At 52.9% G+C, this 114719-nt stretch carries 117 protein-coding genes, 1 tRNA gene, 1 other RNA gene, 1 pseudogene and 4 riboswitches (1 of these 124 running past the window's edge); of the genes and pseudogenes, 47 read left to right on the plus strand and 73 right to left on the minus strand.

The features are described 5' to 3' along the window. Nucleotides 1-101 precede the first annotated feature (101 nt). Complete coding sequence (locus KNP06_RS08390) at nucleotides 102-413, plus strand: suppressor of fused domain protein (RefSeq protein ID WP_214711392.1); 312 nt, start codon at nucleotides 102-104, stop codon at nucleotides 411-413. Nucleotides 414-458: 45 nt separating this feature from the next. On the opposite strand, the gene KNP06_RS08395 is transcribed toward KNP06_RS08390, so the two are convergent. Next, on the minus strand, nucleotides 459-1169 hold the full coding sequence (locus KNP06_RS08395; RefSeq protein ID WP_214711391.1) for a GntR family transcriptional regulator: 711 nt from the start codon (nucleotides 1167-1169) through the stop codon (nucleotides 459-461). Nucleotides 1170-1327: 158 nt separating this feature from the next. Here KNP06_RS08395 and bglA point away from each other — a divergent pair, with 158 nt between their 5' ends. Further along, a complete protein-coding gene (gene bglA / locus KNP06_RS08400; RefSeq protein ID WP_214711390.1) occupies nucleotides 1328-2782 on the plus strand; it encodes a 6-phospho-beta-glucosidase in 1455 nt (484 codons plus the stop codon). Between the two features lie 50 nt (nucleotides 2783-2832). Here bglA and KNP06_RS08405 read toward each other — a convergent pair whose 3' ends face one another. Next, nucleotides 2833-3699: an AraC family transcriptional regulator gene (locus KNP06_RS08405; RefSeq protein WP_214711389.1), complete on the minus strand. Its 867-nt coding sequence runs from the start codon at nucleotides 3697-3699 to the stop codon at nucleotides 2833-2835. 89 nt (nucleotides 3700-3788) lie between these two features. Next, nucleotides 3789-4004 (minus strand): hypothetical protein, encoded by a 216-nt coding sequence (locus KNP06_RS08410; protein ID WP_214711388.1) that lies wholly within the window; start codon nucleotides 4002-4004, stop codon nucleotides 3789-3791. A gap of 108 nt (nucleotides 4005-4112) precedes the next feature. Here KNP06_RS08410 and KNP06_RS08415 point away from each other — a divergent pair, with 108 nt between their 5' ends. Next, on the plus strand, nucleotides 4113-4346 hold the full coding sequence (locus tag KNP06_RS08415; RefSeq protein WP_214711387.1) for an excalibur calcium-binding domain-containing protein: 234 nt from the start codon (nucleotides 4113-4115) through the stop codon (nucleotides 4344-4346). Between the two features lie 33 nt (nucleotides 4347-4379). Here KNP06_RS08415 and KNP06_RS08420 read toward each other — a convergent pair whose 3' ends face one another. Both KNP06_RS08420 and KNP06_RS08425 read right to left on the minus strand, forming a co-directional pair. Then, nucleotides 4380-4919, minus strand: coding sequence for a hypothetical protein (locus tag KNP06_RS08420; RefSeq protein WP_214711386.1), 540 nt, complete (start codon nucleotides 4917-4919; stop codon nucleotides 4380-4382). Next, a complete protein-coding gene (locus KNP06_RS08425) occupies nucleotides 4919-5776 on the minus strand; it encodes an alpha/beta fold hydrolase (RefSeq protein WP_214711385.1) in 858 nt (285 codons plus the stop codon). The genes KNP06_RS08420 and KNP06_RS08425 overlap by 1 nt, the downstream gene beginning before the upstream one ends. 242 nt (nucleotides 5777-6018) lie before the next feature. Here KNP06_RS08425 and KNP06_RS08430 point away from each other — a divergent pair. Continuing rightward, nucleotides 6019-6571 (plus strand): annotated as a pseudogene (locus tag KNP06_RS08430) (SDR family oxidoreductase). A gap of 32 nt (nucleotides 6572-6603) precedes the next feature. On the opposite strand, the gene KNP06_RS08435 reads toward KNP06_RS08430, so the two are convergent. After that, complete coding sequence (locus tag KNP06_RS08435; protein WP_214788486.1) at nucleotides 6604-7404, minus strand: helix-turn-helix transcriptional regulator; 801 nt, start codon at nucleotides 7402-7404, stop codon at nucleotides 6604-6606. Nucleotides 7405-7544: 140 nt separating this feature from the next. Continuing rightward, nucleotides 7545-7805: a DUF1294 domain-containing protein gene (locus KNP06_RS08440; protein ID WP_232939616.1), complete on the minus strand. Its 261-nt coding sequence runs from the start codon at nucleotides 7803-7805 to the stop codon at nucleotides 7545-7547. A 208-nt stretch (nucleotides 7806-8013) separates the two neighbouring features. Between KNP06_RS08440 and KNP06_RS08445 the strand changes: the two genes are divergently transcribed. Together KNP06_RS08445 and cls are read left to right on the plus strand one after the other, a co-directional pair. Then, the gene (locus KNP06_RS08445) at nucleotides 8014-8796 is read left to right on the plus strand and encodes a LysM peptidoglycan-binding and 3D domain-containing protein (protein WP_034777617.1); all 783 of its coding nucleotides are present in this window, start codon (nucleotides 8014-8016) and stop codon (nucleotides 8794-8796) included. Between the two features lie 122 nt (nucleotides 8797-8918). Beyond that, nucleotides 8919-10385: a cardiolipin synthase gene (gene cls / locus KNP06_RS08450; protein ID WP_214711383.1), complete on the plus strand. Its 1467-nt coding sequence runs from the start codon at nucleotides 8919-8921 to the stop codon at nucleotides 10383-10385. A 49-nt stretch (nucleotides 10386-10434) separates the two neighbouring features. Here cls and KNP06_RS08455 read toward each other — a convergent pair whose 3' ends face one another. From KNP06_RS08455 to KNP06_RS08475, 5 genes are all read right to left on the minus strand, one after another. Then, the gene (locus KNP06_RS08455; protein ID WP_214711382.1) at nucleotides 10435-11412 is read right to left on the minus strand and encodes a hypothetical protein; all 978 of its coding nucleotides are present in this window, start codon (nucleotides 11410-11412) and stop codon (nucleotides 10435-10437) included. After that, nucleotides 11409-12437 carry a DUF58 domain-containing protein gene (locus KNP06_RS08460; RefSeq protein WP_034777619.1) on the minus strand — a complete coding sequence of 343 codons (1029 nt, stop codon included), beginning with the start codon at nucleotides 12435-12437 and terminating at the stop codon, nucleotides 11409-11411. The genes KNP06_RS08455 and KNP06_RS08460 overlap by 4 nt, the downstream gene beginning before the upstream one ends. 1 nt (nucleotide 12438) lies before the next feature. Next, on the minus strand, nucleotides 12439-13347 hold the full coding sequence (locus tag KNP06_RS08465) for an AAA family ATPase (RefSeq protein WP_214711381.1): 909 nt from the start codon (nucleotides 13345-13347) through the stop codon (nucleotides 12439-12441). Between the two features lie 393 nt (nucleotides 13348-13740). Then, complete coding sequence (locus KNP06_RS08470; RefSeq protein ID WP_214711379.1) at nucleotides 13741-14436, minus strand: amino acid ABC transporter permease; 696 nt, start codon at nucleotides 14434-14436, stop codon at nucleotides 13741-13743. 6 nt (nucleotides 14437-14442) lie between these two features. Next, nucleotides 14443-15291, minus strand: coding sequence for a transporter substrate-binding domain-containing protein (locus KNP06_RS08475; protein ID WP_214711378.1), 849 nt, complete (start codon nucleotides 15289-15291; stop codon nucleotides 14443-14445). Between the two features lie 333 nt (nucleotides 15292-15624). Here KNP06_RS08475 and KNP06_RS08480 point away from each other — a divergent pair, with 333 nt between their 5' ends. Beyond that, nucleotides 15625-16020, plus strand: a complete 396-nt coding sequence (locus tag KNP06_RS08480; protein WP_214711377.1) for a hypothetical protein — start codon at nucleotides 15625-15627, stop codon at nucleotides 16018-16020. A gap of 80 nt (nucleotides 16021-16100) precedes the next feature. Next, nucleotides 16101-16643, plus strand: a complete 543-nt coding sequence (locus KNP06_RS08485; protein WP_214711376.1) for a GNAT family N-acetyltransferase — start codon at nucleotides 16101-16103, stop codon at nucleotides 16641-16643. 156 nt (nucleotides 16644-16799) lie between these two features. Here the strand turns inward: KNP06_RS08485 and KNP06_RS08490 are convergent, their stop codons facing one another. From KNP06_RS08490 to KNP06_RS08500, 3 genes are read right to left on the minus strand one after another with little or no spacing between them, the layout of a single operon-like run. Further along, nucleotides 16800-17249 (minus strand): GNAT family N-acetyltransferase, encoded by a 450-nt coding sequence (locus KNP06_RS08490; RefSeq protein ID WP_214711375.1) that lies wholly within the window; start codon nucleotides 17247-17249, stop codon nucleotides 16800-16802. A gap of 17 nt (nucleotides 17250-17266) precedes the next feature. Further along, nucleotides 17267-17983 carry an MBL fold metallo-hydrolase gene (locus tag KNP06_RS08495; protein WP_214711374.1) on the minus strand — a complete coding sequence of 239 codons (717 nt, stop codon included), beginning with the start codon at nucleotides 17981-17983 and terminating at the stop codon, nucleotides 17267-17269. 14 nt (nucleotides 17984-17997) lie between these two features. After that, nucleotides 17998-18609 carry an NUDIX hydrolase gene (locus KNP06_RS08500; protein WP_034777626.1) on the minus strand — a complete coding sequence of 204 codons (612 nt, stop codon included), beginning with the start codon at nucleotides 18607-18609 and terminating at the stop codon, nucleotides 17998-18000. A 166-nt stretch (nucleotides 18610-18775) separates the two neighbouring features. Between KNP06_RS08500 and KNP06_RS08505 the strand changes: the two genes are divergently transcribed. Further along, nucleotides 18776-19282, plus strand: coding sequence for a DinB family protein (locus tag KNP06_RS08505; protein WP_214711373.1), 507 nt, complete (start codon nucleotides 18776-18778; stop codon nucleotides 19280-19282). A 60-nt stretch (nucleotides 19283-19342) separates the two neighbouring features. Here KNP06_RS08505 and parC read toward each other — a convergent pair whose 3' ends face one another. The 3 genes from parC to KNP06_RS08520 form a co-directional block, all read right to left on the minus strand. Next, the gene (gene parC, locus KNP06_RS08510) at nucleotides 19343-21748 is read right to left on the minus strand and encodes a DNA topoisomerase IV subunit A (RefSeq protein WP_214711372.1); all 2406 of its coding nucleotides are present in this window, start codon (nucleotides 21746-21748) and stop codon (nucleotides 19343-19345) included. A 2-nt stretch (nucleotides 21749-21750) separates the two neighbouring features. Further along, nucleotides 21751-23718 carry a DNA topoisomerase IV subunit B gene (gene parE, locus KNP06_RS08515; protein ID WP_031200243.1) on the minus strand — a complete coding sequence of 656 codons (1968 nt, stop codon included), beginning with the start codon at nucleotides 23716-23718 and terminating at the stop codon, nucleotides 21751-21753. Nucleotides 23719-23847: 129 nt separating this feature from the next. Continuing rightward, nucleotides 23848-24252, minus strand: a complete 405-nt coding sequence (locus tag KNP06_RS08520; RefSeq protein WP_138859418.1) for a CoA-binding protein — start codon at nucleotides 24250-24252, stop codon at nucleotides 23848-23850. A gap of 352 nt (nucleotides 24253-24604) precedes the next feature. Here KNP06_RS08520 and KNP06_RS15485 point away from each other — a divergent pair, with 352 nt between their 5' ends. Together KNP06_RS15485 and KNP06_RS08530 are read left to right on the plus strand one after the other, a co-directional pair. After that, nucleotides 24605-25660, plus strand: a complete 1056-nt coding sequence (locus KNP06_RS15485; RefSeq protein ID WP_214711371.1) for a GGDEF domain-containing protein — start codon at nucleotides 24605-24607, stop codon at nucleotides 25658-25660. 15 nt (nucleotides 25661-25675) lie between these two features. After that, nucleotides 25676-26686 carry a tyrosine-type recombinase/integrase gene (locus KNP06_RS08530; protein WP_214711370.1) on the plus strand — a complete coding sequence of 337 codons (1011 nt, stop codon included), beginning with the start codon at nucleotides 25676-25678 and terminating at the stop codon, nucleotides 26684-26686. A gap of 63 nt (nucleotides 26687-26749) precedes the next feature. Here the strand turns inward: KNP06_RS08530 and KNP06_RS08535 are convergent, their stop codons facing one another. The 3 genes from KNP06_RS08535 to KNP06_RS08545 all read right to left on the minus strand — a co-directional run bounded on the left by KNP06_RS08535 (nucleotide 26750) and on the right by KNP06_RS08545 (nucleotide 30336). Further along, nucleotides 26750-27886 (minus strand): hypothetical protein, encoded by a 1137-nt coding sequence (locus KNP06_RS08535; RefSeq protein ID WP_214711369.1) that lies wholly within the window; start codon nucleotides 27884-27886, stop codon nucleotides 26750-26752. Beyond that, nucleotides 27883-29094 carry a hypothetical protein gene (locus tag KNP06_RS08540; RefSeq protein ID WP_214711368.1) on the minus strand — a complete coding sequence of 404 codons (1212 nt, stop codon included), beginning with the start codon at nucleotides 29092-29094 and terminating at the stop codon, nucleotides 27883-27885. The genes KNP06_RS08535 and KNP06_RS08540 overlap by 4 nt, the downstream gene beginning before the upstream one ends. Nucleotides 29095-29163: 69 nt before the next feature. Then, nucleotides 29164-30336, minus strand: coding sequence for a MalY/PatB family protein (locus KNP06_RS08545; protein ID WP_214711367.1), 1173 nt, complete (start codon nucleotides 30334-30336; stop codon nucleotides 29164-29166). A 116-nt stretch (nucleotides 30337-30452) separates the two neighbouring features. Here KNP06_RS08545 and KNP06_RS08550 point away from each other — a divergent pair, with 116 nt between their 5' ends. Then, the gene (locus KNP06_RS08550) at nucleotides 30453-31109 is read left to right on the plus strand and encodes a M48 family metallopeptidase (RefSeq protein ID WP_214711366.1); all 657 of its coding nucleotides are present in this window, start codon (nucleotides 30453-30455) and stop codon (nucleotides 31107-31109) included. Between the two features lie 38 nt (nucleotides 31110-31147). Here KNP06_RS08550 and KNP06_RS15405 read toward each other — a convergent pair whose 3' ends face one another. The 4 genes from KNP06_RS15405 to KNP06_RS08570 all read right to left on the minus strand — a co-directional run bounded on the left by KNP06_RS15405 (nucleotide 31148) and on the right by KNP06_RS08570 (nucleotide 35399). Continuing rightward, the gene (locus tag KNP06_RS15405; protein WP_214711365.1) at nucleotides 31148-32053 is read right to left on the minus strand and encodes a methyl-accepting chemotaxis protein; all 906 of its coding nucleotides are present in this window, start codon (nucleotides 32051-32053) and stop codon (nucleotides 31148-31150) included. Between the two features lie 301 nt (nucleotides 32054-32354). Beyond that, on the minus strand, nucleotides 32355-33605 hold the full coding sequence (locus KNP06_RS08560) for a hypothetical protein (RefSeq protein WP_214711364.1): 1251 nt from the start codon (nucleotides 33603-33605) through the stop codon (nucleotides 32355-32357). A gap of 11 nt (nucleotides 33606-33616) precedes the next feature. Next, nucleotides 33617-34909: a hypothetical protein gene (locus KNP06_RS08565; RefSeq protein ID WP_214711363.1), complete on the minus strand. Its 1293-nt coding sequence runs from the start codon at nucleotides 34907-34909 to the stop codon at nucleotides 33617-33619. A gap of 106 nt (nucleotides 34910-35015) precedes the next feature. Further along, complete coding sequence (locus KNP06_RS08570) at nucleotides 35016-35399, minus strand: DUF302 domain-containing protein (protein ID WP_114166208.1); 384 nt, start codon at nucleotides 35397-35399, stop codon at nucleotides 35016-35018. 171 nt (nucleotides 35400-35570) lie between these two features. Between KNP06_RS08570 and KNP06_RS08575 the strand changes: the two genes are divergently transcribed. Then, entirely contained in the window at nucleotides 35571-35966 is a 396-nt protein-coding gene (locus KNP06_RS08575; protein WP_214711362.1) for a Spx/MgsR family RNA polymerase-binding regulatory protein, read from the plus strand. A gap of 27 nt (nucleotides 35967-35993) precedes the next feature. Here the strand turns inward: KNP06_RS08575 and KNP06_RS08580 are convergent, their stop codons facing one another. The 5 genes from KNP06_RS08580 to KNP06_RS08600 form a co-directional block, all read right to left on the minus strand. Then, nucleotides 35994-36656 (minus strand): methionine ABC transporter permease, encoded by a 663-nt coding sequence (locus KNP06_RS08580; RefSeq protein ID WP_214711361.1) that lies wholly within the window; start codon nucleotides 36654-36656, stop codon nucleotides 35994-35996. After that, complete coding sequence (locus tag KNP06_RS08585) at nucleotides 36628-37662, minus strand: methionine ABC transporter ATP-binding protein (protein WP_214711360.1); 1035 nt, start codon at nucleotides 37660-37662, stop codon at nucleotides 36628-36630. The genes KNP06_RS08580 and KNP06_RS08585 overlap by 29 nt, the downstream gene beginning before the upstream one ends. A 9-nt stretch (nucleotides 37663-37671) precedes the next feature. Continuing rightward, nucleotides 37672-38493 carry a MetQ/NlpA family ABC transporter substrate-binding protein gene (locus KNP06_RS08590; protein ID WP_214711359.1) on the minus strand — a complete coding sequence of 274 codons (822 nt, stop codon included), beginning with the start codon at nucleotides 38491-38493 and terminating at the stop codon, nucleotides 37672-37674. Nucleotides 38494-38565: 72 nt separating this feature from the next. Further along, a riboswitch (SAM riboswitch) is annotated at nucleotides 38566-38670 on the minus strand. A gap of 40 nt (nucleotides 38671-38710) precedes the next feature. Further along, nucleotides 38711-39727: an iron-containing alcohol dehydrogenase family protein gene (locus KNP06_RS08595; RefSeq protein ID WP_214711358.1), complete on the minus strand. Its 1017-nt coding sequence runs from the start codon at nucleotides 39725-39727 to the stop codon at nucleotides 38711-38713. Further along, a complete protein-coding gene (locus KNP06_RS08600; RefSeq protein ID WP_214711357.1) occupies nucleotides 39724-40899 on the minus strand; it encodes an aminotransferase class I/II-fold pyridoxal phosphate-dependent enzyme in 1176 nt (391 codons plus the stop codon). The genes KNP06_RS08595 and KNP06_RS08600 overlap by 4 nt, the downstream gene beginning before the upstream one ends. 77 nt (nucleotides 40900-40976) lie before the next feature. Continuing rightward, nucleotides 40977-41077, minus strand: a riboswitch (SAM riboswitch). Between the two features lie 174 nt (nucleotides 41078-41251). Between KNP06_RS08600 and KNP06_RS08605 the strand changes: the two genes are divergently transcribed. From KNP06_RS08605 to KNP06_RS08615, 3 genes are all read left to right on the plus strand, one after another. After that, nucleotides 41252-42352, plus strand: a complete 1101-nt coding sequence (locus tag KNP06_RS08605; protein ID WP_214711356.1) for an AI-2E family transporter — start codon at nucleotides 41252-41254, stop codon at nucleotides 42350-42352. A 264-nt stretch (nucleotides 42353-42616) separates the two neighbouring features. Then, nucleotides 42617-43861, plus strand: coding sequence for an MDR family MFS transporter (locus tag KNP06_RS08610; RefSeq protein WP_138859402.1), 1245 nt, complete (start codon nucleotides 42617-42619; stop codon nucleotides 43859-43861). A gap of 144 nt (nucleotides 43862-44005) precedes the next feature. After that, the gene (locus KNP06_RS08615; protein WP_138859401.1) at nucleotides 44006-45499 is read left to right on the plus strand and encodes a peptide MFS transporter; all 1494 of its coding nucleotides are present in this window, start codon (nucleotides 44006-44008) and stop codon (nucleotides 45497-45499) included. Nucleotides 45500-45548: 49 nt separating this feature from the next. On the opposite strand, the gene KNP06_RS08620 is transcribed toward KNP06_RS08615, so the two are convergent. Beyond that, entirely contained in the window at nucleotides 45549-46844 is a 1296-nt protein-coding gene (locus tag KNP06_RS08620; RefSeq protein ID WP_214711355.1) for a glutamine synthetase family protein, read from the minus strand. A gap of 192 nt (nucleotides 46845-47036) precedes the next feature. On the opposite strand from KNP06_RS08620, the gene KNP06_RS08625 reads away from it, so the two are divergent. Continuing rightward, nucleotides 47037-48074, plus strand: a complete 1038-nt coding sequence (locus KNP06_RS08625; protein ID WP_214711354.1) for an SDR family oxidoreductase — start codon at nucleotides 47037-47039, stop codon at nucleotides 48072-48074. 38 nt (nucleotides 48075-48112) lie between these two features. On the opposite strand, the gene KNP06_RS08630 is transcribed toward KNP06_RS08625, so the two are convergent. Further along, nucleotides 48113-48436, minus strand: coding sequence for a YflT domain-containing protein (locus KNP06_RS08630; protein ID WP_232819557.1), 324 nt, complete (start codon nucleotides 48434-48436; stop codon nucleotides 48113-48115). Between the two features lie 104 nt (nucleotides 48437-48540). Further along, complete coding sequence (locus tag KNP06_RS08635; protein WP_157964157.1) at nucleotides 48541-48768, minus strand: hypothetical protein; 228 nt, start codon at nucleotides 48766-48768, stop codon at nucleotides 48541-48543. Between the two features lie 112 nt (nucleotides 48769-48880). On the opposite strand from KNP06_RS08635, the gene KNP06_RS08640 reads away from it, so the two are divergent. Further along, the gene (locus KNP06_RS08640) at nucleotides 48881-49939 is read left to right on the plus strand and encodes a GTP pyrophosphokinase (RefSeq protein ID WP_200881484.1); all 1059 of its coding nucleotides are present in this window, start codon (nucleotides 48881-48883) and stop codon (nucleotides 49937-49939) included. A 90-nt stretch (nucleotides 49940-50029) separates the two neighbouring features. Further along, nucleotides 50030-50467 carry a MarR family winged helix-turn-helix transcriptional regulator gene (locus tag KNP06_RS08645; RefSeq protein WP_034777659.1) on the plus strand — a complete coding sequence of 146 codons (438 nt, stop codon included), beginning with the start codon at nucleotides 50030-50032 and terminating at the stop codon, nucleotides 50465-50467. A gap of 72 nt (nucleotides 50468-50539) precedes the next feature. Here the strand turns inward: KNP06_RS08645 and KNP06_RS08650 are convergent, their stop codons facing one another. The 5 genes from KNP06_RS08650 to KNP06_RS08670 all read right to left on the minus strand — a co-directional run bounded on the left by KNP06_RS08650 (nucleotide 50540) and on the right by KNP06_RS08670 (nucleotide 55999). Then, a complete protein-coding gene (locus KNP06_RS08650) occupies nucleotides 50540-51211 on the minus strand; it encodes a class F sortase (RefSeq protein WP_308162290.1) in 672 nt (223 codons plus the stop codon). Further along, entirely contained in the window at nucleotides 51159-51956 is a 798-nt protein-coding gene (locus KNP06_RS08655) for a DUF4397 domain-containing protein (protein ID WP_034777661.1), read from the minus strand. Before KNP06_RS08655 ends, KNP06_RS08650 begins: the two co-directional genes overlap by 53 nt. 252 nt (nucleotides 51957-52208) lie before the next feature. Then, complete coding sequence (locus KNP06_RS08660) at nucleotides 52209-52922, minus strand: glycerophosphodiester phosphodiesterase (RefSeq protein WP_138859396.1); 714 nt, start codon at nucleotides 52920-52922, stop codon at nucleotides 52209-52211. A gap of 11 nt (nucleotides 52923-52933) precedes the next feature. After that, on the minus strand, nucleotides 52934-54400 hold the full coding sequence (locus KNP06_RS08665; RefSeq protein ID WP_214711353.1) for a carboxypeptidase M32: 1467 nt from the start codon (nucleotides 54398-54400) through the stop codon (nucleotides 52934-52936). Between the two features lie 66 nt (nucleotides 54401-54466). Next, nucleotides 54467-55999 carry an FAD-dependent oxidoreductase gene (locus tag KNP06_RS08670; protein ID WP_214711352.1) on the minus strand — a complete coding sequence of 511 codons (1533 nt, stop codon included), beginning with the start codon at nucleotides 55997-55999 and terminating at the stop codon, nucleotides 54467-54469. Nucleotides 56000-56200: 201 nt separating this feature from the next. On the opposite strand from KNP06_RS08670, the gene KNP06_RS08675 reads away from it, so the two are divergent. Both KNP06_RS08675 and putP (KNP06_RS08680) read left to right on the plus strand, forming a co-directional pair. Beyond that, the gene (locus tag KNP06_RS08675) at nucleotides 56201-57178 is read left to right on the plus strand and encodes a D-alanyl-D-alanine carboxypeptidase family protein (RefSeq protein WP_214711351.1); all 978 of its coding nucleotides are present in this window, start codon (nucleotides 56201-56203) and stop codon (nucleotides 57176-57178) included. 356 nt (nucleotides 57179-57534) lie between these two features. Beyond that, nucleotides 57535-59016: a sodium/proline symporter PutP gene (gene putP, locus KNP06_RS08680; RefSeq protein WP_138859392.1), complete on the plus strand. Its 1482-nt coding sequence runs from the start codon at nucleotides 57535-57537 to the stop codon at nucleotides 59014-59016. Between the two features lie 152 nt (nucleotides 59017-59168). Here the strand turns inward: putP (KNP06_RS08680) and KNP06_RS08685 are convergent, their stop codons facing one another. The 6 genes from KNP06_RS08685 to KNP06_RS08710 form a co-directional block, all read right to left on the minus strand. Further along, nucleotides 59169-59462 carry a hypothetical protein gene (locus KNP06_RS08685; protein WP_233004283.1) on the minus strand — a complete coding sequence of 98 codons (294 nt, stop codon included), beginning with the start codon at nucleotides 59460-59462 and terminating at the stop codon, nucleotides 59169-59171. A 14-nt stretch (nucleotides 59463-59476) separates the two neighbouring features. Continuing rightward, nucleotides 59477-60031: a hypothetical protein gene (locus KNP06_RS08690; protein ID WP_138859391.1), complete on the minus strand. Its 555-nt coding sequence runs from the start codon at nucleotides 60029-60031 to the stop codon at nucleotides 59477-59479. Nucleotides 60032-60110: 79 nt separating this feature from the next. Continuing rightward, the gene (locus KNP06_RS08695) at nucleotides 60111-60932 is read right to left on the minus strand and encodes a YihY/virulence factor BrkB family protein (RefSeq protein WP_034777670.1); all 822 of its coding nucleotides are present in this window, start codon (nucleotides 60930-60932) and stop codon (nucleotides 60111-60113) included. Nucleotides 60933-61038: 106 nt separating this feature from the next. Continuing rightward, nucleotides 61039-62457, minus strand: coding sequence for an alanine/glycine:cation symporter family protein (locus tag KNP06_RS08700; protein ID WP_214711349.1), 1419 nt, complete (start codon nucleotides 62455-62457; stop codon nucleotides 61039-61041). Nucleotides 62458-62516: 59 nt separating this feature from the next. Beyond that, nucleotides 62517-63422, minus strand: a complete 906-nt coding sequence (locus tag KNP06_RS08705; RefSeq protein ID WP_214711348.1) for a Gfo/Idh/MocA family protein — start codon at nucleotides 63420-63422, stop codon at nucleotides 62517-62519. A gap of 68 nt (nucleotides 63423-63490) precedes the next feature. Next, nucleotides 63491-63673 carry a hypothetical protein gene (locus tag KNP06_RS08710; protein ID WP_034777673.1) on the minus strand — a complete coding sequence of 61 codons (183 nt, stop codon included), beginning with the start codon at nucleotides 63671-63673 and terminating at the stop codon, nucleotides 63491-63493. A gap of 280 nt (nucleotides 63674-63953) precedes the next feature. On the opposite strand from KNP06_RS08710, the gene KNP06_RS08715 reads away from it, so the two are divergent. Continuing rightward, entirely contained in the window at nucleotides 63954-64829 is an 876-nt protein-coding gene (locus KNP06_RS08715; RefSeq protein WP_214788490.1) for a DNA/RNA non-specific endonuclease, read from the plus strand. Between the two features lie 514 nt (nucleotides 64830-65343). Here KNP06_RS08715 and KNP06_RS08720 read toward each other — a convergent pair. The 3 genes from KNP06_RS08720 to merR form a co-directional block, all read right to left on the minus strand. Then, nucleotides 65344-66666 carry an ISL3 family transposase gene (locus KNP06_RS08720; RefSeq protein ID WP_214711346.1) on the minus strand — a complete coding sequence of 441 codons (1323 nt, stop codon included), beginning with the start codon at nucleotides 66664-66666 and terminating at the stop codon, nucleotides 65344-65346. 159 nt (nucleotides 66667-66825) lie between these two features. After that, complete coding sequence (merA, locus tag KNP06_RS08725) at nucleotides 66826-68466, minus strand: mercury(II) reductase (RefSeq protein WP_214711345.1); 1641 nt, start codon at nucleotides 68464-68466, stop codon at nucleotides 66826-66828. 28 nt (nucleotides 68467-68494) lie between these two features. Further along, on the minus strand, nucleotides 68495-68887 hold the full coding sequence (gene merR / locus KNP06_RS08730) for a mercury resistance transcriptional regulator MerR (protein ID WP_001863748.1): 393 nt from the start codon (nucleotides 68885-68887) through the stop codon (nucleotides 68495-68497). Between the two features lie 239 nt (nucleotides 68888-69126). Between merR and KNP06_RS15410 the strand changes: the two genes are divergently transcribed. Both KNP06_RS15410 and KNP06_RS08735 read left to right on the plus strand, forming a co-directional pair. Further along, the gene (locus KNP06_RS15410) at nucleotides 69127-69255 is read left to right on the plus strand and encodes a hypothetical protein (RefSeq protein ID WP_256441032.1); all 129 of its coding nucleotides are present in this window, start codon (nucleotides 69127-69129) and stop codon (nucleotides 69253-69255) included. 72 nt (nucleotides 69256-69327) lie between these two features. Further along, a complete protein-coding gene (locus tag KNP06_RS08735; protein WP_214711344.1) occupies nucleotides 69328-70263 on the plus strand; it encodes a tyrosine-type recombinase/integrase in 936 nt (311 codons plus the stop codon). A gap of 66 nt (nucleotides 70264-70329) precedes the next feature. Here KNP06_RS08735 and KNP06_RS08740 read toward each other — a convergent pair whose 3' ends face one another. Together KNP06_RS08740 and rnpB are read right to left on the minus strand one after the other, a co-directional pair. Beyond that, complete coding sequence (locus KNP06_RS08740) at nucleotides 70330-71496, minus strand: THUMP domain-containing class I SAM-dependent RNA methyltransferase (RefSeq protein ID WP_214707703.1); 1167 nt, start codon at nucleotides 71494-71496, stop codon at nucleotides 70330-70332. A 105-nt stretch (nucleotides 71497-71601) separates the two neighbouring features. Next, an RNA gene (gene rnpB / locus KNP06_RS08745) (RNase P RNA component class B) lies at nucleotides 71602-71969 on the minus strand. Between the two features lie 121 nt (nucleotides 71970-72090). Here rnpB and KNP06_RS08750 point away from each other — a divergent pair. Next, entirely contained in the window at nucleotides 72091-72495 is a 405-nt protein-coding gene (locus KNP06_RS08750; RefSeq protein ID WP_034777681.1) for a hypothetical protein, read from the plus strand. A gap of 38 nt (nucleotides 72496-72533) precedes the next feature. On the opposite strand, the gene KNP06_RS08755 is transcribed toward KNP06_RS08750, so the two are convergent. Next, nucleotides 72534-73988 carry a S8 family peptidase gene (locus KNP06_RS08755; protein ID WP_214707701.1) on the minus strand — a complete coding sequence of 485 codons (1455 nt, stop codon included), beginning with the start codon at nucleotides 73986-73988 and terminating at the stop codon, nucleotides 72534-72536. 105 nt (nucleotides 73989-74093) lie between these two features. Continuing rightward, the gene (locus tag KNP06_RS08760) at nucleotides 74094-74501 is read right to left on the minus strand and encodes a hypothetical protein (protein WP_138859383.1); all 408 of its coding nucleotides are present in this window, start codon (nucleotides 74499-74501) and stop codon (nucleotides 74094-74096) included. Between the two features lie 169 nt (nucleotides 74502-74670). Between KNP06_RS08760 and KNP06_RS08765 the strand changes: the two genes are divergently transcribed. The 5 genes from KNP06_RS08765 to KNP06_RS08785 all read left to right on the plus strand — a co-directional run bounded on the left by KNP06_RS08765 (nucleotide 74671) and on the right by KNP06_RS08785 (nucleotide 79372). Next, a complete protein-coding gene (locus tag KNP06_RS08765; protein WP_214711343.1) occupies nucleotides 74671-75561 on the plus strand; it encodes a hypothetical protein in 891 nt (296 codons plus the stop codon). Nucleotides 75562-75622: 61 nt separating this feature from the next. Further along, nucleotides 75623-76288, plus strand: coding sequence for a response regulator transcription factor (locus KNP06_RS08770; protein WP_114166236.1), 666 nt, complete (start codon nucleotides 75623-75625; stop codon nucleotides 76286-76288). Next, complete coding sequence (locus tag KNP06_RS08775) at nucleotides 76285-77631, plus strand: sensor histidine kinase (protein WP_214711342.1); 1347 nt, start codon at nucleotides 76285-76287, stop codon at nucleotides 77629-77631. The genes KNP06_RS08770 and KNP06_RS08775 overlap by 4 nt, the downstream gene beginning before the upstream one ends. Before the next feature lie 68 nt (nucleotides 77632-77699). Beyond that, nucleotides 77700-78707: an ABC transporter permease gene (locus tag KNP06_RS08780; RefSeq protein ID WP_138859379.1), complete on the plus strand. Its 1008-nt coding sequence runs from the start codon at nucleotides 77700-77702 to the stop codon at nucleotides 78705-78707. After that, nucleotides 78704-79372, plus strand: coding sequence for an ABC transporter ATP-binding protein (locus KNP06_RS08785; protein ID WP_214711341.1), 669 nt, complete (start codon nucleotides 78704-78706; stop codon nucleotides 79370-79372). Before KNP06_RS08780 ends, KNP06_RS08785 begins: the two co-directional genes overlap by 4 nt. Before the next feature lie 21 nt (nucleotides 79373-79393). On the opposite strand, the gene KNP06_RS08790 is transcribed toward KNP06_RS08785, so the two are convergent. Then, a complete protein-coding gene (locus tag KNP06_RS08790; RefSeq protein ID WP_034777688.1) occupies nucleotides 79394-79822 on the minus strand; it encodes a hypothetical protein in 429 nt (142 codons plus the stop codon). 189 nt (nucleotides 79823-80011) lie between these two features. Between KNP06_RS08790 and KNP06_RS08795 the strand changes: the two genes are divergently transcribed. Continuing rightward, complete coding sequence (locus KNP06_RS08795; RefSeq protein ID WP_034777690.1) at nucleotides 80012-80911, plus strand: alpha/beta hydrolase; 900 nt, start codon at nucleotides 80012-80014, stop codon at nucleotides 80909-80911. Here the strand turns inward: KNP06_RS08795 and KNP06_RS08800 are convergent. Further along, nucleotides 80868-81566: a CPBP family intramembrane glutamic endopeptidase gene (locus KNP06_RS08800; protein ID WP_138859377.1), complete on the minus strand. Its 699-nt coding sequence runs from the start codon at nucleotides 81564-81566 to the stop codon at nucleotides 80868-80870. The genes KNP06_RS08795 and KNP06_RS08800 overlap by 44 nt on opposite strands. Nucleotides 81567-81644: 78 nt before the next feature. On the opposite strand from KNP06_RS08800, the gene KNP06_RS08805 reads away from it, so the two are divergent. Both KNP06_RS08805 and KNP06_RS08810 read left to right on the plus strand, forming a co-directional pair. Further along, nucleotides 81645-82337, plus strand: a complete 693-nt coding sequence (locus KNP06_RS08805) for a lytic transglycosylase domain-containing protein (protein WP_251126290.1) — start codon at nucleotides 81645-81647, stop codon at nucleotides 82335-82337. 34 nt (nucleotides 82338-82371) lie between these two features. Continuing rightward, entirely contained in the window at nucleotides 82372-82959 is a 588-nt protein-coding gene (locus tag KNP06_RS08810; protein ID WP_034777694.1) for a DUF1643 domain-containing protein, read from the plus strand. Between the two features lie 15 nt (nucleotides 82960-82974). On the opposite strand, the gene KNP06_RS08815 is transcribed toward KNP06_RS08810, so the two are convergent. From KNP06_RS08815 to KNP06_RS08855, 9 genes are all read right to left on the minus strand, one after another. Then, a complete protein-coding gene (locus KNP06_RS08815; protein ID WP_214711338.1) occupies nucleotides 82975-83709 on the minus strand; it encodes an energy-coupling factor transporter transmembrane component T family protein in 735 nt (244 codons plus the stop codon). Beyond that, entirely contained in the window at nucleotides 83706-85037 is a 1332-nt protein-coding gene (locus KNP06_RS08820; RefSeq protein WP_214788493.1) for an ABC transporter ATP-binding protein, read from the minus strand. Before KNP06_RS08820 ends, KNP06_RS08815 begins: the two co-directional genes overlap by 4 nt. Continuing rightward, nucleotides 85030-85605 carry an ECF transporter S component gene (locus KNP06_RS08825; protein WP_214711336.1) on the minus strand — a complete coding sequence of 192 codons (576 nt, stop codon included), beginning with the start codon at nucleotides 85603-85605 and terminating at the stop codon, nucleotides 85030-85032. The genes KNP06_RS08820 and KNP06_RS08825 overlap by 8 nt, the downstream gene beginning before the upstream one ends. Continuing rightward, complete coding sequence (locus tag KNP06_RS08830) at nucleotides 85598-86191, minus strand: YkoF family thiamine/hydroxymethylpyrimidine-binding protein (protein WP_214711335.1); 594 nt, start codon at nucleotides 86189-86191, stop codon at nucleotides 85598-85600. The genes KNP06_RS08825 and KNP06_RS08830 overlap by 8 nt, the downstream gene beginning before the upstream one ends. Before the next feature lie 79 nt (nucleotides 86192-86270). Beyond that, nucleotides 86271-86371: riboswitch (TPP riboswitch) on the minus strand. A 62-nt stretch (nucleotides 86372-86433) separates the two neighbouring features. Next, nucleotides 86434-87627 carry a GTP-binding protein gene (locus KNP06_RS08835; protein WP_214711334.1) on the minus strand — a complete coding sequence of 398 codons (1194 nt, stop codon included), beginning with the start codon at nucleotides 87625-87627 and terminating at the stop codon, nucleotides 86434-86436. Nucleotides 87628-87728: 101 nt separating this feature from the next. Further along, a complete protein-coding gene (locus KNP06_RS08840) occupies nucleotides 87729-87992 on the minus strand; it encodes a hypothetical protein (protein WP_034777704.1) in 264 nt (87 codons plus the stop codon). Nucleotides 87993-88004: 12 nt separating this feature from the next. After that, a complete protein-coding gene (locus KNP06_RS08845) occupies nucleotides 88005-88886 on the minus strand; it encodes an SMP-30/gluconolactonase/LRE family protein (RefSeq protein WP_214711333.1) in 882 nt (293 codons plus the stop codon). 177 nt (nucleotides 88887-89063) lie between these two features. Continuing rightward, nucleotides 89064-90125, minus strand: a complete 1062-nt coding sequence (rlmN, locus tag KNP06_RS08850; protein ID WP_214711332.1) for a dual-specificity RNA methyltransferase RlmN — start codon at nucleotides 90123-90125, stop codon at nucleotides 89064-89066. Between the two features lie 69 nt (nucleotides 90126-90194). After that, nucleotides 90195-91598: an amidase family protein gene (locus tag KNP06_RS08855; protein ID WP_251129687.1), complete on the minus strand. Its 1404-nt coding sequence runs from the start codon at nucleotides 91596-91598 to the stop codon at nucleotides 90195-90197. Nucleotides 91599-91709: 111 nt separating this feature from the next. Between KNP06_RS08855 and KNP06_RS08860 the strand changes: the two genes are divergently transcribed. Then, the gene (locus KNP06_RS08860; RefSeq protein WP_214711331.1) at nucleotides 91710-91871 is read left to right on the plus strand and encodes a hypothetical protein; all 162 of its coding nucleotides are present in this window, start codon (nucleotides 91710-91712) and stop codon (nucleotides 91869-91871) included. Between the two features lie 44 nt (nucleotides 91872-91915). Continuing rightward, nucleotides 91916-92016: riboswitch (SAM riboswitch) on the plus strand. Between the two features lie 62 nt (nucleotides 92017-92078). Beyond that, nucleotides 92079-92591 carry a peptide-methionine (S)-S-oxide reductase MsrA gene (gene msrA, locus KNP06_RS08865; RefSeq protein ID WP_214711330.1) on the plus strand — a complete coding sequence of 171 codons (513 nt, stop codon included), beginning with the start codon at nucleotides 92079-92081 and terminating at the stop codon, nucleotides 92589-92591. 28 nt (nucleotides 92592-92619) lie between these two features. On the opposite strand, the gene KNP06_RS08870 is transcribed toward msrA, so the two are convergent. Further along, nucleotides 92620-93483, minus strand: a complete 864-nt coding sequence (locus KNP06_RS08870) for a GRP family sugar transporter (protein ID WP_034777713.1) — start codon at nucleotides 93481-93483, stop codon at nucleotides 92620-92622. A gap of 133 nt (nucleotides 93484-93616) precedes the next feature. Here KNP06_RS08870 and KNP06_RS08875 point away from each other — a divergent pair. From KNP06_RS08875 to KNP06_RS08885, 3 genes are all read left to right on the plus strand, one after another. Further along, a tRNA-Ala gene (locus KNP06_RS08875) sits at nucleotides 93617-93689 on the plus strand. Between the two features lie 115 nt (nucleotides 93690-93804). Then, entirely contained in the window at nucleotides 93805-94137 is a 333-nt protein-coding gene (locus tag KNP06_RS08880; protein ID WP_034777716.1) for a four-helix bundle copper-binding protein, read from the plus strand. A gap of 66 nt (nucleotides 94138-94203) precedes the next feature. After that, on the plus strand, nucleotides 94204-94770 hold the full coding sequence (locus tag KNP06_RS08885; protein ID WP_214711329.1) for a 3'-5' exonuclease: 567 nt from the start codon (nucleotides 94204-94206) through the stop codon (nucleotides 94768-94770). Nucleotides 94771-94813: 43 nt separating this feature from the next. Here KNP06_RS08885 and KNP06_RS08890 read toward each other — a convergent pair whose 3' ends face one another. From KNP06_RS08890 to KNP06_RS08910, 5 genes are all read right to left on the minus strand, one after another. Next, nucleotides 94814-95872 carry a bifunctional glycosyltransferase family 2/GtrA family protein gene (locus tag KNP06_RS08890; RefSeq protein ID WP_214711328.1) on the minus strand — a complete coding sequence of 353 codons (1059 nt, stop codon included), beginning with the start codon at nucleotides 95870-95872 and terminating at the stop codon, nucleotides 94814-94816. A 102-nt stretch (nucleotides 95873-95974) separates the two neighbouring features. After that, entirely contained in the window at nucleotides 95975-96964 is a 990-nt protein-coding gene (locus KNP06_RS08895; RefSeq protein WP_214711327.1) for a sodium:calcium antiporter, read from the minus strand. A gap of 216 nt (nucleotides 96965-97180) precedes the next feature. Continuing rightward, the gene (locus KNP06_RS08900) at nucleotides 97181-98029 is read right to left on the minus strand and encodes an HD domain-containing protein (protein WP_308162288.1); all 849 of its coding nucleotides are present in this window, start codon (nucleotides 98027-98029) and stop codon (nucleotides 97181-97183) included. Nucleotides 98030-98140: 111 nt separating this feature from the next. Next, nucleotides 98141-98845, minus strand: a complete 705-nt coding sequence (locus KNP06_RS08905) for an SDR family NAD(P)-dependent oxidoreductase (RefSeq protein WP_214788497.1) — start codon at nucleotides 98843-98845, stop codon at nucleotides 98141-98143. 52 nt (nucleotides 98846-98897) lie between these two features. After that, nucleotides 98898-99443, minus strand: a complete 546-nt coding sequence (locus tag KNP06_RS08910) for a glycerol-3-phosphate responsive antiterminator (RefSeq protein WP_214711325.1) — start codon at nucleotides 99441-99443, stop codon at nucleotides 98898-98900. Between the two features lie 127 nt (nucleotides 99444-99570). Between KNP06_RS08910 and KNP06_RS08915 the strand changes: the two genes are divergently transcribed. Further along, the gene (locus KNP06_RS08915) at nucleotides 99571-99990 is read left to right on the plus strand and encodes a GNAT family N-acetyltransferase (protein ID WP_214711324.1); all 420 of its coding nucleotides are present in this window, start codon (nucleotides 99571-99573) and stop codon (nucleotides 99988-99990) included. Between the two features lie 38 nt (nucleotides 99991-100028). Further along, entirely contained in the window at nucleotides 100029-101207 is a 1179-nt protein-coding gene (locus KNP06_RS08920) for a cation:proton antiporter (protein WP_214711323.1), read from the plus strand. Nucleotides 101208-101253: 46 nt separating this feature from the next. Here KNP06_RS08920 and KNP06_RS08925 read toward each other — a convergent pair whose 3' ends face one another. Beyond that, nucleotides 101254-101883, minus strand: coding sequence for a DedA family protein (locus KNP06_RS08925; protein ID WP_138859363.1), 630 nt, complete (start codon nucleotides 101881-101883; stop codon nucleotides 101254-101256). Nucleotides 101884-102002: 119 nt separating this feature from the next. Here KNP06_RS08925 and KNP06_RS08930 point away from each other — a divergent pair, with 119 nt between their 5' ends. From KNP06_RS08930 to KNP06_RS08960, 7 genes are all read left to right on the plus strand, one after another. After that, entirely contained in the window at nucleotides 102003-102542 is a 540-nt protein-coding gene (locus tag KNP06_RS08930) for a DNA-3-methyladenine glycosylase I (protein WP_214711322.1), read from the plus strand. A 122-nt stretch (nucleotides 102543-102664) separates the two neighbouring features. Continuing rightward, nucleotides 102665-104152 (plus strand): sodium/proline symporter PutP, encoded by a 1488-nt coding sequence (putP, locus tag KNP06_RS08935; RefSeq protein WP_214711321.1) that lies wholly within the window; start codon nucleotides 102665-102667, stop codon nucleotides 104150-104152. Between the two features lie 125 nt (nucleotides 104153-104277). Then, nucleotides 104278-105426, plus strand: coding sequence for a CapA family protein (locus tag KNP06_RS08940; protein ID WP_251129686.1), 1149 nt, complete (start codon nucleotides 104278-104280; stop codon nucleotides 105424-105426). Between the two features lie 125 nt (nucleotides 105427-105551). Beyond that, on the plus strand, nucleotides 105552-106763 hold the full coding sequence (locus KNP06_RS08945) for an argininosuccinate synthase (RefSeq protein WP_029595378.1): 1212 nt from the start codon (nucleotides 105552-105554) through the stop codon (nucleotides 106761-106763). Further along, nucleotides 106756-108138, plus strand: a complete 1383-nt coding sequence (argH, locus tag KNP06_RS08950; RefSeq protein WP_214711320.1) for an argininosuccinate lyase — start codon at nucleotides 106756-106758, stop codon at nucleotides 108136-108138. Before KNP06_RS08945 ends, argH begins: the two co-directional genes overlap by 8 nt. A 112-nt stretch (nucleotides 108139-108250) precedes the next feature. Next, the gene (locus tag KNP06_RS08955; RefSeq protein WP_034777741.1) at nucleotides 108251-108781 is read left to right on the plus strand and encodes a biotin transporter BioY; all 531 of its coding nucleotides are present in this window, start codon (nucleotides 108251-108253) and stop codon (nucleotides 108779-108781) included. 63 nt (nucleotides 108782-108844) lie between these two features. Continuing rightward, nucleotides 108845-109039, plus strand: coding sequence for a hypothetical protein (locus KNP06_RS08960; protein WP_034777742.1), 195 nt, complete (start codon nucleotides 108845-108847; stop codon nucleotides 109037-109039). Nucleotides 109040-109174: 135 nt separating this feature from the next. On the opposite strand, the gene KNP06_RS08965 is transcribed toward KNP06_RS08960, so the two are convergent. The 4 genes from KNP06_RS08965 to KNP06_RS08980 all read right to left on the minus strand — a co-directional run. Further along, nucleotides 109175-110023 carry a sulfite exporter TauE/SafE family protein gene (locus KNP06_RS08965; RefSeq protein WP_131435199.1) on the minus strand — a complete coding sequence of 283 codons (849 nt, stop codon included), beginning with the start codon at nucleotides 110021-110023 and terminating at the stop codon, nucleotides 109175-109177. Between the two features lie 71 nt (nucleotides 110024-110094). Next, nucleotides 110095-110982, minus strand: coding sequence for an alpha/beta hydrolase (locus tag KNP06_RS08970; protein ID WP_214711319.1), 888 nt, complete (start codon nucleotides 110980-110982; stop codon nucleotides 110095-110097). A 40-nt stretch (nucleotides 110983-111022) separates the two neighbouring features. Further along, nucleotides 111023-111805 (minus strand): AAC(3) family N-acetyltransferase, encoded by a 783-nt coding sequence (locus tag KNP06_RS08975; RefSeq protein WP_214711318.1) that lies wholly within the window; start codon nucleotides 111803-111805, stop codon nucleotides 111023-111025. A 5-nt stretch (nucleotides 111806-111810) separates the two neighbouring features. Then, nucleotides 111811-114719 carry the 3' portion of an AAA family ATPase gene (locus KNP06_RS08980; RefSeq protein WP_214711317.1) on the minus strand. 103 nt of this gene lie beyond the right edge of the window, so 2909 of the gene's 3012 nt are visible here — the last part of the coding sequence; its start codon lies beyond the right edge, outside the window — the gene reads right to left on this strand; it ends in the stop codon at nucleotides 111811-111813.

The following is a 114719-nucleotide window of genomic DNA, read 5'->3' on the forward strand; positions in this document are numbered from 1 at the left end:
AAACGGCTTGAGCCCTGTCGAATACAGGTCTCAAGCCGCCTAGGCTGGTTTTCATTATTTGTCCTGTCTACTTGACAGGGAGCACTTCAGACGTACTTGAGTTGTTATGGCAATTAACGACGCATGCACTCGAGACACATCACGCCTTCAAACTCGGCGAATATTTCGAACTTCCCTCGAACGTCTTCAAACGATTGAACTTTTCCTCGATTTATGTGGCGACGCCGTTTTACTTTGATGAATCGTTTCTCGCCTATGAAGGAGACGAACAAACCGTGTTACCGGTCTGGTTCATTCCCATCTTTCCATCCGAAGAAGCGTTCATCGAAGCGCATGGTTCAGAACGATTCAACGAATTGCTTTACAAAACGGATGATGCGTTACTGGATTTGAAACGTAAACCGCTCGTCTGAGCCACACAAAAACACCGCTCTACGTCATCGCGTAGAGCGGTGTTTTCACATGTACGGTCCGTTCGCTTGAACGACGAACTGTGAGTGCTCGTAATGATAGGTGATGCGTGAATAGTCGAACGGTTTCCCGTTCGAGAGATGAAAGATCGTCTCAATGCGAAGCGTCGGGTCGTCCTTCTGCAAACCGAGATATCCGGCTTCCGCCTCGTCCAATCGTCCGACCTGCATGTACATGTCCGAGAAGCCGATTGTGACGCCGAGGGCGCCCTGTACGTAATCGAAGATCGAGTCGGCGACAATCTCTCGGTTCAAATACGGGACGATCGCCTTTACATAGTACGACTCCTCGTAACAGAACACCTCTCCGTCGACGAAGCGGACCCGCTCGACACGATAGACGTCATCCGTCACGTCAATGCCAAGGTTCTGTGCGACCGTCGCGTCCGGTTTCGTGACCGAGACGTCGAGCACGTCCGACGTCAACACCCGGTCACCAAGGTTGCTCTTGAACCCTTGCGTCGAGAACAGACTCATATAGCCCGGACGGTTGTGACGCCGGACGAAGATGCCGCTCCCCCGCAATTGAAAGATGACGCCTTTCCGTTCCAGCAACTCGAGCGCTTTCGTGATCGTGCTCTTGCTGACGGCATATTGGCTCATCAACTGCTCGAGCACGGGCAGTTTATCGCCTTGCTTCAAATCATGTTGATTGATGTATTGTTCAACCTCTGTTGCAATCTGTTGGTATTTTAGCATGTGGTATCCTCACCTCGTATGATCTGCTTTGATTGTACCACGTCACCATTTCGTCGAGAATACAAAATGTATCGCACTTGTATAATTGTACCGGTACAATTATACTTGGCATATATGATCCAGTATTGGAGATTCAAAGTTGATAAGGAGGAACTACTATGAAGACATTACCGAAAAACTTTCTATGGGGCGGCGCTCTAGCCGCCCACCAATTTGAAGGCGGCTGGGACGCCGACGGCAAAGGGCCGAGCGTCGTCGACGTGTTGACGGCCGGCGCTCACGGCGTCGCGCGTCGGATCACGGACAAGGTCGAGCCGGACGAATTTTATCCGAACCATGAAGCGATCGACTTCTATCACCGTTATAAAGAAGACGTCGCGCTCTTCGCTGAGATGGGCTTGAAGTGTCTCCGCACGTCAATCGGTTGGAGCCGGATCTTCCCGAACGGGGACGATGCGGAGCCGAACGAGGCAGGGCTCCAATTTTATGACGACTTGTTCGATGAACTGTTGAAGCATGACATCGAGCCGATCATCACATTATCTCACTTCGAGATGCCGCTTCACCTCGCACGTGAGTACGGCGGGTTTCGCAACCGTGCCGTCGTCGACCATTTCGTCCGCTTCGCCGAGGTGTGTTTCGACCGATACAAAGACAAGGTCAAATATTGGATGACGTTCAACGAGATCAACAACAAGATGGACGTCAACAACCCGCTCTTCTTATGGACGAACTCTGGCGTCATCGTCGAAGACGGGGAGAACGCCCGTGAAGTGATGTATCAGACGGGGCACCATGAGTTGATCGCGAGCGCGCTCGCCGTCGCGAAAGGGAAAGCGATCAACCCGGACTTCGAGATCGGGGCGATGGTATCACACGTGCCGATCTATCCGTTCTCGTCAAACCCGGACGACGTCATGCTTGCTGAAGAAATGATGCGTCAGCGTTACTTCTTCCCGGACGTGCAAGTGCGCGGGGTGTACCCGAGCTACGCCTTGAACGAGTTCGAGCGTGAAGGCTACAACATCCCGTTCCTTGACGGGGACGAGGAAATCTTGAAGAATGGGACCGTCGATTACCTCGGTTTCAGTTACTATATGTCGACGACCGTGAAGAGTGATGTCATCGCCGATAACAGTGGTGACATCGTCAACGGTGGTCTGCCGAACGGCGTCGAGAACCCGTACATCAAGTCGAGCGACTGGGGCTGGGCAATCGACCCGGTCGGTCTCCGTTATGTGCTCAACCGATTGTACGACCGCTATCAAATCCCGCTCTTCATCGTCGAGAACGGATTCGGTGCTGTCGATGAGATCGTCGACGGGAAAATCCATGATGCGGCCCGCATCGACTACTTGAAGGCGCATATCGAACAGTTGAAACAAGCGGTCGTCTATGACGGCGTCGACTTGATCGGCTACACGCCATGGGGCATCATCGACATTGTCTCGTTCACGACGGGCGAGATGAAGAAACGGTACGGCATGATTTATGTCGACCGTGACAATGAAGGCAACGGCTCGATGGAGCGGATGAAGAAAGACTCGTTCGATTGGTATAAGCATGTGATCGAAACGAACGGGGAAGCGCTCGCGTACGAGCCTTCGAAGTAAACGAAAATACCTCTTGAAGACAATTGTCTTCAAGAGGTATTTTTCTGTGCTTACGTCGTTTTCGGTTTGACCGCCACCCACACTTCGCTATAGACGTTGTCCGATGGGCCATCATGCTTCGTGAACGAGATGCTCGGTAAGTCTGCCAGTTCGTAGCCCGACGTCGGCAGCCATTCGGCATACGTCTTGGCCATCGTCTCCTGGAGCGTCTCCGGGAACGGGCCGGCATTCGGGAAAACGGCCCACAGGCTCGACTCGATCGTAATCTGTTCAAGATCCTCGTACGGATTATCTTGCGTCGTCGCGAAGCCAATCATGTGCGTGAGTGAACCCGTTTCGTCCAAATAGCCTTCATCGAAGTCGTACGACACGTTGAGCACTTGATTTGGATAAAGGTCCGCCAATTGATGCATCTCGCTTCGCTGTTGCTCCGTGATTGACTGCGCCAACTCGACGATGTCATGATTCACGCCTTCGAACTGAATCGGGACGCGTTTGGACACGCCGACGACGTTGAATGAAGGTTTATGTTCTAATTTGAATTCCATTGAAATTCCTCCTTTGATGTCGATGTAGAAAGTGAATTTCGGGAATGACTTTTGAATCTTGTTCTTGATCACTTCAGACGGTAAAAAGCCACACCAGTCTCGAAACGCTCGCGAGAACCCGTCGACGGATTGGTAGCCATACGTATACGCCACGTCCGTGACCGATTTCCCATGAATCAAGTCCTTATTTGCTTCTGACAGCCGACGATTTCGGATATATTCATTGAGCGTCATCCCGGCCATGTAGGAAAACATGCGTCGAAAATGATAGTCGGATACCCCGACGATTCGTGTGATATCCTCACTCGTGATGTCTTCTGTTAAATGTTGATCGATATGGTCCATCAATCGGTTCAGTGATTCAAGCATCAGCATTCCCTCCTTTCTGCATTCATCATACTTCGAACGTCGTAGGGGCACTCGATGATTTTGATACGGATATCATCGGATAGAAGGCATCACTGGTTGTAGCCGATGAACATCGTGAACATGATGAGGATGATCGATGACGTCATGAGTAGAAACGCAAGCGAGCTCGCGAATACGAGAAAACCTTTGGAGAAGTGGCGTCGTCGTTTCCAAATCCCGATGACGAACACGACGTTCAAAATGAGAAATAGTGCGAGCAGCAGTAACGGGAGAGCCCGGTCCTGTATCAACATAAGTAAGTCCATAGATGTGACCTTCCTTTAACTATTTTAAAAATCAGGGTATTCGTCATAACTCCCCTTATAATAATCAAGAATTAGCACGCATATCGTTTGTTACCTAGGAGGAAAACTATGAAAAAGCTACTTCGCGCGACCATCGCCGGCATCGCGTTGTTCACGCTGAGCGTCGCGCCGTCAGAAACCGTGGACGCCGCACCTAAAAAATTTAAGAATTGCACAGAACTAAATAAGACGTACAAGGGCGGGGTCGCCAAGACGAAGTACAAACCGTATGTCAGCGCCACGCTGTATGAAGCAAACAAATCGAAAGACCGCGACAAAGACTTTATCGCCTGCGAACGCTAAGAGATGAGAGGACAGCGGTCCTCCGTCTCTTTTTTAGTTATTAAAGCGGTACGATATATTCCCTTCAGCATCGTAGCCAGTGATTGACTCAATCGACTCGATTTGGTCGACGAGCACGAACCAGACATCATTCCCGGCCTTCGTCTTCAACAGTTCCGGTTCGAATTTGTCTCCGTTCAACTCGACGACGACTCGGGTCGTATCACCGTGGTTCATCCCATAAAGGATGTCGTAGGGGGAGCATTCTGACCGATCCCCGCACGATTGGCCGAAAGTGGCCCACGTGAGCCCTGCCTCGGACAGCGATTCAGATGTAATTGACTGAACCTGATTGTCGACAGTAAGTTCAAGACCTATGCCTTGCGCAACCGGCTCTTCACTCCATTCCTCGACGATGTAACTGTTCGTGAAAAAGCGAAGACTCATATTACGGTCATCAACAGGGTAGGTGAGAATCGGTTCCGCTCCCTCGGGCAATTGTGGCTGCTTCGTCGAATCAAATGCCCAGGCCACTCCGGCTGATACCAACAATGAGCACACAAGAATGAGGACAATCTCTTGCTGACGGTTCATTAAAGACCGCTCGCTTTCTCAGTTTGTAAAAACTGTCGCACTTGTTCAATCGGGAACGCAGGATTCCAATGGACGAAGTGGCCGCCTGTCATTCGTATGTAAGTGATCGGCAACTCGTGCCGTTGCAGGTCCAGAATGGCTGACTTCGTCAATCGGGCTTCTTTGTCGTCCAGTCCGACAAAATCACCGTAAATAAGCAAGGTCGGGACTTGAAGTGATCGCATGAGTTGCGGCACGTCAAGGTGATAGAAGCCGAACAGCAGATTCAATCCGCCTTGCCCGAGTTTGGCCGGGTCGTTCAACGCGCGCCGAATCTCGTTTCGTTCAGAGAGGCCTGTCTGTGCGCAGAAAGTCTTAACCTGTTCCGCTGTAACTGGAGATGTACCTTCATCTGAAATGACCTTCGTCTCGATTTTCGGGACGAGTCGAGGTCCGAACAGACGATAAAGTCCGCTCAGGAGCGGGACGGCAAGGCCCAACACGCCATACTCTCTCAACGGAACGCGAGGGAACGCCTTATGGCCTTGATCGAGCAAGACGAGCCGCTCCACGTGCTCGGGATAATGCGTGGCGAAAGCGAGAGCGATCGCACCTCCAAGTGAATGCGCGATCACATGGACGGGTCCGATTCGATGTGTGACGACGTAGTCGTTGACCCAATCCGCCAACTGTTCGGACGTCACGACCTGCTTAATCCCTTCACTTCGCCCGAACCCTGGCAAATCCAGCATATGCACCTCGAAGTCATCGCATAGCACCTCAGCGAGTGAACGACCTTCTTCTCCGGTGAATCCTCCAGCCGGTAAAAATATAACGGGTGTCCCGCTTCCCATCACTTCTGCATGATAACGATTCAATTGAATCCCACCTTCCAACTCCCAATATCTGTATCTTTCCATTGTACGTGACTAGTGATTGGAACAGAAGCAGATTCTTTCAAACGGAGATACGTTTTCACCCAAATCCAGGTATAGACTAATGACACGTGAGCAGGTTGCACTTGTCGTTTTCTCTGTCGCTCTTGAGTTGTCTCAACAAGGAGGAATGCGGTGTGAAATTATCGGGTAGAACGGCAATTGTCACCGGGGCCGGGTCAGGGATGGGTCGGGCCATCGCCAAACTGTTTGCCGAGGAAGGGGGCACGCGTCGTCGCCATCGACATGAACGGGGACTCGGTCGAAGCGGTCGCCTCAGAGATTAAAGCGAGCGGCGGGGAAGCCGTCGGCGTCGCCGGGAACGTCACAAAGCAGGAAGATATCGACAAGATGGTCGAGACGGCGACGAGCACGTTCGGTTCGCTCGACATCTTGGTCAACAATGCCGGCATCATGGACAACTTTTTGACCGTCGGCGAAGTGACCGAAGAGGTGTGGGACCGCGTCATCGCCGTCAATTTGACCGGACCGATGAAACTGGCCCGGGCCGCGATCAACATCATGGACAAGCAAGAAACGGGCGGCGTCAATACGAATATCGGCGCCACCATCACCGCGCCGAGCGAACTCGGGATGCGAGCCATCCAAGGGGCAGGGGAGGCTCCGATGGGTGAACCGGAGCAAATTGCCAAGGTCGCGTTGTTCCTCGCCTCCGATGATTCGAGTTTCGTCAATGGCGACGTGTTGAAAGCGGACGGCGGGTGGACCGCCCGTTAACGAGAAAAAGCCGACACGATTGTCGGCTTTTGTTATGTCTGTCGCTTTCGGTACGCCAATGGTGTCACCGCATGGACTTTTTTAAACGATTGCACGAAATGGCTCACGCTCGTGTAGCCGAGACGATGCGCTAGATCGGCGATCGGTTCCTTCGACTCCTCGACGAGGCGCGCCGCACGATGCATGCGGACGTTCTGGACGTAGGCGAGCGGCGATGTGTCGCCCCATTTTGTAAAGTAGCGGCAACATTCCGCCCGGCTCAGACCACCCGTTGCTGCGATGTCTTCGAGCGTCAGTTTCATCGTGTCATGGTCATGTATGTAGGCGAGCATGAGACGCATCCGTTCCTGAACATGATGTTTCGTTCCGCTTTGCGGCTGTTGAATCCAATAGCGCCAAATGACTGCGAGCTGTAAGCTCGCATCGAGCAATGCGAACGAGGACTTCTTCTTCAGGCTACAAATCACTTTGTCGATTATGTCGAGGACGGGCTTATCTCCTGGTTCACCGGGATGCAACACTTTACTACGCGACGTCTCGGCGTGCGGTGTCACGTACAACTCCGCAAGCGACGGAGAGAATAGGTCAAACGGCTCGACGGAGATCACGACCAAACGAAATGGCTCTCCTTTCGGTTCAACTTTCACGATTTGTCCACGGTCTAAGATCAACGCCATCCCGGAGCGGAGCCGAGACCGTGTCCCATTGACGAGCAGGTCGAGTTGTCCGATCGTGATTAACCAGATTTGAAACAGCGGATTCACTTTGATCGTCGTCTCAATCGTCGTTTCAGTCCACTCTTGGATATCAATCAGATTTCCTTCAACCTTCATCCGAACACCTCAATAATTGAACATTTATTTCGTTTTAACACCGGATGGACACACTTCTTTTTCACCACGAAGCGTCTATCAAGACATTTCATCGGAATTTTCTACGTGGCGATTGAACAAGTTCCTTCTATATAATGGCGTCAAAAGATGAACCAACCGGTGACACCCGCATGCACTAAGATGGCGATTGGAACACCAATGCGGAATTTCGGTTTCAATGTCTTATGACGGAAGAACCGCATCGCGAGATAGGCCCCGAATGCGCCACCGATCCAAACGAGAATGAGTAACGTTTGTTCCGAAATACGCCATTCCCCAGATTTAGCACGACGTTTATCGAGGTAAAATGACATAAACGCTAGGAAATTAGTCACAATGTAATATAGCAGTAATAGTTCCAAAGACTAAAACCTCCTTTCTCTTCTCTTTAGTATAGCTGAAAATGGCTCAACTAAGCCATTTGTATTTGGATTGTAAAAATTCAGATTCCTCTCATCTCGCTGAAAGCTTCTGTAACTGAACTGATATCACTCTCATATCAGCCTGTAACGGCAGTGAAATATACAGGTGTTACAGTAAGGGGGCGTTAGAAAAGGGAGGAATATTCTTATGAAAAAACCACTATTGACACTAACGGCACTCGCTGGCCTTAGTTTAGGAGTCGCTGCTCCAGCTTCGGCAGCATCAACACACACAGTTCAGTCTGGAGATACACTTTACCGTATCGCCGTGAACAACGGTGTATCAGTTAATGACATCAAACAAGCGAACGGCTTAAACTCTAATATGATTTATCCAAACCAAGTATTGAAGCTTGCGAAGTCAGAAGCTAAAGCTTCAAGCGCTTCAAAAACGTATACAGTAAAATCAGGTGACACGTTGTATCGCATCGCGACAAACAACGGCGTATCTGTCAAACAGTTGATGACATGGAACGGTCTTAATTCAGATCTCATTTTCCCTGGTCAACAATTCTCTGTAAAAGGTGCTAAAGCAGCATCGGTTGCGAACAGCGCACCAGCCGCTAAACCAAAAGCATCAACATCTGCACCAGTGACGAAACAGTCTACGTCTACAACGCAAACCCAAGCTCCGGCTTCAGGTAAGACGATGACTGTGGAAGCAACGGCTTACACACCATACTGTGCAGGATGCTCAGGAATCACGGCAACAGGAATCGACGTCCGCTCGAACCCGAACCAAAAAGTCATCGCGGTTGACCCTTCAGTCATCCCACTCGGCTCTAAAGTATGGGTTGAAGGCTACGGCGAAGCAATCGCTGGAGATACTGGTGGCGCCATCAAAGGTAACAAAATCGATATCTTGATGCCGACACGAGAGCAAGCGCTCAACTTCGGTCGTAAATCAATCACAATCAAAGTCTTAAACTAATCGATTTTCCCTAAAAACACCGCAGGCGCGGTGTTTTTTTGTGTGTCTATCCCTTTACCTGTAAACGAGCATTTCATTCTTACGAAGAATGGGTAAACAAGAGACAAAAGGAGGAGATCGAGATGGTCACGACAGAATTCATTCTAGGCATACTCGGTATCGTATTGGTCATCCTCAACGTGACGTTTGCGGTCACCATTATCTTCTTCGAACGGCGCGATATCGGGTCGACGTGGGCCTGGCTACTTGTTTTATTCTTCGTGCCGCTGCTCGGATTCTTCATCTATATCTTCTTCGGACGATTAATCAAATCGAATAACTTCTACCAAGTCGACGAGGAACGACGGCATGAATACGCGGAACACGTCCATAACCAGTTGACTGAGCTCGACGCCCATGGCGGCTTGTTTGCCAGTGATCCGCTCTTATCCAAGTATCGTCGCCTCGCCCGCTTGAACTTATCCTCCACGAATGCGCTCGTGACGTATCATAATGCAATTCAAGTCATCCATGACGGCGAGCAGAAGTTCGAGGCGTTGTTCCATGACATCGAGGTGGCAACAAAGGAAATCAACATCCAATACTATATCATCCAAAACGACTCGCTCGGTCAGGCTCTCATCTCGGCCTTGACGCGACGGGCCAAGGAAGGGGTCAAGGTCCGTCTACTCTATGACGCCGTCGGCTCCCGCGGATTGCGACGTTCCCATTTTAAACAACTGCTCGCGCATGGCGGCGAGGTCAAATCGTTCTTCCCGTCACGTCTCGGTATCAACTTCCGCGTCAATAACCGGAATCACCGAAAGCTATGTATCATCGATGGGGAGATCGGCTATATCGGTGGTTTCAACGTCGGGAATGAATACCTCGGGACGAATCGTCAGTTCGGCTATTGGCGCGATGTGCATCTACGGATGAGAGGGGAGGCGGTCCGAGAACTGCTCGAGCGTTTCCTCCTCGATTGGAACCGTGCCGTACCGACGAAGCATCGAGCCGAGAAAGAGGATTTCATTTGGCCGTCCATCCTTATTGAGACGGCCCAATCACCGGTGCAAATCGTCACATCGGGCCCGAACTCATCGACCGAGCACTTGAAAAACATGCTCGTCAAGATGATCACCGAGGCGAAAGAGACGATTTACATCCAGACCCCTTATTTCATCCCTGACGCCAGCTTCCTTGACGCCTGCCGCAATGCGCTCATGTCCGGGACGAAAATCCGCCTGATGATCCCGAACAAGCCGGATCACATGTTTGTCTACTGGGCGACGTATACGAATGCGGCCGAGCTCGTCCGCTACGGGGCCGAAGTATATACGTATGAAGGCGGCTTTTTGCACGCGAAGACGCTCGTCATCGATGGCGAGGTCGCCTCGATCGGCACGACGAACATCGACGCCCGCAGTTTCCGACTCAATTTCGAGATCTCGGCGCTCGTCTATGATGAGGTCGTGGCCCAGTCTGTCATCGATGCATTCAATCGCGACCTCGCATGTGCCGACAGGTTAACGATTGAGCGTTATGAGACACGAACGAAATGGATCCGTTTCAAAGAGAGCGTGTCACGCTTGCTCAGCCCAATTCTTTAAAAAAGACCAGTCAGACCGTCCGGGAGTGCCCGGCGAACTGACTGGTCTCTTATTTTTTGAGCGTCTGGGTGACATGTCGTTCGAACGCCTCGACGATTGGAGCCGGCGCTTCTTTCTCTCCGTACTCGGCCGCCTCCAGCCATGTGGCAAAGCGACTTCCTTCGGTAAATCCGATTCGTTCGAACCATTCCGAAACAGTCTCTTCGCGCTGGCGGGGATGGGCCTGTTCGAGACGTCTCCCGGCATCAAGCAGACGGACGTGCCGTGGGGCCCGTGTCGAGCGGCGAACCGAATCGGCCGCTTGATGGCGTTGCTTCGGCACCGTCACATCCTCATGGATTTCTTTTCGGCGTTGCACATAGATGAATAAAGCGATGACGCTGACGAGAACGACGAGAAACGTGACGACCAAGAATAGCGATTGGTTCGTCGCCGATTCGAGTAACGTCTCGTTTGAAATCGTCTCGGCATCGATGTTCGGATTGTCCGGGACGAGGATACGGTTGACGCGATCGGTCGGATCGAGATTGACTCCGTCGAACCAACCGCCGATCCAAATCAGGATGGGCTGAATCCAGGCGACGAGGTTGCCGAACAATAGCTCTTTGATCGTCCGGATGATGACGGCCAATCCGAGACCGACGGCGAGGGCGACGACGAGCGTCGACAGCATCCGTTTATAATCACGGCGGTAATAGAGGCTCCGCTGCCAAAACAAGAACAAGAACGGAAAGACGATCATCGCGAGCGGCTGCGACGCCGGCGGGAACAACCAATCGACGATCAAGAAGAGCACGCTCGCGATCGCGTAACGGTCCGTCCAATCGAGCGTCCGGATAAAGGCGTGGACGTAAGTGAACAAGAGCAACGTCACGCTCATCTCATAAGAAAACCAAAGGGCGGCGATGCTGAGTGCCGTCTGGACACCGAGTTGCCAGTTGCGCGGCAAGCGGAGCGTCAAGAGAAAGACGAGCGGAAACGCATGACCGACATAGAAAGCGGCGAATACCCACCAAAGTAGTCTCATCGGCCGTCACCTCCGAGCCGTAAAATCGATTGGCTGCCGCCGTATTTGGCGACTTTCCGTTCGAACAGCGACCGGGCGAGCGGGAAATCACGCTCCGATAGACAGGCGAGCGTCGTCATGACCTTGCGGAAGTGCGTCTCACCGCTCCCCGGGGCGAGATCATAAGTGATCCCTTCCTTCGTCAATGTCGGAACAATCAGCCCGTAGCTTGCGTTCTCTTTTTCGAAGTCGCGACATAGCGCTGCCGCCTGCGAGATCAACCGCTCCATCTGATGGGTGAGGGCGCGCCCGTCTTTCGTCAACAAGTCGAGCACGACGACATATTCGTTCGCCTGGACGGGTTGCTCGGTGCGGGCGAGCAGTTCACCTGTCTTCGCGTAGGCCGACCAATACAGTTGCCGCATCGGCTGTCCGTGATACGGGGCCACCGACTGGAACGTCTCCGGGTCACGGTAGGCACTATGACGGACCATCTCTTCGCCTGGTAACGTCGGCGGACGTTTCGGGATCGGATAAGGCAGGAATTCGGGGAAGACATACCCGATGCGGTCGAGCGGATCTTCTTTATAGAGCGAAAACATACGGAGCGGGTCCCGGATCTCCATGCCGATCGCCTCCATGCGGATCGGACCACGCTTGATTGCCTTGAGTGGAAGCGTGTAGGCGACGGCCGCCTCACGACCGACAAAGTTCTCTTGGCGCCAGAAGGCGTGCGCCTCCGACTCGACGGTCGGATGGAGATAACCCGACAATCGGACGACGCCAAGGGGCACGGGCGCCGTCGAAATCAATTTGAGCGTATACGTCTCTTCATCGTTCGGGAACAGCTTCAGTTCGTCAGTCACTTCGACGTGGACGTACTCAGCGAGTCGGAATAATAACTCCGGCATGATGAGCGCATACAGGCTGAACCCGATAATCACACTTGCGAGGAAGACGTTCCCGTATAGGGCGGTGAACACCCCGACGACGAACAAGAGCCACATATACCCGGACTCGAGGTAGCGAGGGCTGACGAGTTGCATGTCACACCTCTGACGGGACCGGGATGGTCTCCAGAACGGACTTGATCAATTTGGACGGCTTCGTCTTGAGCGACGCCTCGATCGTCAAGACGATCCGGTGGCCGAGGATGGGCAGGGCGAGCGTGCGAATGTCTTCAGGCGTGACGTAATCCCGTCCGTCCATATAGGCATGCGCCCGAGCTGCCATCGTGTAGGCGAGCGTCGCCCGCGGGCTCGGTCCGACCTCGATATCCCGGTGATGACGGAGCACCTCGACGAAATCGAGCAGATAATCTTCCATCGCATCGTGAAACAAGACGTCACGGACGGTTTGCTGCATCTCGACAAGCTCGGTCTGTTGCAACGTGAACGGAGCCGCACTCAAATGCTCATTACGCAGCAACCGGCGTTCCGACTCTCGTGACAGCGGGGCGAGTGACAGTTTGAATAAGAAGCGGTCAAGCTGCGCCTGAGGCAGCGGGAACGTCCCTTGCCCGTCGAACGGGTTTTGCGTCGCGATGACGAAGAACGGGTCTGGTAAACGAAGCGACACCTCGCCGAGCGTCACTTGCCGCTCCTGCATCGCCTCTAACAAAGCCGACTGCGTCCGTGGTGTCGTCCGGTTGATCTCATCGACGAGTAAAATCGACGTGAAGATTGGGCCCGTTCTCCGTTCGAACGTGCCTGTCGTCGGATTGAACAGTTCCATCCCTAAAATGTCACTCGGTAACGTGTCCGGCGTACACTGTACCCGTTGGAATGCGGCCGAGACCGAGGTGGCCAGGCTACGTGCGAGCGTCGTCTTTCCTGTCCCCGGTCGGTCCTCGAGCAGGACGTGTCCCCCAGAGAGGAGGGCAATCGTCGACAGCTTGATCGCCTTTGACTGCCCGATCACTTGATCGTTTAAATGTGTCGTCCATTGTTGCACCATAATAAAATTCCCCCGTCTATTTTCTGATAATTAAGAAAATCATAGCACACTCGCGGTCCGAGATGGAACGCTAAAGACCAGTGCTTCAAAATATGTACGTCACTAGTGGTCAATTTGAAGAGGCCGCCTTCGCTCTTTTCCGGCTCGGGAACTTAAAAACCAAGTAATAAAGGACAATCATACTCGTGTATGGGTTTAAGTCACTGACCCATGCCGGTCCATCGAACAAAATATACGTGAGTGTGATGAGGCCGGATGCGACGAATAATAGCTTTGAGAACATAGGTGATGTGTCTCCTTTGAAGCGAAATATAGAATAAGTTGACTATACCATGTCACTTTTGCAATAACCGCCCGACAAAAAAACTGACCTGCCTGTAGGAGGCAAGTCAGTCATCGCTTTGGTGTATCCAAATAGCGTTCAAAATGCCGTTCGAGCCAATCTTGGAAGAACGACATGAACGTACAGATGCCCCAGTAGATGAGGGCGACGACCAGATAGACGGTCATATAGTCGAACTCCCGGCCCCCGACGACCTTCGCCTTGTTGAAAATTTCAGGGACGGTGATCATGGCGGCGAGCGAACTCGCTTTAATCAAATCGAGGAACACGTTCGAAAGCGGGGGGAGCGCGATTCGCGTCGCCTGCGGCAAGATGATCCCTTTGAGCGTCAGCCACTTGTTCATCCCGAGCGAGCGGGCCGCCTCGACCTGTCCCGGATCGACGGCACGGATCGCCGACCGGATAATCTCAGCGATATAGGCCGCCGAGTTCAGACTGAACCCGATGACCGCCGCCGTCAGCGCCGCGAACTCGATGCCGATGAATGGAAACCCTGAATATAAGATGAACAGGATAATCAAAATCGGCACGCCCCGCATGAACGAGATATAGAACGTCGACGGGAACCGCAGCATCCGCGACGGTGACAGTTTCCCAAGGGCAAGCACGAGACCCAGCAACAAGCCGAAGAACATGCTGACGAATGAGATCCAAAGCGTGTTCGGCAAACCGCCTAGCAGATAAGGGAACGAGCGCACAGCCAGGTCGACGTCAAAGATTGCTTCCCATTTCACACCTTCGAACATGATGGCTTAGTCCAATTCGACGATCGTCGCGTCGACGTCTGGTTCGACCGAGACATCGGCACCGTTATAGAACGTTTCCGACAACTCTTTCACCGTGCCGTCTTCAAGCATCTCGCCAAGGACGCGGTCGATGTTCTCTTGGAGCTCTGCATTCTCTTTGTCCATCAAGAACGCGACTTCCTGTGGGTTATAAGCGATATCCGGGTGGATCGTGATATCGAAGTCCGGGAAGAAGGCGAGGGCGAGTGTCTGAAGATAGTAGTCGTTCAAGATGACGTCGGTCCGTCCTGTCGAGACGTCACGAAGGTACTGGTCGTTCGTCGCGTTGTCATAGATGACTTCCTCCGCCCCGTATTGACGTGCCACGTCCATAAAGACGGTTGTCGCTTCACCAGCGGCCTTTTTGCCTTTCAAGTCCTCGATTGACTCGATGCCAGACAAATCGCTCTTGCGAACGATGGCCGTCCCGTACGTATACTTGTACGGTGTTGAGAAGGCGAACTTCTCTTTCCGGTCCTCTGTGACCGAGATATCGTTCGCTGCGACGTCGACTTGTCCGTTTTGGACGCTCGTCAACATGTTGTCGAACGCCATCTCTATGAATTGGACCTCAAGGTCAAGACGTTTCCCGACCTCTTTCATGAGCTCGACGTCAAACCCCGTCAACGTATCGCTATCTTCTTCACGGAACGAGGCCGGATAGAGCGTACCGGCCGTACCGACCGTGAGCGTACCGTCTTCTTTGATTTCGTTCCAGCGCGAAGTTTCGGCCTGATCGGTGCTAGAATCACCACACGCCGCGAGCGGGACAGCCAATAATAGGGATGCTGCCAAACCTTTTGTCATACGTTTCATTCAAGTTCCTCCTTAAGTTATCATCTGTCTAAAAATAGCATGACATACGCTTACAGGCAACTCCTAAGAGCGTATAAACAGTCTTAATGTTATATTTGAAACATTAATCCATTAAGCGCTAACATGTTGATGAATGAAGGATTCAATCGAATGACACAGTTTATTAATTGTGGTGAAACAGATGAATGGATGTCGGTTTGAACAATACGGTTTAAGCGAAGATATCATCGTGTTGATCAGCCGACTCCCACGCATGTGAACGTCATTAATTAACGTATGATAGATAGTGAAGGATTATTTGGAACATATCAAAATGAGGAGAGGAGGGCACACATGGAGAAATGGGAAAGATGGACCGCCAATCCAGAGATACCGGATAAACTATATCTGCAGGCGCTAATTGATGATAAAGACGGATTAAGACTCATGTTTACCGATGCGCATGAAAACACACATACATTCTTGTTTGACGGACTTGTATTGTCGTATCGAAATACAGACGAAGGAACGCTTATTAGAACGCTAGAACATTTATACAAACATCATGACCCTGATTTTTTTGGCGACTGGACACTCTTTAAAGTGACCGATTCCAGCTATTTAAAATGGTTAGCTGAAGAATCAACAAACATTTACGAAACGGTTTATAATATTCAGCATTACGTGTTCCTGACATCAAATGATATAATTGAAGTGTTGTCGACAGAACCACCGACTTTGATTTCATGATCGCCACTTTATGGCTAGTCTAGTGAGACCATTTGGTTCTGGCATGGAGCGGTCATTACATATGAAGGGAGAAAGATGCAATGGAAGAAGCCCCGAACATCTCGATCAAACCGTTAGATGAGTATTCCATCAGCGTCGTGAACGAAGCCAATAATCCGTTTCCAATCATCGGGAAAATCATTCCGAGCTTTTGTGACGGAGTTTGGACGTATGAGGAACAGTTATATGAGAAAGCCCGTGTGACAAGCTTTCCAGATGATTTGCTGGACTGGCATGAATACATCAACAGTGAAGACAAACAAGTATTCTTGGCGTTCGACGAGACGACATGTATCGGACAAATCCGTGTGGTGAAAGACTGGAACCGTTTTGCTTATATCGAGAACATCGCGGTCCGTAATAGCGATCGACACAGCGGGATTGGCCATTTGTTGATGCAAGTTGCAGAGACGTGGGCAAACGAGCACTCGTTGGTTGGATTGTCACTTGAAGCGCAGAACGATAACGTGATCGCGTGTCGATTTTATGCGAAAGAAGGGTTCGCGCTCGGCGGTGTCGATACGCTCAAACAGACCGGCAATCCGAACATCGATATGACGTTGTATTGGTACAAGCTATTCTGATTTTCTCGAGAGGAGAGACGTCACATCTGACATCGATTTTCTCTATTTTTTCTCTTAGTTAACATAACATATATTATCAGTAAAAATAAAACTCCGTCTCAATTCTTTAGTATACTTAAAGTAGTGAGACAGAATGTGAAATTTGACGAAAGGGATTCAAGTTCGCGTAAAACGGATCAATGTGACGCCCGGTTCGGGTTCAAACTCGGCACTCGGTTCGAACCCGAGCTTCGTGTACAGTTTCTTGGCCGGTCCATTATGTTTGCCGGTGTGCACATAGACGAGTTTGTCCTCGTGCAAGCTGAGCACGTGTTCGAGCAACGTCGTCGCAAGTCTCGCCCTGAAATATCTAGGATCGATGCACAGTTTTGTGACCTCGACCGTGTTCTCAGCCGCTTCAATCGTGATAAAGCCAATCAACCGCCCGTCGTTATACAAACCGTAGCTCGTACCGGGCAGATTCTGGATCACCTCGACCGTCTCATAACGCGCTGGGATCTCATCGAAGCCGATCAGCTCGGCCTCGACCGCATAAGCGTTTCGTTGAATCTCGAGCATTTGCTCGGCCAGTTGATAATCTGTCGTCTGAATCTCGCGTAATTCCACCTGTGAGCACCCCCGGATTATCGTAAAAATAGACGTGCTTGCTTGCGTTTGGCCCGCTTCAGTGCCAAATAGAGCCGATGTGTCCCGGCGACTGGTTGTCCATGGCCGACGAACGTACGTTGCGGTGCGAGATCGAGCAACTTCTCCGCATGCTCTAACGCTGCACGCTTATCCCATGTCGCGATACCCGGCAGCGGGAACAACGGACGGACGTCCCCTGCCACGGCGACTCCCCCCCGCGTCTGAAATGCATCTCCCGCAAACAAAATCCGCTCTTTCTCATCGAAAAAAGCAATCGAACCAGGGGTATGACCCGCTGCCGGATAGACCCGTAAGCCGAACAGCCGCTCACCTGGGTCAAGCAATTTATCCGGCAAGGAGTGGATGTTCGGGAGAGAACCCTTCAGTTTGAGAGCCCGCTCGTCCGAGTCAGTCGTCCGGTCCCCTTCAAGGAGACGGGCGTCGCGCCTCGAGACGTACAGCTCGGCATGAGGATGGGCTTTCAAAATCGTATCGACACCGCCGACATGATCTCCATGGGCATGCGTCAACAAGATAGCGAGAAGCGGGCGTTCGAACGTCTCGATATACGCTAAAATCGATTCCGCGTTCTGCGCGAGCCCTGTATCGATCAAGACAAGCCCGAGCTCACGTTCAATCAGTTGGACGTTGATTGGTAAGATGGGTGCGAAAAACGTCAGTTGATGGACGTGATCAAAACGTGTGACTTTCATGGAATCCCCTCCCCTTAATCGAATAACGTGGTCCAATCTTCTTGCCAACGGGCCTCAAAACACATATAGAGCTGCTCTCGCGTGTTCCGCGCAAGTGACAAAGGTGGTAAGGCGTCTCGTGTAAAGAACGCAACCTCGCTCGTCTCATGACTAATTTGCGCCTCTCCACCAATCAACTCGCATTCGATAAACAGTTTATAGTAATGCTGCGACAACGGCGGATGGTCGTGATGATGCATATCGAACAAGGCAAGCAGCCGAATCGGTGCGACGTCGAAACCGGCCTCTTCCTCGATCTCTTTGATGATGTTCTCTGCCGGGGACAGTCCGATCTCACAAAAGCCACCCGGAAGCGTCCAAAGTCCGTCTGACCTTTCCTTGACGAGTAACACTGCGTCATCCTTGAAGACGACGCCTCGGACGTCGAGCTTCGGTGTCGGATAACCATCGACGTGGGTCAATTCGGTGATTTCATGCAAAGCAAGATTAGATTGTTGCTCGAACATCTCGGTCGCGATTCGTTGGAGTTCGAGGTAACGTTCTCGATCGAACTCGTCTTTCGTAAACGTCAAGCCAGCCTGTGACAGCGCCTGTAGCCGCTTGGCCCAATCGAGCCACTGTGACATACGTATCCCCCCATGATTTGTCCTCCTGTCCCATTCGCCAAAAGGGATCGTTGTTCCTTTTAGAAATACCCGCTCCTAAGAGAAACTAATGTGACATGGAGTTGAAAAAATCAGCTGATGCCCCCGTGTTATACTGGATAGAGAATCAAATCGAAGGAGGTTGGACATGCCGATTTCACTGTTATCCCAGTTCAAAGCAGACTTGGACGGCTATACCGAGCGGCAGCTCCGTTATCAGGCAGCAGCAGACGTCTGGTCAATCGGACAGATGTACGACCATATCATCGTGGTGGCCGAGGAATATGCGGACGAGATTGACCGGTGTCTCGCTTCCACTGAAGAACAACCGCTCGGGAAGACCGAGTTCGGTGAACGATTGTTCCGGATGGGTGGTTTCCCACCGGTCAAAATCCGCTTACCTGATGAGATGAACCAACCCCCGAACAACACGGACAAGCGCGAGACGCTCGAAGGACGAATCGACGAGTTATCTGCACGCTTGAACCGCCTTGAACCGCTCGCCCGCGCGGCAAACCCTGACGTCAAAGCCCGACATGGCGGTTTCGGTTGGCTGAACGCCCAGGAATGGTACGACCTCATCGAGATGCATAGCCGTCATCATTTGCGCCAACAGGCCGATTTGGAGCGCTATCTGATAAAGGCGGAGCTTTGAATCCATAAGAAAAACCCTGTAGCAAAGACAACCGTCTCTGGTACAGGGTTTTGTTCGATCTCAATCGAGGTACACGTCCTCAATCTCACCGAACGTCTCTTCATCAAACACGAATGAGCCGTTGGCGTAGCGGTCCAAGAGCGTCAATTGCTTCGTCTTGACCGTCTTCGCTTTCTCTTTCCCGATGATGTGGAGCGTTTCATCGTCATGCACCGGGAGCACACGACGAATCTGGTGCGGTTTCGATTTGACTTCGCGGATGAGCATCGTCCCGCGCAAGTTGCGGTTCGTGCAGTCGAACTGATCCTCGAGCTTCATCTTCTTGACCGCTCCACGTTGCGTCACGAGGACGAACAGCGGCGGTGTGAAGAAGGCAAAGGCATCGGCGACCACATCGCCATCTTTCAAGTTCATCGCTTTGACGCCGGCGGCACGTTGGCCGACGACCGGAACGTCGTCTTCTTTGAACCAGAGGCCATAGCCGCGCTCAGAGACGAGGAACAGTTGTCCTGGACCGTCACTGATGCCCGCGAAGACGACCTCGTCGTCACCTTTTAACTTGAGCGCCATGAGCGCTTTCGACTTGCGTTGGGCGTCATAGTCACGGAGCGGCGTCCGTTTGACCATGCCTTCACGCGTGACGAACAGGCAATGCGCGTCGGTCTCGAACGTCGAGACGACATCGGCCGAGACGACTTGTTCGCCTTCAATCGGCACAAGGTTGGCGACATGCTGACCGGCGTCTTTCCATTTCGACTCTGGAATCTGATGGACCGGGATGAGCAAGTAACTGCCTTTGTTCGTCCAGACGAGCAAGTGGTCCGTCGTCATCGCCTGGGTGACGAGGACGGGACGGTCTTTCTGCTTCATCTCCGGCATCTCGTCGCTCGAGGCGCCATATGAGCGCATCGATGAACGTTTGACGTAACCGTCGCGGCTGACGAACACCATCGTCTCTTCGACGGCGATCATGACCTCTGTCTTCAGTTTCAACTCTTCGACCTCGGACTCGATGACCGAGCGCCGTGCGTCGCCGAACTCGTCACGGAGTGCGGTCAACTCTTTCGAGATGAGCTTCCGTTTCGTCGCGTCGACGTTCAAGATGTTGGCGAGGCGAGCAATCTCTTTTTGGAGCGCCTTCGCCTCTTTTTGGAGCTCGACGATATCCGTGTTCGTCAACCGATACAGTTGGAGCATGACGACCGCTTCGGCTTGACGGTCCGTGAACGAGAACCGCTCCATGAGCTTCTGTTTCGCCTCGGACTTGTCTTTGGCCGAACGGATGAGTTCGAGCGTCTCGTCTAGGACCGAGATGGCCTGTTCGAGCGCGTCGACGATTTCGGCGCGTTTCTTCGCCTGATCGAGTTCGAACGTCGTGCGACGGGTGACGACCTCTTCGACGTGCTTCAAGTACGCGTCGATGATCGACAAGAGTCCCATCTGTTTCGGTGTCCGGTTGACGATGGCGACCATGTTGTAGTTGTAGGCGAGCTGCAGATCGGTATGCTTCAAGAAGAAATGGAGCACACCTTCCGCATCGGCTTCCTTCTTCAACTCGATGACGACGCGGACGCCGGTCCGGTCGGTCTCGTCACGGACTTCGGCGACACCTTCAACTTTGCGGTCGAGACGGAGCTCTTCCATCTTCTTGACGAGGTTCGCCTTGTTCACCTCATACGGGAGTTCGGTGATGGTGATCTGTTCACGGCCGCCCTTAAGTGGCTCGATGACCGATTTGGCACGGATGATGACCTTGCCTTTGCCGGTCTCGAACGCCTTCAAGATACCGTCTTTGCCCATGACGATCCCGCCAGACGGGAAGTCAGGTCCTTGCATATAACGGAATGCGTCATTCGTCGTCTCGACCTCACCTTTCAAGCGGGCGATGGCGAGGTTGAGCACCTCGGTCAAGTTATGCGGCGGAATCTCGGTCGCATAACCGGCAGAGATCCCCGTCGTCCCGTTCATGAGCAGGTTCGGGAGGAGTGACGGCAAAACGAGCGGCTCTTCGGTCGAATCGTCAAAGTTCGGCGTATAGTCGACCGTGTTCTTCGAAATCGACGTCAGCATGACGCCGGCAATCTTCGACAGACGGGCCTCGGTATACCGCATCGCGGCGGCCGAGTCGCCGTCCATCGAGCCGTTGTTCCCGTGCATGTCGATGAGCGGGTAACGCAACTTCCAGTCCTGCGATAGGCGTACCATCGCCTCATAGACGGAACTATCACCGTGCGGGTGATAGTTACCGATGACGTTCCCGACCGTCTTGGCCGATTTGCGGTACGGTTTCTCGTTCGTGTTGCCTTCATGGTGCATCGCATACAGGATGCGGCGTTGAACGGGTTTGAGCCCGTCGCGCGCGTCCGGGAGGGCCCGGTCCTGGATGATATATTTCGAGTAACGCCCGAAGCGGTCACCGACGACCTGTTCGAGCGACAAGTTTAAAATATGTTGAATCGTCGACATCGTTACATCACTTCCTCAATCGCTTTAGTCACGTGTTCATTGGCGATGATTGAATCATCTTCCTGGAGGCCGAAGGCGACGTTCTCCTCGATCCATTCACGGCGATGGGCGACATTGTCTCCCATGAGCACCGAGACGCGCTTGTCGGCGACGGCAGCGTCGTCGACCGTGACACGGATGAGCGTCCGTGTGTCCGGGTTCATCGTCGTCTCCCATAGCTGGTCGGCGTTCATCTCACCGAGACCTTTATAGCGCTGGAGGATATAGCCCTTCTTGTACACTTTGACGAGCTTCTCGAGCGCCTCTTCGTCCCAGGCGTACTCGAACTGTTCCGACTTGCCTTTCCCTTTCGAGATGCGATAGAGCGGCGGCAAGGCGACGAACACTTTGCCGGCCTCGACGAGCGGGCGCATATAACGGAAGAAGAACGTCAACAGGAGCACTTGGATGTGGGCCCCGTCCGTATCGGCATCAGTCATGATGATGATTTTGTCGAAATTGCAGTCCTCAAGGTCGAAGTCATGGCCGACCCCGGCACCGATCGCGTGGATGATCGTATTGATTTCCTCATTCTTCATGATGTCCTGGAGTTTCGACTTCTCCGAGTTGATGACCTTCCCGCGCAGCGGCAGGATGGCCTGGAATGTCCGGTCACGACCCTGTTTAGCCGAACCGCCGGCCGAGTCACCCTCGACGAGGAACAGTTCGTTCTTGGCGGCGTTCTTTGACGTCGCCGGCGTCAGTTTTCCGTTCAAGATGCTCGAACGTTTCTTCTTCTTGCCGTTGCGCGCCTCTTCCCGGGCTTTCCGGGCGGCTTCACGGGCCTGGGCGGCGCGGATCGCCTTCTTGATGAGCATCGTCGCCATCTGTGGGTTCTCCTCGAGGAAAATAGTCAGTTGTTTGGCCATGACACCATCAGCGCTCGTACGTGCCTCGGGCGAACCGAGTTTCGATTTCGTCTGCCCCTCGAACTGGAGGAACTCTTCCGGGATCCGTACCGAGACGATGAGCGTCAAGCCTTCGCGGACGTCACCGCCGTCGAGGTTCTTGTCTTTTTCTTTCAACAATCCGTTCTTACGGGCGTATTCATTCACGATGCGGGTCATCGCCGTCTTGGCGCCGACCTCGTGTGTGCCGCCGTCACGAGTCCGGACGTTGTTGACGAACGAGAGGACGTTCTCAGAATAGGCGTCCGTGAACTGGAAGGCGAGCTCTAGCTCGATATCGTTCTCCGTCCCTTCGAAGTAGACGATCGGATGGAGCGTCGCCTTGTCGTCGTTCAAATATTGGACGAACTCGGCAATCCCTTCCTCGTAATGGAACGTCTCTTCTTTATCCGAACGCTCGTCCGTCAACGTGATCGTCAATCCTTTTAACAGGAATGCCGATTCACGGAGCCGTTCAGCGAGCGTATCGTAGTTATATGTCGTCGTCGAGAAGATCGAGGCGTCCGGTTTGAAGTAGACGCTCGTCCCCGTCTGACGCGTCTTTCCGGTCTCGAGGAGCGTCGTCTGCGGAATCCCGCCGTCGGCAAACGTCTGCTCGAACACTTTGCCGTCGCGATAAATCGTGACGAGGACCTTGCTCGAGAGTGCGTTCACGACCGAGGCGCCGACCCCGTGGAGTCCACCTGACGTCTTGTAGCCACCTTGGCCGAACTTACCGCCGGCGTGGAGGACCGTGAAGATGACCTCTGGCGTTGGTTTCCCGGAGGCGTGCATCCCGGTCGGCATACCACGCCCGTGGTCGCGTACCGTGATCGCGTCATCTTTATGGATGGTCACGTCGATTTGGCCACCGAATCCGGCGAGCGCCTCATCGATCGCGTTATCGACGATCTCATAGACGAGATGGTGCAAGCCGCGATGATCGGTTGAACCGATATACATCCCCGGACGTTTCCGAACAGCAGTCAGTCCTTCGAGCACCTGGATGGCGTCTTCATTGTAATTAAATAAGTCTGTTGACATCTTTGTCACCTCAATTTCGAACACACGTTCGTTTTTCTATCCTATTGTATAGCTGTTCTTGGATTCTGGCAAGCCTCCCTCCGCGAGCGGGGCTCGTGAAAAAAAGGAGACCTACCAAGGAGGTAGGTCTTAACCGAGAAGGCGGGCGTGCTCGACATAGATGCATCGATTTTCGATGTAGTCGAGTCCGGCATCGCGAGCGATCCGCTCGGCGTCCGGGCTGGTGAGCCCGAGCTGGTTGAAGACGAGACCGACATCCCCATGTCGGACGGCATCTTCGGCCACACCGGCCAAATACTCATTGCGTCGGAAGACGTCGACAATATCGACGCGCCCCGGGATGCTCTCGACCGTCGGATAGACTTTGCGTCCGTTCCACGTCTCGAGCGTCGGATTGACAGGGATGACCGTGTAACCTTGCAACAGCAGATAGTCTGCGATTTGGTTCGCGGTCTTGTTCGGGTTCGCTGACACGCCGACGACAGCGATCGTCTTCGCTTCGGTGAGCCATTGTTTCAAACGTTGATCGTCCATCCTGAAATCCCCCTTTTGTTTACGTTCTCAGTGTACCTTTACCTGAATCACCGTTTCAAGCTTTATTTTCTTTTATCATATAACTGTAACTCTTTCAAATTTTTAAAACAAATCAATCGGTTCACCATAACTTATTATGTAAACCGTGATATATGACATTATTTTTCTGGTTCGCAGGTCGATGTGTGTCTCGGATGGAAATGACGTGTGAACGAACGTTGCGTGAAATATCTATTTCACGCAACTATACGTGCGATTTAAAGGCGTTTGTGCGTGTCGATTTTAATCGATTGTTGGATAGGCATGGGCAAATGAGGATGGGTTCGGTATACTGAAAAAAGGAGGTGTTCGCGTGGGAACAGCCTATGAGGAACGTCGCGGTACACTATATAATTACCGCATCACTTTTTATGGGAACGTGTTCGCTTGGCTCATCCATGTCGTGTTCTTGATCACGTTTTGGCGACTTGACGTAACCGTCCTTGCCTGGTCGAACGTACTCAGCGTTCTCTATTACACATTGTCTTTTTATTTTGTACATAAACGATATTATCGGACGTTCTTCATCGGTCTCTTCGTCGAGGTCGTCTATAACGCCATCATCTCGACAATCGTCCTTGGCTGGGGCGCGAACGTCCACTACTTCATCCTCACGGTCGCCTATGGCGTGTTCTTCATGCCGAACGTGAGCCGGGCCATCCGGATCGCCTCGACGATGCTCGCCATGGGAATCTATGGCTATTTATATGTGAACGTGACGGACGGGACATCGCCGCTCGGCGCGACCCTCGAGCAAGTCATCGGGGTGACGTGTTTACTCGCGACCATCGCCTTGATCGCCGGGCTGTCATTCATCTTCGAAGGGGCGGTCGTCGAGGTGACGTCCGAACTTGAACAGACGAACGAACGGCTACATACCCTCGCCTCGCGGGACGGTCTGACCGGCCTCTATAATCGTACGACCGGATACCGTTTAATCGAAGAAGCGATCCGTGAAGCGGTCTTGTCGGGACGCCCGTATGCGGTCGTCTTGGCCGACATCGACCATTTCAAGTCGTTCAATGAACGGCATGGCCACGACTGTGGCGACCTCGTGCTCAAACAAGTCGCCTCTGCGCTCACGCGGACCGACGGCATTGCCGTCCGTTGGGGCGGCGAGGAGTTCCTCTTGTTCTTGACGAACCAGTCAGAGGACGAGGCGGCGCAAGCAATCGACCACCTGAGACAGCAAATCAAATCTCTCGAGACGATTTATGAGGGGCGACGGCTCAGTGTGACGATGACATTCGGTGTCACGACACACCGCGGGTTCAAGCCCGTCGACACGCTCGTCAAAGAGGCGGACGACCGGCTCCGGGCCGGGAAACAGGCCGGGAAAGACCGCATCGTCACGTCAATCCATCATTAAGCGAGGAGCGATTTTTTGAGTATATTCCGCCAGCTCGGCCAAGCGCCGACGAAAGTCGACGCGAGACGTTTCAACTTGAGCGGCTATGAGCGCATGCCGGGCTTCATCCAACGGTTCTTGAACCACATGGCCGCCAAACACTACTCGGAGCAGACCGCGCAGCGCTATCTGTATGATTTTTTGGATTTCTTCCGCTGGGTCGAGACCGCGAGTGCATCCGAGGTCGACCCGTCATCGGTCGAAATCGAATCGTTCGTCGAGTTCGACCATGCCGGGGCCGAGGCGTACGCGACGTACCTCGCCCTCGAGCTCGACAACGCACCGAGCGTGATCAACCGCAAACTGTCGTCGATGCAGTCGCTGTTCAACCATCTGATCGAGACGGGCATCACGGCGCACAACCCGTTCCAGGCCGTCGAGCGACCGAAGCGCGCCAAGCGCAACCCGGTCTATTTGACCGAACAGGAATGGCTCGACTTCTCGACGCTCGTCCGCAGCAACGTCGGTATGTCCGACCGCGAAGCGAGCTGGTACGAACGCAATCGGGACCGGGACTTCCTGATGATCCAACTGCTCGGGTTGACCGGGATGCGTGTTTCTGAACTTGTCGGCCTTGACTGGAACGACATCGACCGAGAGAACGGGACGATCCGGGTCATCGGGAAAGGGAACAAGGAACGCGTCATCCCGATCGCCTCCCCGCTCGAGCCGCTCCTTGACGGATATCGTGGTCAAGGCGCAGGTCCCTTGTTCTGCTCCGAGAAAGGCAAACGAATCTCGGTCCGCACGGTGCAGCACGCGTTGAAAGGGCACATCGACCGCCTGAAGCCATATCTGCCATTTTTGACGCACAAGCAGGTCACGCCGCATAAATTGCGACACACGTTCGCCTCTCGTCTCGCCATGAGCGGGGTCGACGTCTTAACGATCCAACAACTGCTCGGACACGAGTCGGTGGCGACGACGCAAGTATATGCCCATATCGGTGACGAGAAGAAAAAACAAGCGTTAACCGGTTTACGATAACTTATTATGTAAACCAATCTAAAATACCCGAATCTATCAACAGGATAGGCTCGGGTGTTTTTGTCATAACTGTTTTGTCGAGAGGATGACAATCGTCTCATCGAGCACTGTATAGTAGGCGTCCTCGAACGTTTGACGTTCGTTCGTCTCGAGGTTGAAGATGCTCACGCCGCCCCCTCCTTCAGCCGATTCATGGATGAAATAGGTCGAAGCGAGTACGCGCTCGAACGGAGCCGTATCGAGGAAGCGGGCACCGGTCGTCGCGTCAATCAGTTCGGTGTGATCTTCTGATTCCTCGACTTTGATAAAGACCGTCGAACTGACATCATCATACGTGAAGTCGATCGGTTCATAGGCCCCCCAGTCGACGACCGTGACCTCCCGGAGCACGTCCGGTGCCGCCAACTCATAAATCGTCTCCTCATTCGCTGCATCGACGAACGCAGAGAACCGCAGTTTCGCGTCCCGTTCCCCGAGATATTGGACCGTGTCCCCTTCCCCATGGAGCCGAATCAAGTCCTCGAACGGGATCTCCCCTTTTCGGTCCCGGATAGCCTCGACCGCCTCGTCGAGCGAACAGATGAGGATCGCTTCGGAGTGGTCGATCGCATCGTCTGGCGAGACCCGTACGTCCTCGAGCGCCTCGTAATAGGCGAACTCGTCCAATCGGGCGTTACAGACGATATAAGGGACCCCGTCCAGCTCGGTCGTGAACAGATACAGCTCGCGGAACTCACCGGCATGGCCGACGAGCCGTTCATCACGGATGCGTTCTTGGAACGACGTCTCGGCATCATACAACCATGCCTCGTCCGCATCCCCGAAACTCGTCAAGAACAGGAAGTAACGATCGGCGAGTACCCAATAGAGCGTGCTGTTGCCTCGCTTCTCGAATGTCGCGAGCACAACCTCCTGTCCAGAGCGGTAATCGAAGGCGATCAGTTCCGTTCGGACGACCCCGGTCCGGTCCGATGTCTCGTTCAAGAAATAGACGCGCTCCTTACTGACGAACAGCTTCGAGATCCCGTAGTCTTCATACACACGACGGCCGACCGGAGTGACGGAACCGTCTTCTTCGTCATAGCGGAAGATCGAGAAACTTGTCTCACTCGACTTTTCGCGGTAATAGACGGACGTCTCGGTGACCGCGATCAAGTCCTCATGGCTGATTGACATGGCACGTGCATCAACGATTCTCATAGCGCACCTCTCTCAAAAGAAGATTCGACCGGTTCGACGGTGACGATACCGGGTGGTCGTTTCGGGAATGAAATCCGCAGATGGGCGAATTCGATGACAGACTGGCGAGGGTCGGCCTTCTCGATCCAGCGAATTCGTTGCCGGTTCGCCAAGGCATGACCGATTTTTTCTTCGATTTGGAACTGCGAGATGCCGCGATAGGCGACTTTTTGGATATACGTCGTCTCGTCGGCTTCGAACTGTTGCCAAATGCCCATGACGAGCTGCCCGAGTGCCGAGACGCGTTGTTCCGGTAATCGGACCGTCCGTAACGTCTGTTCGACTTCTTTCAAACAATCGAGAGGATCGTCAGCCACCGCGAACAATCGCTTCGCCGAGTTGTTCATGACCCGATAACGTCGTTTCCCGCTCTCCAGCCGGAGTACTTGCGCGTATGGCTCGACCGGTACCCCGTGAAAGAACGTGTCCACCCCACCCCAAGAAAATCCGAAGGCTGGATCGAACTTTTGGATCGTCTTCATGAAGGCGATCATGAAATCCTCGACCTCTCGACGCTCGAGTCGTAACCATTCGGCGAGCGCGAGCGTGCCTCGGTCTTTCTGAATCCGGTGCACCGGGAAGAACAAGTCACCCTCCGCCAGACGATGCGGTTTGAGTTCGGTCCCGTCGGCGCGATAGTCCGTCGCCGGACGGCCGCTCCGGCCCGCATAGACAATCCATTCGTCTTCGGTGCTCTCAAACGCGTAGGCTTGGTGCGCCCATGGCGGCGTCACGTATAATGCCGGATACTCTTCATACGTCTCTAGATGCAGGTAAGAGCGGTCGGTCCACAGTTGTGCGAGCAAGCGGACGATTTCTCCGGTCTCCGAGTCCTTCGGTGCGATATAGTTGCCCGTGTTACCGATGTACGTCAAGACATGGAAGTCATAGGCGTGATACAGATGGCGGACGATGCGCTCGAACACGGCGGCGATCATGCGCTCGAACAGCGGATGGTCCTCGTTCCGGTCGACCGAGGTCGCATCGACGGTGCACATGAGCCATCCCATACGCACGTACAGCCGAATCCGGAGCGGATACGAAATCAACGGGGACGAAGATGCATGAATCTCCGTCAGACCAAGGTTGGCCATGTTCTCGACCTGTAACGTGAATCCGCTACGCCTCAGTTGTTCTTCCATCTTCTTTTTCCAATTGATCGTCTCCATCGCATTCACTCGCTTTCTGTTGCCATGTCAGCTTTGTGGCTCATTGTGAAATTTTTCCCGTTTCTTGATTCATACAAACGCCTTTCCACCGGCGTGTTCTGTCAGACGCTTGAGTGCTTCGTCAAGCACTGGTCGTGCCGTCCCGAAATTGAGCCGTTCGAACGTCGTCCCTGACGCACCGAACGGGAGACCTGGTGACAAGAACAGACGGACTTGCTCGTGCAGCCACTTCTTCCGCGCTTCCGGTTCAAGACCGAGCCCCGCGAAGTCGATCCAGAGGAGATAACTCGCCTCGGGCATGAACGTCTTCAATTGTGGTAGTTCTTCCTGGAGCCGCTCGACAAGGTACATCGCCTGCTCCTCGAGTTCGGCCGTCAATTGGTCAAGCCAACGCTCGGCGCGCGAATCCGTGTAGGCGGCAATGATGGCCGTGTTCGCGAACGGTGTCGGCAGGACGTGATGTTTGTTCTGGACTTGGATGATTCGTTTACGCATCGCATCATCCGGACAGATGATGTAAGAAGCGAACAGTCCAGCGATATTAAACGCCTTCGACGGCGCACTCACCGTGATGACCGAGTCATCGAGTCGATTGAGGGCAGTGTGCCGTTGTGACGGGTACGTCAAATCAGCATGGATCTCATCAGTGACGAGGATAACGTCATGGCGACGTGCCAGCTCGACGACTTGCTTCAGCTCGGACTCGGTCCATACCCGTCCGACCGGGTTGTGCGGCGAGCAGAGCAAGAACAGCCTCGCCTTGCGCATCTGTGTCTCGAGTGCATCAAAGTCCATCTCGTAGCGACCATCGACTTGACGAAGCGGGGCGTCGAGCAACTCCCGTTTCAACCCGGTGACCAGTTCATGAAATGGCGGATAGACTGGCGACTGGATGACGACCCCATCCCCTTCCTCCGTCAACGCCTCGACGATATGCGTCAATCCCGGTACGACTCCACTCGAGAACAAGACGTGATTGGCATCGACTTTGAGCCCGTGACGGCGGTCGTACCATGAACTCACGGCCGCTTGCGCCTCTCTAGAGAACAATGTGTATCCGAACTCGCCTGTCGCGGCCCGCGCCGTGAGCGCCTCTGAGATGGACGGGGCCGTGCGGATATCGATGTCCGCCACCCAAAGCGGCAAGACGTCATCTTTCAAATGGAACCAGCGGTCGAGCCCGTCCCATTTCACCGAATCCGTTCCGGTCCGGTCAAGCGATTGATGTAAGATTGATTTCATGTTCATCCCTCCTACTCCTACTGTAACAAAAAACGGACGTCCGAGTCCGCAAAACGATGGCGGATTCGGGGCACGTCGGCTATAATCGACCGAGATACTACAAGGAGGTGAATCTGATGGACGTGACCGTCATCCGCCATAAACGCCGGAAACGGGCGGCTTTCTTCGTGACGCCGGACGGAATCGAGCTGCGGATTCCAGCTAGGCTCCCGGACCGGGTCGTCGAGACGATCTTAACGGAGCATGCCGGCTGGATCGAAGATCGCCTCGCCGCATTGCCGAAGTGTGACATCTTACCAGCCGACAGACTGCTTTTGCACGGGGAGACGTTCCCGCTCGTCAAACGTGATACCGAGACAAGGTTCCGTTTCGACGGCGAAAACTTTCACTGTCCCGCTGCATGGGACGAGTCATCGCTTCGGAAAGCGCACGAGGCTTGGCTCCGCGAGCGGGCTCTCGCCTACGTCACGAATCGGGCGCCCCACTATGAACGTCAGCTCGGTGTGAAGGCGAGCCGAATCCGCATCGGTCACCAAAAGACGCGCTGGGGGTCATGCAGTTCGACCGGGACGATCTCGATCAACGTCCGGCTCATGCTCGCCCCGCGGGACGTCATGGACTATGTCATCGCCCACGAATGGACCCATCTCGTTCATTTCGACCACTCGAAAGCGTTCTGGTCGAAGCTTGCGTCAGTGTATCCAGACGTCGCCGGCGCGATGGCCTGGTTGAAACAGCATGGCCATACGCTGCAAATCAAAAAAACCAATTGAACGTGCCCCTTTTCAGGAGGCATGTCCGATTGGTTTTTTTAGATGGCGGAGGTGAACCGCTCGGCTGTCCCGTTCAGCGATTCGGCCGACTGTTCGATATGCTCGAACCGCTCGAGTGTCTGTTCCATGATGCGCACACTCTCTTGAATGTCTGCACTCGAGCGGGAGACACCGTCGACGATCGAGACGAGTTCCTTGTTCATCCCGTCCGTGTTTGCGCGCACTTCGATGACGGCGCGTTCGACGAGACGTGACAAGTTCCGGACCTCGGTCGCGACGACGTTGAAGCCGAGACCGTGCTCACCTGCCCGTGCGGCCTCGATGGCGGCGTTGAGCGACAACAGGTTCGTCTGGGCGGCGATTTCTTTGATCGTACTGGCAATCTTCGTGATCTCGGCAGCCTGCTCCTGCAAGTTCGCGAGCGTCTTCAAATTCTGATTCGAGTCTGCATCGAGCCGTTCAATCGTCTGCTTTAACTGTTGACTCTCGTCCATGCCGAGACGGGCCCGGGTGTCGAGATTTTCAGCCATGACATGGAACGAGCGGGCGTATTCCTCAATTGTCTGTTGGCGACTCGTGATGTCGGATGCGATTTTGACGACACCGACGACCTCGTCCTGTTCATAAATCGGCATATACGTCGCCTCGAGCCAAATCGAATCGCCGCGGGCGTCGATCCGCTCGATCTTGTCGGCCGAGCTAAAGCCGTCGAACAGTTTGTTCCAAAACGCTTGATAATCCGGGCTGCTGACAAAACTTGGCGTGCAGAACAAGTGATGGTGCATCCCCATCATTTCATCACGTTTGTATTTCATCGCCTTGGCGAACAGGTCGTTCACATCGACGACGCGCCGTTGGCGGTCGAATCGAATCATCGCCACGTTCGCCTCGAGGGCGCGGAGCACGTCAGGGGATGAGAGGCTAGCGGTTGTTGTCAGTTCCATTTCGATGATTCCTACTTTCTTTAATCGATGTCCAGTAGCGCTTCCTTCCTGGAATGTAGCGGAATTCTAGTGTACCCTGTGCGAAATGTCTTGAATAGCGCCGGTTTTTGAAATCGAGTCAATATCTTGAATTTGAAGTGTTTTCCAACCGTTCTCACTGATTATGACCATCAAAAAGAACCCGTGCCATGCACGAGCCCTTGATCATTCTGATTTATCGAAGATGGCTTGGAACAGCGTGACCTGTTCGGCCGTGAGTTCGCCTCGGCTGTCCTTCAGCTCGATACCGCCGATCATCCGTTCATTCGAACGCCTGCGGGAACAACTCTTGGAACGTCTCCGCCCCGACGCTCGACAGTTTGAACACTTCCCTGGTCTTCACGTCTTTCACATAGACATCGACTTTTTTCGACCGTTGCTGGTAACTGACTTCGAACTGTTGACCGAGATTGCCACGCAACAGCGTCAAATACGTATAATCTTTTGCCTTACCACTCTTCGTCGAAGGGCTCGCAGTCTCGATGGCTTCGATCAATCGTTCGTACGCCTCGCCGCTCACGCTGACGGCGTCCGGATAAGGGAGCGGGACTTCGTGGTGGTACGGATACTTGTGGAGATAAGCGACCGCTATCTCGTCTGAATCGGATACATCCGTAAGCAACGAACTTGGTCGATAGCGCATCGACAAGGTCTTCGTTACCGTCTGTCCGTTTACGTCGACCGTGATATCATACAATGGAATCTTCTCTAGCGGGTTCATCGTTCCACCTTCAAACAGCCGACGGAAGGTCAGGCTGTCCGCACCATTGAGCAGGTCCGCATCTTCTAAAACAGAAGTAGAGTAATGAGTCCCGTCATGTGACATGAGCAGAAGGGGCATGTTTGTTTCTACCGCTCTTCCAAGTCCAATGAAGACGTCGAACTGTCTAAGATTCGGGGAAAAGTCGAAATATGGGTTAAAGAAGCCCCCTTCGCCAAGTCCTATCTCCACCACTCCGCTAAATCCCGGCGTAATTTTCATGACCGAGCCGGGATACGACTCGATGTCTTGTCCACTCTCGTAAGAGGCTTGCGACTTATCTAACGTAGCCCGCTCGTTCTCGGTCGCGACATGGACGGTCGGAAGAGACGAGATTTCCGTGCCGACCTCGTCTTTCAAATAGGCAGGTCGCGCCTCAAGCTCGACGGCTCGGTATACTGGCTGCCCACCCATCCGGTCTGATCGACAGAGCGCATAGACCGCATCCCCTTCGACATATGTGACTTCGTCGAAGGTATATCCCTGATAATCGTCAGTTATAAACGGGGCCCGGGTCGCATACTCCATCCCCAGAACAGAAAATGTCTCTCCTTCTAGTTTGGATAAAAGTTTTTTGCTTTTGCATTGGTTTAAGATTGATTCCGCGTTCACTTTAGAATCCTGACTGTTCATCGTAAACCGCTCGGCCTGGAAGTGCTCCTCGATATGGCCATAGCGGACCACGTCCACATCTTCCGTACACCCTGCCGTCATCAACAAGAGCGACATTGCCGCCAACGTTCGTTTCTTCATGTTCAACCCACTCATTTCTTCTTCAAGTCAGGGAAATAGGACAAGAACGTCTCGGCCCCTTCGCTCGTCAGTTTATACGTCTCCTCGGTCGATCGGTCGGTCACGTAAATATCCAGCTTCTTCGAGCGCTGTTTATATGACACCTCGAACTCTTGGCCTTTGAGCCCGTCGACGATCGTGAGATAAGGATAGTCCCCTTGATCACCCGTGCGCTTCGTCGGCTCAGCAGAGTCAATCGCTTGAATGAGGTCTGCCATCTCGTTACCGGCCGCACGCATCACGGACGGATACGTCAAAATCGATTCGTTGCTGAACGGTTTCTCGTGTAGGTAAATCAGTGGATCGTTCACAGTCGGCATATACTGCTCTTCCGGATTGTCTTTGAGCGCCTTTTGTTCAGAAATAGTTAACAGTTCAGAGGCACGATATGTAATGGTCGCGATTTCGGTCACCGCTTTCCCGTCACGGGTATAATTGAACTCATACAATGGATAGGATTTGTCGGGTAATAGTTCCGAACGAAGTGGCAGTCGTTTGACTGTCAACTCTTCATACGACTGTTCTCCTTTTACCGGGTCGATAATTTCATCTAGCGGACTCATTGTGAAATAGAGGTCCGCGAGCATCAATAAAACATAGGGTTTCTTTTCATCGGGATGATATCCGATTGCGATTTTTACCTCATCTATGTGTGCCATCATCGGGTCGAACATAAGCACTGGGAAAGCGAGTTGTCGATCTCCAATGGTCAATTCCACCTCGCCGTGGAAGGCCGGTATGAACGTGACGATGGTATCAGGAAAAGGTTCGACAGCATTATTCGGCTCCAATAATCCATCCGTATCGAGGAATTCTGCTTGAGTAGTTTCGTCGGCAGGTTCGATGAAAGGGTTTCGTTGAATTCGCTTCCCGTTCTGTGTATCAACGAATGGGGGGAATGATTCAATGACCTCGGCTTGAAAGCGTTCCGAGAGCATATCGCGACAAAGTGCATAATGCTCATCGCCTTTGATGTACGTCACCGATTTATATGCATATTCATCTCCCGTATCGGTCATCTGATGGCGATTCGCGATGACAGTATCGTAAACCGTCAAGTCTCCCTTCAATTCAGTCGTCAATTCCCCGGTACAGGCCTGTAACGTCTCATCGACCGATTCGAGGGCTTCCGGTTGCTCTAAGGAATACTTGTTAACGGTCCAATGCGCATCGACATACGACAAGTTCACGACGTCTGGCTTTTCCCCACCGCAACTGGCCAATAAGCCCATGGATAATACGAGTGCACTGGCTAACTTTTTCAAATCATCCGCCCCTTAAAATCTATTTGTACCAATTTTACCATTATATGACTTTAAGGAGGAACAGGAAAAAACCCGTCCACTCTCATGGACGGGTTCGCTCATTCAATTATACGGCTTGATCAATCGCACGCGTCAGTCGCGTCTCGACGTCGTGGGCGATCGATTGAAGCAACTCATCCTCGATCAGTTCGATCAGTTTCGTCGGCTTCGGCATCCCGACATGGGTCGACCCATCTTTCGTGAAGACAGCGAGCTTACAAGGCAGGAAATAGCCGCCTTCCCGATGTGCCGTGATGACTTTCTTCGCTTCTTTCGGATTACATACTTCAAGGATGCGATAGTCCCCGTCGATCGCTTGGCCTTTCTCTTCGAGCGTCTCGCTCAAATCAAAGTCCCAGAGCACTCCGAACTCTTCTTCCTTGAGCGTCGCTTTCAGCTTCTCGACGACCGCTTCGACCGTCTGGTCCGTCTTGACCGTGTAATCAAACATGTAAATCCCTCCTCGGTTATGGTCTCTTTCGTCATGTACTCGAACTGACTGACGACAAATCGTCCGATGGCGATAAAAAGTATATGTGATTTGAAACATATTTCGCGTTCGAAACGTATGAATGAGAGAAAATAGAGAAGTCCAACGTTACGTAAAGGAGAAGTGGTTGCCGTGACGGTCACCGTATTCACACATACAAGCTGCAGTTCTTCCCGTAAGACGATTGATTGGTTACGCGAACAGAACATCCCATTCATCGAGAAAAAATTGACCGATCAAGGGATGTCGTTCACCGAGTTCAAAGACATGCTCCGCCTCACCGAGAACGGGACGACCGACCTGTTGTCCATCCAAAAGAGCGTGTACAAACAAGCGGCGGACCAACTTGACGAGATGTCGCTCCGTGAGCTGTACAGCTTTGTGGCGTCGCACCCCCAGATCTTGAAGAGTCCGATCGTCGTCGACGACAATCGGATTCAAATCGGGTTCAGCGAGAAAGAGATTCGTACGTTCATCCCGCGCCATGACCGAATCGCCGAATTGAAACGATTGCTCGACAACAAATAAGAGCCCTGCCGAAGCAGAGCTCTTTTCTTATGCCTTCTTGAGTCGGGCCGCCAAGCGGTTACCGAACGATTGAATCGATTGGACGAGCAGGATCAAGACGAAGATGGTCACGTACATGACCTCCGGCTCGAATCGGAGATGCCCGTATTGATAGGCGATATCGCCGAGTCCGCCTGCCCCGACGAGTCCTGCCATCGCGGTCGCCCCGATCAAACCGATCGTCGCGATCGTCAGACCGAGCACGATCGATGAGCGGGCCTCCCGGATCAACACGTACCAGATGATTTTCCGGGTCGAGATGCCCATCGCTTCATACGCCTCGACGACCCCGCGGTCGACCTCGAGCAGCGCCGACTCCATGAGCCGCGCGATATACGGCGCCGTGAACACGATGAGCGGCAACAGGACGCCTTGGACGCCAATCGTCGTGCCCATGATGAAGCGGGTGAACGGGAGGATGAAGAATAAGAGAATGATGAACGGGATGGAACGGACGACGTTGATGAAACTTGATAACGCCCCGTAGAAATAACGATTGGCGAGCCGGCCGTTCGGTCGCGTCAAGACGAGAAGCGTCCCGAGCGGCAGTCCGATCAACGTCGAGATGACGAGCGCGATGCCGGTCATCGTGAGCGTCTGGATCGTCCCCGTCCAAATCAAGTCACCCCAATTTTCCCAAAACTGAAGCATGGTTCGTCACCTCCTTCACTTTCACACCGCTCGCCTCTAAGAAGCGGACGGCTTGATCGGTCTGGGTCTTATCGCCGTCCAAATGGACGAGCAGATTGCCGACGAGACCGCCTTTTAGCTTTTTTATGCCGCCCCCGATGATATTCGGGAGCAAGCCGAACCGTTTCGTCAACTGGGCGAGCACAGCCTGTTCACTCTGATGACCGATGAACGACAAGTTGACGAGCATCCCGTGCGTGCTCAACTCTTCGACGACCTCTTTCGGGACATCGAGGTTCGTCTTCAAGAACTTGCGTGTCGTCGCATGCTGCGGGTCCGAGAACACGTCGAGCACGTCCCCTTCCTCGATGATCCGGCCGGCCTCGATGACCGCGACCCGGTCACAGATGCGCTCGATGACTTCCATCTCGTGCGTGATCAAAAAGATCGTCAGTCCGAGCTCGCGGTTGATGTCGAGCAAGAGGTCGAGGATCGACTCGGTCGTCTCCGGGTCGAGCGCGCTCGTCGCCTCGTCGCTGAGCAGGATATCCGGCTCGTGCGCGAGGGCCCGGGCGATGGCGACACGTTGCTTCTGTCCGCCCGAGAGTTGCTCGGGATAATGTTTTCGATGGTCCGTCAAGCCGACGATGTCGAGGTATTTGTCGACGCGAGCGCGGATCGTTGCCTTGTCGAGACCTTCAAGCCGGAGCGGGATGCCGACGTTCTCTTCGACGGTCGCCGTCTTGAGCAGGTTGTAGTGTTGGAAGATCATTCCGATTCGATGGCGGAGTTTTGAGAGCCCACGTTTGTCGAGCTTCGTGATGTCCTGTCCTTCGATCTCGACCTGGCCCGAGGTCGGGCGTTCGAGCAGGTTGATCATGCGGATGAGCGTGCTCTTGCCGGCCCCGCTTCGGCCGATGATGCCGAAGATCTCGCCTTTCTCGATCGTGAGCGAGACGTCGTCGAGTGCGGTGACGGCACCTTTGTTCACCGTGAACGTCTTCGTGATTCCTTTAAGTGCGATCATAGGCCCTCCTTAAAACGCCGGGACGATTGAGCCGTTGAACGTCTCTTCGATGAACGTCCGGACCTCGTCCGAGTGATAGTACGATTTGAGTGTCTCGACGACTTCGTCATCCTTGTTGTCGGTACGGACGACGACGTAGTTCGGATACGGGTTGTCGACCGTGTCTTCGTGGAACAAGGCGTCCTCGTTGATCGACAGGCCGGCACCCATCGCGAAGTTCGTGTTGATGGCCGCGAGTGCGACTTCCGGGAGCTGGGTCGGGAGCTGAGACGCCTCGAGCTCGATGAATTCGAGGTTGAGCGGGTTCTCGGCGATGTCGCGTTTCGTCGCCTTGTCCGTCAAGCCTTCCTTCAGCGTGATGAGGCCCGCTGTCTCATACAGACGGAGTGCGCGCAGCTCGTTCGCCGGGTCGTTCGGGACGGCGACCTTGTCGCCTTCTTTCAAGTCCTCAATGTCGGTCAACTTTTCCGAGTAAAGACCCATCGGGAACGCGACGGTCTTGAACACGTCGTCAATCTTATAGCCTTTGTCGGACTTTTGCAGTTCTAGGAATGAGAGCGTCTGATAACTGTTCACGTCGAGGCTACCCTCGGCGAGCGCCGTGTTCGGCGTATTATAGTCATTGAACACTTTGATATCGAGTTCGAGGCCGTCTTCGGCCGCGAGTTCTTTCACTTTCTCGGCGATCTGTTGGTGCGGCCCGCCCGTGACGCCGATCGTGAGCGACTCCGTGCTGAGCGCCTCGCTCGCGTCCGATTGTCCGCATGCCGAGAGCGCGATGGCGGCGAGTAGTGATGTTCCTGCAAGTACTGTTTTCTGTTTGATGTTCATTTGTTTTCCTCCTCCAAAATGAAAGCCCGCTACTCATTCAGAGTGGCGGGCACGACAAGTCAAAGTCGGACACGCTCATCTCCCAGACGATATCGTCTGTTGGAATTAGCACCATGATCATTACGATCTGGTTGCCGGGTTTCACAGGGCCAGTCCCTCCACCACTCTTGATAAGCAATCGGTCTATTAAGTTGTTATCATCTTACTTTTAATTCTTTTAATTGTAAATAGAAAATTGTAAATTTTCAAATATTATTTTCAGAAAGTCTTTATCGAGTGGTTCCGGCAACTGTTGCAGTTCGGTTTCCGTCATGACGGAGTCGACCAGTACCGGGATGTCGCCCGACCCGACCCCGAGCGCCTCGAGCGTCGTCGGTGCACCGAACTGTTTCAACCAGGCCTCCAAATACGGAGCATCGGCCGAGCGACGCAACCGCTCCTGGACGATTAGGCCGAAGCCGACCTTGTCTCCATGCAAGAAAGAGTGGGTCGACTCGAAGCGGCTGAGCGCATTATGGACCGCATGGCCCACGGCGACGCGTGTCCCGGCGTCACCAAATCCACCGACGGCGCCGCCGATGGCGAGCACGTGATCGACCGCGAAGCGGACGTCGTCACTATACGACTCAAAAGCGTGCTCGCTCAATTCAAGTTCGACGAGACGCCCGCACTGCTCGGCCAAGACGAGTCCGGTGTTGACGCCGGCGTCAGCTGAGCTGTCACCACTCAAATAACGGGCCTCGTAAAACTTCGCGACCGTGTCGATGACACCGGCCCGAAAGTATTCATATGGTGAGCGCGAGATGACCCGTGAGTCAACGATGACCCGTTCGATGACGACGCGGAACATGTCGTAGCGGTCGTAGCTCCCGTCCTCCCGATAGACGACGCTGAGAGGCGTGAACGCCGCACAGTTCGAGGTGAGTGTCGGGACGACGATGAGCGGCACGTTCTGTTGATAGGCGACGAGTTTGGCCGTGTCGACGAGCTTGCCGCCTCCGACGGCGATTAACACGTCGGCGTCCAACGGTTTGAGCCGTTTGACTTCCGAGTCCGTGCACTCCCCGCTGAATTTTGTTGCCGGATAGTCCGCGATGGCCGGAAAGATGGCTCGGACGACGTCATACCCGTTCTGACCGTGCAGGACGTGGGCACGTCGGCCGTCGACTAAGTCATCCAGACGGTCGAGCGCGTCATCGGCGTGGTCATATTCAAGGACGGCCTGACGAATCATGCGCGCACCTCCTCATAGGCGGCAAACAACCGCTCGATTCGTTCGACGGCCTCGTCAATCTTCGGTTCCGGTGAGACGAGACCGAAGCGGACGTATCCGTTCCCTTCCGAACCGAAGAAATAGCCCGGGGTGACGGCGACACCGGCTTCATGCAGCAGTTTCCGCGAGAACGACTTGGCATCACCCTCGGGCACTTTCGCCCAGACGAAGAACGAGCCTTCCGGCGGTTCGACGGCCCAGCCGGCCCGGTTCAACCCGTCGATCAGGCGATCACGCCGTGCCTCGTACAGTCGTGCCAAGTCATCGCGAATGGTACGGGGCGCCTCGAGCGCAACGACAGCCGCCGCCTGGATGGCCGAGAACACGCTGACGTGGACGTGGTCCTGATACGTGTTGATCGCCTCGATGATGTCCGCGTTCCCGACGGCGAAGGCGACGCGCCAACCGGACATGTTGAACGCTTTCGACATCGTATATACCTCGATGCCGACTTCTTTCGCCCCTTCCGCCTGCAGAAAGCTAGGCGGGACGTGGCCATCGAATCCGATGCTGCCGTATGCGAAATCGTGGACGACCATCAAGTCCCGCTCCCGGGCGAAACGGACGGTATCGTCAAAGAAAGCGGGTGAGGCGACGGCTCCGGTCGGATTGCTCGGGTAGTTCAAATACATGAGTCTTGCATCTTGCGTATCGAGCGTCTCATAGTCCGGCAAGAAGCCGTTCTCTTCCCGGAGGACGAGGTCACGGACGACGGCACCGGCGAGTCGTGCCCCCGAGATGTAATCAGGATAGCCGGGATTCGGTAGCAAGATCCCGTCCCCTGGCTCGAGCACACATTGCGGCAACGTGATGAGTCCGGACTTGGAACCGATGAGGATCGCGACTTCCGTCTCGGGATCGACTTCGACGCCGTACTCATTCAAGTAAAACGTCGCCACCGCTTGTTTCAGACGGGCCTGACCGCGGAACGGACCGTATTGATGGGTCGAGGCATCAAGGAGCGCCGTCTGAAGTGCGTCGCAGATTGGGGCGGGCGTTGGCAAATCCGGCGTCCCTTGACCGAGTCTGATGATATCGCGACCGGACTGTTCAAGTGCTGCGACTTCATCGGCGAGTCCGACAAAATGTTGGGGTGGTAAAGTTTTAAGTAAGTGTGAGCGTCTGTCAGTCATGAATAGTCCTCCTATGCAAAAAACACCCCTTTCCGTGGAAAGGGGTGTCGAGATACGGACGTATTCAAACAACCACCTTTCCATCTCTCAAGGTCACCTTGCTGGAATTAGCACAGTATTGGAACAATCTGTTGCTGAAGCTTCATCGGGCCAGTCCCTCCGCTTCTCTTGATAGAAAGTGTTTTTATATGCGATTTGTCTTTTTGTAATATGTCACTTAGTTAACCAAACGTTACCAATCTTGTCAATCCTTTTTCGAAAATGGGTGTGGCCTATTGAATCCCGATAAAAAAAGGTCATAGTACAAAGTGAACGTTATTCTACAAAATTTAAAAGATGAGGGGATGGACCTTTGGAATTAAATCGTCAATTGATTTGGAAGTTGAGCGTGATCGGATTGATTCTGCTCGTCCTATGGAAAGTCATCAGTGAACCGGACACGATTTCTAGTGTGTTGCACTACACGTTCCAGTTGCTGACGCCGATTATCATGGGAATTACCATCGCGCTGCTCCTGAATACCGTCCTGTCCTATATAGAAGAACGGTTTCAATTAAAACGCTATCAAGGTTTGCTGATCGTTTATATCGTCTTCATCGGGATTCTTGTCATCTCCGCTGTGACATTGCTCCCGCGCATCTACTCGAGTGTGGCCTCACTCATCGAAGAGCTTCCGTTCTACATCCGACAGATTGACGGGTTCCTCGCCCAGTTGAACACGTACTTGAAAGAGTACAACGCGACGATCGCCCAAGCTATCGATTTCAGCCGCTTCGAGGAACGTTACTCGGGCTGGGTCGAGACCGCAGTCTTGTCGTCGGTCAGCTACGTGTCGAGCTTCACGATGACGCTCATCAATTTCTTGATTGGGATCGTCATCTCAATCTATCTGTTGAAAGACAAAGAGGTTTTTGCCCGCATGTTCAAGCGGCTGTTGTATGCGATGTTCCCGGTCGCGTCAGCCAAGACGACGATCGACATCTTCCAAGAGATGGATTATATCTTCAAACGCTATATCATCGGGAAGTCGCTCGACTGCCTCATCATCGGGGTGCTGGCCGTCGCCGGTCTGTTGATCATCGGGGCGCCATACGCGCTTCTGCTCGGCGTCATCGTCGGTGTCTTGAACTTCATCCCGTACGTCGGACCGCTGCTCGGGATGATCCCGGCGTTCATCATCACTTACTTCTATGACCCGTTCACGGCGCTCATCGTCCTCTTGTTCATCTTCTTGTTGCAACAATTCGACGGACTTTGGCTCGGCCCGAAGATTCTCGGCGACAGCGTTGGCATCACCCCGTTTTGGGTCATCACGTCGATCATCATCGGAGGTAGCCTGTTCGGTCTCGTCGGGATGTTCATCAGTGTCCCGGTCACGGCGATGATTCAAGTCGTGTTCTCTCGGTTGATCGACTACCGGCTCAGCCGAAAGAATTTGAACGAATTATTATGACACATTGACGATTTATGTTGACACATTTCACGGAAATATCATAATCTTGAAGAGAAGACAGTCCAATGCAGAAAGGAGAGGTACCGATGTCAGTCATTCAACGCTCGCACGTCCAAGTTCATATAGACCGGCAGGCGCCTCTCCGTGATTTGAATCCGTGATGTCGCCTGCCTTCCGAGGCATGCCTAAGATCGTAGGGACGCGTATGCCTTTGTGCATGCTGCGTCCCTTTTCTTATTCTATCAACTAAAGCAGGTGACCTTAATGATTCAATCACTCAAACAGCTCGACCGTAACATTTGGATCCGCTTCCTCGGAGAGACGATCACCGGTGTCATGATGTTCATGATCGCACCGTTCCTCGTCCTCTACTATAGCGACAAGCTCGACAGTTATATCCAGGTCGGGGTCATCATGGCGACCGGACCGATCATGGCGCTCATCGGATCGGTCGTCGGTGGACGGCTCGCAGACCTGTATGGCCGCAAACCGATCATGATGGCTGCCATTCTCGGCGACGCCCTCGCCCTCGTCGGTTTCGCCTTCGCCGAAACGTTTTGGCCGCTCCTTCTCTTGAACGCCATGCTCGGTTTGACGAACTCATTGTTCCACCCGGCCGCAAGCGCGATGGTAGCCGATGTGACCGAGCCCGAACAGATGAACGAGGCGTTCGGGCTGTTGCGGATGGGGCACAATATCGGGGCTGCATTCGGCCCGCTCCTCGGGAGTGCCGTCCTCTTTATCGACCGGCAGTATATCTTCTACTCGGCCGCTCTCGTCTTCGTCTTGTACGCACTCGTCCTCGGTCGCTTCATCCGGGAGTCACTCCCAGAGACGACCGATGTCGACACGCCATCGAACCGGGATGTCCTGCGCGTGTTCTACAATGACAAGGTGTTCCTCGTGTTCATCTTTGCCGGTGTCTTCATCTCGATGGGCTTCTCGCTCATTGAGAGCATGCTGCCCCTCTTCTTGAGAGAGTCGATGCCATCGTACACCGATCGTGAGAACCCGTTCGCCTATATGCTCGCCTTGAACGGCATCATGGTCGTGTTGTTCCAGTTTCCGATCGCTTCGAAACTCGGCCGCAAGTCGTTCGGCAACGTCATGCTCGCCGGGGCGACCATCTTCGGGGTCGGCATGATTCTGATCGCCGTCATGCCGCGTCTCCTCTATTCACTCGGGACACCGTACCTCGTTCTCGTCAGCGTCTTGCTCGCGGTGTACGCCTTCTATACGCTCGGCGAGATGATCATGTCCCCGGTCCAACAGACGTTCATCGCCTTGATCGCTCCGGAGAATATGCGCGGTGCCTACAACGGGGCCGCCAGCATCCAATGGTTGATCGGCGGGGTGACCGCACCGATCATGGCAAGCCTGTTCTTCGACCAACGCGCCGGACATATCGCGTTGATCCTCGTCGGGGCGGCCAGTTGCGTGTCGGGACTCATCTATTGGCAACTTGGACGCCGCGTCAGCGCAGCCGAAGCGAAACAAAAGACAGCTTGACTTATAAAACCGCACTGAACCTAGTCGTTTAGTGTGATTTTTTATTTCGTTCGAATATCATTAAATTTTGAATTTTTCATTCGTTTATTCTTTACAAACATAATGATTCTTTTTTATGATGATACGGTTAAGGAGGGATCTTTCATGGAAAGGATCGATAAACAGAAAATTGTGGACAGCGTGCCACAAAAAGGTTTTTTCGGACAGCCTAAAGGCTTGTTCACGCTATTCTTCACTGAGTTTTGGGAACGGTTCTCGTATTACGGGATGCGCGCCATCCTCGTGTTCTACATGTACTACGAGGTATCTGAGGGCGGTCTCGGTCTCGACCAGAATGTCGCCTTGTCAATCATGTCGGTATACGGCGCACTCGTCTACATGTCGGGGGTCATTGGGGGATGGCTCGCCGACCGTGTCTTCGGGACGTCTCGGGCCGTCTTCTTTGGCGGCGTGTTCATCATGCTCGGGCATATCGTCTTGTCGATTCCAGGCAGCCTGACGTTCTTGTTCATCTCGATGGCACTGATTGTCATCGGTACGGGCTTGTTGAAACCGAACGTTTCAAGCATCGTCGGTGACCTGTATCACGAGACGGACCGTCGTCGTGACGCCGGGTTCAGCATCTTCTATATGGGGATCAACCTCGGTGCCTTCATTTCACCTTTGATTGTCGGTGGAGTCCAAAAGAGCTACGGCTTCCATTGGGGCTTCGCACTCGCCGCGGTCGGGATGTTCATCGGTCTCGTCGTCTTCCTCGTCACGAAGAAAGGCAACCTTGGTCTTGCCGGTTCATATGTGCCGAACCCGTTGACGCCGTCTGAGAAGAGAAACGCGATCAAGTATACGACGATCGCGGTCATCCTCATCGGTGGCCTGTTGGCCGTGCTCATCCCGCAAGGTTTGTTCACGATCAACACGTTCATCGGCCTCGTCGGTGTGTTCGGGATCGCCATTCCGACGATTTACTTCATTATCATGTATCGCAGTCCGAAAACGACGGAAGTCGAACGGTCACGGATCATCGCCTACATCCCGCTCTTCATCGCCTCGGTCATGTTCTGGGCGATTCAAGAGCAAGGGGCGACGATTTTGGCCAGCTATGCCGATAAGCGGACCGATCTTGAATTTTTAGGGATCACGCTCTCACCGGCCTGGTTCCAGTCGCTCAACCCGCTGTTCATCATCATGCTCGCACCGGTGTTCGCATGGCTTTGGGTCCGACTCGGTGACCGTGCGCCGAGCATCCCGACGAAATTCGCGTTCGGGATCTTGTTCGCAGGGTTAAGTTTCTTGGTGATCTTGCTCCCGGCCTATTTCGGAGGCCCGGACACGCTCGTCAACCCGCTCTGGCTCGTCCTTAGCTACTTCATCGTCGTGCTCGGTGAGCTCAGCCTGTCGCCGGTCGGTCTGTCGGCGACGACGAAACTCGCCCCGGCCGCTTTCTCGGCCCAGACGATGTCGCTCTGGTTCTTGTCGAACGCTGCGGCGCAAGGGATCAACGCTCAACTCGTCCGTTTCTATTCACCGGAGAACGAGATGCTTTACTTCGGGATTATCGGTGGCGCGGCCATCGTCCTCAGTCTGATCCTGTTCGCACTCGCCCCGGTCATCAAAAAGTATATGCGCGGCATTCATTAATCGTAAAAGCCCATTCCTCGGCCGAGGAATGGGCTTTTGTATGCTTTGCTTATTTACGGACTTGGATGAGCGACAAGTAGCGGTCGATCAAGTCATAGTTGAAGTAATCGTGGAACCGGTCCGACTTGAGCGATTGAATCGACTCATGGAAGGTCGCCGGGAGTGACGAGATGCCTTGACTCTCGATTTGTTTGGCCGAGTACTCAAACAAGTCGTCCTCGTTCGGTGATGACGGCTCAAGCTGTTGCTCAATCCCTTCGAGTCCAGCGTAAATCAGGGCCGCGAGGGCGAGATATGGGTTGGCGCTCGGGTCTGGGTTACGGACTTCGACGCGTGTCGCACTGCCGCGTGACGCCGGGATTCGAATCATCGAACTGCGGTTCGACGGGCTCCAACAGATGTTGACCGGTGCCTCGAAGCCTGGAACGAGACGTTCATATGACTCTGGGAGCGGGTTCGTGAAGATGGCCGTCGCACGGGCATGCTTCAAGATGCCTTCGATGAAATGACGGGCTGTGACCGACAGGCCGTAATCCGACTCCGGCTCTTCGAACGCGTTGACCGTCGGATTGCCGTCCTTGTCGTTCTTCCAGACCGAGATGTTGAGGTGCATTCCCGAACCGTTCACGTCGCGGAGCGGTTTCGGCAAGAACGACACTTTCGCGTTTTTCTCTTGGGCTGCCAACGTGACGATTTCTTTGAAGAACTGGATGTTGTCGGCCGTATGCAACGCGTCATCGTACTTGATGCCGATCTCGTGCTGGGCTGGTGCCACTTCATGGTGGACCGCTTCGATGTTGAAGCCGACATCGCTCAACCGGTTGGCGATATGTTGACGTACCTCATAGCCTTTGTCTTCTGAACGTGTCGAGAAGTATCCGGCCTCGTCATAGAACTCTCCGTTCTCGTCGAAGATGAAGAATTCCGGCTCGGCACCGACGAAGATCGAGTATCCGTCACGAGCAGCGCGCTCGAGGGCATCCTTCAAGACGTTGCGCGGGTCGAACTCATACCGTTCCCCGTCTGGCGTGCAGACGTCACAGAAGAACGCGAGGATGCTCTCGTCCCCGTCCTGTTCGTAGCGTGGACGATCTAAATCCGGTCTCAAGAATAGGTCTGAGTTTTTGATGGAAGAAAAACCAGCGATGGATGAACCGTCAAACATCGTCTTCCCTTCAAAAACTTCCGGCAACAATTTTGCAGAGAGAGTCAATAGCTTCAAGTCTCCAAGCACGTCGGAGAAGTACATATGGATTTGAGTGATCCCTTTCTCCTGAACCGTTTTTTCAATCTCTTCTTGCCTCTTCCTGTTGCCATCCTTGTCAGTTCCGAATAGATTAGCCATGATTCTAAAAAACCTCACTTAAGTTATTTGACAGATCAACACTGTCATGACGTACCTTGCGTACGCTTCTCCTTAAGTCATAACCCACTTTAAAAAATGTTAAACCCCTAATTTGAAACATCAGGCTGAAAGTGGCTCATTCCGCCGTCGCTTGTTATGATGGGGAGAGACTGAAAAGAGAGGAAGAACGCTGTGAACATTTTTATGACCGGTGCGACCGGATTTTTAGGAGGACGGCTCGCCCGCGAGTTGATTCATCGAGGCCACACGTTATGTGTCCTCGCCCGCACGCCTGAAAAAGTGGAGGCGATGTTCTCGCAGGACGAACGCCGCTCGATGACAGTGCTGGCCGGGGATTTGACCGCCCCGTTCCTTGGAGCGGACGATGAGTTTATCAAAAAACATGAGCGGAGCTTCGACTTGGTGCTCCACATGGCCGCGCTCGTCAAATTTGACGAGGAGCTCCGCGATGAGCTGTTCGAGACGAACTTGACGGGGACGCAGCAAGCGCTTAACCTCGCGAAAGCTTTGCACTGCCCCCGCTTCTTCCACGTCAGTACGGCCTATACGCTCGGGGCACGCGAGATCGGAGATGAGACGCTGTATGCGACCGATCAGACGTTCCATAACCCGTACGAGGAGAGCAAGGCCCATGCCGAACAAGCCGTCTGGGAAGCCCGGCATGACCTGGCCGTCTCCATTTTCCGGCCCGCCATCATCGTCGGTGACTCGAAGACCGGCGAAGCCGATTCGAAGTTCACGATGTACGGCTATATGCGGGCCCTGGAAGTGTTCAAGCGTCGACTCGAACGCAAAGGTGCGCCTGTCGGTCCGATCCGACTCCTCGGCTCTGAGACGGGCACGTCGAACCTCGTCCCGGTCGACTATGTCGTCGACGTGCTGCTCGCGGCCATCGAACACGCCAAACCGGATACCATCTATAACGTGACGAACGATGCCCCGCCGCGCAACGAGACGATGCTCGAATATATGAAGCAGGCGCTCGAGTTCCCACATTTGAAAATCACCGAGACGGCGACGTCCTCGTTGAGCAACGTCGAGCAGACGTTCAACGAGATGGTAAAAGTGTTCAACCCGTACTTGAACCGCAACATCTCATTCCAGGATGCGAACACGAAACGCCTGTTGCAGGACGCCGGGTTCAAACCGCTCGATTTGAACGAGCGCTCGCTGCGCCGGATTGTGAACGCCTATTACGAGACGAAATGACAACAGCCGGGACTGATCCGTATCAGTTCCGGCTGTTTTTATGATTTGTCGCAAACGAGGACGATCTTCCCGGCTTGGATTTCACCTTCGAGGGACTCGACCATCTCTTTCGTCAGACCGAGGCTCTCAAGCTGATCGATGCGGTCATCCGAGTTTTTCGTGAACTTCGACATGAGCGATTCCCACAATCCTTTTTCAGTGATGCGGTATGGTTGTACACCTGCTTCTGCGGCAAGACGCACCGTCAATTCTTCATCTTTGGCAAATAAGTAAATGTTCTCGTTGACACATCCGCCTGACACCATTCCATTCACTTCATGGTCGACCGAGGTCATATCCCGTACGATTCTTGTTTCTAACATATTCATCCTCCTAAACGTCCGCTGTTCTAAAATCGAATAATATACTATTCCCGAAAAATGAGTCGTAAAACCCATTTTCCGTCAGCGATTTGAAAAAGAGGGACTCAAGAAAACGTGGCGGTCCAGTCATCGATTCCAAAATGATCGACGATGCCTTGGATTCGTGCCCGTTCCTCCGGTTCAGACGAGACCCCTTCACGGCTGAGACGGACGATATTGACCCCGGTCTGCCAATCGATCTTCCCCGCCCGATAACCGGCCTGTTGCAACAGGCCGGCGACGATCTCGAGCTTCTCGCGCTCCATCGATTTCAATGTATGGCTCACTCTCACATGCGACACTCCTTCCCGTTCCAAGCCGTATTGTATCATAGTGACGGCAGACAGGTGCGACAGCGATTTCAATGATGCTATACTACTTATAATGAGACAAGGAGTGATCTAGATGCCGAGACAGGATATGAATACGATCATGCTCGACTATATGAATGAGAAAGAGGATTACGAGGCGTTCGCCGCCAAACTGAAGTCGCTTCTCAGTGAACTATTGAATGACGCCGGGATTCAGTTCCACTCGATCGTCGCCCGGGCCAAGGAAGCGGAGAGTCTGTATGCCAAACTGTCCCGCAAACCGTACCAATACCGGTCATTGCGCGACGTCCAAGACTTGGCGGGGATTCGGATCGTGACCTATTTCCATGACGACGTCCGGGCCGTGGCCCAAATCCTTGAGGACGAGTTCCGAATCGACCGTGAACAGTCGATTGATAAATCCACCCTGCTCGACCCGAACGAGTTCGGCTACCTCTCGGTCCATTACGTCGTCGGTTTGAGTGACAAGCGGCTCGCCCTCGGAGAGTATCGCCGCTTCGAAGAGAAAGAGGCCGAGATTCAAGTCCGGTCCATCTTGCAACACGCCTGGGCCGAGATTGAGCACGACCTAGGCTATAAAAACCCGAACGCCGTCCCGCCGGAGATCAAACGCAGCTTCAGCCGTGTCGCGGGACTGCTCGAAATCGCTGATTCCGAGTTCGTCAACATCCGCAAGCAGCTGCGGACGTTCGAGCAGGAGACGGTCGAACGGATCGTCGAGTCACCGGACAAAGTGAGCATCACCCGGGACAACTTGAACTATTATATCGCCAATGACGTCACTGTCGAGAAGCTCGATAACGCCATCTTCCAGAGCGACTGGTTGCTCGACACCGACCTGTCGACGATCATCGAACTGACGCGCATGTTCCATTACGCCGAGATTCGCACGTTCCAGGACTTGAGTGACACGCTCGACCGTTACTTCAACCGGGCCATCCAATGCGCGACGCTCTTACCGTCGTCATTGTTGCCGCGGCAAGGGATGGGTGTCGTTTACGCAGTCCTCGCCAAGCTACTCGCCGAAGGGGATGACCAGCAGATCGAGTTCTTCTTCCGCCGCTTCTATCCGGACTTGAAACATTACGATGAAGTCATCCAAGAACTTCGCATCCGTGAAGAGCCATCATAACTTTACAGACTTCATGTTTTTGTTGTAGAATGTTTTTATGTTCTGAAATATATGCAAATAATGATATTTACCTAGGAGGTACGCTTGAGGATGACAACGCCTGTACAAACAGCATCCCGCCGTCAGCTCGTCGCTGATGCTGAGCGAGGGATTCGCATGAACTATCGCGGAGTAAAGAAAAACCTCCGGTCGATGTTCTCACAATACTTGACGCGCAACGAATTCTTCATCCTTCGTTCGCTTTGTCAAAATAGTCCTCAAATCGCCTCGGCCTTATCGAACGAGTTTCAGTTCTCGGCTTCGATGATCACGGCCCTCGCAGATGAGCTCACGAAAAAAGGGTTGATCTCACGCGAACGTAGCGAACGCGACCGTCGCGTCGTCGAGTTACAGGCGACCGAGGAAGGTCGTGCCTTGTTCGAGACGTTAGAAGATATGAAAATCGAGTACTTGATGGACGTGTTCGAAGACTTTTCAGATGACGAATTGATTCTTCTGTCCAAATTGCTTGATCGAATGGACGCATAAAAACGACTGGGCCCGATTCATTTCGGCCACAGTCGTTTTTCTTGTGTCGTCCTACAAACGAAGAACCCTCGGTCAAGGCAGTTGCCTTGTTCGAGGGTTCTTCGTTTGTGCTTTGGCGATTGCCGTGACGACGATCCGGTCACGATATCCGTGTTCCGGGTCATAAGGGCCCGCACATGTGATGAGCTGAAGCCGTGTCGCTTGGGTCGCCGCAAAGATCGAGGCGAGCGGAACGTCTTCGAGTCGGTACCGTTCGACGGAGACGACTTCATATTCGATCACCTTTTTGCTACGCTGGAGCGTCACCGATTCTCCGAGGCGCAGTTCGCCAAGGTTTGCGAAGATGGCCGGTCCGCGAAGGTCATCGAGATGACCGGATAGTACGACGTTACCCGTCGCACCCGCTTTGGCCCCGTAACGATACCATCCGACCTCATCAGCGTCTGTCGGCGTATCCATCCGGTCGAGTCGGTCTTTCCCGACCGGTTGGATGACAGCATCGACATCAATTGACGGAATCTTCAGTCGCTTTGGGACGAACGTCTCTGTGTGAAAAGATTGACGATCAATCTCGGTCGCTGACAGGACGAGCGGGTCGGCGAAACCGACGGTCGTCAGTTTCGAGTCCGCGTCCGGTGCGTCCGCGCCCGGTGCGATCATAAGGAACGATAGCGTTCCGATTAAGAGAAGCTTAAGCGTCTTGCTTCTGACGACGAAAGACGTAGAAGCCAGCTGCTGCTGCACCAAGGACCGCTGCTGCGAGCAACCAGTTCATCGATGCTGTCTGAGCGAGACCGCCTTGTCCTGTTTCTGGAGCTCCGGCCATTTCACCGCCGTCTGCTGCAAGGAGGACTTCAAACGCTGGTTCGCCTTCAAGGAGTCCGATGGCGAACGCCGTATAGTTTTTGCCGCCTTCGAGGGCAACACCGTCAAGTGCCTTCACGACGTCAGTCGCGCCGGCCGGACGAACTTCGAGGTCATACGTGCCAGCGTCGAGTGTGCCATAGTCGCTGACTGCTTTGAACTCAAGGTTCGAGAAGAGCGGGTCGCCACCTTTAGGGGCTACATCGACTGCCGGTGCGTCAGGTGAGAAGTGAGCGACACGGACTTTCGATTTACCGTCTTCAAAGTTCGCATCGTCTTCCATTGCTGCGATTTCGATGTTTTCAAGTTGGCCGATTGCTGCCGCTGTGTAGAACTTGCCTGCTTCGATCGAGAGGTCTGCCGCAACGACGACCGTCTCGGCATCACCTGCCGGCTTGATCTCAACATTGTAATCTCCAGCCGGGAGTGTCAAATAGTCGGTGAGCGCTTTGAACTCTGCGCCTTCGACTGCGACTTCACCGTTGACGTAGACATCTACCGCCGGTGCATCAGGTGAAGCATGGAGTACACGTACCATCGCGTTCTCGTGTCCATCCGCACTGACCGGTACGATGAGTGCAAACGCCAAGGCGAGTGTACCAAGTAAAGACATCAATTTCTTCATGTGAAATTTCCTCCTTTTTCTGCTTGGGTTGACCGATTGACTGCGTACGACAAGTTTGATACGTGCTATAAAGTGTGCTACATCTGATTGCTATGTAGCTGGTGACATCTTAAATCTAAGACAACGGAGCAATGGCGTAAAGGTGACGGTGTGCTCTGAATATGCCGCTGGGCACATCGAGAAGAAACCGCTTTCTTTACATTACCTGCACTTCCCCTTCACCTTAATGTAAAAACCCCGCAACGCGTAACGTTACGGGGTTGAATGTGCTTTGGCCCAGTCGATGTCGTTTACGAACACCGCATCGACCCCGAGCCGGCGAAACCGTTCGAGGTCATGCACCGTCTTGACGGTATAGGGACGCACGGCGAGCCCTTTTGCTTGCAGCTGTAGGATTTCCTCATCGGTCATCGTCCGGACGTTCGGATGCACGGCGGTCGCCCCGACCTTCGCACAGTACGCCACAAGGTCATAGAGAGGTTGGGCTAAGAGCACCGCACACTCGATATCTGGCGCCAACCGTTTCAAACGTTTGAGCGTCGCATGATTGAATGAAGAGAACACGACTTGTTCAACAGGGACACGTCGGTTACGGATCGTGTCGACCAGGCGCTGCTCAATCCCGGGATACCGTTCGATATCGGTCTTGACCTCGAGGTTCAGTACCACCGACGTCCCTTGACACAAATCGAACAGTTCATCTAACGTCGGAATCTGCTCGTGGACCGCGAACGTGACGCCCGCGTTGACCGCTCGCAGTTCTGATAGCGTCATATCGGCGATCCGCCCTTGACCATCTGTCGTCCGATTGATCGTCTCGTCATGGATGAGGACGAGACGTCCATCTTTCGTCATATGAATGTCCGCTTCAATCCCATCTGCCCCGGCCTCGAGTGCAGCCCGGAACGCTGTCATCGTATTTTCGGGATGGCGGGCCATCACTCCTCGATGCGCGAAGAATCTCATCTGTATTCGCCTCAGTTCGTTTTATATTTGCTCGTCAAGTAGCGGACGAGCGGACGTACCGAGATGTCTTCCCCGGTCACTTGTTTGATCAATTCGTTCGGGGTGAGCGCCTTCCCATGACGATGGACATTGTCTTCGAGCCACTGTTTGATCGGGCCGAACTCGCCACTGCTGACGAGCGATTCAAACTCTGGATGGGCATCACGAAGCGCCTCTGTCAATTGGGCGGCATAGACCAAGCCGAGTGCATAGCTTGGGAAGTAACCGAATGAACCGCCGGCCCAGTGCACGTCTTGCAGGACGCCTTTCGCATCACTCGGGACATCGACACCGAGATATTCCTTATACAGCGCGTTCCATGCCTCTGGTAATTCCTCGACCGAAAGATCGCCTTGGATCAGTTTCTTTTCGAGCTCATAGCGGATGATGATGTGCAGACTATACGTCAACTCGTCCGCTTCGATTCGAATGAGAGAGGGTTTCGCCTCGTTCACCCCGGCATAAAACGTCTCGAAAGAAACGTCCTGAAGCGCAGGGTGTTCTGTTTGAAGACGCGGATAGACGCTCTTCAGGAACGCTTCGCTTCGCCCGACAAAATTCTCGAAAAAGAGCGACTGTGATTCATGGATTCCCATCGAGGCCCCGCCTCCGAGCCCGAGCTCGTCGAGTTCCGAGTCGATTTGTTGCTCATACGTGGCATGGCCCGCTTCGTGCATCGTCCCGAACAAGGCGTTGCGGAAGTCGGCCTCGTCATATTTTGTCGTAATGCGCACGTCGCGCCGGTTGATCGTAATCTCGAACGGATGGACCGTCGCGTCGAGTCGGCCCCGTGTCAAATCGTAGTCGACGACACGCATCCAATCCTCGCACAACCGCTGTTGGACCGACTTGTCCATCGCCCAGTCGAGTCCTTGTACAGGTTCCGGCAATTCGCGGATGAGCGGGACGAGTTCGTCCCGGAGCGTCTGGAACAATGCATCGAGCTGTTCGACCGTCATGCCAGGTTCATAGTCGTACAGCAAAGCATCATACGGGTGACACTCGTAGCCGAAATACTCCGCGAACTTGCGTTGGAACCCGATGATCTTCTCGAGATATGGGGCGAACATGTGCCAGTCATCCTGGTCCTTCGCTTTCTCCCATGCCGTCTCGGCTTCAGAGACGAGCGTCACGTACGCCTGATATTCCGATGAAGGAATTTTAGCGTTCCGCTCATACTGTGTCTTGGCGACGGCGACCGACCGGACTTCAATCGGCGTCAATTCCTCGGTCTCGGTCATTTGCGCGAGCAAGTCTTTGAACGACTCGCTCGTCTGACGCTTGAACGCCTCGGTCGACAGATAGCCGATCGTCTCGGCCCGAAGCGGTGCCGATTGTTCCGGCATCTGGGTGCGCATGTCCCAGTATAGTAAAGAAATCGCCTCATCGAAGGCACGCAATTGTTTGAAATGGTCACGCCACTGCTTTGTTAGTTCCATTCTGATTCCACCCCTATGACAGTTATATCGTTACTTCTTTACTTTAATATAGACGAAGGAAGTTGCCTATTCTTTCGACACATCGGTTTTCCGTTCATATGAGAGCGGCTTCGTCGCCGGCCCCTCCAATACGTTCCCTTTCGTATCGAATCGTGACCCGTGGCAAGGGCAATCCCACGAGCGTTCGGCGTCGTTCCAATTGACCGTACAGCACATATGCGTGCACCGTGTCGAGACGAGATGGCATTCGTTGTCGAGGTCTCGATAGGCACCGACCTTCTTTCCGTCGACTTGGACGATGCCTCCTTCGTCCAGTTGCAGGTCGTCGAGCGAACCGGGTTTCTCGAGTGAACCTTTGACGAACTGGGTCGCCGTGTCGAGGTTCGTTTTCAAGAACTGACCGACATCCGCCGACTTGAACTTGGAACGGAGTGGATTTAATAGTTCTCGGAAGCGATTGTCCTGACCGGTCAACAGATCAGCCAAGAGGAGCCCCGAGGCAATCCCGTTCGTCATCCCCCACTTGGCGAATCCCGTCGCGACGAACACATCCGGCTCCCGGCTAAACATCTGTCCGACATAGGGGAGATGGTCGAGTGTGATCAAGTCTTGTGAGGACCAACGGAAGCTGGCCTTCTTCGTTTCGAACACGTTATGGGCGAACCGCTCGAGCCGGTCATAACGCGAGCGTGTCTCCGTCACGTGACCACTCAAGTGACCCTCCCCTCCGACGAGCATGTACGTCTTCTCCCCTTCTTGAAACGTACGGAACGACCGACTCGGTGAATCGACGCTCAAATACATCCCCTCAGGCACGCTTTGCTCGGTCTCGCAAGCGACGATATAAGAGCGTTCGACCTCGAACTTCGAGAAATAAAGTCCCCGGATATCATTGAACGGGTAATGGGTGGCGACGACGACTTGGTTCGCCTGGACCCGCCGCCCCGTCGATGTCGTGACGATCGGTCGGGGTCCGGAGCTGATCTCAGTCGCCCGCGTCTTCTCATGGAGTCGACCGCCCGCCTCAACGAAACGAACGGCTAGCTCGTTCAAGTACTTGACCGGGTGGAATTGGCCTTGGTCCCGGATGACAAGGGCCTGTTTCACTTGGAGCGGGAGCGCGGCATTCACTTCCTTCGTCGCGTCCCCGCCTGCGAGGTCGAGCTGCTCATACGCCTCCCGTTCGGCGACGAGTTGGCTCGATCCGTCGATAGAATATAAGTAAGAATCTTTCGTCTCGTAATCGATGTCGAAACCGTCCGCGACCTGGTCCTGCAAATAGCGAAGGGCCTCTTGATTGAACTCATAATAAAGTCGGGCCGTCTCATGATTGAACGTTCGAATCAATTTGGAGTAAACGGTCCCGTGCTGCACGGAGCATTTCGCCGTCGTATGACCGGTCGTCCCCCGCCCGACCTCGGCCGCCTCGAGCAGGACGACTTGTTTACCGCGTCGCTGAAGTTCGTAGGCTGTCACGAGCCCGGCGATGCCCGCTCCAATGACGACGACGTCACATGAGACCGAGTTTTCTAGCTTTGGATACGGGACGGTCTCGTCGTGTTGACGCCACAGGGAATTGGTGAATGGATAACGATGCATGAAGGTGCCTCCTTTAATCGGTTGAGTGTCTGTTATTGTGTATACCCATTCCACTTCATTTCATACGCGTCAATTATTGACCTGATTCTTTATTTTGATGACGATTTCAAGAGGCTCCATCCATTATGGTAGAAAAGTAAACAATGAAGGAGCGATTACATAGTGAAACGAAACCGAAGACACCGTAGAAAGACGTACATCATGAGGCGATTGACCGTCGGCCTGGCCTTGATCGGACTACTCGCCATCATCCCTGCACTAATCGGCTTCAATCAAGACTCAGAACCTAAAGCAGAACCATCCGCTCCGGTAGCCGTCCCCGTCAAATCCGGACCGACTTTCCCGGAGATTCCGATCAAGAAATGGACACATCAACCGATTGCAGCAGCCGAGACATCGGATCTGCTCGTCGGGTCGATGGCGTTCGTCAATTTGACGGACGGTCAGATTTTAGTGGATAAGAACGCATCGGAACGCGTCTTTCCCGCTAGTACGACAAAACTGATGACCGCCCTCCTCGCGTATGAGACGGCAGTCGACAAAGACGAGCTCGACAAAGACGTGGTAGTCGTGAAACAGTCGACACTCGATATCCCGTGGGACAGTCACATCGTCCATCTCGCAGTCGGTGACCGACTCACTGTCCGCCAGGCGCTCTATGCGACGTTACTCGAGTCGGGGAATGACGCCGCCAATAGCCTCGCAGAATACGTAAGCGGTTCGACATCCGAGTTCGTCGACTTGATGAACGCACGTTCGAAAGTACTCGGGTTGACCGGGACCCAATTTCGGAATGCGCACGGCTACTCCGACCCGGAACACTTTACGACTGCACTCGACATGGCTAAAATCACCTACGCGTTCGGCACGTATCCAGAGCTCGTCGAGATTGCCGGGACGTACGAATACGAGGCGAAGTTTGTCGATCAGGCCGGAGATTTGAAACGACGTTGGTGGTATCATCTCGGATCAGCCATCAACGAGCGGAGCATCCACTATTCGAAGCTTGTCACCGCAACGAAAACCGGATATACGGACGAATCAGGCTACACGATGGTGTTCTTGATGGAACGCGACGGCAAACAATACGCTTTGGTAACCATGCAGGCCAAGTCAGGACAGACGTTCCCGACGATGCGTACGGTTGAACAGATTGCTTTCGGCATTACTTATGAATAAATGGACATCAACCACCCGCTCTTCCCTGTACAGGGAAGAGCGGGTGGTTGTGTTAAAACATCAGAAAATAGACGAGTTATATGACAATCAGATGACACAGGGATAACACCTATATGACTAATTGTCAGAATATTTAAGCTTTAACCGTGAAAAATATCGGCCTTATCCATTGATACAATGCGCTTTAGAGCCATTTTTATGAAAAGATGACAGTTTGCAATGATTGAGTAGGTCCGTTATGGTTAGTCACAAGTTCGCCGAGTCATTCAAGTTTGACGCATTTGTGTGAGATTCACACATGGTTGGACTACGATTGATAAAACGACAACAATTGAACACGTACAGGAGGTAATCAAATGTTATGGCAAGAATGGGTATCCATCGCGCTTTATCTCGTGATGATGCTCCTCATCGGATACGTCGCCTATAAGCGAACGACCGATTCATCAGATTATATGTTAGGTGGCCGTAAAATGGGGCCAGGTGTTACCGCCATGTCAGCCGGAGCTTCGGATATGAGTGGTTGGATGTTAATGGGACTTCCGGGCGCAATGTACGCTACGGGATTATCAGCGATTTGGTTAGCCGTTGGATTGGTCATCGGAGCTTACTTGAACTACTTGTTAGTCGCTCCCCGTCTACGCGTCTTCACGGAGATGGCAAATGACTCGATCACGATTCCTGACTTTTTAGAGAATCGGTTCCGAGATCACTCGAACTGGCTACGGATCCTGTCTGCATCCGTTATCATCATCTTCTTCACGTTCTACACGTCAGCCGGACTTGTGTCTGGTGGGAAGTTGTTCGCAAGCTCGTTCGGGCTTGACTATCAGATGGGCGTCATCGTGACGATTAGCGTCGTCATTCTTTATACGCTCTTCGGTGGTTTTACAGCCGTTAGTTGGACGGACTTTGCACAAGGTGTCATCATGTTTCTTGCGCTCGTCCTCGTCCCAATCGTCGCTTTGACAGACGTCGGTGGTGTTTCTAACGCCGTCAACACGGCCACGACGCTCAACACGGATTTGTTCGACCTCTTTAAAGGGACGTCGACGCTCGGGATTATCGGTCTCCTCGCTTGGGGACTTGGTTACTTCGGTCAACCGCACATCATCGTCCGCTTTATGGCGATCCGTGATGTGAAATCATTGAAGACGGCACGCCGTATCGGTATGGGCTGGATGACAGTCTCGATCATCGGTGCCGTTATGACAGGTCTCGTCGGAATCGCCTACTTCCGTGGTCAAGGGAATGCCCTGGCTGACCCGGAAACGGTGTTCATCCGCTTCTCAGAAGTATTGTTCCACCCGTTCATCACTGGATTCTTGCTCGCTGCGATTCTAGCAGCGGTCATGTCGACCGTATCGTCACAGCTTCTCGTGACATCGTCAGCGTTGACAGAAGACTTCTATCGCAAGTTCTTCAATAAAGAAGCAAGTGAGAAGACGATGGTTCTCGCCGGTCGAATCGGTGTCTTAACGGTCGGAGTTGTCGCGACTCTCATGTCGCTCAGCCCGTCGAACACGATTTTGACGCTCGTCGGCTATGCGTGGGCAGGCTTCGGTTCAGCCTTTGGTCCAGCGATTCTGTTGTCGCTCTATTGGAACAAGATGACGCGTCAAGGTGCCCTCGCCGGAATCCTTGTCGGTGCCATTACGGTCATCCTTTGGATCGTGACTGGACTCTCGAGCGTGATTTATGAGATGGTGCCAGGCTTCTTCCTCAGTATGCTTGCCATCGTTCTCGTCAGCACGTTCACGAGCCAACGTGAACAAAAACGAATCAACCGTGAATTCAGTGAAATGGAAGCTGAACTCGCCGTTGCGAAAAAAGAATAACATCAATCAAAAACGCGGGCCGAACGGCTCGCGTTTTTTTTGTTGCGCACGGTCACGTATCTTTACTCTAACGCGGCTTGTTTTATAGAACACCGTGAACAATGCATTAAAGAAAAGCCCGCAGATATCATATCTGCGGGCTTGAGACTCGATTACATCGCTCTCGCCATGAACCATAATTGAATGAAAAATGGTACCAACACAAGGACGAGCATTGCATTGCGCATCCATCGGTTACGGTTCCAATAGTACGCCATCAAGACGAACGGATGTAGCGCCGTCAGCTGATATGGGTTGAACCAGAACCAGGTGAGCATCAAGACGATAAAAAAATATAACACAGAGCGTTGTTTCGTGGTGCGCCATTCGCGCCACATGTCGAACGCCCCTTTGAAGAATACGATAAACGTCACGATCCAAAACACCATCACAATGATACTATTCAATGACTAGACCACCTTCATGAGACATTTTCAATATAGAACCCGCCCCAGTAAATATGTCGATACGTGTATTCTTTACCACTCTCTGCCGTGATGATGATTTCATCCTCTGTCAATACGAGCACATGGACTGGAATCTCACCTTTTCGTAACATCGGGCTAAACAGTTGAAACTGTTTGTTCAACCATTTCCGCTCCGAGAAGTCACGGTAATGATGCAAGGCGAGCGACGGATGAACCAAGAACACACCAATGATCAAAGCGATGGCTCCCGGTGAGGCGGCCACTTCAAGCAGTAACGAGAGGACGAGCAGAAGCGATAAGACCGCATAACCGAACTCAAGGAGCTCCATCAAAGAGGCTCGACCGGCAATCACGTACTGCATGACGCGGAAGGCAACGTACAGTAACAGACTGACCATCACATACTGGGTGAACGGAGCGCTACTCATCTCAACGTCCAAATAGAACAAGATCGGCAGTAACATGACCCACTTCCATAATTGTAAGGCGAGGTAAAACAATGTTTGATCGATGAAACGACGATTGTGTACGAGCCGTTGCATATCCATGTTTCCCACCTCCGATTAAAAGATGTGATCTTATCGATATCATTCCCTGAATCAAAGATTGATAACAACGATTTACACGTCAACCGGATATTTCTTTTTGTTCGATGAGCGTGGCGTTCAGGAGTCCCCCGAGAAGGATGACCGAGGCCGCCAGGTAAAACCAGATCAACAAGATGATAAAGGCACCGAGCTGACCGTAAAACTGTTCATAGTTTGCATACTGTGAATAGTAGCTGAATACGTTCGAAACTGTCAAGATGCCGATTGTCGCAAAAGCCGCCCCGGCCCAGCTGTCTCGGAATGTACCGCGATGGCTCGGCAACCACTTATAGACGAGCAGGAAGACACTGAACAGGATGAGTGTCCCGATGATCCAACGGAAGTAGAACCAAATCTGGGCATATCGGGCGACGATGTCATCGATAAAGATGATATGGGTCGCCAACTCTCGTAGCGCCGTCTCGATGACCGGGACGAGCAACGAGAACGGCAAAACGAACATGAGCGCGAGCGTCACGGCGATGTCTTGCAACACCCCGCGCCAGAACGCTTTGTTTCGGATCAGTCGATAGGCGTCGTTTAAGGAGCGAACGAGCGATTGGACGGCCATCGAAGAGATCCAAAGTGCCGGTAAGATGCTGAGCGAGGCCAAGCGTAGTCTCGAATCATCAAAAATGGCCTCGATGTTCCCTTGTAACAATCGATAACTCGCCTCGGGCATCACCAAAGACAACGCCGAGATGACGTCTCCGCTCGAGAACGGCAGCCACCCGACGATACCGAGGACGAACAATAGAAATGGGAATGTGGACAGGATGAAATAGTAAGCCAACATCGCGGCTTGATCGAAGAATCGTTCGGCAAAAAATCGTTTGAATGTGTGAAGAAAGGGTTGTATCATGTCGTGCGCTCTTTTCTATTTTTATTATATAAATGCGGTACGTGAAATAAAAAGATTCAACAAGCAAAGGCAAGGCTGGCGCTGTACGTCAATCCTTGCCTTACGCTCAACTAATATTCTCTCGTGTCGCTTCCCATGCTTCGACGTGCTCTTTCCCTGGTAGCTCGACGTCGTCCCGATTGAACACCGGATCGCGCCCTGCTCGTTTCTGGGCCACGTAATCATCAAGCAACAGTTTCGCGACTTTACTGAGCCGGAAGATGGCGTACATGTTGACGAGTGCCATCAGACCCATGAAGATGTCGGCGATCGACCAGACAAGCCCGGCCGAACGGACCGAACCGAACAACACCATCCCGATGACGGCGATCCGGTAAATGACGAGATACACTTTCCGTTCCGAGATAAACTCGATGTTCGTCTCCCCGTAATAGTAGTTCGCCAAGATCGAGCTGAAGGCGAACAATAAAATCGCGATCGTCATGAGCGATGTCGCGACCGGCCCGATCTCGGTGAGGAGCGCCTCTTGGGCAAGTTCGATGCCTTGGAAATCCTCAGAACCCGGCACGCCAGAAATGAGGACAATCATCGCCGTCGCCGTACAAATAAAGAGCGTATCGACAAACACGCTGAGTGACTGAATGAGACCTTGCTTGACCGGGTGACTGACCTCGGCGGTCGCAGCCGCGTTCGGGGCCGACCCCATCCCCGCCTCGTTCGAGAACAAGCCTCGGCGAATCCCTTGCAAGACGGCCGCACCGACCGCTCCGCCAAGCAGTTGTCGGAACCCGAGCACACCTTCTGAGAAAATGGCCGAGAATACGGCCGGGACGACCTCCAAATTCGTCAAGACGACCCACAGGGCGAGCAAGATATAACCGCCAGCCATGATTGGGACGATGATCCCTGACAGCGTCGAGATGGACCGGATCCCACCGAAGATGACGATCCCCGTCACGACGGCCAAAATAATTCCGATCCAAAGCGTATCGATCTCGAAGACGTTGTTGACCGACAAGGCGATCGTGTTGGCCTGGACCGAGTTGAATGCAAATCCAAACGCGAACGTGATCAGAATGGCGAAAACGACGCCGAGCCATCGCTGGCCGAGCGCCCGTTCGATATAGTAGGCCGGTCCGCCGCGCCACGCCTTGCCGTCATGCACTTTGTACACTTGGGCGAGCGTGCTCTCGACGAACGCTGACGCCGAACCAATCAACGCGATGAGCCACATCCAAAACACGGCACCCGGTCCCCCGAGTGCGATCGCGGTCGAGACGCCGGCGATATTCCCGGTCCCGACCCGTGCTGCCGTCCCGATGGCGAACGCCTGGAACGACGATACTTGTCCTTTTTCGTGCTTGATCCCTTTGACGAATAACAGCTTGAACATCTCAGGCAGCATCCGGAACTGGACAAACCCCATCCGAATCGTGAAATAAAGCCCACCGGCAATCAATACAAAAATAAGTACGTACGTCCATAACAAATCATTCGCCTGCATGACGAGCTCGCGAATGTCCATGCGCATCCCCTCCTTTTACGGAGTTATTACCCGCTCGACGGACCGCAGAAACGAGACGGTCAGCGCGAAGCCTCTTCTAGTATGCGTTCACAGAGCGCATGCGTCGTCAGACTATCAGCAGCGAGCACCGACTCGTTCGGTTCGCCGTTCAGTAGCTTGATGAACGCATCGATCATCGTCGTGAAGCCGCGACGCATAAGGTTCGACTCCCACGGACTCAGAGCCCGCTCGAGCATGCCGTCGCGCGTGAAGTCATACACGCGCTCGACGTCGCGGGTCACCCGCTTCAGACTCGGAGACATCACTTCCATCACTTCTTCCGTACAGCCGTTGTCGCGGTTCATGATCCCGAGCGCTTCGATCCCATCCGCCGTGAATTGAATCTGCAACTGTTTCAGCGTCTCTCCTTCATAGCGCGTCCGCACCGACAAATTCTCAACCGGTGCGAGCCCCGTCAAGTAACGGAGCGTGTCGACGACGTGGACGAAATCCTCGATAATGAACTCTCGGAGCGTCGCCGGTTGATACGTGCGATTCTTTTGAATGAGGACGAGGTTTTGATCCGTGACTTCCTTCAAGGCCGCCGTCGCCGTCGCGAAACGACGATTGAAGCCGGTGACGAGTTCGACCCCGTTGTCTGCCGCGAGCCGCACGAGCCGCTCCGTCTCGTCGAGCGAGAACGTGACCGGCTTATCGATGAACACATGGACGCCCCGCTCGAGCACGTAGCCGACCTGGTCCGCGTGGGCCGACGTCGTCGAATGGATCAACACGCCATCCACCTCATCGAGCGGCACGTCTTGTAACGACCGGTAATGGCCGCTGAATCGGTATTTGTCGACGAGCTGCCCCGCTTTCGCCTCATCTCTCGAAACGAGATAGACGTCCACCCCTTCTAATCCGGCATAAACCGGTATATACGCTTTTTTCGCGACATCCCCTAACCCAACAACCACGATCTTCATTTCAACATCTCTCCTCTTCGATGGACTGAACAAAACCCCATGGCGTACGCCCGGGGTCGATGGTTCACTTAATGGACGGCAAGAATCTCAAAACTCGTGATCGGCTTGCGAATCGCATCCGACACGATTTGATATAGGTCGGCGAGTTGCTCATTATCCTTTAAATCTGGCGTCCGGTCGAGCTCGACTTCACACGTTCGTGTCGTCTGTTCCTTATCTTGAAACGCATATTCAATCGTATATGTCTGCATGATATGTCTCCTCTCAAGCGATGTATACGTATGTATAGCCTGAAACGAAATGATTGAAACGCCTCGGGTGTGCGACTCAAATCGCTCGAGAGCCCCCTGTTCGACCCGTTCTCCCCCAATTGTACCATTCGTACCTAAGGCGACGCCTCCCCCATCTGTGACAAAATCTGTCTCGTTTGTCGGAAGCACGATTAAAACCGCCTCCAATCCGTTTGCTTGTAAATGTGGGCGAAGATTCCTAGAATGGACAAGTATGCATCAAAGACATAGGAGTTTTAACATGAAAAACAATCTTACTTATCTTGCCTTCCCGCTGGCCATGCTGTTGTTGGCCGGTTGCACGAACGAGACAGAACCGAATCCCGAGTCGAAGACGGAACCTCAGGAACAGGTTACCGTTGAGACGGAGCCCCCTGACCAGACCGAAACGAACGATCACTTCACGGGCTACGACTTGATTGAAGTCGAGGGTGGAGATTTGTCAGGTGACCGCGAGCATAATGTCGTCGTCGATATCGGATACGGGGAACGCGAGTACTGGGCGTTCACGAACGAGCACGGACAACTCGTGAAAGTGCTCGCCGACGAGATCGTCTTGCAAGATGATGAGCTCGAGGACGTCACGTCTTCGGGTCGCTATTATTCAGACGAGGCGAAAGTGCCTGGTGTCGAGCATCGCGACCTCGACGAAGGGCACGTCATCGCCGATTCGCTCGGCGGCGTCTCGAACGCCTTCAACATCACTCCGCAGGACAGCACGCTCAACCGCCACGGGGACCAGGCGTACATGGAGAGCGTGATCCGGAGCGCAGGCGGCGCGACCGACTTCGAGGCCATCATCACCTATCCGGATACGGAGACGCAAATCCCTTCACACTATGAGTACACATACACTATCAAAGGAAATGTCATTACCGATTCGTTCGACAACGTGAACCCGGACGAGGTGAACGAGTCGCTCGGGCTGACCGAGAGTGCGACTGAAGCCGAGTCCGTGTCTGAAGACGGTGACGTCGCGAGCATCGATATGAATGGGAACGGCCAAGTGACGATCCAAGAAGCAAAAGATGCCGGGTTCAGCATGCCGATCACAAGCGATCATTGGCTCTATCCTTACATGCATGACAATGATGGCGACGGGATGGTCGGAGAATAAGCTATCGGGATCACCCACAACGATATGAAAGAATCATCGACGTCACGCTCTTCCTGATCAAAGGGAGAGCGTTTTTTTATGGCGCGTCGATATGAGATTGAATTGTCGGCCCTTCGATATTGTAAAACATAAAATCAAGCAAAAAAAGGACCATAGACGAGTGTCTACGATCCTTCGACCAATTGTTATTTTGAGTCAGCCGACTCAACAGGACGTCTCGGCGGACGCTTGCCGAAAAACTGGTAGTACTGTTTATAACATTCCATCCGTTATCAATCACCATCTCTTGATATCCATACGAAGTAAAATGATTGGGTTGACACCATTAATTATCCACCTAGTCTGCAATGTAGTGTGCAATGCAATATAAATACGATTCTGTGCAATATGGTTTATATAATTTAATAAAACAAATCATTATCCTGTATTATAATATTAACTCTATACTTAAACGATGCCTTTATACATAAACGCTAAATATCTTGGGTATTCGGATTTCATGGTGGAAAAGGGCTTATAAATCACCCTTCTCCAAATTCTTAATAAGTGTGGAAAAATCGACACCAAAGTTGTCTGTAATGTCGTGATCATTCACTTCATACCAATTGAAAGTATCGTATAACATAGCTTTATTGAAAGCACTTGAATTAAATCGTGGCTTACGCTTTTTATGGAGCTTCTCATTGAAAAGGATTTTGGCTCGTAAGGCATCAAACGAGTAACCTCTACCCATTCGCTCTACCTGCCTAATAATGCTGTTAATTGACTCCGTATAAGCATTAGTGAGCCTTTTATCAAAGTAGTTGAATATTTCGACATGCCAGTTGTCTACGGCTCTCACGAGGTCTTTATATGCGTCTTTAGAGTTGCTGGACATGCAACGGTGTCTCCATTGACTATAACGAAGATGACTTTCATCTGGATCAGGAGTATCCCATATCCAGTAAAACTCTTCTTTGAGTTCATAGGCTTCTTTTAAAGCAGGAAGATTACCTAACCAAGTATCTAAGAGGAATGATTCACGTTCATTTAGATCGTGTTTACGCTTTAGAAGGATAAACCTTTCACGCATAAGGGTACGTCTTTCTTTTTGGCTCATATGGGCTTTCAAAGACTTTCTGACGTTATCTAAGGCTTGATTAGCCATTCTAACTACATGAAACTTATCTACGACAACTTTAGCGTGTGGAAGGATAGTGTTCACTGCGTCTTTGTAGGGCTTCCACATATCCATTGTGACGTACTCAATGTAAGTCCTGTCACTGATTTCTGAAAGACGTTGGATGACTGTTTCCTTGTTACGGTTAGGCTTGATGTCATAAATAGTCCTGCGTTCAATATTAGTCAATACAAGCCGAGGTCTACGGATAATATGTATCTCGTCTATCCCAAGCCACTTAGGAGTTTCAAACTGGTATTCACGTTCTTTGAGTGCCAAATAGTCCTTAAAAACGTTCCTAATGGTTTTCTCGTCAACACCAACGCTTTCTGCGACTTCTACAAAGGTCTTAGACATGGATTGCTCTTGAATGGACTTTAAAAGCCTTTTGGTCATACTACGCTTTTCATCTACAGATATTAGGCGTTCCCAGAAGGTAGATCCGCATTCACGACACTTGTATCGTCTACGGTTCAATTGTAAGCCCACTCGCTTTAAACGAATGGGCAAATCCATAATTAGTTGATTTCTTGAACTGTGTTTGTACAACTTGTCAAAACCACATTCAGGACAACGTTCAGGTGGTCCGACTGCTTCAACTTTAAACATCATATCGGTTTCATTTTCTTGTGGCGGTTCTATTGTTTTAATGTCTGGTAGGGATAATAAGTCTGACATATTATTCATCCTTTATTACTCTGCGGTGTTAAGGTATCAATTATAGATTTGATGTCGAAATCATCAGTGTTAAATTATTTTTGTGACCACAAATGCACTTAGAAAATCCCTTAAAGCATTAGCTGGTTCACTTGAATAGGGAGTTGTAAAAAAGTTCCCTTAGCCTGCACAACAAGATAATTTCGAAATATCTTTATCGAACGTAAGTGCAGCTAATTTTAGCCCTTCAGCCATTGTTAAATATGGTGCTAGGGTTTCTGTTAAATCTTCTATCGTTAAGCCAAATTTAACAGCTAATGATGCTGCATAGATGACATCTCCTGCATTCTCAGATACAATATGAACCCCTAATACTTTTAGTGTTTCTGCATCTGCTACTAGTTTAAATACACCGGTTGTTTCACGGTTTACAATTGCTCTTGGAACAGCATCTAAAGGTAATACAGATGTCTTCACATCATACCCTTTCTCTTTTGCTTGTTCTTCTGTTAAACCAACCGTTGCAACCGTCGGATTCGTAAACGTAACAGCAGGAACTACCGATAAATCTATTTTTTTGTTTAATCCACCAATAGCATTATCAGTAATAATTCCACCTTCATAGGCTGCTACATATACAAATTGTGGTCCTAAAGTCACATCTCCTGCTGCATAAATCTTTTCATTACTTGTTTGACCAAAATCATTGATTAGGATTTCATTATTTTTTCCAGTTTCAACACCTGCTGCACTTAAATTTAAAGAATCCGTATTTGGTTTTCTTCCAGTGGCAACAAGCAACTGATCTGATTCAATGACTTCTCTACTGCCATTTACTGTTACGTAAACCCTTTTTATCTCTCCACTTTGTTCAACACGCTCAAAAGTTGCCCCTTTGACAAGGTTTATACCCTGTTCAATTAACGCTTTTTCAACTGACTCTGAAATCTCAGGATCATACTCCTTTAAAAGTTGCTCACTTCTTTGCATAAGCGTTATTTCTGAACCTAAATGATGAAATAGTTGTCCAAGCTCCATTCCAATGTATCCTGAACCAATTACAGTTAATCGTTTTGGTATTTTCTTTAACTCAAGAAGTGTTGTACTAGTTAAATAGTCCATTTTTTCAAGTCCTGAAATTTGGGGCAACGAAGGCGATGCACCTGTTGCAATTAAAAAGCGTTTTGCAGATAACTTTGCCCCATTGACCTCAACCGTACTAGCATCAACGAATTTTGCTTCACCTTTAATTAAATCAAAATTATATTCATCAATTAAATCCATATATTTTTGATTCCGAAGTTCGCTCACCAATTTATCCTTTTGCGTGATTAAACTACCTAAATCCACTTCTCCAGCGGATGTTTGTAAACCTATAAACGGATTGTCTTTTGATAAATGATTGATTTCCCCTGCCCTAAGAAGAGTTTTTGACGGAACACAGCCAATATTCACACAGGTTCCCCCAACCGTTCCACGCTCAATCATTCCAACTTTTGCACCGTATTCTATAGCTTTAATTGCCGAAGAAAAGGCAGCAGCACCAGAACCAATAATAAGAAGGTCATAATTGTCTTCATTAATTAACGCCACGTTTTCTAGTGATGATACTTCTTCAATTTCTCCGGCTTGGTAATTTGCTTCATCAATCGCCTTTATTGCACTTTCAACCTCAATATCATCGGGCAGTTCAAATACTGCTTCACCACGACGATAACTAGACTCAATATTTTTAGCACCTATCTTTTCAAGTGCTGATTCTACGTGTTTTTCACAACCCGTACAAGTCATTCCTGAAATGTTTACCTTAAATTTATTCATAAAAAAGCTCCTTTCGTTAATTAATCTCTCATGTTAATGTTTCTATTATTGGACACGAATGTAATTGCTTTTCATCTGGACATCGTTGTTTTAAGTCGTCTAACATAGTTTCAATTCGTTTTAAATCCTCTATTTGTTTTTGCACTTCCTTTTGTTTTTTAGAAACAAATTCGAACATATCTTGACAACGAACTTCATCTTTATCTACAACACCAAGTAATTTATAAATCTCGCTTAAAGAAAAACCAAGTTCCTGTATTCGTTTAATAAACCCAACACGCTTAACGTCATCATATGAATATATCCGATAACCAGCTTCCGTTCGGTGAGGTTCTTGTAATAAATTTTTTCGCTCGTAATATCTGATCGTTTCTTTATTAACTCCACATTTATCTGCAAACTCACTAATGCGATAAATCATCTTATTTCACCCCATGAATATTATAAACCGTGTACCATAGTACACGGTCAAGTAAATTGGACTATTTTATTTTTTTCCCAAAGTATCACTCGTATGTGATTGATACTTTTATATAATATTATTGATTATCCTAACATCCCACCAGAAAATCCGATTTAAACACCAGTTGTTTTTAAACTATTAAGAAAGTAATTCCACTATATATTCCGAAGACCCCTTATTCCAAAGGAGTGAACATCATGGCAAACAGCAAGAAGAACGAGAAGACCGGCAAATGGGAGGTTCGACTCTCTCTGGGGTTCAACGAGGAAGGCAAGCGCGTGCAGCGCTACTTCTCCGACGAGCGAAAGAAGACGGTCGAATATTAGGTCGCCGACCAAATCCGAGCGCAGAAGGAAGGCGAGTTCGTCAAGGTACGTCCGAAAGGACGGGTCGGCGAGGTGCTCGATGACTGGCTCGAGTTTTACATCAAGACGACGATGGCCAAGACGACGTACCACTCATACACGAGTTTCGTCGAGAACGTGCCGGGTTGGTTCAAGCGCCTGAACATGGACAACGTGAAACCGCAGCACTGCCTACGTTTACTCCGTGAATACCTCGACTCTGGCTTACAGCCGAACACCGTCAACATTCGCCGGAGCGTCTATGTCGGCTTCTTCTCCTGGGCGCGCCGTCTGGGCTATTATAAAGGTGACAACCCGATGGCTGCCGTCGAGAAACTGTCGGAGGGCTTGAAAGAATACAAGACGCTCACGCCTGATGAGCTGAGACGTTACCTCGAGACGGCGGATGAGACGATGGCGAATGGTTATCGTACAGCGGTCCACCTGATCGCCTATACCGGCATGCGTGCCCGCGAGGCGACGTCCCTCCGTTGGTCCGACATCGACTTCGACCGGAAACAGATCACGATTGCCCGTACCGCCATCGAGACGAAGGGCGGCTATTCGTTCGAGCAGACCAAAGGGAAAAAGGTGCGGGTCGTCACCATCCCCGACCAGTTGATCCGCTTCCTCGAGAAGTCGCGGCTTCGTCAGAAGTATGACATGGTCAAGTTCGGATGGCGCAACGACGAGGACCTTGTCTGCCTCGGCATCAAGGGCGCCCATGTCTGGTATTCCGGATTGCGACGACGCCATACCCTGACCGTCAAAACGGCCGAGATTCCTGAGATCACGATGCGTGAGTTACGACATACCCATGCGACGCTGCTCATCAAGGCCGGTGTCCATGCGAAGGTCATCCAAGAACGTCTGGGGCATGCCGATGCCAAGACGACGATGGATATCTACGCTCACGTATTGCACACTACTCAGGGAGATACGGCCGAGCTCTTCTCCACCATGATCGAGGACGTAAAAAAACCGCTCTAGGGAGCGGTTTTCGTGTGTCTGCGGCAGAAAAAAACAAAAAGTGTGCAATTAGTGTGCAATGGGTGATTACTTACCCTCTACAAACGTCTCTGTTGAGCGTCTTTTTGGACGTAAACCATAATACTGGTAGTATTGCGTCTCAATATTTCCGTTGTACAGCTTACGGCGTTTCGTCGCTGGACGGCCGTACGCTTTCTCGAAGTCCTCATAGCTCGTCAACATATAGACGCTGTAACCCGGATACTTGGCGAACTGTTGCCCGATCCGCTCGTACAGGTCGATAATCTCTTCTTCGGTCTGCAACCGTTCCCCATATGGCGGGTTCCCGATGATGACGCCGTACTCTTCTTTCGGCTTCAAGGCAGCCGCGTCACTGTGGACGAACGTGATCGCGTCACGGACGTCGGCGAGCTCGGCGTTATCCTTGGCGAGCTTGACCATGCGTGGGTCGAGGTCGATGCCGTAGATTTTAAGCGGTTTGTCCCACTCGGCTGTATCGTTTGCTTCATTGATGGCATCATACCAGGCCTTCTTCGGCACGCACGGCCAGTCTTGTGAACAGAACTCACGGTTGAGACCCGGCGCGATGTTGCGGCCGATGAGCGCCGCCTCGATGGCGAGCGTCCCCGAACCGGTGAAGACGTCGTAGAACGGCATGTCCGGCTTCCAGTTCGTCAGCTGAATCATCGCCGCCGCCATCGTTTCTTTGAGCGGCGCCTGTGAGTGGAGCTCACGGTAGCCACGACGGTGAAGCGCGTCACCTGACGTGTCGATCGTGATTGTCGCCACATCTTTCAACAAGGCGACTTCGATTGGATAGTACGCCCCTGTCTTCGGAAGCCACTCGCCCGGCTTGTCGTATCCGCGTTGCATCGCGTCGACAATCGCCTTCTCCGTGATTTTCTGACAGTCGCGGATCGAGAACAACTTCGACTTGACCGAGCGGCCGTCGACGATGAACCGGGCGTCCCACGGCATGAGATCCGTCCAAGGCAGTTCGACCACACCGTCGAACAGTTCCGTGAACGTCGTCGCTTTGAACTCGGCGACGACGAGTTTGACGCGGTCGGCCGTCCGGAGCCAAAGGTTGAGACGTGGAATGTCCTCCATCTCCGCGTCGATATAGACGCGTCCGTTCTCGACCTCACACGTGTAGCCGAGGTCACGTACTTCTTTGGCGACGAGAGCCTCGATGCCCATCGCCGCGGTGGCGATCAGTTTACGTTTTGCCATACTATCCCTTCTTTCTATAGTGTAACTCCTAAAATGGTCATGTAAAAAGGAGCTCAAGTAGGATTGCTTGAACTCCTGGTCAATGTTAAATGAGAGACTATGCTGCCCTGTAAGCCATGTTCTGTACTCCGGTGCTCATAACGGTCTCCCTGGCACGATGGAGTGACAATCATCTATCTGCGCCGATTGGCGCCTTCCGTTCCGTTCGGTTCCAGTCAGGAAGTTCCCCTACCATAGTTTGGGTTTCTCGCTCGTGGGGTTTACCTCGTTCCACTCTGAACGTTTCCGATCAGACTCCGTCACTGTGGCACTTTCAAGAAGCTTGCACCATATCCGAGGACTTAGGTGCTTCTTCTGCCGTCAACTTGCGTTGCCTACACTTATCTTTTCGTGTAGCACGATCACTACAGCCATCACAGGCTGTGCGAGCATGGACTTTCCTCAAGACTTGCGTCCCGCGATTGCCCAGACCTCATAGTCACTTTACCCATTGTAGCGGATAACCCGCGAAATGACAACCGAGAACCTGAACTTGATTTTCATGGGCGTCAGCGCTAAAATAAGGCGTGTTCCATTGAACAAGGAGGGATTTTGATGCGTCAAGATGCAAAAAACGGTTGGATTCAACGACTGACCTATGTGATTGAAATCGATGACATTAAAGCGCTCCACCCGAACAACGGCGTGTTCGCCTTCTACCGGAATAATCGACTCGTTCGAGGATTCGAGCCGTTTGACATCAAAGCACCAAATGAATTGTCCAAACGTTCGTATCACTTCGACCATCATAACTTGGCCCACTTACAGGAACGTTTTCCTGAATCAATCCCGACGTTCGACGCGTCGACACAGACACGTCGCGCCTGGAGCGACGACGTCCGCGTCGGCCTCTGCGAGATCATCGTCGACGGGAAACTGAGTTTTGAACATATCGACGACAACGGCAACGTCTTAGAAGCGAACATTCGTTGGAGCGGTGAAGCCATCACGAAAGCATAAATCAACACCCGGAGCCAAGCGTTGGCTCCGGGTGTTTTTCATGTCGATTCCGCCGATTTGTCCGTCTCGGCTTGGACCGGTTGCGGCGTATACTTGACCGTCACCACTTTCTCAGAGACGTCGGTCGGTTTCAAGACGACCGTGTACGTAGCTCCCGTGTCGCTCCGGACCGGGAACTTGCCCGGTACGTGAAGCGCCTCATAAACGATTTTTTTGTTCGCATCGAGCACGGTGACGATCCCTTTTCGAGTTGTCGCCAATTCGAACATACCGACTTCTGTAGCTTTAATCGAAACCATTGTCTTAACCGGACTAATATAAGAAAATGAGCGAGTAAAAGAGCGTTTATACTTTCCATCGGTTACTGCACCTTGCAAGGTATACTTTCCAGAAGGTAACCAGTCACCAGCTGCATACATTGTAAACGGTGAATCTGAAATTGAAAGAGTCTTAACTTTTCGAGTTCCCTGATAAAGTGCATACGTTGATTTTAAGTTCTGTTTCTTCATAGTCGTCATTCTTGCTTCCTTAACGTAGTTACTTTTAATTACTAAAGGTGCCGTAATGGTAATCGGTCTCGGTGTGTGATCGAGGAGCCGCTTCGTGTTCAACTCCGTATATGTCTTACCACTAGCCTTTGGCATCTTTTGAATCAAGCCTTCCACTTCGGCCGGTGTCAAGAACGGATTGACCGACTTGACAAGCGCGAGACCCGACGATACCATCGGCGCGGCCATTGACGTGCCGTCCATATAAACAAAACTATTTTTCACTCCGAGTGAGAGGACATTCACGCCTGGTGCAACGATTTTGACTTGGCTACTCATATTGCTGAAGTTAGCGACGCGATGGTTCGCATCAATCGCCCCGACCGCGATGACTTCCTTCATATTGGCCGGGAACGAGACGGTCTTCTTCCCATCGTTTCCGGCCGACGCGACGATGATGACTCCTTTAGCTCGGGCCCGGCGAATCGAATCGGCAAGGACTTGATCGTAATCTTGTCCGCCGAGCGACAGGTTGATGATGTTCGCCCCCTTCGCCACGGCCGTATCAACCGCTTTGGCGACGGTCCAAGAATCCGTGTACTCCGAGTTTTTCCCATAGAAGACGTTATAAAAATGATAGCGTACGTTCGGAGCAAGTCCGGCCATCCCAAACTTGTTATGACGACCCGCCATGATGCCGGCCGTATGCGTCCCATGATAATCGACGCTGTATGGCCCTTTCATCGAATTGACGACGCGAGGGACATTATAAAGTTCTTTATGACTACGGTCTGCCGACGAGTCAATCAGAGCGATTACGATGTCTGAAGCACCACGCGTCGTGTTCCACGCCAAATCGGTGCCTGTTTGCTTGATATAATATTGGTTCCCAACCCTCGGCTCGGCCACGACGTAACCATGTTTCTCCAACACGACCGGTTTCGCCGCGTCCACCGACGTCGGCACGAGCAGCGCAAGCGCCGCTATAAGCATCATTTTCTTCATCGCCTACCGCTCCATTCCAAACTTCCTAAGATACCACCATTATCTCAAATTACGGAATCAATTTCCCTTTTTTTCTAAAAATAGATTGTGACATTTTTTCGACGCTCACCAATAGCTCGGTTCGTCAGGCTCATCCATCTCATAGTCGACAATCTTTCCGATGGTCAAATACGTATAATAACGCGCCAGTTCCGTCCGATACGGATCGGGTGTGAATCCGTCGAGGTCCTCACCGAGCGGAGATCCATCAATCGTCTCGAACTGTTGACAGAAAAACGATTCCGTCTCTGTGTCCCAGACGATATTGTCGCCGATATATCCACTACCGAACCGAATATAGTCGATGATAGAAGGGACGATCACCTCGGCCGGGAGCCGTTCACTCATCCGGCCGACCAATTCATAGCGGTCTCGGTCGACATAGTCGGCCTGGTCGAGGGACGTACATTTCAATACTTCCTTGCTGATTTCAATCAATACTACGTAATCCCCCGGTTCGATCGATAACTTCATCTCATCACCTCATCTCAACATCCGCGTAGCTCTATCATATTCAAGTATTCGCAATCAATCCATGAAATCCTGTTTGCCTGTAAAATTTTCCATCTAGTCGATTCATACAACATGACGAAATCTGTTTTTGGTATACTGAATGAGATGACATGAAGAGAGGAAGTGCAGTATGGCCAAACGCCCTTTGACCCCTCGCGAGAGTGAATTGATCGCCACGGCCTTGTTCGTCGTCGGGAACGTCCCTTACGCCGGGCACATCGACCGGCTCGAGTCGATCACGCTCCGGGATATCGCAGACGACTATTTGAGTGGAAAAAATTCCGTCGCCGACGCCGTCGAGGCGCTCGACCAATACATCTATGTCCGACGACACCGTTTCAAAAACGTCACGCCGAACAACCTTTGGACGCTTGACGATCGGACCGAGCAGGAGGCACTCCGCTATATCGTGCGCCGGCCTGAGCTGAAGAAAGGCGAGACGCTCAGCAAAAAGGATCAACCGTTCACTGTGGGCCAAGATATCGAGTTCAAGGTCGATAAACAGCTCGATCGCGGTCAGTTCCGGATTTACATCGGTAAACTGAACGGCTACACGGTGAAAGCCCAGTCGAAAGATAAAGAAAAACTCAAATCGGTCAAAGGATGGATCACCCACCTCGACCGGAAAGACCGACTCGTCTTTGTCAACATTTCCGAGTTCGGGCGCGAACCGATCGACTCGGACGCCAAAGTCCGGCTCGAGGCGATGAGCGCCGCGCTGCTCGGCTGGTTCGCCACCGCCACGTTACCAACCGAGGATGAAGCGATGACGGCCAAACAGATGATTGCCACGCTCCAACGCCGTGACCAACCGTACTGGTTCACGTTGACTGTCGCGATGAACCATCCGAAGCCCGAGCACGTCAAGCGGTGGGGCACAGTCGTCAACCTGCTCGTCAAGGCGAGCGCCGGCGACGCTTCTGCTCTTGAGACACTCGAGGCGCAAGAAGACAAGTATTTCAAAGATGCCTTCTTGCGGGCGCTTCGAGCCTTGCATAAAGAACTGACCAAAACGACATAACATGCAGGTGACCTGCCACGGGTCACCTGTTTTCGGTGTCGTGATAGAAAGGAAGAGAGCGATGCACGTACTGATTGTAGAGGACGATTTGGCTATCCTTCACCTCGTTGAGACCACGCTACAGCGAGCCGGACATACGGTGACAGCTGTCATGGATGGGGCCGACGCCGAGCGACTGTTTATGGCGAACCCTGCCGATGCCGCGATCATCGACATCTTGCTGCCCGGCCTCGACGGACGGACGCTCTGCTCACGTCTGAAGCAAATGACGGACATTCCCGTCATTTTATTGACCGCTCTCGGGGAATGGGAAGAAAAACGAAGCGGCTTCGAACACGGGGCCGATGATTATATGACAAAACCGTTCATCCCGGAAGAGCTGCTGTTCCGCCTTCAAGCCGTCGCAAAACGTTACGCCAAAAATGCGGCCACACTCGTCACAGTCGGACCGCTCAAGCTCGACTTGCGCGATTATCGCCTTGAACTGAACAGTGAGACGATCCACCTGCCGAAAAAGGAGTTCGAGCTGCTCTATCAGCTGGCGGCGTTCCCGGGCCGGGTGTTCACCCGGGATGAACTGATCGAACAAGTATGGGGCCTTGACTTTGAGGGCGATGACCGGACCATCGATGTGCACATCAAACGGCTCCGAGGCCGCTTGCATGACGACACGATCACGATTCGAACGGTTCGGGGCGTCGGCTATACGCTCGAGGTCTCGCCATGAAGACGCTCTATACCCGGATCGTCCTGACCGTGTTCATGATTTTGCTCTTGTCCGGCGCCATCGCCCTTCTCGTCAGCAATGTCGCCTATTACGTCTGGTGGCAGCCGTCCTACAGCGAAAAGACCGAACAGACGGCACAAGCCGCCCTTGACTACTTCGAGACGCATACGGACAGTGAGGCATCGGCCTTTTATCGATTGCTCGCTCAGACGGGCTATCAACTCCTCGTCGTGCGTCCTGACGGTGAGGTCGACCGCTATGGAGGTTCGTTCCGGGACGAGCAACTCGACGAAGCCGTCATCGCCTCGGTCCGGTCCGGCGAACGCTACGACGGGATGCGCGCTTATCCGTTCCACTTGTTTTGGCTCGGCTTGTTCGACAATGAAGTCGTCAACACGTATGGCTTCAGCCTGGACGGGGAAGATGCCGTCTTCATCCGCCCCGACCTTGGCGCCCAAATCCGAGAATTGCACTTGTTCGTCGGCTTGTTCTTTGCACTCCTGACCGGCCTCGCCTTCATCTTGATCGCCCTATCGACAAGCCTGATCGTCCGACCGGTGCGCACATTGACAGATGCGACCCGCTCCGTCGCATCCGGGGCCCGTCCGCTCGATCTCCCGACCGAGCGCAACGATGAGATTGGAACCCTCGCCCGTCGTTTCTCTGACATGGTCGACTCACTGGAGAAATCCGAGGGTGAACGGCGTCGCTTCGTCTCAAGCGTCTCGCACGAATTCCAAACACCGCTCACCTCAATCAAAGGCTACGCCTCGGAACTGGCCGCCCGAACCGAAGGGGACGCCTTGATGTATGCCGGGATCATTCGTGACGAGACGGATCGCCTCTCGGATTTGACAAAACAGTTGCTCCTGCTCGCCCGGCTCGACGAGTCGAACGTGTCGCTCTCCGAACAAGTTGATGTGAGCGCATCGATCGAGGACGTCATTCGTCGCCATGCGTTCCAGCTGGATGAGAAAGGGATCGCCGTTGCGACAGAGCTTGACACATCGCTCGTCGTGACCGGCGACCCGCTCTTATTGGCCCAAGTCTGGACCAACTTGTTGACGAACGCGATTCACGCCTCTCATGACGGGGGGCTGATCACCATCAAAGCGTATGCAGCCGATCGTCCGACCGTCTCGATTCAAGATGCCGGCGTCGGAATGGATGAGGCGACGCAGGCACGCCTGTTCGAACGTTTCTATAAAGGAGATATCTCTCGGACCGGGCGGGGCACCGGTCTCGGACTTGCTATTGCCCAAGACATCGTCCGCCTGCATGGCGGTGAGATGACGGTCGAATCCCGTCTCGGGACAGGGAGCACCTTTTACGTCCGGTTTTAATCCCGTTCATATTCTGTTCATATCCGTCAGTTATGCTTCCTTCATCGCTATGAAGGAGGCTTTTTTGTATGAATTTAGCATTTAAAGAAATGTGGCGGCAAAAACGAAAATTTTCATTAATTTTTGTCATCACCCTACTCATCGTCTTATTGTCGACGTTGATCACCGGGCTTGCCGATGGGCTCGCCTATGACAACGGGGCCAGTTTGCGTGAACTCGACACCGAGACGTTTCAGTTGGCTGAGGATGCGGACGGGCAACTGACCCGCTCGTTCATCGAACTGCCGACGCCAGAAACACTTACACCGCTCGGGGTCAAACCGTTGACACTCGTCGATGGGACCGTGAAACAGGACGCCACGCTATTCACGTTACCGCGGGATTCTGACATCGGACCCGCCCTCGATCTCGCCGTCGGCGAAGTCCTCGTCGATCCAAGCTTTCTCGGGGACTTTAAACTCGGGGACACGATTCAAGATTTCACGACCGGCTACTCATTCACCATCGCGGGGACGACGGACGGACGTTACAGTCATGCACCCGTCATGTGGGCATCGATGGAGACGTGGGAGGCGTTCCAAGCAGACAGCGGACAACCCGAATACGTCTCGGCCTGGCTCGGAGAAACTGAGACGTCGCTCGCAACGCTCTCCAAACAAGACGTCGTCGAGGCCGTCCCGGGCTATACAGCCGAACAAGGCACGTTCACGATGATGCGCGGCTTCTTATTGTTCATCGGTGCGTTCATCTTGACCGCATTCTTTTATATGTTGACGCTCCAGAAACTGCCAGAACTCGGAATTTTGAAAGCGATCGGGATTCGCCCTCGTGTGATCGGCACGGCGCTCGTCACGCAAGTCATGGCAACGGTGCTCGTCGCGAGCCTGTCGGCAGCCGCCTTGACGGCCCTCGTCGCCTCGTTCGTCCCAACTGATATCCCATTCCGTTTCGATGCGGGACATGTGCTGCTCTACAGTGTGATCATGTTCGGGCTCTCACTCATCGGTACGTTGTTACCGCTTTGGAAACTGCGTCACCTTGACGCCGCCGACGCTTTAGGAGGGACATTACAATGAAATTGATGAACATCAGCCACGCCTATGACGGACAATCTGTGTTGCGTGGAATCGATTTGCAGGTCGATGCCGGGGAATGTATCGGCATCATCGGACCGAGCGGCAGCGGGAAAAGTACCTTGCTCCAAATTCTCGGACTATTGAAACGACCGGTCTCGGGACAGGTCGAGCTCGAAGGACGAGACTTGCTCTGTGCCACTGAAGAAGAGCGACGCCTCTTGAGGCTGAACGAAATCGGATTTGTGTTCCAGCAAGCACATCTCGTCCCTTACTTGACGGTCCGGGAACAACTCGAGCTCGTCCAGGCCGAGAGCGAGTCGAAACAAGATCCGATTCGGCTGCTCGACGCGCTCGGTTTGGGGCATCGTCTCGACCAGTTACCAGGGCAACTGTCCGGAGGCGAACGTCAACGTGTCGCGGTCGCTCGGGCCTTGGTCAATCGCCCCCGACTGATTTTGGCCGATGAGCCGACGGCGAGCCTCGATTATGAGAATGGCCGACGGGTGATGGAGTTGCTCGTTACTGAGGCACGGATGAGTGCGCGACGGGTCATCGTTATCACCCATGACGAACGGATGCTCGACGTCTGTGACCGGGTCCTCATGCTTCAGGACGGCCTGCTCCAACCGTCGCCCCGACATCAAAACAGGGAAGACCGCGATTGAGGCGGCCTTCCCTGTTGTTTGTCAGATGACGTGCGCGTGAAGTGGCTCCTCAATCGATGCACTTACGAGTTTTCCTAAATGATGCGTCAACCAGGCGTTGAAACCGATGATGAGTGTCATGTTCCCATGCTCGTCGATTCCGGCCGAATCGACCCGGATTAGTCTTTCCTCGATATGTTGCGAGACGAGAGTGATGCGGGCGAGCGCTAGGACTGATTGGAAGACCTCGTCCGCCGATGACCCAATCGCTTGCGCCACGTCCGACACGGACAGTTCGATCGGTCGTGCCGGCTCAAGCACATAGCGGTCAATCAGCACATCGAGTACCATCGCATGCTGACGATGGCCGTTGACCGGGGCACGATAGAAGGTCACCCCTTCGGCGGTCTTGTAATCCACCTGCCCCGTCAAGCACGCGTGCAGCAACTGATCCATCACCTCTCGCCCCATCGCTTCGTCTCCTCCCGCTTCACCTTGATGATTGTCTGGTTCCATCATAGCAAGACGATACTGCTCAAACGAACGGGACAATCATCGGTAAGTCCCTTGCTTAACGGCATGAACCCGCCGTCAAACTGACACTGCGCGTGAACTATCGTCACGTTTTCGGGTACAATAATGGAGAAAGGAGCGGTTCAGATGCAGAAGAGATGGAAAGTTGGACTTGCAACACTATTCACCGGCTACTATGCCATCAGTTATTATGCGTTCAAGCGCATGACGCGAGGCAAACGCAAGACACCAGAGATGCTCTTGGCCCCGTATACGAAAGAAGATCAATCGTTTTATCATGACGTGCCGTTCGAGCACGTCTCGCTCCGTTCTCAGGATGGCTATCGGCTGTATGGACGCGTCTACCGCAATGAAGGGTCGACGAAATGGATCGTGTTCGTTCACGGCTATACCGCATCTCACAGTTTCATGGCCCCACATTTGGCGATGTTCCATCGCCTCGGGTACAACCTCCTCGCTGTCGACTTGAGATCGCACGGTGAGTCCGAGGGCGTATACGCCTCTTATGGTTACCACGAAAAGCATGACATCACCGATTGGGTCGACTGGTTGCGGGCCAATGAAGTGGTCACGGAAGTCGGATTGCACGGTGTCTCGATGGGAGCTGCCTCGATCTTACAGGCCGGACCGTTAACCGACGTCGACTTCTTGATCGCCGAATGTCCGTTTGACGACATGAGACAGCTCATGCGCCATCAGTTGAACGTGTTACACCGGTTGCCCGGGGACCTGCTCTTGCCAGGGATCAACTATTTCTTGTGGACGCGGGCCGGTTTCCGGATGCATCAAGTCCGGCCCAAATACGACCTCGCCGCGATTGACGCGCCCGTCTTGTTCATCCACGGGACGAAAGATGATTTCGTGCCGACGTGGATGTCGGTCGAGATGAACGCGCTCAACCGGCAAAATGAGTTAGCCCTCATCCATGGGGCTGAGCACACAAACTGTATCTTGAAAGATCAACCCGCCTATGAGGCGGCCGTCAGTCAGTTTCTGAATCGACGACGTGAATCGGTCCAGCGATAAGGTCGAGCAAGGCATGGACGACCATCACTGGCCATAATACCCCCATCGCCAAGTACAAATAGCCGAGTCCCCAGCCGACGATCCCGGTGACCAGAACGCCCCTGACGCCTTGATAAGCATGGGCCAACCCGAACAAGGCGCCGCCGATGAAGGCGAGTGTCAAGGATGAGACGTCAAGATAGAGACTGACGGTGTAGAGGAGCACACCACGGAATATGAATTCCTCGGTCACACCTGCCGTCCACGAGACAGCGCTCCACGCCTTCGCCTCAATATCCGTCCGCGGCAAGAGCAACCGCTCGATTTCGAGCTCATAGTACGGTCGTAACCGCCGCCGTAACCGAGACGAGGTTTTGACGAGCAAGTAAAACGCCAGCAGCACGGAGATGAGGATGGTCGTGAAAAAGAAAAACTTCCAAGCGGACATGTCCCTTTCGACCGGGGCGAATCCGAGACCGACCATGTCTGGCGGGACGCCGAACAAGAAGACGAGGGCGAGCAAAAGCAGACTGAGCCCCCACGACGACTTGACTGTCTGTTCATAGACACGTCCACGACCGAGCGTTTCGATCATCGGCTTCATCAACCGGGCGTTGAACAATTGAACGATCAACAAATACATGAGAATGATGGTAAAGACGGCCTGTTCGAGCATCTATATCCACTCCTGTCCTTCCTGTTAGCTATATGCTACACTATTCGGGTATTGTCTAGAAAGCTAGGAGGCGGAATCTTGAAACGATTGATTTTGCGACTGACCGGTCTCATGCTTGTGATCGTGCTGTGCCTCGGCGCAATCGGCTGGTTTGGTCAACATGATAAAGTGAACAACGCCCTGTACCGGGCCTATTACGGGGACCATGGCGTCCCGTCCGTCCATCGCGATGTGTATGAGGATGCCGCGGCCACGTATGACGTCGATTGGCGCTTACTTGCCGCCGTCCATCGCGTCGAGACGATTTTCTCCCACAGTTCATCGATGCGTTCATCGGTCGGGGCGATCGGACCGTTCCAATTCATGCCGCGGACGTGGCTCGGTTGGCAATATGACACGGACGATCAAAAAGGCGATGTCCCTGAGGACGAAGTCGATTTGACGGATCTCGCGCTCATCGAACAGTACGGCGGTCTCGGACGCGATGGCAACAATGATGGCAAAGCCGACCCGCACAGTCTCGTCGACTCGGCCCATACGGCCGCTTACTATTTGAGCGAGCACGGCGGGACGAAGACAGACACGACGGACTCGATTCGAAACGCCATCTTCGAGTACAATCGCAGTGAACAGTATGTCAATGATGTGATGTCGTTTTATGAGTCATATCAAACCGATGTGTCTTATTTACCGGATGACAAGGCGTCGGCAACCCAAAGTGTCGCGCGCTACACAATCCGCTACTTGGAATGGTTCGCAGGCTGGGTCTGACCCGGCACTATTTGATTAAAAGTGAGGAAACCTTATGAACACCCATATCGAGGAAGTGACGATTCGTGTCAAGTCGGTCTTCAATGAGGACAAGACGAAGCGCTACTTGCGTTCGTACGAATTCACAGATGTCGTCGACGGCGTCATCTGTGCCGTCATCATCTACTCGCCCCGGATGAGCGATGCTTTCTTGTCCGGTACGACAACGCAGCGGGCGTATATGCTCATGCGGAACCATCTCGATCAACCGATCCGTGAGATGCGCGTCATCAGCCTCGTCCCGACACTCGCCATCAATGACAATCTGCCGTACGTCGAATCGCAACTCGACGAAGTCAACTTTCATTACGTTGAGGAAACGCTCGACGAGGTCGAGGCGAGCGGAGGTATGATTATCGTCGGCTGGGGCTCTCCGGGACGCTTGATGCATCATGCCACCCCGTATAAGGCGCTCTTTGCCGATCATGAGGCGCATATGTTCTGTATCGGCACGACTTCCAAAGGCGAGCCGCAACAGATTCGTATGGCCAACGAGAACACCGTGCTCGAGGCGTTCAATAACGAATCGATCAAACCGAAATTTAGAATCGTAAAAGAGACGAAACAAGACGACTCCGAGTGAGTCGTCTTGTTTCGTTTATATGCCAATCCATACGCTCACTCCAAACAATAGGAGCAAAAGCGACGCCAACAGAAAGTCGTTCCTGGTGACGGGCACAACCTCGTACGTCGCTCGAGGTTCCCCCGTAAACCCACGTGCTTCCATCGAGAACGCGATTCGTTCCGCTTGGCGGATCGATCCAGCAAGAAGCGGAACGATTAATTTGGGGACGTGGCGGATGTGATCGAGTCTCGTCTCCAAACGCACGCCTCGTAACGCATGCGTTTCATACAGCTGCATCAGTTCTTTTTTTAGAATCGGAAAGAAACGAAAACCGACGAAGACACTATATGCGATTTTTGGTGACAGCTTTCCTTGTTGCATCAAACTGTAGACGAACCGTTTCGGGTCCGTCGTCAGCGTGAACAGAAGCGACAAGGCTGTAAATGCCAACACACGTAAGGAGAGCGTCGCTGCTAGCATCACATTCTCATCGGTCACATCATTGCCAAACAGCTTGAACACGACATCTCCGCTTGATTGCTTTCCAAAGACGAGCGTCGTCCACAATGTCCCGAGCGCGGTGAATAAGAATGGGATCATGAACACCCCCCATCTTCTCCAGCTCACAGCAGAGAATAGCGTTTGAAGTGTAACTGTTCCGAGAAAAACAGCAAGCGGTGTCCAAGGGTTATACATGAAGGCGAGACCGAACATGAGACATGCCACGGTCAGAAATTTAATCGTCGGGTTCATCTCATGAAATGTCATCGCGATTCCACCATCAATAAGCCGTGGGTGCGTAGTAATTCTTTTTCATCCCAGAGTGAAGCGTCATATGGCCCACTCAAGTCGCCGTCACACATCAAATAATATGTGTTCGCAATCCGCGCGAAGCTGAGGTCGTGCGTCACAAACAAAATCGTCTGGCCGGATCGTGTTCGTTCGACCATTAAGTCATAGAGCGCACGAAGCGATACCTCGTCTTGTCCGGCAGTCGGTTCATCAAACGCAATCAGTTGTTTATTAGACAGCATCATCACTCCGATGGCGAGCCTTCGTTTTTGACCGTGACTAAGGGAGAGTGGATGGTGGTCACGCACTGATTCGAGCCCGAGCCGCGTTAAGACGTCCTCAATCGGGCGATTATGGCCATATGCGAGTTCTCGGGTCACATCATTCGTAACGAATAGATGCGCCGGTGATTGCGGGACGAGGCCGACTTCACGATGTTTCCGGGCTAGGCTTCGCAGCCATGTCGACTTTCCGCTACCATTTCGACCGAGCACCGCAATGAGATCACCCTCAGCGACCTTTAACTCGCTCGCTGCTAATTGAAATGTTTTTCGTTTTAATTCCGGTATGTGAAATAACATTTCCTTTCCTCGTTCAACTTTAATTGGAGAGAACGCATAATCTGGTCGGACGATGAACGGTCCATCATAGTCGATGCGCCCACTCACGAGCTTTATTTGTCGGTTAAAAAAATCACCCCATATGTATGGCCGATGCTCGATGACGACAACGTTTACGGTCTGTGCGACGCCGTCGAGCCAACGAACGAAATGATGGGCGGTCTCAGGATCGAGGTGAGCGAGCGGCTCATCGAGGAGGAGCCACTCGGGACGGCCAATCAAGGCACAAGCGACGGCAATTTGCTGCTTCTCACCCCCCGATAGGTCATGAATGGTACGGTGACGATAATCGGTCAAATGCAACGCCTCTAACATTGTGGTGACACGGGCCATCATCTCGTCTCTCGCGACGGCAAAGTTTTCGAGCGTGAAAATCAATTCTTCTTCGACCGTCTGCATGACGAACTGACTGTCCGGGTCCTGAAAGACCGTTCCGACGCGCCGGTTCACTTCGCCAGCTTCATACGTATCATAAGAGCGATCGAACAAGTGCAATCTGCCCGTCACGATGCCATCACAATTGTCCGGATAGAGACGATTCATCAAAGCGAGCAATGTTGATTTTCCCGAACCACTTGCCCCTGTAATGACCGTTCTCCCTTTTGTTAGACGTAGTGTGATATCCGTCAAGACATCGCATTTCTTGTTCGGATAACGAAATGTCAGATGTTCTGCCTCAATCATGCATACGGTCCTGTCGCGCGAGAGCATACCCATCAAGCGCGCCCGTCCGAAGCAACAAGTCGCTCAAAATCTTACCGCCCAGACCAGCAATCAACATCCCGCTCGTTGCGCGTAGTGCGAACATCGTAGCTACATATGTCGGACTGAGGGCATTGAGCCCTCCCATGACGTACGTATATGCGAAACTTGTCACAGCAGCACTGAATCCGGCGAGCATGAGCACCCAAAGATCATAGCGTTTATAACCCGTCAAAGCGAACGCCGCTTCGGCGCCGATCCCTTGAACGATCCCGACTAAAATGATGCGCGGTCCGATGGCGTTGCCAATCATCATCTCAATCGTCGCCGCAAGCACTTCGGACAAGAATGCAGCCCCAGGCTTGCGAATGATATAAGCTGCGATAATCGAGACGATGAACCATATCCCAAAAATCCATTCGTAGGCGATTGGTCCAATCAGACCGGCCCACAAGTTCCCAGCATGGACGAACGCCAAATAGACCACCGCGAACACGACCGATAAAATCGACAACAAGACGATCTCTTTTAACTTCCACGATTTAAGCATCCATACGTCCCTCATGTGACGGACTGTTCACGCTGAACGTCACCGTCATGACGACGTGGCTTGTCTTCTGTCGGACGCGTTCAAACGTCGCCTCATAGAAAGCGAACACCGGCTCGATGTCCCCATGTATACCTGAGGCGTAATGCATCGAGTCATTGAAGACACTTCGCTCTTTCGCAAAAGCGATTTCTTCGTAGATGATGTCCATATAGTCGTCATCACCGAGCGGATAGAGCGCGAACTGTGAGGAGATATATTGCGGACCGACGGGACCATTAAGCGGTTCGCTCGACACAACGAGCACTTCATCTCCGGCCGTATCCCCTGGACACCCGACCGAGAACGTCCCGCTCATCGACACATGTTCCCCTGTCTTTGTCGCGTGTGACAGCACGGCCTTAGCCACATCGAATACATGCTCACTTCGTCCACGGATGACCGTCGACACGTCATCGGTATGTCGCCAGACGTTTTGTAAATCCGTCTCCTTCAACGCCCCTTTGATGATGCTCACGAAATCAGTCGTCATCGGGCTCAGTGTAAAGCGGAACCCGACGATCGGGCTCGTTCCACATTGTTTGTTCATGTTCTATTCCCCCTTATTATGTGTACACAAAAAAGCCGCATCCATGAGAATGCGGCCACTCGTCCAATTTTAATCCATTAGAAAAAGTGCCACACTTCCTCACGCCGGTATTACCCGGATCGAGTCATAAGGGATTGGAGCCATGCTCACATCTCAGCCGAAGCACCCCTAGTGTAGTCCAATGTATGCGGTTGTTCATGCAAGAATCAGTATAGACGACCGCTTTCATTTTGTAAACGGTCTTATGAGAACGTGACGACCTCGTTCCCCGGAAGTGTGTCCCGGAGCGTCGACCAATCCAGCGCCATCTCCTCATCTGTCAGCAGACAGTGATCGAGCTCTTGTTCGATGATGGCTCGATCCATCCGCTGCCCGATCAAGACGAGCTCCGTCTGTCGGTCCCCGTACGGTTCGACATAGTCGGCGGCGAGTTCCGGTTCGGCCGCGAACATGTGACGACGCTCATCTTCCGGAAGCGTCGCGAGCCAGCGCCCGGCATGTTCGAGCGTCGAGGCGTAGCCCGCTTGTGAAAACAGACAGGCGAGGTCGTTCCGGGAAGCAATCCATAAGAACCCTTTCGCGCGGACGATTTCTTCCGGAAACGCCTCGATCCAGGCATGGAGACGCTCCGGGTGGAACGGCCGACGCCGACGATAGACGAATGAACTGATGCCGTATTCTTCCGTCTCCGGCGTGTGCACATCTGTCTCAAGTTCTTGAATCCACCCGGCCGCATGCATCGCCTGTTCGAAATCGAACAAATTGACATCCAACAGCTCGGTCAATTCCACGTTCGCATGGACAGACGTCAACAGCTTCGCGGTCGGGTTGAGCGCCTTCAACAGTCCGGTCATCTCGCCGAGTTCGGTCTCGTTCACGCGATCCGCCTTGTTCAAGACGATGATATCGGCGAATTCGACTTGTTCGACGAGCAGGTCGACGACTTCGCGGACGTCTGTCGCCTCAATCGCCTGCTTGCGTTCATGGAGCGACTCGCCTGAGTTGAAATCTTTTAAGAACCGAAACGCATCGACGACGCTCACCATCGCATCGATATAGACTCGGCTCGTCAAATCGATGCCGAGGGCGTCATCGGCATATGTAAACGTTTGGGCGACCGGGATCGGCTCTGAGATACCGGACGACTCGATGATGATTCCGTCGAGGTCCCGGTCGTTCGCAAGCTCTGCTACCGCCTCGAGCAGGTCCTCACGGAGCGTGCAACAGATGCAGCCGTTCGATAGTTCGACCAACTTTTCGTCCGTCCTTGAAAAACCGCCCTGTTCAATCAATCGCTCATCGATATTCAACTCGCTCATGTCATTGACGATGACGGCGTATTTCTTGCCCGTCCGATTGTTCAATATGTGGTTTAATAGTGTCGTCTTACCGCTTCCTAAATAACCGGACAGCACGGTGATCGGGATTCGTCTCATTCTACCCACACCTAAATCGTAATGATTACTTTTTAGATGATGACGGGTCGGTGACGTCTGTCAAGAAAAAAACACGCCCGTTTCCGGACGTGTTCTCCTGCCTATTCTTCTAACGCCTTGCGTTCGGCCTCTGAGCGTGGATAGGCGTTCGCCTGCCACTCGGCTCGATAAATCGAGTCGAGCTGGGTCAGACCGACCTCATCCGCGTCCTTATCGGCATCCACACTCGGCGTCTCATCCCACCGCGGATTCAAATACGTATGATCGTCTTCCCGGTTCGCTTCCAACAGCTTTTGAATCCCGACCCGGGCGACCGCCGCGAGCGCCAAACCGATTCCCGCACGAACGAGCAATCGTTTTACCATCTTCGTACCTCCTTATCGACCAAACCGATAGAGCGGCATCCCTTTCACATCTGTATCAATTTTAAAGACCGAACCTGCGTCCGGATGGGCCTCGAGCGCCGCGTCATCCATTCCTTCGCGCGCCGTCGTGATGGCAAGTTGTTTCAAGTCATCACCGACGAAACAGCATGACGTGACGTTCGGGGCCGGCACGAGCACCTCGAGCACTTTTTCACCCGTCTTCGGGTTCCAGCGCGAGACGCATCCGCCCGCGAAGTGGGCAATCCATAAAAAGCCGTCTTCATCGGATGTCATACCGTCCGGGAATCCTTCCTCATCTTTGAAATCGATGACGACTTCCCCATCCCCGAGTGTTCCTGTTTTCAAGTCGTACGGGTATTTGCGGACCGTCTCGGTCGGTGTATCGATATGGTAGAACGTCGAGTGGTCCGGAGACCATGTCAGACCGTTCGACAGCGTCAGTTCACTGAGCATGACCTCGGTCGTGCCGTCACGGTTCAAGCGATAGAGCGTCGCCTCGTTCTTCTCGTCGTTGAGATGAAGCGTCCCGGCAAAGATTCGTCCGTACGGGTCGGCCTTTCCGTCGTTGAAGCGAAGATCACCTTCCGGGTCATCGAGTTCGACGAGTTTATCGAGTCGCTTCGATCCCTCGTCCCATTCATAGATGCCGTCTTTCAAGCCGACGACGACGCCGTCTGTCACTTTCGGGACCGCAAACCCGATCTGTTGTCCCATATCGAACGATGACAGCTCGTCTTCCTTTTCGTCGTACCACCAAAGTGTGTGTCCTTCGATGTCGACCCAATAGAACCGTTTCAGTTCAGCATCCCAACATGGGCCTTCCCCAAGTGTATTTCTGACTCGAATCCATAACGCCGCGTTTACTGTCTCCATTGAATTGCCTCCACTCTCTACATTGATTTCAACTGACTATTCCCTGAGCGGATGAGGTCTATTCAAGATTTTTCAAAATCGTTCCGCAGAGTCGGGGGCGATGTCCGTTTTTTCCTTCGTCGGAGCGGCTCTATGAAAAAAAAAAACTCCTTGAATCATTCGATTCAAGGAGTCCACTTATTTCGCACCTTCGACGTTCATATGTTTACTGCGCAACTGGCCGCATGCCGCATCGATGTCAGTCCCGTGCTCAAGGCGGACACCGGTGTTGATGCCACGCTTCTTCAAGACATCATAGAACGCCATGATGTCCTCCGAGGTACTGCGCTCGTATTGGATATGCTCGTTGACCGGGTTATACGGGATCAAGTTGACGTACGACTTGTCCTTGATATCGTCGATGAGGTCCGCCAATTCCTCAGCGTGCTCCGGCAAATCGTTCACTTTCGACAGGAGAATATATTCGAACGTGATTCGTTTGTTCGTCTTCTCGACGTAATACCGGATGGCCGGCATGAGCTTGTCGAGCGGGAACGCCCGGTTGATTTTCATGATTTGCGTCCGTAGCGCGTCGTTAGGCGCATGGAGCGACAGCGCCAAGTTGATGCGCAAATCGAGGTCCGCGAACTTGTAAATCTTTTCGGCAAGTCCGCTCGTCGAGACGTTGATTTTACGCGGGGCGATCGCGAGACCGCGCTCGTCCTTGACGACACGCAGGAAGTCGACCAAGTTGTCAAAGTTATCGAACGGTTCGCCGATTCCCATGACGACGATATGGCTGACCCGGGCCCCTTCGCCGACTTCGTCCAAGTAATGTTGCACGGTCATAATTTGTTCGACGACTTCGCCCGCCGTCAAATCACGTGTCTTCTTCAAGAGACCGCTCGCACAGAAGCTGCAGCCGATATTGCACCCGACCTGCGTCGTCACACAGACCGAACGGCCGTACTTATGTCGCATGAGCACAGTCTCGATATAGTGCCCGTCGTGTAGTTTAAGTAAAAATTTGACCGTCCCGTCGCCCGCCTCTTGTTTGACGAACAGGTCTTGCGTCGAGATGACGTATTCGGCGGCGAGCGCCTCACGCACCTCGGCCCGTACCGAGATGTCCTCGATTTGTTTCACTCGGTCGATGTAGAGCGAGTCCCAGATTTGTCTCGCATGGAAGGCGCTGTATCCCCAAGAGACACACGCTTCTGTCAGCTGATCGAACGTCAGCCCGTATATAGATGGTTTCATTGCTATCTGTCCTTTCTTCAATCCGCATACGTACCATTGTAGCGGACGTGGACGACGGGTGCAACGTTCTTATAACGGTGGAACGGGACGCGAAATATGTCGCTCGAACGCATACGCCAGACGGATCAAGTCACGTTCGGCATAACTCGTCCCGGTGAACGATAGGCCGAACGGCGCCCCACTCGCTTTCAAGCGATATGGGATCGTGATGGTCGGATGCCCGGCTTTTGCCGCCATGTCATAGTTCAAATCGTGAGGCAAGACGAGCGCGTGCAACTGTTGTTCGTTTAATAGGCGGTCGAGTCCGTCCGTCTTGGCGTCACGCACGTCATCGAGCCGACGCGTCAAATAGGCCGCCTCGATGAGACGTCCCGACAATCTTTCCGCCTTTTCGAACGTCTTTTGTCCGTGCGGGATCGTCTCAGGATGTCTGTTGTTCCAGTCCATCAAATCCGACAACGTCTCGTATGGGAGCGTCGTCGTGGCCAGGTACGCCTCGATCCCAAGTTTGAACTCGTGGTACAAAATATCGCCTTGGTCGAGCGTATCATGGGCGGGCAGTTCGACTTCGACAAGGTCGATGCCGCTCTGTTTCAACAGCTCGGTCGCCTCACCGTATAATGCTTGTTCTTCTGCTGATAAATCAGCTTTGACGATCCCGACACGCATCCCGACCGCTTGGCGCTCGTCGAGGCATGTCCGATACGGCGGACCGGCCGGGAGGTTGAGTGTCGCCGGGTCCGCCGGGTCTTCCCCTACCATCGCCTCAAGTGCCCTTACCGCGTCTTCGAGCGTTCGTGCCATCGGTCCCGCCGTGTCTTGCGACCGCGAGATCGGGATGATGCCACTCCGACTGATGAGGCCGACGGTCGGTTTGATGCCGACGATGCCGTTGTGCACGCTCGGATGGATGATCGAGCCGCTCGTCTCGCTACCGACAGCGAGCAGTGTCAGGTTCGCTGCGACCGCAGAGGCCGAACCTGAGCTCGAACCTCCGACATCGAGCTTATCCCCATATGGATTGAGCGCCTGCCCACCGACGCCGCTCCAGCCGTTCGGCATGCCCTCGGTCAAAAAGTTGGCCCATTCGGACAAGTTCGCTTTCCCGAGGATGATGGCCCCGCTCGCTCGCAGGTTTTGGACGAGATGGGCGTCCCGGCCTGCGAAGTGATGCGCGAGTGCGACGGCCCCGGCCGTCGTCTTCATGAGTCCGGCTGTCTCGACATTGTCTTTGATCAAGACAGGAATGCCGAGTAGCGGCAAGCGTAGCCCGCGACGAAATGCCCGGTCAGCCGACTCGGCCTCGAACAAGGCGTCCGGGTTCACTTGAATGACCGCCTTCAGTTTGTCGTTGAACTGGGCGATCCGGGTCAAATAATAGGCCGTCACGTCACGCGCCGTGAACGTTCCTTCTTTATATCCGCGATGGGCGGTTTCGATATCGAGTTCCATAAAATCAAATGTGTCAGTCATATTGATTCCTCCTTTGGTCACTCGATGGTATTCGCTATCGACACATGATTTCCTGTTTTCGTTCGCCAACGAATGTGTAACTTGGTACACTGAAAGAAAAGGGAGGTTACTATGAACCGTTCGTACGTACTCGTCTTATTGTCCGTATTTGCCTTGTTCTTCTTACAGTTATATGCCGGGGACGCCCCGTATACGCTACCGCTCTCCATCGTGCTCGGCATCCTGATCCTCGGTGCCACCTTGCTCCAACTACGGCGCAAGCCTAACCGTTGACGCCGCTTCAAATCTGATGGTATGATGCTGTCACCAACTACATATCGATATCTTGAGTGAACGAGAGACCTGGCTCTATGACTTCACAGCAACCTGCTACGGCAAGGTGCTACTACCAGCAAGGCGATTGCCTTGGCCGATATGACAGAGCGCTCATGTCGATGACATGGGCGCTTTTTTTGGAATGAACATGAGGGGGACTTATTAATGGAAAAAGCAACATTTGCAGGCGGCTGCTTTTGGTGCATGGTGACACCGTTCGAGGAACAGCCCGGCATCGAGTCGATCGTATCAGGTTATACGGGAGGTCACGTCGACGATCCGACGTATGAACAAGTGAAGACGGGGACGACCGGACACTATGAGGTCGTCGAGATCATGTTCGACCCGACGCTGTTCGCTTACGAGCGACTGCTCGAACTGTATTGGATTCAGACCGATCCGACCGATGACGGCGGTCAATTCCAAGACCGAGGCAGTCAATATGCGCCGGCCATCTTCTATCATACAGAAGAACAACGCGTGCAGGCAGAACAGAGTCGCGATGCGCTCGCGGCGAGCGGACGTTTCCAACAGCCGATCGTCACGAAAATTTTACCGGCCGACACGTTATATCCGGCCGAGGAGTACCATCAAGACTTCCATAAAAAAAATCCAGCCCACTATAAAGAGGACCGGAAAAAATCTGGGCGTGACGCATTCATTGAACAAGCCTGGTAAGCGAAAGACGGGTCGTCTGACCCGTCTTTTAGCTTTTAGCGATTCCGAGCATGAATCCAGCCACGACGATGAGGCCGATTCCCATAAAGACGAAGACACGTTCTTTCGTCGTCTTCTCTTCTTTCAATAGATAGATTCCGCCGAGCGTCGCCACGACGACGTTCAATTGCGACAAGGCGAACGAGGTCGCGATCCCGACTTCACCGCTCGACACGAACAGCCCGAAGTTCCCGATTCCCCAGGCGATCCCGGCCAAGATGTTTTTGAACGTCTTCGGATCGAACTTCTTCACGTCTTTCTCACGCAGGCTGAACAACAGCGCCGCGACGAACATACCGACCGACTGTGGCAAGATGGCCGTGATCCCGTCGACCTCGAAATAGTTCGTCAGGACGGCGTACGTCACGTAACCGATACTCGACACGAGCAGAACGAGCAATCCTTTCTTCAAGGCGCCGCTACTGTCGCCGTCTTTGTTCTGCTGATACGACGTCAACGCAGCCCCAATCACGATGAGAACGAGCGCCGAAAATCCGAGCCATAGTTCGGTCGTCGTTTTCCAGTCTCCGAGGACGATGACACCGAACAACGATGTACCGAGAAGCTGCATGCCGGTGCTGATTGGCATCGCCTTCGAGACACTTAAAATTTGAAACGATTGGAACTGTAAATATTGTCCGAGTGCCCAGAATGCGCCGGAGATGAATCCGGTCACGATTGCGAGCGTCGTGAACCCGGGATTGAACACGAGTGCGATGATGACCGCCATCACCATCGCCCCGATTGTCGTCCCGATCAACTGTTGAATCGGCTTCCCGCCGACCTTTGAGACGATGAGCGGGATACTCCCCCACATCAAGGCAGGTAAGAGTGCAAGTAAAATCATTTCCATACATGACACCTGCTTTCGTAATATAACATCATTTGTGATTTTCCCACGTTCAGTGCTGATTAAACTTTGTTCAAAAAAATTAAAAAGAGCCATTGCCAAATGTTTTACTAGGATGATATAATAATTTTCGAACGGGGCATTAGCTCAGCTGGGAGAGCGCCACGCTGGCAGCGTGGAGGTCAGCGGTTCGAGCCCGCTATGCTCCATTATTAAAGTCACCACTCATTTGAGGGGTGACTTTTTTTGCGTCGCCGCTCGGTTTAACTCATCCGCTAGCGGGTAATGATTGTAAGACGTCATTATTCTAAAGGGGGACTTATCATGGACCGAGCCTCTGTCGAAGAGACCATTTTAGCCGTCATCGACTGTATGCGGGCAAGCAATCATTGTTTCTCAAAATGCTTACAAGAAGAAGACTTGTTGATGGTCGCCGAGTGTATCCGGCTGACGAAAGAATGTTCGGAAGTGTGTGCACTCGCCTTGAACGCGCTCGAGACCGATTCGGCTTTCACCAAACCGATTGGTGCACTCTGCGCCCAGGTGTGTGACACGTGCGCCGTCGAATGTGGCCGCCACTTGCACGACCATTGCCAACGCTGTGCCGAAGCATGTCTCCGCTGTGCCGAAGCATGCCGCAACCTCGTGGCCGCATAATCGCTTTTTAGTCTAACGATATGTTAGACTTTTTTTATACTTGTTTTTACGAGAAAGGGATCAATTATGCCACATTCAATTCTTGCCATCGACGTCGAGACGGCGAACCGCGATAGTCGCAGCATCTGCTCTGTCGGCTGGAGCCTGCTCGTCGACGGTGAAATCATCGAAACGAACCAACTGCTCGTCAATCCGGAGGAAGACTTCGATGCCGGCAATATCCGGGTCCATGGCATCCGGCCGAGCGATGTCTGGGACGCCCCAGCGTTACCCGAGGTGATCGAACAGCTCTATCCGACGCTGCGGGATGTCGACCTCGTCATGGCACACAACGCTTCGTTCGATATGGGCGCGTTCAAGAAAGCGATCGCCAAATACGATTTATATACGTTTCCGACGATCGAGTACGGCTGTACCGTCAAGTTGTCGAGAAAACTGTATCCAGGTCTGCCGAATCACAAGCTGAACACGATGGCGGAATATTTGAACGTCCCGTTCATCCACCACGATGCGGCTGAAGATGCTCGCGTCTGTGCCCTGCTCATGCGCGACATGATGCAGAAGACCGGGATCCATGATCCGCGTGAACTGCACCGGTACACATCGGTCAAGCTCGGAAAACTCGCTTATTGAACGATATGCATGCCAGACAGGCCAAGACACACGTCTTGGCCTGTTAGCGTTTAAAGATCCATTTTTTCTGGACATAATAACTGACGACGAATAAGAAGCTGTCGACGAACACTTTGATCCACACCTCACCGTCGCGGATGGCATAGAACAGCGCATAGACGAGACCGGCCGACAGCGCCATCTGCAATCCGACGAGACCGAAGTATTTCGGCATCGCCCGCTTCGCCTTCGAATGGAACACAATTTTCCGATTGACGAAATAATTGAACAGCGATGACAGGATACGGGCCACGACCGTCGCAATCAAGACGTGCGTCGTCTCGAACCACGGATTCAACAAATAGATGAACAAGGCATAGAACCCGATGTCTAACAGAAATGATGCGACCGATGATAATGAATAGGCCAAAAACATGCGATAGATAAGAATCGAGTCGATCACCGGCCGGAAATGGGACGAGGCGTTTTCTGCCACATAGACGGTTTGAATTGGTGTCTGATGAATCGGAACTTGCAATCGTTTCGTGAACGTCAACATGTTCATCTCGAACTCATAACGGTTCCCCGGCACATCAAGCAATTGTTCCGCATACCGCAGCGGAATCGCCCGGAGGCCGGTCTGGGTGTCCTTCAGACGAAGACCGCTGCCGAGCAACATGACGCCGCGCGTCATCTGATTTCCGAATCGGCTCCGGAACGGGATATCGGACCCTGAAAAGTCGCGGCAGCCCATAATCAAATGATGAGGCCAACGTATGCCTTCTTCATACAGTTTCAAGACGTCGGCCGGCAGATGTTGCCCATCCGCATCGACCGTGATGACCCCGTTCGTTCTAGGGAAATGCTGAACGACATGTCGAATCCCGGTTTTCAACGCCGCCCCCTTCCCTTGATTCCGGGTATGCTCGAGCACCGTGACCCATTTTCCGACCTCGTCAAAAATCGGACGGGACGTCTCGGCACTCCCATCGTTCACGACGAACAGATGGACGAACCCTTCTTCTTTCAACTCCCGGACCAGTGTGACGAGCGCTTGATCGGGATTATATGCTGGGATTAATATGACGTAATCATCAAGACGTTCCACGGAATGCATTTGCATCGCCACCCCTCCTTCCCTCCTTCTATACCCAAGTGAGTGAAAAGTGATTCCTCGAACCGCCTCAAACAAAAAACACGATGTCCGAGGACACCGTGTGGTCGATCAACCGATAAAGATGAAGTAAGACGACGCGAAATAGACGAGTACGACGAGAACGGACGGCAAGACGTAGCGGAACTTCGACGTGACATCTTTTCGAAGGACACTGTACATGACCAAGACCGACAAGATCGTGATCCCGATCGCCGTCACCAAGTGTGACGTGGACACATCCGCCAAAATCGAACCGCCTCGGTAGAAGACATCCGACATCGCGATGATGAGCATATTGAAGATGTTACTCCCCAAAATCGAACCGAACGCCAAGTTGACGTTACCAAGCTTCAAGGCGACGAAGACGGCGACCGCTTCTGGGAGCGACGTCGAGGCCGCGATCAAGAAACTGCCGACAAAGCTCGAACCGAGTCCGGTCACGACGGCGATTTGGTCACCTAATACTGAAAGCGCCGTTCCGGCCGCCATGATGACGAGTGCGGCGATGATGAAGCCGATGACCGCGCGCTTGATCGGAATTGAGTCGGTGACGCTGACACCGACTTCTTGCTCGACTTCCCGTTCTGTCGTAGGTTCTTTTGGACGTTGTCCGATATAGTAAATCCCAATCGCGTACAACCCTGCAATCAATAAGGCATCGATCCCGATCCCGAGAATCGTGAAGTCGATGCGGATGACGAGTGCGAGCATCGTCACGAGCGTCAACATCAAACCGAGACTCGCCGTGTAGAGGTGATCCCGACTTGCTTCGTTAAATAGACGCTTCTGACGATAATACAAGTCAAACATCGCCAAGATAAAGATGTTGAACAAGTTCGAGCCGAGCATGTTCCCGATGGCGATGTCCGGGTTATTGATCATGACTGCCGATACGCTCGTCGTCACTTCCGGAAGCGATGTCGCTCCGGCAAGCAACACGGTCCCGACGAGCATGCCGCTCATCGTCGACTTCTCGCTGATGACGTCGGCATACGTCGATAGTTTGATGGCAGCATACACGGTGAGCGCTGCGGCCAAGATGAAGTAAATAAATACCATTTTCCTCTGTCTCCCCTTTTTTCAAAAAATCAAAAAAGACCTTTTTATGGACGCCGAAGAAGCATCCATAAAAAGGTCTCGCGGACTTGGATCAGAAGCTCGATGGACCGAGTGCGTTGCACCGTAGTGACGATCCATCGACCACATTCGTGGTCGCTACTCCCCTTCTTATGTTCACGATGAATATATCACGTTTAAGGTTACTTGACAATCATTTCACTCAAGCCACGTGACGATCTCGTCCGACTGCAATGCCATTCGATACGATAATTCATCGATTGCTTGGAGTGCCGGGAGCGACAAGCGTTCCCACAGTCCTGCTTCTTTCAATTGAGCCGACAAGGCGTCGAGCTCGGGTTGGTTGACCTCGGTCCCGTGACGATATCCTTCGCGCATCGTCTCGTTCAGCTCGAAAGCGGTCTGACAAAGCGTCGTCGTCTCTTGAAGCCACTCCTCTTCACGGAACCCATGTTTGATGACACCGAACAACTTCTCTAACTTCTCGGTCCGCCCTTCTTCGACTCCGTAAAACAACAAGTTCATTTCCGTCTCGAACGCTTCGATGAGCGTTGTCGTCTGCGCGAACGGCTTCAACGCATGGAGCAGTTCATGATAATACCAGGATTGGTCGCGGAGCGGCCGATTGAAACGGTCCCATACTTGTTTGCCGGAAGACTCGACGTCGAGACGAATCGAACGCAGATTATGTAGCTTGTCCGCGGCCAAGAGTGCGACTTCATCATACTGCATCGTCCGCACATGCTGAATCGTCATCCGTTTGCGTTCTTCCCACGACTGGTGTTTCCCCGACTCGGACACAGCCTTGACTAGACGTGTCACTTCATGTCCAAATCGTTCACTCAGTTCATCAGGTGTCGTCAACGTATCTTCGAGCAAGTCGTGGAGCAGACCCGCCACGACGACCGGGACGGGTTGGCGATCTTCGACGAGCAACATGGAGACCGCCACAGGATGGGTCAAATAAGGAATATTCGTTCCTTTTCGAAACTGTCCGTCGTGACGGACGGCCGCGAAACGGAGTGCCTCCTCGATGATTTGATGCACGACGTTTCCTCCTTCGCTAGTTTCAATGTACTCACCATCCTATACCCGTCACTAGGCCTTTACACGCATATCGGTTGTTAAAATATAGGGTAATGGTCCCAGTTTCTTGATTCAAGCTTCGTAAATCATCTTTTTCGTCATGCCCCCATCAACGATCAAATTATGCCCATTGACGAAATCGTTTTTCTCGTCAATCAAATAAGAGACGGCGCGGACGATATCCTCCGGTGTCCCGACACGTCCTGACGGATGCTGCGCGTGATCGATATCACGAAGGGCTTCATCCGAGGTATGGATCCATCCGGGACTGACCGCATTCACCGTGATCGGTCGTTCAGCCAAAGAGACCGCCATCGACTGGGTCAACGACACGATCCCCCCCTTTGAGGCGCCGTATGCTTCCCAATCAGCCTCGTTTTGAAGCGCGCGGGTCGAGGCCACGTTGATGATGCGGCCGAAATCAGCCCCTTCGTTCAACGTCAAGAAAGCTTTCGAGCAAGCGAACGTCCCGACGAGGTTGACATCGATCACGCGTTTGAACGTCTCGACGTCGAGTTCGGCCATCGGTTTGACGAGTGAGGATACACCACCGTTATTGATAAGCACATGGGCGGTGCCGATTTCTTGATGAATAACTTTGAATACGCGGTTCATATCCTCATGATCCCCCAGGTCCATCTGATGGAACGTCACTCCTTCAAGTTGCGGGTCTTGCCCGATATCGAGTCCGACAACACGATATGTCGTGCTAAAATGGCGGGCCAGTTCCCGCCCGATTCCTTGGCTGACACCGGTTATAATCATCGTCTGTTTCATTGTCATCCCTCCTGGACAGTAGAATACCCTGATTGCATGAAAATGAGTCCTATCAGTTCGACCAAAGTGTTTGGTCTGACGTCGTCACGACGGTCGCACCTGCCTCAAGGGCGGCCTCGATTTCTTCAGACGACGAGATCAAGCCGCCGGCGAAGACTGGAATATTTGTTGCTTCTCTCACGCACCGGATATATTTCGGGACGAGACCTGGTAATACCTCAATATAATCTGGTTGAGTGCGGTTGATAAGGCGATAACTCTTCTCGAGTGAACTCGAATCGATTAAAAACAGACGTTGCACCGTTTTAACTTGCTTTTGTTTCGCTTTTAAAATGACACTGCCTTTCGTCGAAATGATTCCATACGGTCGAAACGTCTGACACACATATTCGGTCGCATATTCATCTGCCTTCAGACCTTGAATCAAATCGAGATGGACGAACACTTGCTTGTCATGGGCCGCTAGTAACTGAAACACGGCATCAAGCCGGGCCACATGGACTTCAAGCAAGACGCCAACTTTGAATGGCCCTCTTACAAATGTCTCGAGGTCTTTCATGTCTCGGAGAGCAGGCAAAATCGTTTGACCTTCAATCATTCCCACACAACCTTTCTCCATTCCAGTTTCTCTCATTATCTGTACAACGTCATCTGGAAATCAAGGTTTACTGATTCAATATAGCGGGAAAATAATTTTAACTTATGCGCAGAGAGGGAGTAGTGACATGGTGAATGAAGTAGATGTACGGATTGAGACACCAACACCGGAGGAGCATCAACGCCTTCGCGTCAAAGCAGGCATGCCGAAACGTTCCGACTCAGGCACGGTGAAAGGACTCGCTAACACGTTACACGGCGTTTGTTTATATAAAGACGACACGATGGTCGGGATGGGACGTGTCGTCGGGGACGGCGGCATGGTGTTTCATCTCGTCGATATCGTCGTCGATCCCGAGTGTCAAGGCCTTGGGCTTGGTAAATTGATCATGGAACAATTGATGGATTGGATCTTACAGGAAGCAGACGAGACGGCCATCATTAGTCTGATTGCTGACATTCCGGCAGACGGCCTGTATCGCCAGTTCGGATTTGACTATTCTCGTCCCGAATCGGTCGGGATGGAATATCAATGGAGTGAAAACTGATGGTGAAGCAATCCTTCCCTTTTTTAGGGGGGTGACCTATGGACGTATTCAATGTAATCGTATTACTCGGATTGGCACTCACCTTGATTTCGGTGCTCAGTTTGATTATCGAGCGTTTGTTCTTTCCTAGTATCCTCGCCTTCATTGCAATCGGCGTCGCGGTCGGCTTCTTTTGGGACGGGAATGAGGTCTTCAAGATCGCCGGGGAAATCGGGATTATTCTCTTATTCTTTTTACTCGGTTTAAAGTTTCCGCTGAGCGAGCTCGTCAAGCGAATGAAACAAGTGTGGAAAGCAGGGGTCCTAGATGTCCTTCTCGCCTTCGGGGTCACGATTGGAATCGCTTTGTTGTTTGGTCTCGACTTCTCACAGGCATTTTTGATCGGTGCCGTCCTCTATGCGACGAGTTCGTCGATTTCGGCGAAACTTCTCGAGCGACATTCTGAGAAACATGAAGATGTGAAAGAGTTCGTACTGGCGCTCCTCATCTTCGAAGACATTTTCGCCCCGCTCATTTTGACCGTTGCCCCGTTCATCATCCAAGACGAACCGATCGCTTTCACGGACATCGGGAAAGTGTTCGCCGGATTTCTGATTTTCGGAGTGCTCCTCTTCATCGGGTCTCGTTTCGTTTTGAACCGACAGCGGTTCGTCAAACATCTGTTGCGACAAGATGATGCGAGTATCGGTTTGATTGGATTGATTTTATTCTTTGCTGGGATTGGCATGGTGTTCGGCCTGTCCGAGATCCTCGGGGCGTTCATTGCCGGAATCATGCTTGCGGGCATCCACGATGTGCGGCCGTTGAAACGATTGACGGTACCCGTTCGCGACTTGTTTTTGCCGATTTTCTTCATCTCGTTCGGGATCTCCATCAACCTCGATCAAGGGGTCATCGTCAATGCCCTCTTCTTCGTCCTGATCGTTTGGGGTGTATTGTCGAAGTGGATCGTCGGACGCGTCGGGGGTCGCATGTATGGCTTGACGCGGGTGCAGGCGAACGAGGCCGGCTTCTCACTCGCCCCGCGTGGCGAGTTCTCGATTTTGTTCACCGCCCTATCGAACGGAGCGATCAACTTATTTGTCGGTCTCTATATTTTCGTCTCGGCCATCGTCGGCATCGTCTTGTTCCGCTTCTCTGAGATTCTTGCTAACAAGACGGAGGAAAAACTTGAGAAAGTACTTCCCGATGAGACAAAAAATAAAGAAGATCAATGATAGAACACAAAAGGAGGACCTTCACGCGAAGGTCCTCCTTTGTTCGTCAAAATGATGATGCTTGTTTCGACTGTTTTTTCTTGCGTTTCTTGCGCCAGATGAAAAAGACAATCAGACCGACGGCTAATAATCCATAAATTGCGTACGAATACACATCTAAATATCGTAAAATCGATTCCCAATTCTCACCGACACGGATGCCGATATAAATGAGAATCGTGTTCCAAATGACCGTGCCGGCCGTACTGAGCAACAAGAACTTCAGAAACGGCATATTCGACATGCCTGCCGGTAACGAGATCAAGCTTCGGACGACGGGCATCAATCGTCCAAAGAACACCATCCAGCCCCCATATTTGTCGAACCAAGCATCCGCCCGTCGAACGTCCGCGATATCGAGTCGAATCCATTTCCCGTATTTCTTCGTCCACTTCTCAATCTGTTCGACATCAAGATAGAGACCGATGCCGTATAACAAAATGGCTCCTAAAATGGCACCGGCTGTCGCAGCGAAAATGACGAGCGGGACGTTCAAATCAGTCTTCACGGCAAAGAATCCACCGAATAAGAGCACGACCTCTGATGGAATCGGCGGGAACACATTTTCAATAAAAATCATGAACGCGATACCGAAATAACCGAACTGTTCAATGACCTGGATCATCCACTCTCTCATATTGTTCAACCTCCAATATCCCCTATTATACCCGTCACCTCACTTCAAAAACCGTCCCGACGTGCTAAAATGAAGTACTTGAAGGAAAGCGAGGAAACAATAATGACCGAACCGATACGTTGCCCTGGTGCGGCACAGACCCCACGTACGTCCGTTATCATGACGAGGAATGGGGCAAACCCGTCCACGATGATCAGAAGCACTTCGAATGTCTTACCCTTGAGAGCGCCCAGGCGGGACTCAGTTGGATCACCATTTTACGAAAGCGCGACCATTACCGGGAAGCCTACGCCAACTTCGACGTCGAGACCGTTGCTGCGTTCGACGAGACGGATGTTGAACGGTTGCTGGCCAATCCCGGTATCGTCCGGAACCGCCGAAAAATCGAGGCGTCAATCAATAATGCCAAGCGCTTCATCGAGATTCAACAAGAGTTCGGCACGTTCGATGCCTACATCTGGTCGTTCGTCGACAATACGGTGATCAACAACCAATGGGCGGCCAATGACGACATCCCCGCCACGACCGAACTGTCTCATCAGATCAGTAAGGATTTGAAACGGCGCGGGTTCAAATTTTTAGGACCGACGACCGTCTATGCCCATCTGCAGGCGACGGGACTCGTCAATGACCACCTGACCTCTTGCTTCGCTAAATAATTTGATTATTTGGTCAATCCTTCAATAAAATCGTACACTTGATTCAGTTTTGTGACAAATTTTTGACATGGTGCATACCATAAACATTGAAAGCGTTTTCATTATGATTGAGGGGATGTTTTATGAACGGGATTTTAATATCCATCACCGTTTACATGGCGCTCATGGTACTACTCGGCGTCATCGCCTATCGGCGGACGGAGAGCATCGGCGACTATATGCTCGGAGGACGCGGACTCGGTCCCGCCGTCGCGGCCTTGTCGTCAGGCGCTTCCGACATGAGTGGTTGGCTGTTGATGGGACTACCGGGTGCGATGTTCGCGACCGGGCTCTCGAGCGGATGGATTGTCATCGGGTTGACGATCGGCGCGTACTTGAACTGGTTGCTCGTCGCACCTCGCTTGCGGACGTACTCATATTTGTCCGAGGATGCCATCACGATTCCAGATTTTTTCGAGAAACGTTTTAAAGATTCACGCGGCACGTTGCGGACGTTCTCGGCGGCTGTGACACTCATCTTTTTCACCCTCTATGCCACGAGCGGATTCGTGGCCGGCGGCCGGTTATTCAATGCCGTCTTCGGAATTGAGTTCGGGACGGGCGTCTTGATTTTGGCTTCTATCATTATCATCTATACGTTCATCGGAGGATTTTTGGCGGTCAGTTGGACGGATTTCGTTCAAGGGTTGATCATGTTGTTCGCCCTCATCCTCGTCCCGGCCATCGCCATCACGGCGACCGACGGCGTGAGCGCCGCCTTCCAGACGATCGGTGACATCGATGAGGCGCTGCTTGATCCGCTGACCGGTCAGTCGCTCAGCGGCATCGTCTCGCTATTCGCCTGGGGGCTCGGTTACTTCGGGCAACCGCACATCATCGTCCGTTTTATGGCCATCGAGAAGTTACAGGACATCAAGAAGGCCCGACGGATCGGCATCTCATGGATGCTGTTCACCGTCGTCGGCGCGATGGCGACCGGGCTGTTCGGACTCGCCTATTATACGCAGCGTGGACTTGAGATCGATAACCCAGAAAACATTTTTATTAATTTATCTGATTTATTATTCGTCGATCTCATCACCGGCGTCTTGCTTGCGGCGTTGCTCGCTGCCATCATGTCGACGATCTCGTCACAGCTCCTCGTCTCGTCGAGTGCTGCGACGACCGACTTCTATCAGAAGTTCTTCCGAAGAGACGCCGGCGACCGTGAGCTCGTCATGGTCGGCCGGATCACGGTCATCCTCGTGTCGCTCATCTCGATTTGGCTCGCGTTCGGGGCGGATGATACGATCTTGAACTTGGTCGGTTACGCCTGGGCCGGCTTCGGCTCGTCGTTCGGGCCACTCATCCTGTTCAGCCTGTTCTGGAAACGGACGACGCGACAAGGGGCGCTCGCCGGTATGCTAACCGGTGCCTTCATCGTCATCGTCTGGAAAAACTTTGCCGCCGATTGGTTCGGGACCGTCGGTGAGCTCTATGAGATGATTCCAGCGTTCTTCTTGTCGAGCCTCGCCATTTATGTCGTCAGTCTGATGACACCACCACCGAGCTCGACGATCACGAACGAGTTCGAGGAAATGGAACACATCTTGAAGACAGAACGGATTTAACGATCGAAATGCCATGCTACTATAGCCTGGCACTTTTTCTTGTCGCCTAACAAGGAAATTGACAGTCAATTGCGAATGGTACATATAGATCAATTTGTATCATAAGAAAGGAAGTGACTCGTCCCTTGAAACGAGTAATCCCGTATAAACAAGTCATATTGACCTTGCCCCTCCTCTTTCTGTTCGGCTGTGCGACCGCTGACGTCGAGACGTCTACCGAGCAAACGGAGACCCCGGCACCAGAGACCGAGGCGGAGGAGCCGGAACCTGTTCCGGAAGAGCCACAACCCGTCGTGACGACGACGTCCGTCTATGCGATTGGCGATATCTTGTTACACGACAGCGTATATAATGCCGCCAAGAGCGGGGACGGCTATGACTTCACTGCCGCCTTCGAACCGATCGCCCCGATTTTGACCGAGGCCGATATTGCCATCGCCAACCAAGAGAGCATGATCGGTGGCAGTGAGATCGGCTTATCGAGCTACCCGGCTTTCAACAGTCCGTATGAGGTCGGTGATGCGCTCCAAGACGCTGGCATCGACTTGGTGACGATGGCGAACAACCATACGCTCGATCGAGGCGTCACGGCCATCGAGAATTCGATCGCCCACTGGAACGAGATCGGCATGCCGTATACTGGTTCGTTCTTATCGGAAGCGGACAAGGCTGAGATTCGGACGTTGACGAAGAATGATATCTCGTTCGCGTTTCTCGCCTACACGTACGGCACGAACGGGGTCGTTCCGAAACAACCGTACCATGTCAACTACATCGATCTCGAGGCAATGAAGCCTGAGATTGAAGCGGCCGAACAATCAGCCGACCTCACCGTCGTCTCGCTCCATTTCGGGAATGAATATGAGATACTCCCGAACGAGGGACAACAGACACTCGTCCAAGAGCTGTCTGACCTCGGGGTCGATCTCATCATCGGCCATCACCCCCACGTCCTCCAACCGGTCGCTTGGGTGGACGGCGCTGAAGGCAACCGAACGTTCGTCGCCTACTCGCTCGGCAACTTCCTGTCCGGTCAACAAGGGGACGATCGCAATACGGGTGGCATCGTCGGCATCGATGTCGTCAAGACCGTCGAGGCGGATGAGACGACGTTCGAACTCGCCAATCCGATGTTCTATCCGACGTTCACCCGGCGCTCTAGTGCGGACGGACCGTTCGAGGTCGTGCCGTTACAGACGGCAAAACCCGAGTTGTTCGATGCAACGAGCGAACATATGTCGCAATGGATGCCAGAACTCGAAATCGTTCAATGAAGGATCACTTTCACAAGTGATTCTTTTTTTTGCCAAAAAAGGTTGCTTTACATGAAATCATCCGTTAGACTAAGTCGTATATTTATAAATACAAATGCATAATTATGTATAAGGGGTGTAAGGAAATGAAACAAAAACTCGTATTAGCTTATTCAGGTGGACTTGACACATCGGTCGCAATCAAATGGTTGGATGAACAGGGATATGACGTCATCGCCTGCTGTTTGAACGTGGGAGAAGGGAAAGACTTGGAGCGCATTCAACAGAAGGCACTCAAAGTCGGGGCCGTCAAATCGGTCGTCATCGATGCGGTCGATGAATTCGTCAACGATTTCGCCCGTTACTCGATGCAGGCACATACAATGTATGAAGGCGTCTATCCACTCGTCTCTGCCCTATCGCGGCCGCTCATCTCGAAGAAGCTAGTCGAGGTCGCGCAAGCCGAAGGTGCCATCGCCGTTGCTCACGGGTGCACGGGGAAAGGGAATGACCAAGTCCGGTTCGAGGTGTCGATTCATGCGCTCGACCCGTCGCTTGAAATCATCGCGCCGGTCAGGGAGTGGAAATGGTCACGGGAAGAAGAAATCGCCTATGCCGCCGAGCACGGTATCCCGATTCCGATCGTCCAAGAAGAGCCGTTCTCGATCGACCAAAACATTTGGGGCCGGGCCGTCGAATGCGGCATTCTTGAGGACCCATGGGCCGCTCCACCGGCGAGCGCTTATGAATTGACGGCACAGCTCGAAGACACTCCAAACGAACCGACGTATGTTGAAATCGAGTTCAACGCCGGCGTACCAGTCGCCATCAATGGACAAGCAGCGACGTTCACAGCCATTCTCGAGCAGTTGAATATCGTCGCCGGGGCTCACGGTATCGGGAAAATCGACCATATCGAAAACCGGGTCGTCGGAATCAAATCGCGGGAAGTGTACGAAGCACCGGGTGCGATGACGCTCATCACGGCACACCAAGCGCTCGAGGCGCTCACGCTCGTCCGGGAAGTCGCCCACTTCAAACCGATCGTCGAACAGAAATTGACGGAGACGATCTACAACGGTCTCTGGTACTCGCCACTGACGAAAGCACTTCTCGCCTTCATCGATGAGACACAACAAACCGTGACCGGTACGGTCCGGATGAAACTGTTCAAAGGTCAAGCCATCGTCGACGGACGGAAGTCGCCGATCTCGCTCTATGACGAACATCTCGCGACGTACACGTCGGCCGACACGTTCGACCAACAAGCCGCCGTCGGTTTCATCAAGTTATGGGGACTGCCGACGAAAGTGCAAGCGGAAGTGCTAGCGGAGAAAGGAACGATGGTGCATGAGTAAACTATGGGGCGGCCGGTTCGAACAGACGGCCAGTGAATGGGTCGACGAGTTCGGGGCCTCGATTCATTTCGACGCCCAGCTCGTGTTAGAAGATATTGAAGGGAGCATCGCCCACGTGACGATGCTCGGGGAACAACACATTTTGACAGCAGACGAAGTCGCGCAAATCGTCGCGGGGTTGAAGATACTAGCCAAGAAGGCACAAGCGGACGAATTGACGTTCAACGTCTTCCATGAAGACATCCATATGAACCTCGAGGCGCTGTTGCATGAGGAAATCGGCCCGGTCGCTGGCAAGATGCACACGGCGCGGAGCCGGAACGACCAAGTCGCGACGGATATGCACCTGTATTTGAAACGCCGGGTCCTCGAGACGATTGACGGAATCGAGGCCGTGCAGACGGCACTCTATGACCACGCCGCTCAAAACGTCGAATCGATCATGCCGGGTTATACACACTTGCAACGGGCCCAGCCGGTCTCACTCGCCCATCACTTGCTCGCTTACTTCTGGATGCTCGAGCGCGACAAAGAGCGTTTCAGTGACAGCTTGAAACGGATTGACATGAGCCCGCTCGGAGCGGGTGCCCTGGCTGGGACGACATTCCCAATCGATCGTCATCGCTCGGCCGAGTTGCTCGGTTTCGCCCAAGTCTATCCGAACAGTCTGGACGCCGTCAGCGACCGTGACTTCATCTTAGAGTTCTTGTCGAATGCGTCGCTTCTCATGATGCACTTGTCACGGTTCTGCGAGGAGTTGATCCTTTGGAGCAGCGAAGAGTATCGGTTCATCACGATCTCTGACGTGTTCTCTACGGGATCGAGCATGATGCCTCAGAAGAAGAACCCGGACATGGCCGAACTCGTCCGCGGAAAGTCAGGTCGCGTCGTCGGCAATCTGATGGGACTTTTGACGATTATGAAGGGACTCCCACTCGCCTATAACAAGGACCTGCAAGAAGATAAGGAAGGCATGTTCGACACCGTCAAGACGGTTCAGGGCAGTCTCAGCATCATGGCCGGTATGATTCAAGACATGACGTTCCACACGGAGACGATGAAGCAAGCGACCGAGCGCGATTTCTCGAACGCGACCGAACTCGCCGATTATTTGACGGCAAAAGGGATGCCGTTCCGTGAGGCCCATGAAGTGACGGGCACGCTCGTCCGGTATTGTATCGACCAGCGTCTGTATTTATCAGAATTACCGATCGAGACGTACCAAGCCCACTCTGAATTGATTGAAGCGGATGTGTACGAGGCACTCTCGCCGGTGACGGCCGTCAAACGCCGCAACAGTTACGGCGGGACGGGCTTTGACTCAGTTCGGATTCAACTGACAGAAGCGAAAGAGAACCTACCGACACATGCGTAAACAATGAGGACCTGGTCAATTTGCGACCAGGTCCTCATTTTTCTACTTGTCAGACGAAAAAAATGATGTTAACCTAACTTTAGTCAACGTTAACAGAAAAGGGGTTTACATATTGAAAATTCATGATTTGACACAAGTTGCCATCGGTGCCGCCTTGCTTGCGAGCATCGGCTCCATTGCCATCCCGATCGGCCCCGTCCCGATTACCCTTCAAATGCTCGGCATCATGACGGTTGCTTCCGTGCTCGGCGCCAAAAAAGGCGGTCTTGCCGTCGTCGTCTACTTATTGCTCGGCTTGATCGGTCTACCCGTCTTAAGTGGTTCGGGCGGGCTCGCCCCGTTCGTCGGTCCGACGGTCGGTTATTTGATCGCCTTCCCGATCGCCGCCTTTTTGATCGGTTGGTTATCGGAACGGCATCGTACGTTCCCCGCCCTCGTCGCTTATAACATCCTAATCGGACTCGGCTTCGTCTATGTAGTCGGCAGTCTCGGTCTCCAAGCCGTGTTCGGACTAACGTTCATCGATGCACTCAAAGTGAATATCCCGTTCATCCTCGGTGACTTGATCAAAGCAGTGTTAGCTGCGGGCATCGCCTACAAAGTCTCAACGAACCCGCAAATGCGCAGAACCCTCGCCTCGTGAAGGTTCAAACGTTTCATCGGATAGAAGAGGTGGAACGTATATAGTATGGAAGGGGGTGTCCTGATGAGCGATTCAACGTTTAAAAAGCGCTTGATGAAAGCGACCCATATCCATCGCTCCCCGAAAGGACAGCGTCGCGGGAAAGACGAGCCGCAACGTGAAAAACGCGACACCGAGGCGTTCGAACGACGGTTGCGTGAAGCGAAGAGCAAAGTCGGAGAGATTCAAGAGAACATTGACCATATCGCCAGACGTTAACACCCTGTCCTCGGACAGGGTTTTTTGATGCGCTTCAGCACACGTTATACTGATGGTGATGTGTATATGTAGGATATATCATGCTCCGACTATCCCTATAAGAAAGACCCTCGTCCTGTAGACGAGGGTCGATCATCACTTCGAACGCGGCCGGATAAACAGCGCGACAATGAACGAGAGCGCGAGGACGACGAGTAGTCCGAGCGAGATGTCGTTGAAGCCGAGCAAGTTGAGTCCGACGCTGATGGCGACAGCGACATAGAAGCCACCGAGCGCCTTTTTGACGAGTTGCGAACTGAACCGTTGCAACTGCTTCGCCCCGATCGGTGAGCCAATCATCGCCCCGGCGATGAGCGCGAGACCATGCCAATAGTTTGCATCGGCCCCGGCGACGGCATAGTTGATAACGCCCGAGACGACGATAAGGAACGCCGCGGCGATACTCGTCCCGACGGCTCGTTTCATCTCGGTATTGAGCAGTTTGACTTGAAGCGGTGTCAATACGAATCCGCCGCTGACACCCATGAGTGACGAGATGAACCCGCCGAACAATCCGATAAAACCGAGGCGTGGGACCGACTCCGAGCCGACACTTCCTTCTTCATGTTGCTTCGACCGGAAGAACGAGACGGCAAAGTACGTCAGTAGCGCGATGTAGGCGAGCGAGATGACCGGCTTCGCACCGTCGAGCGTCTCAAGGTAGAACACGAGCGGCGTCGCCACCCACGTCCCGACGACACCGAAGGCGCCAATCATGAGGGCATGTTTCGGATTGACGTTCTTTAATTTAAGATGGGAGATTGTACCGGCCGTGGTCGATCCGAGCGTGAGCATCAGACTGAGCGCGATGGCCGCACTCGCCTCGTATCCGAAGACGAGCAGCAGCGGCGTGAGTAAGATTCCGCCCCCGATGCCGAAGAATCCGCTCAAAATCCCGATGAGCGTTCCGAGCAGTAGAAACGATAGTAATGCTGTGACATCCATGAACAAACCTTCTTTCTTTCCTTTTCATAACTAATCATAACAAAAAAGGAGCGCTTTATGGCGCCCCTCGTTTATAATACCTTCTCTAAAAATCCGAATACTTTTTGACGATACTCGGTTTGGAACGAGCGATGCGACTGCACGTGCCCATCATTCTCGGTCACCCACAGTTCGACTTCCTCCCCGGCCTCGGCCAATTGTTCACTCTCGCTCACAGGGATGGCATCATCGCCCTCACTATGAATCAACAACACCGGCGCCTCGATTTGAGCGATATCGTCAATCGGCTTGACCACATCGGGATCGAGACCCGTGAACCACGGCGTCACCGTCATGATGACCGGTGTGAACGGAAAGTTCGGTAAATTACTCCATACAGGCAAGTTTGTCTCGAGGTAGCCCCGGAGGTCACTGAACGGACTATCGGCGATCACAGCGGCCACGTCGGTCTCATCAGCCGCAGACAACGCCGTCGCCGCGCCCATCGACACCCCGTATAAGACGATTGGACCGTCCGAGCGTTCTTTCGCATAGGCAATCGCGGAAGCGAGGTCCGCTTGTTCTTTCGCCCCAACCGTCACACGATCACCTTCCGAGATACCTGACCCACGAAAATCGAACGTCAAGAACTGATATCCCTGTTCATGAAACTCGGGGATCAATTCTTTGAGCGGCAAATCGGACTGCTCGCGATTCTTCCCATAACCATGTGCGAACACGATCGTTGCGCGCGGTGTCGGGTGCGGGATCCACCACCCGTACAAATCGTGACCATCCTCGGCTTCGATGGTCACATTCTCGTATTTGACACCTAACGTCTTCGGCGTATACGTCAAAGTCTCACGTTCGGGCGACGTCAACTGATCGCCGATGTGGGCCGAGATGCCCACGACGGCGAGAAACACGATGAGAAGCAACACACCGGTCGCAACCCCTATATATTTAACCCAACGATTCATCGCACTGCCCCTCTCCATTGTCCACTTGCTTTCAGTTGACTCATCGGAGCCAACTCCGTAAAGCGATTAACGCATGTTGTACCGGTTCCCATGTCTCAGACGGAATGACGTAACACGTCGCCTCCGCAATGTGAAACGTCGTCACATCGGCACGTCGAACGATATTTTCACCGATTGGACCGAACGGGTCACTGTTGACATCCGTATGGTCGAATGTCTTCCACACCCGCGCCCCGTCCTCATAAAGCGCGCACCCAAACGACTTCACCGGTCCGTCAATTCCATACTCGGCATAATGCCATAACGTCGTCGCATCGAGGGGTGAACCGAGATGTAGGATTTTTGCATTACGCTCGATCATGCGTTCGATTGGCGAACCCGGCCCAAAACCGACTTCAAGTGTATGTCCAGCCACGATCTCCTCGGCACCATTCCCCCACGCAGCGACCGACCACATCGGATGATTGCTCCGAAACACGTTCGGATACGTACGGAACAGTTCCGGGACACGGCCCATGCCTCGAGTCGGTGTCTTCTCCTGGTCATACGCCGGCATTTCCTCCCGGATCGTTGGCCACCACTCGACTGGGACAGGTGGGGCTTCCCATTCAGCCGGGTCTGAATTATCACTGCTCTGGGTCGCCATCATGATCAGCCCGTCCGGACCGACCGTATCTTGGAGCGCCTCGATGACGGTCTGAGCCCCGCCACATACCCATCCGAGCTTTGATAAGGACGTGTGGACGAATAGGGCGTCCCCCGGCTTGACGCCGGCACCCTGTAAGTGGGCAACTAAACTTGTTTTCGTTTCGATATGTTTCATCGGATTCACTCCACGATGAGCTGGATCGTCGACCCGCTCCTTGATTTTTTGACTTCAATCCGGGCGTCGACCCGGTCCTTTAATTCCTGAACGTGACTGATGACCCCGACGAGCCGCCCGCTCGATTGGAGCGACATGAGAAGCTCGATCGCTTGGTCGAGCGATTCAGCGTCGAGTGTCCCGAACCCCTCATCGATGAGCATCGTCTCAAGGCTGACCCCGCCACTCAGTTGCTGGACGACTTCGGCGAGTCCAAGGGCGAGCGACAATGATGCTTTGAACCCTTCCCCACCCGACAGGTTTTGGACGCGGCGTGACTGACCCGTATAGGCGTCAAAGACTAATAGTTCGAGACCGGACTTGGCATTTCCTCTCGCCGTCTCGATTTTCCGCTCCAATTGGAACTGTCCGCTCGTCATTTGATCGAGATGGACGTTGGCCGCATGGAGAATTTGATCGAAGAACGCCGTCTGCACGTACGTCTCGAACGTCAACTTTTGCGGATTCAGGCCCCGACCGGTGTCGGCGATCAATTTGACCGTCTCCAGATTCCGTTGATCCTCATCCGTCTTCTCCCGGAGCGCGTTCCATTCCGCTACGATGTGACGATGACGTTTCAATTGCCCGTCCGCCGTCACGAGTTGTTCGGACAGCGCTTCGAACGAACGGCTCTCCTCGTGCAACTTCTCCCGGAGTCGTTCAAGGTCTGGTCGCGGACGGTCCCCGATTTTATCGTTCAGCGCCTTGACGGCGTGTTCGAGCCGGACACCTTCCTCCAGCTCGGTCGCTTGGCGCTCGCGCAGCTCGGGCAGTTGCTCGACGCGCGCACGATACTCCTTGAACACAGCTTCAGTCAACTCAATCTTCTCGAGAGCGGCCCCCAGTTCAGCCGTCGCTTCGGAAAGACGAACATGCTCGAACTCGAGTTGCTCACCAAGGAGACGGAGTCGTTCCGCTTCCCCCCACTTCAATCGATTCAATTCTTCAAGCCGACGTTCATACGTCCCCACGTTTCGTTCGATGTGAGTGAGTCGCGTGGCGAGCTGATTCCGCTCGGTCTGCAACATTTCTAACGTCGTCCCATCCGGTTGACGCATCGACTGAAGCTGCTCTTGGACGGTCTGGAGCTGTTCGAACAACTTCTGTCGTGCATCTGCCTGCACACGCTTCGCCGTCTCGAGTTGCTTCAATTCGGTCGTGGTCGCGCGCAAGAGACGCTCCATCCGTTGTCGTTCTTCGGCTCCTTGACGCAACTGCCGGACGCGGGCGTCTTGGTGTTGCATCGCAGCGTCAGCCGCGCCATCGAGCTTCAATTCGAGTCGAGCGAGATCACGTTCACGGATCAGCTCATCGAGTTGGCGTTTGAGCGCCCGATAATCCGCCCGTGCTTCATGGAGGTCGGCCTCGATTCGTTTCAGCGTCTCGATGGCTGAGCGATGACCGGCTTGGTCGATGGACGTCCCCGTTCGCTCCACGTGTCCGTGGGTCAATGAACCGCAGACCGGACAAGGTTCCCCCGCTTCGAGTTGCTCCCGCAGCGTGTCGGCCATGAGTGCATGCTCGGCCTCGACGAATTGGTCGACTTGTTTCGTCTGGGCAGTGAATTGTCGCTGGACTTCCTTCCCGTTGCGTTCACAGGCACCGAGTCGTTCCGTGACCTCTGCCACTTTCGCCTCGAGCCGAACCTGATGTTGGAGCTGACTATACAGCCGTTCGGCCTCGACGAGTTGGTTTGGGGCCGGTGCGTGTTCCAGCTTAGCCGCAAGTTCGCCTTCAGTAGCTTGGAGCTCCTGGAGACGCGCTTCTTCTGAGAACAGGCTGAGCGGCTCCAACTGGCGTTTCAAGTCATCCCGACGTCTCGTGGCCCGGTGCCATTCGTCGACGTAGGGCAACATCTCGTCAATCGCATTGACGCGACTTGTGGCTTGATCTGCCTCCTGGCGCATGGACGTGATGGCTTCTGCTTCTGCCTTCAACTCTTCCAGCTGTTTCGTGTAGCCTTCGTCTCGTTGACGGGATACATCGCGTTCACGGGTCAACCGTTCGATGTCGTGACGCACCGTTTCGGTACGTTGATAGAGCGGGCTGACGCTCGCCACTTGTTCAAGTCGTTGGATGAGCGCTTGGCGTTCTTCACGCTCCTGTGCCGCTTCGCGGAATGCTTGGAGCGCGGTTGCGCGCACGTCCCGCTCTTCCATCAACTCGGCGAGCGTGGTCGCCTGATTCACTTCTCGACGTAGCGCCTCGAGCCGTTCCTCACCAGTCCGGCGTTGTGCCTGTAGCGAGTCCCTCGCCGCCAAGAGCCGCTCCTCCCGGGCGTCGAGCCACGTCACGATTTCAGGCAAGTTTCGGGTCGACATGTCCTCGACGGCATCGTCTTCAAGTTCCAACAGTTTTAAGCGCGTCGTCTCGACCGCCCATTCGACTCGTTTGCGGTATTTGCCGTAACGTTCAATCCAATCTTCCTGAAAGGCACGGTACGCCTCCGTCTTGAAGATCGATTGCAGAATTTGTTGCTTCTTCGTCGAATCGGAATCGAGGAGCTGACGGAACTGGTTCTGCGGCAACAACAAGATTTGGCTGAACTGCTCATAGCTCAGTTGCAACAACGATTCAATCGTCTGTTCGACGTCGTTCACTTTCGTCGCAATCGGTTTCCAAGCGTCTTTCCATTCGTAGAGCACCGCCTCGTGCGGGATTGGCGTCTTATTTTTCGGGTGCGGCTGTTGTGGTTGGCGGACGATCCGATATCGTTCGTCGCGAATCGTGAACGAAAAGTCGATCTCGGTCTTTCGCTCCGGGTCCGCATATTGGCTTCTAAAATCACTCGCGTTTCGGAGCGTCCCACTCGCCCGTCCGTACAGCGCGAACGTCATCGCGTCAAAAATCGTCGTCTTCCCTGCACCGGTCCGGC

The sequence above is a fragment of the Exiguobacterium sp. s21 genome (assembly GCF_018617975.1).
Taxonomy (GTDB): Bacteria; Bacillota; Bacilli; order Exiguobacteriales; family Exiguobacteriaceae; genus Exiguobacterium; species Exiguobacterium mexicanum_A.

Coding starts and splice junctions, on each gene's coding strand:
- KNP06_RS08970 (WP_214711319.1), bottom strand. CDS start 110,982: ATGAATCGTTGGGTTAAATATATAGGGGTTGCGACCGGTGTGTTGCTT.
- KNP06_RS08630 (WP_232819557.1), bottom strand. CDS start 48,436: ATGTTAGAAACAAGAATCGTACGGGATATGACCTCGGTCGACCATGAA.
- KNP06_RS08580 (WP_214711361.1), bottom strand. CDS start 36,656: ATGCTTCAGTTTTGGGAAAATTGGGGTGACTTGATTTGGACGGGGACG.
- KNP06_RS08870 (WP_034777713.1), bottom strand. CDS start 93,483: ATGGAAATGATTTTACTTGCACTCTTACCTGCCTTGATGTGGGGGAGT.
- KNP06_RS08785 (WP_214711341.1), top strand. CDS start 78,704: ATGAAATTGATGAACATCAGCCACGCCTATGACGGACAATCTGTGTTG.
- KNP06_RS08760 (WP_138859383.1), bottom strand. CDS start 74,501: ATGAAGTTATCGATCGAACCGGGGGATTACGTAGTATTGATTGAAATC.
- KNP06_RS08640 (WP_200881484.1), top strand. CDS start 48,881: ATGCCGAGACAGGATATGAATACGATCATGCTCGACTATATGAATGAG.
- rlmN (WP_214711332.1), bottom strand. CDS start 90,125: ATGAAACCATCTATATACGGGCTGACGTTCGATCAGCTGACAGAAGCG.
- putP (WP_214711321.1), top strand. CDS start 102,665: ATGAACGGGATTTTAATATCCATCACCGTTTACATGGCGCTCATGGTA.
- cls (WP_214711383.1), top strand. CDS start 8,919: ATGGTCACGACAGAATTCATTCTAGGCATACTCGGTATCGTATTGGTC.
- KNP06_RS08855 (WP_251129687.1), bottom strand. CDS start 91,598: ATGACTGACACATTTGATTTTATGGAACTCGATATCGAAACCGCCCAT.
- KNP06_RS08415 (WP_214711387.1), top strand. CDS start 4,113: ATGAAAAAGCTACTTCGCGCGACCATCGCCGGCATCGCGTTGTTCACG.
- KNP06_RS08775 (WP_214711342.1), top strand. CDS start 76,285: ATGAAGACGCTCTATACCCGGATCGTCCTGACCGTGTTCATGATTTTG.
- KNP06_RS08455 (WP_214711382.1), bottom strand. CDS start 11,412: ATGAGACTACTTTGGTGGGTATTCGCCGCTTTCTATGTCGGTCATGCG.
- KNP06_RS08700 (WP_214711349.1), bottom strand. CDS start 62,457: ATGGACATTCGCGAGCTCGTCATGCAGGCGAATGATTTGTTATGGACG.
- KNP06_RS08545 (WP_214711367.1), bottom strand. CDS start 30,336: ATGAAATCAATCTTACATCAATCGCTTGACCGGACCGGAACGGATTCG.
- KNP06_RS08540 (WP_214711368.1), bottom strand. CDS start 29,094: ATGGAGACGATCAATTGGAAAAAGAAGATGGAAGAACAACTGAGGCGT.
- KNP06_RS08780 (WP_138859379.1), top strand. CDS start 77,700: ATGAATTTAGCATTTAAAGAAATGTGGCGGCAAAAACGAAAATTTTCA.
- KNP06_RS08765 (WP_214711343.1), top strand. CDS start 74,671: ATGGCCAAACGCCCTTTGACCCCTCGCGAGAGTGAATTGATCGCCACG.
- KNP06_RS08860 (WP_214711331.1), top strand. CDS start 91,710: ATGAACCGTTCGTACGTACTCGTCTTATTGTCCGTATTTGCCTTGTTC.
- KNP06_RS08790 (WP_034777688.1), bottom strand. CDS start 79,822: ATGGGGCGAGAGGTGATGGATCAGTTGCTGCACGCGTGCTTGACGGGG.
- KNP06_RS08720 (WP_214711346.1), bottom strand. CDS start 66,666: ATGTCAGACTTATTATCCCTACCAGACATTAAAACAATAGAACCGCCA.
- KNP06_RS08505 (WP_214711373.1), top strand. CDS start 18,776: ATGCCGATTTCACTGTTATCCCAGTTCAAAGCAGACTTGGACGGCTAT.
- KNP06_RS08485 (WP_214711376.1), top strand. CDS start 16,101: ATGGAAGAAGCCCCGAACATCTCGATCAAACCGTTAGATGAGTATTCC.
- KNP06_RS08500 (WP_034777626.1), bottom strand. CDS start 18,609: ATGTCACAGTGGCTCGATTGGGCCAAGCGGCTACAGGCGCTGTCACAG.
- KNP06_RS08910 (WP_214711325.1), bottom strand. CDS start 99,443: ATGATTGAAGGTCAAACGATTTTGCCTGCTCTCCGAGACATGAAAGAC.
- KNP06_RS08740 (WP_214707703.1), bottom strand. CDS start 71,496: ATGGCAAAACGTAAACTGATCGCCACCGCGGCGATGGGCATCGAGGCT.
- KNP06_RS08465 (WP_214711381.1), bottom strand. CDS start 13,347: ATGGTGCAACAATGGACGACACATTTAAACGATCAAGTGATCGGGCAG.
- KNP06_RS08915 (WP_214711324.1), top strand. CDS start 99,571: ATGGTGAATGAAGTAGATGTACGGATTGAGACACCAACACCGGAGGAG.
- KNP06_RS08825 (WP_214711336.1), bottom strand. CDS start 85,605: ATGCTTAAATCGTGGAAGTTAAAAGAGATCGTCTTGTTGTCGATTTTA.
- KNP06_RS08960 (WP_034777742.1), top strand. CDS start 108,845: ATGAGCGATTCAACGTTTAAAAAGCGCTTGATGAAAGCGACCCATATC.
- KNP06_RS08905 (WP_214788497.1), bottom strand. CDS start 98,845: ATGAAACAGACGATGATTATAACCGGTGTCAGCCAAGGAATCGGGCGG.
- KNP06_RS08880 (WP_034777716.1), top strand. CDS start 93,805: ATGGACCGAGCCTCTGTCGAAGAGACCATTTTAGCCGTCATCGACTGT.
- KNP06_RS08845 (WP_214711333.1), bottom strand. CDS start 88,886: ATGGAGACAGTAAACGCGGCGTTATGGATTCGAGTCAGAAATACACTT.
- KNP06_RS08770 (WP_114166236.1), top strand. CDS start 75,623: ATGCACGTACTGATTGTAGAGGACGATTTGGCTATCCTTCACCTCGTT.
- KNP06_RS08705 (WP_214711348.1), bottom strand. CDS start 63,422: ATGAAGATCGTGGTTGTTGGGTTAGGGGATGTCGCGAAAAAAGCGTAT.
- KNP06_RS08885 (WP_214711329.1), top strand. CDS start 94,204: ATGCCACATTCAATTCTTGCCATCGACGTCGAGACGGCGAACCGCGAT.
- KNP06_RS08590 (WP_214711359.1), bottom strand. CDS start 38,493: ATGAACATCAAACAGAAAACAGTACTTGCAGGAACATCACTACTCGCC.
- KNP06_RS15410 (WP_256441032.1), top strand. CDS start 69,127: ATGGCAAACAGCAAGAAGAACGAGAAGACCGGCAAATGGGAGGTTCGA.
- KNP06_RS08800 (WP_138859377.1), bottom strand. CDS start 81,566: ATGCTCGAACAGGCCGTCTTTACCATCATTCTCATGTATTTGTTGATC.
- KNP06_RS08480 (WP_214711377.1), top strand. CDS start 15,625: ATGGAGAAATGGGAAAGATGGACCGCCAATCCAGAGATACCGGATAAA.
- KNP06_RS08690 (WP_138859391.1), bottom strand. CDS start 60,031: ATGGATATGCAACGGCTCGTACACAATCGTCGTTTCATCGATCAAACA.
- merA (WP_214711345.1), bottom strand. CDS start 68,466: ATGAATAAATTTAAGGTAAACATTTCAGGAATGACTTGTACGGGTTGT.
- KNP06_RS08535 (WP_214711369.1), bottom strand. CDS start 27,886: ATGAGAATCGTTGATGCACGTGCCATGTCAATCAGCCATGAGGACTTG.
- KNP06_RS08815 (WP_214711338.1), bottom strand. CDS start 83,709: ATGACATTTCATGAGATGAACCCGACGATTAAATTTCTGACCGTGGCA.
- parC (WP_214711372.1), bottom strand. CDS start 21,748: ATGTCGACGATTCAACATATTTTAAACTTGTCGCTCGAACAGGTCGTC.
- KNP06_RS08620 (WP_214711355.1), bottom strand. CDS start 46,844: ATGGCTAATCTATTCGGAACTGACAAGGATGGCAACAGGAAGAGGCAA.
- KNP06_RS08695 (WP_034777670.1), bottom strand. CDS start 60,932: ATGATACAACCCTTTCTTCACACATTCAAACGATTTTTTGCCGAACGA.
- KNP06_RS08445 (WP_034777617.1), top strand. CDS start 8,014: ATGAAAAAACCACTATTGACACTAACGGCACTCGCTGGCCTTAGTTTA.
- argH (WP_214711320.1), top strand. CDS start 106,756: ATGAGTAAACTATGGGGCGGCCGGTTCGAACAGACGGCCAGTGAATGG.
- KNP06_RS08410 (WP_214711388.1), bottom strand. CDS start 4,004: ATGGACTTACTTATGTTGATACAGGACCGGGCTCTCCCGTTACTGCTG.
- KNP06_RS08965 (WP_131435199.1), bottom strand. CDS start 110,023: ATGGATGTCACAGCATTACTATCGTTTCTACTGCTCGGAACGCTCATC.
- KNP06_RS08835 (WP_214711334.1), bottom strand. CDS start 87,627: ATGAGACGAATCCCGATCACCGTGCTGTCCGGTTATTTAGGAAGCGGT.
- KNP06_RS08975 (WP_214711318.1), bottom strand. CDS start 111,805: ATGAAACATATCGAAACGAAAACAAGTTTAGTTGCCCACTTACAGGGT.
- KNP06_RS08665 (WP_214711353.1), bottom strand. CDS start 54,400: ATGGAACTAACAAAGCAGTGGCGTGACCATTTCAAACAATTGCGTGCC.
- KNP06_RS08495 (WP_214711374.1), bottom strand. CDS start 17,983: ATGAAAGTCACACGTTTTGATCACGTCCATCAACTGACGTTTTTCGCA.
- KNP06_RS08925 (WP_138859363.1), bottom strand. CDS start 101,883: ATGAGAGAGTGGATGATCCAGGTCATTGAACAGTTCGGTTATTTCGGT.
- KNP06_RS08890 (WP_214711328.1), bottom strand. CDS start 95,872: ATGCAAATGCATTCCGTGGAACGTCTTGATGATTACGTCATATTAATC.
- KNP06_RS08560 (WP_214711364.1), bottom strand. CDS start 33,605: ATGAAGAAACGAACGTTGGCGGCAATGTCGCTCTTGTTGATGACGGCA.
- KNP06_RS08715 (WP_214788490.1), top strand. CDS start 63,954: ATGAAAAACAATCTTACTTATCTTGCCTTCCCGCTGGCCATGCTGTTG.
- KNP06_RS08395 (WP_214711391.1), bottom strand. CDS start 1,169: ATGCTAAAATACCAACAGATTGCAACAGAGGTTGAACAATACATCAAT.
- KNP06_RS08830 (WP_214711335.1), bottom strand. CDS start 86,191: ATGAACAAACAATGTGGAACGAGCCCGATCGTCGGGTTCCGCTTTACA.
- KNP06_RS08670 (WP_214711352.1), bottom strand. CDS start 55,999: ATGCATCGTTATCCATTCACCAATTCCCTGTGGCGTCAACACGACGAG.
- msrA (WP_214711330.1), top strand. CDS start 92,079: ATGGAAAAAGCAACATTTGCAGGCGGCTGCTTTTGGTGCATGGTGACA.
- KNP06_RS15405 (WP_214711365.1), bottom strand. CDS start 32,053: ATGGAACTGACAACAACCGCTAGCCTCTCATCCCCTGACGTGCTCCGC.
- KNP06_RS08645 (WP_034777659.1), top strand. CDS start 50,030: ATGACAACGCCTGTACAAACAGCATCCCGCCGTCAGCTCGTCGCTGAT.
- KNP06_RS08840 (WP_034777704.1), bottom strand. CDS start 87,992: ATGGTAAAACGATTGCTCGTTCGTGCGGGAATCGGTTTGGCGCTCGCG.
- KNP06_RS08655 (WP_034777661.1), bottom strand. CDS start 51,956: ATGAAGAAATTGATGTCTTTACTTGGTACACTCGCCTTGGCGTTTGCA.
- KNP06_RS08920 (WP_214711323.1), top strand. CDS start 100,029: ATGGACGTATTCAATGTAATCGTATTACTCGGATTGGCACTCACCTTG.
- KNP06_RS08660 (WP_138859396.1), bottom strand. CDS start 52,922: ATGAGATTCTTCGCGCATCGAGGAGTGATGGCCCGCCATCCCGAAAAT.
- parE (WP_031200243.1), bottom strand. CDS start 23,718: ATGTCAACAGACTTATTTAATTACAATGAAGACGCCATCCAGGTGCTC.
- KNP06_RS08750 (WP_034777681.1), top strand. CDS start 72,091: ATGCGTCAAGATGCAAAAAACGGTTGGATTCAACGACTGACCTATGTG.
- KNP06_RS08435 (WP_214788486.1), bottom strand. CDS start 7,404: ATGAAGGTTGAAGGAAATCTGATTGATATCCAAGAGTGGACTGAAACG.
- KNP06_RS08570 (WP_114166208.1), bottom strand. CDS start 35,399: ATGTTTGATTACACGGTCAAGACGGACCAGACGGTCGAAGCGGTCGTC.
- KNP06_RS08420 (WP_214711386.1), bottom strand. CDS start 4,919: ATGAACCGTCAGCAAGAGATTGTCCTCATTCTTGTGTGCTCATTGTTG.
- KNP06_RS08550 (WP_214711366.1), top strand. CDS start 30,453: ATGGACGTGACCGTCATCCGCCATAAACGCCGGAAACGGGCGGCTTTC.
- KNP06_RS08470 (WP_214711379.1), bottom strand. CDS start 14,436: ATGTTCGAAGGTGTGAAATGGGAAGCAATCTTTGACGTCGACCTGGCT.
- KNP06_RS08795 (WP_034777690.1), top strand. CDS start 80,012: ATGCAGAAGAGATGGAAAGTTGGACTTGCAACACTATTCACCGGCTAC.
- KNP06_RS08895 (WP_214711327.1), bottom strand. CDS start 96,964: ATGGTATTTATTTACTTCATCTTGGCCGCAGCGCTCACCGTGTATGCT.
- KNP06_RS08945 (WP_029595378.1), top strand. CDS start 105,552: ATGAAACAAAAACTCGTATTAGCTTATTCAGGTGGACTTGACACATCG.
- KNP06_RS08820 (WP_214788493.1), bottom strand. CDS start 85,037: ATGATTGAGGCAGAACATCTGACATTTCGTTATCCGAACAAGAAATGC.
- KNP06_RS08520 (WP_138859418.1), bottom strand. CDS start 24,252: ATGGACGATCAACGTTTGAAACAATGGCTCACCGAAGCGAAGACGATC.
- merR (WP_001863748.1), bottom strand. CDS start 68,887: ATGATTTATCGCATTAGTGAGTTTGCAGATAAATGTGGAGTTAATAAA.
- KNP06_RS08475 (WP_214711378.1), bottom strand. CDS start 15,291: ATGAAACGTATGACAAAAGGTTTGGCAGCATCCCTATTATTGGCTGTC.
- KNP06_RS08675 (WP_214711351.1), top strand. CDS start 56,201: ATGAGGCGATTGACCGTCGGCCTGGCCTTGATCGGACTACTCGCCATC.
- KNP06_RS08460 (WP_034777619.1), bottom strand. CDS start 12,437: ATGCAACTCGTCAGCCCTCGCTACCTCGAGTCCGGGTATATGTGGCTC.
- bglA (WP_214711390.1), top strand. CDS start 1,328: ATGAAGACATTACCGAAAAACTTTCTATGGGGCGGCGCTCTAGCCGCC.
- KNP06_RS08405 (WP_214711389.1), bottom strand. CDS start 3,699: ATGCTTGAATCACTGAACCGATTGATGGACCATATCGATCAACATTTA.
- putP (WP_138859392.1), top strand. CDS start 57,535: ATGTTATGGCAAGAATGGGTATCCATCGCGCTTTATCTCGTGATGATG.
- KNP06_RS08610 (WP_138859402.1), top strand. CDS start 42,617: ATGATTCAATCACTCAAACAGCTCGACCGTAACATTTGGATCCGCTTC.
- KNP06_RS08585 (WP_214711360.1), bottom strand. CDS start 37,662: ATGATCGCACTTAAAGGAATCACGAAGACGTTCACGGTGAACAAAGGT.
- KNP06_RS08810 (WP_034777694.1), top strand. CDS start 82,372: ATGAACACCCATATCGAGGAAGTGACGATTCGTGTCAAGTCGGTCTTC.
- KNP06_RS08615 (WP_138859401.1), top strand. CDS start 44,006: ATGGAAAGGATCGATAAACAGAAAATTGTGGACAGCGTGCCACAAAAA.
- KNP06_RS08600 (WP_214711357.1), bottom strand. CDS start 40,899: ATGACTGACAGACGCTCACACTTACTTAAAACTTTACCACCCCAACAT.
- KNP06_RS08595 (WP_214711358.1), bottom strand. CDS start 39,727: ATGATTCGTCAGGCCGTCCTTGAATATGACCACGCCGATGACGCGCTC.
- KNP06_RS08755 (WP_214707701.1), bottom strand. CDS start 73,988: ATGAAGAAAATGATGCTTATAGCGGCGCTTGCGCTGCTCGTGCCGACG.
- KNP06_RS08710 (WP_034777673.1), bottom strand. CDS start 63,673: ATGCAGACATATACGATTGAATATGCGTTTCAAGATAAGGAACAGACG.